Origin of the sequence: Sphingomonas sp. CFBP 13733, from assembly GCF_014841795.1 — a bacterium.
Lineage (GTDB): Bacteria > Pseudomonadota > Alphaproteobacteria > Sphingomonadales > Sphingomonadaceae > Sphingomonas > Sphingomonas aerolata.
Window position 1 is genome coordinate 115,343 of sequence record NZ_JACYUP010000003.1, and the last position, 111,802, is coordinate 227,144.

The window sequence follows — 111,802 nt, forward strand, 5'->3', positions numbered from 1 at the left end:
AGCTCGGCTCGGCGATCGCGCATGAACTGAACCAGCCGCTGGCGACCGCCGCGAACTTCGCCACCGTCGCGCAGGCGGCGCTGGCGCGCGGCCGCGATGTAGGCGAGGTCGGCGCGGCGCTCGACGGCGCGGTCCAGGAGATCTTCCGGGCGGCCGCCGTGCTCAAAAGGCTGCGCCGGTTCGTCGAGCGCGGCCCGTTACAGGCGCAATGGGTCGATGCGCGCGACATCATCACGGAGGGGGCGATGCTCGGCATGCTCGCGGTCCGTCAGGCCGGAGCGGAGCTGAAGGTCAATATCGCGCCCGATCTCGGCGAATTGTGGATCGATGCGATCCAGATCCAGCAGGTCCTGCTCAACCTGATCGTCAATGCGGCCGATGCGGTGTCCGACACGGCGATCCGCGTGATCGATCTGCGCGCCGTCTCGGGACCGGACGGGCAGTGCACGATCACCGTCTCGGACACCGGCCCCGGCATCGCACCCGGCCAGGAACAGGCGATCTTCGCCCCGTTCCGGACCAGCAAGCCCCATGGCCTCGGTGTCGGGCTCGCCATCTGCCGCGCGATCGTCGACGCGCATGAGGGGACGATCACCGCCGCGACGAACAGCGGCGGCGGCGCGACCATCCGCGTCTCGCTGCCGCAACGTCCTGGTATCGGGGCCAGTGGAGAAATGGTCGCCCATGCCGCGTGACCGGCCGATCTACATCATCGATGACGAGCCCCAGATGTGCCGCTCGCTCGAAATGCTCCTCGCGCTGGAGGAGTTCGAAACCCGATCCTTCCCCAGCGTCGAGGCGTTCATCCGCGACCTCCCGCGGCTCCCGCCCGGGATCATCCTCAGCGACGTCGCGCTGGGCGGCCTCAGCGGGCTTGAGCTGCTGCAGACCCTCCCTTCGCTCGACCGGTCGGACCCGGTGATCCTCGTCACCGGGCACGCGGATATCCCGATGGCGGTAGCGGCGATGAAATCGGGCGCCGCCGACCTGCTCGAAAAGCCGTTCGAGGCACAGCGGCTGCTCGGCGCGGTGGCGGCGGTCCGCGACCGGATCCTGCAATCGACCCTGCTCGAGAAGCGCCTCGCCTCGCTCTCGCACCGGGAACGCCAGGTCCTGCGCCAGATCGTCGAGGGGCTGACCGCGAAACAGATCGCGACGCGGCTGGATATCAGCCCGCGCACGGTGGAAACCTACCGCGAGCATCTCATGCGCAAGACGGGCGCGACCAGCCTGGCGCAGCTCGTCCGGTTCGCGGTCGAGGCGCGCGTCACGTGCGTGCCGTTGTAAGAAACAGGTGATCTTAGGCTATGCTTAACCCCGCCGCCCCATAGCGCAGTCGCAGGGAGACCGTGGCTATGGTACTGGAACAATACAGTTTTGATAATGTCGCGCTGCCCGAGCTCGACACGATGCGCGTCGAGGACCGCGACACCCTGCCGTTCGGGGTGGTCGGGTTTAATGCCGACACGCTCGTCCAGGTCTATAACGCGACCGAGGCGCGGATGTCGGGCCTGGATCCCGCGACCGTGATGGGCGTGCCGTTCTTCGATGCGGTGGCGCAGTGCATGAACAATTTCATGGTCGCGCAGCGGTTCGAGGACGAGCCCGAGATCGACGACATCGTCCCCTATGTCCTGACGCTGCGGATGCGCCCGACCAGGGTCCGGCTGCGTCTGCTCGCGACACCCGGCATTGCGCGCCGCTATATCCTCATCGAACGCTAAGCCGCTTCGATGAGCGATAGGTCGAGCGAGGAAGAGCTTCTCGAGTTTCTGTACGCCTGCCCCGTCGGCCTGATCGAGTGCGACAGCAGCGGCGCGATCGCGATGATGAACCCGCACGCGATGCAGCATCTCCTGCCGCTCGCCGGGCCGCGCGATCCCGGTAACCTGTTCGCCGCGCTCGAACATCATGCGCCCGAATTGCGCAGCATCGTCGCGGCCTATGCGCCGGCGACGGGCCGGATCTGCGATGGCCACCGGATCTTCGTCGATCTCGCCGCGCGACGGCGCACCACCACGCCCAAGGTGCTGGCGTGCACCCTGGTCAAGCTCGGCCCCGATCGGCTGATGGCGACGCTGTCCGATATCAGCGAACAGGTCGCCCAGGAGGCGCGGCTGCGTCAGGCGGATACCTGGTTTGCGACCCTGCTCGACAGCGTCAGCCATTATGCCGCGCTGACGATCACGCCCAGCGGAGAGATCCAGTCCGCCGACGCCTGCTTCGCCCGCCAGACTGGACACGCCGCCGCCGATGTCATCGGACGCCACCTCGCCGAGATTGGCGGGAGCGAGGCGAGCGGCGGCGATCTTCGCCTGGACGAGCAGCTGCTGATCGCCGCGCGCGAGGGCTGGCATCTCCAGGAGGGATGGCAGCAGCGCGCGGATGGCGAGCGCTACTGGTGCCAGCGGCTCGTCGTCGCGCGGTCCGAGCGGGGCGAGCCCCGCGCCTCCGGCTTTTCCGTCATCCTGCGCGACGTGCCGCGGCGTGGCGAGGCGGCGGCGGACATGCGCCGCCTGTTGAACCATGATCACCTGACGGGCGCCGCCAACCGACGGCATTTCGGCGAGGTGCTGAAACGCGAACAGCGTCATTGGCGCGAGCTGCGACAATCGCTGTCGCTGATCGTTCTCGACCTCGATCATTTCAAGGCAGTCAACGACACGCATGGCCACCCGGTCGGCGACACACTGCTCCGCCGCGTTACCGATGTCTGTACCGCGCTGCTCCCGCCCTGCGGGATATTCGCGCGGCTCGGGGGCGAGGAGTTCGGCGTCCTGCTGCCGCGCTATGACGAGGATCAGGCGGCGGCGCTTGCCGAGGCGATGCGCGCGGCGATCGCCGGCATCGCGGTCGACACGCCGCGCGGTGGCTTGCACGTCACCGCCAGCCTGGGCTGCGCCACGCTGAACGAAACCGACGGTTCGATCGATGCGCTGCTCGCGCTCGCGGATGATCGCCTCTACGCCGCCAAGCATGCCGGGCGGAACCGGGTCCGCTCGCGCGAGACCGCGACCGCGTGACCCGGCCCGGCCTGTCGCGCGCCGCGGTGCACCGCATCGCCGGCGCGGTCGTCGCGACCGAGATGGCGCGGCTCCGCGATCCCGCCCCGCCCGCCGCGACACGCGGCGACTGGCCCGACATGATGCCAATCGGCGACGAGGGCCTCGGACTCGATTCGATGGAGCAGCTCGGCGCGCTGGGCGCGCTGGCCGAGGCGTTCGACCTCGACGACGATACGCTTGGCGATGGACCGCCGCAGACGGTCGGCGCCTGGACCGACTGGATCCTGCGTGCGCACGCCGCAGGGCCCGGCCGGATCGCGGTGCGGACGTCCGGCTCGACCGGCAGCCCGCGCCTCTGTATCCACGCCGTCGCCGACCTGCTCGAAGAGGCGGCCTTCTTAGCGACACGGTTCGCCGACCGGCGCCGGGTCGTCGCCCTGGTCCCCGCCGATCATCTCTACGGGCTGGTCTGGACCGCGCTGCTGCCCGACGCGCTGGGCGTTCCCGTCGTCGTGCGGACGGTCGGCGCACCGCTGTCGCTCGAGGCGGGCGATCTCGTCGTCGCGGTGCCCGATCAGTGGCGCGCGCTGTCACGGATGACGCGCCGCTGGCCGGGGGATGTCGTCGGCGTCAGTTCGGCCGGGCCGCTCGACGACACCGTCGCCGCCGTGCTGCTCGCGGCGGGGCTTGCCGGGCTGGTCGATATCTACGGCGCCTCCGAAACCGGCGGTATCGCGATCCGCGCGCTGCCCGCGCTCGATTATGACCTGCTGCCCCGCTGGCAGCTCACCGCCGCCGACCCGGATGACTGGCGGCTCGTCGACTGCGACGGCCGGCACCACGACCTACCCGACCATGTCGCGCGTCTCGGCGAGCGCGTCATTCGCCCGGTCGGCCGGCGCGACGGGGCGGTCCAGGTCGCCGGGCACAATGTCTGGCCAGGGCGCGTCGCCGGCGTGCTGCGGACGGTGGAGGGTGTCGCGGACGTCGCGGTGCGGCTGCACGGCAATGGCCGGTTGAAGGCGTTCGTCGTGCCGCACCCCGGTCAGGACCCCGCCCGGCTGTCCGCGCGGATCGAGCAGTTGGCGGCGAACCGGCTCACCGATCCCGAGCGTCCGAAGGCCTATCGCTTCGGCACGGCGGTGCCGCGCACGGCCATGGGAAAGCTCGAAGACTGGGGCTGATGCCGCCCCGCCGGCGTCTAGCGCCCAGTCAGCGCATAGCCGCGGGTCTTCTCGCCGAGCGCGGCGTAGATCGCGGCCTGATCGAGGAGCAGGTGACGCTGTTCGTCGGTCTCCGCAGCCGCGGCCGCGGCCAGCGCGTCGATCGTCAGCCGCTCATAGTCGGGGGTCGGGTCTTGGTCTGGCATGGGCCTGCCGTTCATTCCTCTTCACGATGTCCCGTGACGATAAATGGCCTGCCTCCGGCCGCAACCTGCTTAAAACGCTGCTTAACCGGCCAGAGAGGTTGCGCACCTCCGGGCGCCGTCGCACGGCTGCGGATACTATTCCGGCATCGGCATCGCGGATTTCCGCCGTCACGGTCGCCGTCACGGCCGTGTAACCTGAGTTAAGATTCCGACCCATATAGACGCGTGACAACAAACCCATCCTGCCACATCGCGCGCAGCACTGGATCGCGAATCTCGTCATAGGGGCAAAGCGCGAGATGGGCGACCGGATCGCTCGCGGCGATACGGCCGTCATTTCTGGCTTTCAAACAGTCTCTTGCGAAATCCGGCATCTTGCGGCCCCACTGCTGTCGTCGCGTCGTCCGCCCCATGCTCAGATCCTTACAAAAAGGGCAATGGCTTGTCCCAAACCGACACAGCGCCCCACGCCGCGCCGGGACATGGTTCGCCACGCCGCGAGCGGCACGGTCCGCACTGTCTCTACAGAAGCGACGATCGCGGCCGACGCTCTACGCAAATACAGCCGGACCAGCGAGACTCACCCGACGCCCGGATGCGGCAGGTGAACCAGCAACGCCTGCCATCTCTCACAAGGATGTTCGCCAAAGATTTGAGTCTTTACGTTCTTCGACGTTACCGCACTGCAGCAAAGTCTGTGCGCATTGCAGCGGTGATTTATCGCGCCCGCCTTTCACCTTCCCCACGACCGCCGATCGCAAGGAAAAACCGTCCCGCAGCCATTGTGCAGTGATAGCGCTATCGATATCATCCCGAAAACAGTCGAAAAGGGGAGAGCGGATATGCGCATCGGATGTCGCGGCAACGAAGTCGTTCGAGGGGCAAGACATCGTCTTGCATGGCTGGTCGGCCTGACGATCGCAGTCGCCCCGCCCGCGCTGGCGCAGTCCTCCGACACCATGGCGTCGATCGCCATTCCCGCGCAGCCCGGCGCGATCGATCTCGGCACCGGGAAGCTCCCCGGGGCGACCACCCCCGAAGCCTGGCACAGCCAATATGGCAGCGTGTTCGCGCGCAACGTCACGGTCGCGACGCTGACCCCCGTCCTGCCCGATCCCGCCAAGGCCAACGGCACCGCGGTGATCGTCGCGCCGGGCGGTGGATTCCGCACGCTGTCGATGGAGAATGAGGGCTGGGACGTGGCGCGCGCGCTTGCCGCGCGGGGCGTCGCCGCGTTCGTGCTCAAATACCGGCTGAACCAGACGCCGGCGGATCTAGAGACCTTCGCACGTCCCGCTCCCGCTGGTGCCCCCGCTGGCGCAACCCCGCCGCGCCGGGATCCCGCGGCGATGATGGCGGGCCTCGCGCCGCAGATCGCCGATGCGCGCGCGGCTTTCGCGCTCGTCCGCAAGCGGTCGGGCGAATGGCATGTCGATCCGGCGCGCATCGGCATGGTCGGCTTTTCGGCGGGCGCGATGCTGACGATGGCGACAACACTGGCAGGTCAGGACGCGAAGCCCGCATTCATCGGCAACATCTACGGCCCGCTCGGCGCGATGACGGTGCCCGCCGACGCACCGCCGATGTTCGTCGCGCTGGCGGCGGACGATCCGCTGTTCGGCAATGCCGGCTATGGCCTGATCGACAGCTGGCGCACCGCCAAACGCCCGGTCGAGTTTCACCTGTTCGAACAGGGCGGGCACGGCTTCGGCATGTATCCCAAGACCACCACGAGCACCGGCTGGTTCGACGAATTCGCGCGCTGGATGGCGATGCACGGCTGGATCAAGCCGGCGCAGTAACCGCGCCCCTTACGACGCGATCGCCGCCTCCAGCGTCTGCAGGAACCGCGCCGGCGCCTCGACCTGCGGCGCATGACCCAGCCCCTCGAGGCGGATCAGCCGCGCGTCGGGGATGCGTCGTGCCGCGGTCACCGCCGCCTGCGGCACGGTCTGCACCTGCGCCCGCCGGTCGGGTGCGGCGCGGTTCGCCCGGAACGCGGTGAGATCACGGTCGCCGATGATCAGCCGCACGGGCATCGCCAGCCGCGGCAGCTCGGCCGCGACCGGCTGGGTCTGGATCATGTCCGACAGCCGCGCCTGCGCATCGCGCACCACATCGCCGTCGGGACCGGCATATTGCCCCGCCAGCATCGCCACCCAGCGATCATAGGCCGGGCGCCATTCCCCGTGATAATAGTTGCGCAGCTGATACGCCTTGATCGACGCGGCATCGGTCTTCGCCTCCTCGGTGCGCAGCGCGCCGAGATCGGTATAGGGCACGCCCTGCGCCAGCGTATCGTTCAGCCCGAGCGGATTGACGAGCACGAGCCGCGACACGCGCTCGGGATGGAGCAGCGCGAACCGGGTCGCGAGGATCCCGCCGGTCGAATGGCCCACGAGGATGACCCTGCCCGCCCCGGCCCGGTCGAGCAGCCCGCGGGTCAGCTCGGCCATCGCGTTGAAGCTGTACTGATAGCCCTTGGGCTTGGACGATTTGCAGAAGCCGACCTGGTCGGGCGCGATCACGCGGTAGCCCGCGCCCGCCAGCCCGCGCGCGGTCTCGTCCCAGGTCGCGGCACAGAAATTCTTGCCGTGCAGCAGCACGACCGTCGTGCCGTTCGCCCGCGCGGTCGGTGCGAGGTCGAGATACGCCATCCGCACCGCCTGCCCCTGCGACGATCCGTCATACCAGCGCAGCGACGCGGGATAGGCAAAGCGCTCGAGATTGGCGCCGAGCGGCACGGTCTGGGCGAAGCCCGGCGTGGCGGAGACGGCGAAGGCAGCGACGGCGATCGCGGCGGGGATTTTGAAACGGATCATCCGCCTCTAACGACCGGCCGCGGCGAGGTGTCCCGTCCTACAGGCCCGGACTGTCCCCCTCATATTTGAGTTCGAGATACCGCCCCTGGATCGCGATCTCGTCGAGGCTGCTCCGCCCGAGGCATTCGCCGGCGCGCGCGAGCTCGGCATCGATCAGGCGCAGACCGTTGATCAGGTGATCGTCGGGCGTCCGGCCATCCGCCTGCATTTCGCGCCGCGCCGAAATGCCGACCATCCGCCAGCTGTCGACCAGCGCGGGCAGCTCGACCGCGACCAGCTTGCGGATCGACGCCGCGGCCGGGCTGCGCGGATCGAGCTGGGCGAGGCGCGGCGCCAGCGCCTCGAACCGGCTGCCCAGGGCATCGGCGAGCCGCAGCGCGGGCAGCGGCATCCCGCGGCGTTGTGCGGCGAGCCAGATCCCCGCCTGCTCGGCGAGCCCGGCCAGCCCGGCCTCCACCAGCGCCTCGCGTCCCGGCGCGCGCGGATCGGCCTGCGCGACGATCACGATCACCAGCAGCAGCATCAGCGCCGCGGCGACGGCAAGCGCCAGCATCGCCGGCAGGACCGCGGCGAGCGCCGCGCCGCCGAGCAGCGACACGATCGCCGCGAAGACCAGTCGGACCATCAGCCGCTTCTGCCGACGCGCCCGCGCCTCGCGCTCGCGCCGCGCCTGCTCGCGGCCTTCGGGCGACAGCCGCCGGAGCAGCTCTTCGGCCTGGGTGAGCCCGACATCGGCAAACCCTGCCGCGACGCTGCGGGCACGGTCGATCATCGGGGCGCGCTGACCGCTATTGTCGTCCATCGCGCGAGGATGCCGGTCTTTGCGCGCCCGGTCCAGACCCGCGCGGCGCGACAGACGCACCCAAAGTGGTCGCAGATCGACACCAAATTGATCTATGTCAATTACGACGGCCGGTGCGATGGAACGGTTCCGCGCCTGCATCGTCCGGTAGGGGTCAGTTTCGCGAGGCCCCATGACCCCACCCACCTTGTTGTTTTTACACGCCCTTGGCGCCAGCGCGCGCGAATGGCAGCAAGTCGCCGATCACCTGTCCGACCACGATTGCGTTGCGCTCGACCTGCCGGGGTTCGGCGACGCGGCCGATACGGGGCATGCCGATGTCGGGACGATGACCGACTGGCTGGCGCAGGAAATCCGCGCCCGCGACCTCACCGCCTGCGTGCTCGTCGGGCACAGCATGGGCGGCAAGATCGCCACGCTCGTCGCCGCGCGCGCCGCCGCGGGCGAACCGGGTCTCGCGAACATTCTCGGCGTCGTGCTCGTCGCCGCCTCGCCCCCCTCGCCCGAACCGATGGACGAGAAACGCCGGGCGGAGATGATCGGGTGGTTCGCCGATGGCCCGGCGTCGCGCGAGAATGCGGAAACCTTCGTCGATGCCAACAGCGCCGAGACGCTCCCGGAGGCCCTTCGCGACCAGGCGATCGACGACGTGCGGCGATCGAACCGCGAGGCCTGGCTCGGCTGGCTCGAACGCGGCAGCCGCGAGGACTGGGCCGCCGCCGTCGGACAGCTCGCGCTCCCCGCGCTGATCATTGCCGGGACCGAAGACGGCGATCTCGGCGAGGATGCGCAGCGCCGGCTCAACCTGCCGCATTATGCCAATGCCCGGATGCGCGTCGTCCAGGGCGCCGCGCACCTCATCCCCTATGAACAACCCCGCGCGCTCGCCGCGCTGATCCGCGAGCATGCGGCACTGGCGACGACGGCTGCGCTGCCCGAAGATTTCGCCCGGCTGCTCGACTCCGATCGCGTCAGCAGCGGAACGCGCGCCGCGATGCTCGACCGGATCTACCCGATGCCCGTCGGTACCGCGTTATGGGACGACGCCGACCACGCGACCGTCGCGGCGCTGGTGGCCCGGATCCTCCCCGATTGCGGCGCCGACCGTGCGCTGGCGGGTCGCATCCTCGACTCGGTCGCGCAGGGTGTCGGCGACGGCTGGCGCTTCGCCGAGCTGCCGGACGACCGCGCGGCGTGGTCGCGCGGGCTCGCGACGCTCGATACGGCGACCGGCGGTTTCGTCGCGCTGGCCGATCCGGACCAGGACGGCTGGCTCGATCGCATCGCCGGCGGCACGGTCGGCATCGAGGAGGACGCGACCCGCCTGTCGCCCGTGCAGATGCGCCTCTGGTTCGAGGATGTCCGCGCCGAGACGGTCCGCATCTGGATGGCGCAGCCATCGACGATGGCGGCGATCGGCTATGACGGCTTTGCGGTCGGCGGCGATGGCCCCCGCAAGCAGGGCTATACGCGCACCGGCGCCGACGATCCCGAAGCGTGGCAGCGCCCGTCGCAGGAGCGCGGGGCGTGACGACGAAGCGCCATGCCGCGAATGACGTCGTCGATGCGGTCGTGATCGGCACCGGCGCGGGCGGCGCCCCGCTCACCGCCCGGCTCGCACAGGCGGGCCTGTCGGTCGTCGCGCTCGAGGCGGGCCGCGCCTTCCGCCCCGACGAGCATGTCGCCGACGAGGTCGCGGCCGATATCTACTGGATGGAGGAACGGCTGAGCGGCGGATCGACGCCGACCGCGTTCGGGTCGAACAATTCGGGGATGGGCGTCGGCGGCTCGACGCTGCACTGGGGCGCCTTTTGCCCGCGTCCCGATCCCCGCGACCTGCGGCTCAAGACGCTGACCGGCGAAGGCGCCGACTGGCCGATCGATCCTGACGAGCTGACCCGGTACATCGCGGAAGTCGAGGCGTACACCGGCGTCTCGGGCCCGGCCGACTATCCGTGGGACGCCACCCGCCGCTACGCCTATCCCCCGGTCGCGCGCAACGCCGCCGCCGACGCGATGGCGCGCGGCTGCGCGGCGCTCGGCATCACCGCGACCGACGCCCCCGCCGCCCTGGTCTCGCGCGATCGCGATCAGCCGCACTGGGGACAGCGCCAGGCCTGCGTCAATTGCGGCGCCTGCCACCAGGGCTGCCGCAACGCCGCCAAGACGAGCATGGACACGACCTATCTGCCCCTCGCGGTCGCGCATGGGGCCGAGATCCGCGCCGGTGCGCGCGTGATCGCGTTCGACTATGACGGCCGCGGCCGGATCAGCGCGGTCGTGTACAGCCAGAACGGGCAGGAGCATCGCCAGCGCTGCTCCGCGGTCTTCCTCTGTGCGGGCGGTATCGAGACGCCGCGGCTGCTGCTCAACCTCGGCATCGCCAATTCGAGCGGTCAGGTCGGGCGCAACTTCATGGCGCATGTCGCAACCCAAATCTGGGGCCGGTTCGACGCCGAGATGCGGATGAACCGCGGCTATCCTTCGTCGCTGATCAGCGAGGACATGATGCGACCCGGCGATGCCGGCTGCGCGGGCGGCTATCTGATCCAGAGCCTCGGCGTGCTCCCCGTCAACCTCGCCACCGGGCTCGCCCGCGGTGCCGGCCTATGGGGCGAACGACTCCAGACGCTACTGCGCGGCTATAACCGGATGGCCGGGATCGGCATCAACGGCGAATGCCTGCCGCATGCCGACAACCGGCTGACGCTCGCCGACGAGGTCGACGCATTCGGCCACCGAAAGGCGCGGATCGACTTCAGCTATCACGCCAACGAACAGGCGATCGATCGCCACGCCCGGCGCACGCTCACCGACATCTGGGCGGCGGCAGGCGCGCAGGACATCTTCGCGGTCGATCGCTCGGCGCATACGATCGGCACCTGCCGCATGGGGCATGACGGCGACACCGCGGTGGTTGATTCCGACGGCCGCAGCTTCGACATTGCGAACCTGCTTATCTGCGACAACTCCATTTTTCCCAGCGCACTGGCGGCCAATCCCGCGCTGACGATCATGGCGCTGTCGCTGCGCACCGCCGACCGTTTTCTCGCATCCGACGATTGAGGAGTTTCACATGAATCTGGGTATCAAGGGGCGCATCGCGCTGATCAGCGGCGCGGATTCCGGCATGGGCAAGGAAACCGCGCGGCTGCTGCTCGAGGCGGGCGTGCGCGTCGCGATCACCGACCAGCCGGGCGGCACGCTCGACGCGGCGCTCGCCGAACTGTCGCCGCTCGGCGAGGTCGTCGCGGTGACCGGCGACGTCACCAGCCTCGACGATGTCCGCGCGATCTGGGCGGAGGTGCGCGAGCGGCTCGGCGATCCCGACATCTATGTCAACGCCGCGGGCGTGACGGGCGCGACCGGCGACTTTCTCGACGTCGACGATGCCGGCTGGGAGCAGACGCTCGACATCAACCTCATGGGCGCGGTACGCATGTGTCGCGAGGCGATTCCGGCGATGCGCAAGGGCGGCTGGGGCCGGATCGTGCTGTTCGCGTCGGAGGACGCGGTGCAGCCCTATGTCGACGAACTCGCCTATTGCGCGTCGAAGGCGGGGATCCTCGCGCTCGCGAAAGGGCTGTCCAAGGCCTATGGCGGCGACAATGTCCTCGTGAACACCGTCTCGCCCGCGTTCATCGCGACGCCGATGACCGACACAATGATGCGCAAGCGCGCCGAGGAACGCGGCGAGAGCTTCGACGCGGCGATCGACAGCTTCCTCGAGGAGGAACGCCCGGGCATGATGCTCAAGCGCCGCGGCAAGGCCGAGGAGGTCGCCGCCGCCGTTGCCTTCCTCTGCTCGGAGCGCGCGAGCTTCATCAACGGTGCAGGTATCCGCGTCGATTCCGGCTCGGTGTTCACGATCGCTGGATGACGGAACAGCGCGTGCACCGGATCGGGTTCGGCGGCGGGTGCCACTGGTGCACCGAGGGCGTCTTTCAGGCGCTCCGCGGCGTGCAGACGGTCGAGCAGGGCTTCCTCCAGTCCGAGGCCCCGTCGGACGCCTGGGCGGAGGGCGTCATCGTGACGTTCGACCCCGCCGCCATCACCCTCGCGACACTAGCCGAGGTCCATCTGCGCACGCATTCGGCGAAATCCGGCTATTCCCCCGCCGGCCGTTACCGCAGCGCCATCTATGTGTTCGAGGACGGCCAGCGCCCCGAAGCCGAAGCCGCGATCGCCCGGTTCGCGGCCGAGACGGCGGCGCCGGCCCGCACCCTGGTCCTGCCATGTCTAGGGTTCCGGGCCTCGGACGCGCGCTTCCAGAATTACTACCGGACCGATCCCGACCGGCCCTTCTGCCGCCGCTACATCGATCCCAAGCTCGACTATATCCGCACCCATTTCGCCGCCGTCGCCATGCCCGCGGAGCCGCGCGCGTGAGCGTCTTCTTCACCGCCGACACGCATTTCGGCGACCACCGCACGATCAACATCGCGCGCCGGCCGTTCGCCGACACCGCCGCGATGGACGCCGCGCTGATCGAGCGGTGGAACGCCGTCATCGGGCCGCAGGACGTGGTGTGGCACCTTGGCGACGTCGCGCGTCGCCCCGCGGACGTGGCCGGGCTGCTCGCGCGGCTGCACGGGACCAAACACCTGCTGCGCGGCAACAACGATCCCGACGCGACGCTGGCGGCGCCGGGCTGGGCCAGCGTCGCCGACTATGTGGAGATCACGCTCGACGACCGGCGGCTCGTCCTGTGCCATTACCCGTTCCGCAGCTGGAACGGCCAGCACCGCAGCGCGCTCAACCTGCACGGGCACAGCCATGGCCGGCTGAAGCCGATGCTCCGTCAGTTCGACGTCGGCGTCGATGTCGAGGGTCACGACTATGCACCGGTCGGTCTCGACCGCCTGCTCGCGCCCCGGCGATAGGTGCGAGGGGAATGGGCGGGCGCGTGAAACGGATGGCCGGACTGGCCGAGGCGGCGGCACGGACCGCGCAGGCTGCGGACGACCTGCCCTGCGCGCTCTGCGGCCGCCCGCTCGGCCACCGTGTCGAGCGCCACCACGTCGTCCCCAAGAGCGAGGGCGGTACGCAGACCGTGCCGGTGCACCCGATCTGTCACCGCACCATCCACGCCTTCGTCGCCAACCGCGACCTCGCCACCAGCTACGCGACGATGGACCAGCTCCGCGCGCGCGAGGATATCGCCCGCTACCTGCGCTGGATCATCGACAAGCCCCCCGACTTCCGCGCCCCCACGCGCAAGCGCAGCACCCCCTGAACGGACCTTGGTGGTGTAACCCGCAAGCAACACCCATTTCGCAATTTACCATTGCTGATCGTAACGGAGCAGCAACATATGGTCATAAAAACCATTTTCGTCGTAACCATGGTGCACCGCCGTAAAACGGGGTGTCACAAGGGGGACAGAAATGCGTTGGACGAAATGGATGATGCGCTCGTCGCGGATGGCGATGGGCGCGGGCCTGCTGATCGCGGCCAATGGCGCCGCGGCGCAGCTGGCGACCGACCCCCAGACGCCCACCGCCCCCGCGGCGACCGAGGCCCCCACCGAAGACATCATCGTCACCGGATCGCGCATCCGCCGCGACCCGCTCGATCAGCCATCGCCCGTCATAACCGTGGATGAGAACGCGATCGCGCGCACCGGCCTGTCGTCCGTCGCGGACATCCTGCAACGCCTGCCCGCCTCGTCGGGCGGCCTCAATTCGAAGTTCAACAGCTCGGGCAATTTCGGCAACCCGCCCGATGGCGGCGGCGTCGGCGCGGGCTCCGCGGTGCTCGACCTGCGCTATCTCGGCCCCAAGCGGACGCTCGTGCTCGTCGACGGACTGCGCTTCGTCAACGGCGCGTCGGCCAGCGGCATCCCGGCGACGGTCGATCTCAACTCGATCCCGTCCTCGATGATCGAACGGATCGAGGTGCTGCAATCGGGCGCCTCGACGCAATACGGGTCCGACGCGATCGCCGGCGTCGTCAACATCATCACCAAACAGAACCAGAAGGGGTTCAAGGGATCGGCGCAATATGGCCAGTATCTCGGCGACAATGACGGCAAGACGCAGGATTACCAGCTGAGCTACGGCTTTGGCAGCCAGGGCGTGCACGTCGTCGCGGGCGGCTATTACACCAAGCAGGAATCGGTCAGCGCCGCCGATCGCGACATCTCGCAATTCCCCAATCCGGGCCAGACCAGCTGCGCCGAACCCATCGGCGGCTGCTCCAGCTTCACGCCCTTCGGCCGGTTCCTAGTGAACGGCCAGAACATCACGCTGCGCGGCCCCGTCGCCAGCGGCCGCCCGGTCTATGACCCGACGCTCGCCACCGGCGACTTCAAGGCGTTCACCGCCGCCGATCGGTTCAACTTTGCCCCGCTCAACTATTTCCTGACCCCGGTCGAGCGGTTCGGCGGCTTCGTCAACACGCGCGCCGAGTTTTCGGAGGCGCTCAACCTGCGCGTGAAGGCGGTCTATAACCGCCGCAATTCGCAGAACCAGGCGGCGTTCCTCCCGCTCGGCATCGGTCCCGACGTCGGCAACGGCAACATGCTCGACACGCTCTCGGTCGATGCCACCAACCCGTTCAACCCGTTCGGCGTGACGCTCGTCCCCGGACAGAATTACACCGGGATCTTCCGCCGCCTCGTCGAGGCGGGGCAACGCACCTATAGCCAGCAGGTCGACACCATGTCGCTGACCGGCACGCTGGACGGCAAGTTCCAGATGTTCGGGCACAACTGGTATTGGGATGCGAGCGCGGTCATCGGCTATAACGATGCCAAGCAGCTGTTCACCGGCAACATCAACGCCGCGCGCCTCGCCCGCGCGATCGGCCCGATCAGCCAGTGCACGGGGGAATGCGTGCCGTTCAACTTCTTCGGCGGGGTCGGCTCGATCACCCCGGCGATGCTCGGCTATATCGGCTTCGACGAACGCGACCGCAGCCGCCAGAAGCTGAACGACTATACCGCCAATATCTCCGGCGAGCTGTTCGACCTGCCCGGCGGGCCGGTCGGCATCGCGATCGGCTATGAGCATCGCTATCAGTTCGGCAGCTTCACGCCCGACCCGATCATCCAGGCGGGCCTCGGCGCGGACATCCCGGCACAGGCGGCCAGCGGCAAGTTCAACGTCGACGAGGTCTATGGCGAAATCCGCCTGCCGCTGCTGCGCGACATTCCCGGCATCGCCTCGCTCGAGCTGAACGGCGCGGTCCGCCACTCCAACTATTCGACCTTCGGGGGCAATACGACGCTCAGCGGCGGCGCGTTGTGGAAGCCCGTCAGCGACCTGCTGCTGCGCGGCCAATATGCCGAATCGCTGCGCGCACCGTCGATCGGCGAGCTGTTCGGCGCGCAGTCGCGGTTCGACGCCTCGATCGACGATCCCTGCACCAGCGCCGCGGGCGGGCTGTTCCAGTCCAACCCGACCGTCCGCGCGAACTGCGTCGCCAACGGCGTCCCCGCCAGCGGCAGCTACGCCGAACCCTCGGGCCAGCTGCCGGTGCTCACCGGCGGCAATAGCGAGCTGCGCCCCGAAACCGCCCGGACGCTGCTGTTCGGCGGCGTCTACAGCCCCAGCTGGGCCCGCGGCGGCACGCTCTCGGCGCTCAGCCTCGAGGTCAATTATTACGACATCAAGGTCGACGACTCGATCGCGTCGATCCCGGCCCAGGTGCTGCTCAGCCGCTGCGCCCAGACTGGCGACGCGCTCAGCTGCGCAGCGGTGCGGCGTGCCCCCAGCGGCATCGTCACCGCGATCAACGGCCTGCTGCTCAACACCGGCGGCATCCGCACCAAGGGCATCGACGCGACGCTGACGGTCCGCTCGGGCGAAACCGGCGCCGGGCGCTTCGGCCTCTACGTCTCGGGCAACTATCTGCTCAAGTATAGCGAGCGCACGCCCGCGACCGACGGCTTCGTCACGACCGACTATGTCGGCACCGAACGCGGCTCGCCCGATCAGACCTATCCGCACTTCAAGGGGCTGGGCACGATCGACTGGTCGGTGGGGCCGGTCACCGCGAGCGTCACCGGACGCTATATCGACAATGTCGATGAAATCGCTGCGGAGAACCAGATGAAGAGCCGCCTCTACGGCGACGTCCAGCTCCAGTTCCGGCCGGCCTGGCTCGATTCGAAGCTCGCGCTGACCTTCGGCGTGAACAACGTCTTCGACAAGGATCCCCCCGCCTGCTTCAGCTGCAGCCTGAACAACTTCGACCCGACGACCTATGACATCCCGGGCCGGTTCGGCTATCTGCGGCTCTCCTACGGGCTGTAGGACGAAGGCTGCCGACCGGCGCGTCGGTCGGCAGCCACACAGGCGTCGGAAACATAGGATGCTCCGATCGCCAAAAGACCCTCGTCTCACCGATTGTGAGGAACGAAGTAGGCCGTCCCCGCGCTCGACCCCGACAGAAGGAGACGAGCAATGGACGACACCAGGGTCTGGGCATTTGAAGAAAGCCTGTGGACGGGCGACGCGGACCAGTATCACACGCTGATCGACGACGAATGCGTGATGGTGCTCCCCGAGCAGCCCTTCGTGATGACCGGCGCGCAGGCGATCGAGGCGGTCGCGGATACGCCGCGCTGGTCGGAGGTCCGGTTCAGCGAACAGCAGATCATGCGCCCGCAGGAAGGCCTGATCGCGATCGCCTACAAGGCCGAGGCGAGCCGCGAAGGCGCAACCGGCTATACCGCCTATTGCACCACCACGATGCGCCGGCTCGAGCATGAGGAATGGCGCGTGGTCCAGCACCAGCAGACGCTGGCCCCGGTCGCCGGCGGCGCCTAAGCCGACCAATACGGCGGTCACCCGACGACCGCCGTTGATCAGGAGCGCGTCGCCAGCCCCCCCGCCAGCGGCATGCTCCTGGTCCTGACCCCCGTCGCCGCCGCCAGCGCATTGGCGAGCGCGGCGGCGGTGGGCCCCTGCGCACACTCGCCCGTGCCCAGAAACGGCGTACCCGGCCGGTCGATGACCTCGACGACGACGCTGTGCAGCACGTCCGCGAACCGCAGGATCGGATAGCCGCTCCAGTCATAATCGGTCCGGCGCGCACCGTCGTGCCCCGCCGCCTCGTAGGCGGTCCAGCTCAGCGACTGGAGCACCCCGCCCTCGACCTGGTTGCGGATACCGTCGGGATTGACCGCCTCGCCGCTGTCGACCGCGACGACCGCGCGGTGGACGATCAGCCGCCCCTCGTCGGGGATCCGCTCGATATCGAGCGCGACCGCGCAATAGGCGCCGTGATTCTTGTACCGCGCAAAGGCGAAGCCCCGCCCGCGATTGGGCCGGGGCCGGTAGCGGCTCCAGCCGAACCGCGCCGCCGCGCGCCGGATCACGTCTGCAGCGCGCGGATCGTCGAGATGCGCGAGCCGGAACGCGACCGGATCACGCCCCGCCGCCGCCGCCAGCTCGTCCATCGCGCTTTCGAGCGCGAAGATGTTCAGATGCGCGCCCAGCCCTCGCAGCGCCGACACCCGCACCGGCATGTCGGGCAGGAAATGGCTGACGATGCTCTGGTTGGCGAAGCGATAGAGCGGGATGGCGTTGCGATCGCCGCCGCCATTGGGCTGCGGGATCGGCTTGGGCGGCGTCGGCGCGAACGGCGGCACCACCTCCACGCCCGCGAGCAGGTCGCCCGCCGCCACGGGCCGCGTGCTGTGCGTGTTGCTCCAGACCTGATGCCGCCAGTCGACGATCCGCCCCGACGCATCGAGCGTCGCGTCGATCTGCGCGAGCATCGCCGGCCCGAGCGGTTCCCAGCCATGTTCCTGCTCGCGGCTCCATTGCAGCCGGACGGGCACGCCGGGCATCGCACACGCGACCAGCGCGGCATCGCCCGCGACGTCGTCCGCCCCATTATGCCCATAACAGCCCGCCCCCTCGCGGTGGACGCAGCGGACGCGGTAGGCGGGCATCGCGACCAGCTCGGCGATCGCGGTGCGCAGCGGCTCGACGCCCTGGCTGTGCGTCCACACCGTCAATTGCCCCTCGGCCATCAGCGCCACCGCGCAGGACGGTCCGATCGCGCCATGCATCAGATAGGGCCGGTCGTACCGCGCGGACAGCCGCCGCACGCCCGGCGCCGCGGACGCGTCGCGCCGCGTGTCGATCACACTGCTCTCGCGCCGCATCTCCAGCAATCCGTCGGGCATCGGCGGCAGCGCGGGCAGGGCCGCGTCGCGCGTCCATGCACCCTGATTGGCGACGCGCAGCGCCTGTTCGAGCGGCCATTCGCGCGGTCCGACGATCGCCGCGAACCGCCCGACCTGCACGACCCGCGCGACGCCCGGCTGCCGTCGCAGCGCGGCAAGATCGGGCGTCAGCCGCGTCCCCGAGGACGGTCCGCGCAGGACGCGCGCATGCACCATGTCCGGCAGCCGCATGTCCTGCACATAGCTTGGCAGCCCGGTCAGCTTGGCGGGCAGGTCGACGCGCGGCACCGGTCGCCCGATCAGCCGCCGCGCCGCCACGGGCTTGCGCGGCACGTCGGCGCGCGCGCGCACCGCCAGCGACGTCGACGCGGCGAGCTCGGCATAGGTCGCACGCCGTCCCTGCCCGTCGAGCACGACGCCGTCGCGCGTGAACAGCGTCGTCGCCGACACGCCCCAGCGCGCCGCCGCGGTCTCGGCGAGCAGCAGCCGGACACAGGCGGCGGCATTGGCGATCGCGGTACCGCTCTGCTCGAGCGTCTGGCTGCCCGCGGTCACGCCCTCGTTCGGGGTCAGCGCGGTATCCGCGGTGATCAGGTCGACCCGCCCGATCGCGACGTCGAGCTCGTCCGCGGCCAGCTGCGCCATCGCGGTCTTCACGCCGGTGCCGAGCTCGACCTTGCCCGTGAACACCGTGACCCGGCCATCGGCACCGATACGGATCCACGCGTCGAGATCGGGGAATTTGGCGAGCGTCCCCGGCAGGTCGGGCGCGACCGTCGGCGGTCCGCCGCTGCCCTCGCCGCCGCCGGTCTGCGCGAGCGCGGCCGTCGGCGCGAGCGCGAAGGCGACCAGCAGCCCGCCGAGTACGTCGCGCCGCGACGCCTGTCCGCTCACGTCACCGGCTCCGCAGGCTCGACCACCCCGCCGCCACGCATCACCGCCGCGCGCCGCACCGCGCGCAGGATCCGCATATGCGTCCCGCACCGGCAGAGCGACGGCGCCATCGCGCTGCGCAGCTCGGTTTCGGTCGGCGTGACCGTCTTGCGCAACAGGCCCTCGGCACGCGCGATCATCCCGGGGATGCAATAGCCGCACTGCGCCGCCTGCTCGTGCAGGAACGCGCGCTGGACGTCGCCCGGCGCCGCCGCGCTGCCCAGTCCCTCGACCGTCGTGACCGTGCGCGTACCGACCGCACCGACGGGCAGCAGGCAGGCAAAGACCGGCCGGTCATCGACCAGCACGGTGCACGCCCCGCATTGCCCCAGCCCGCACCCGAACTTGGCCGCATGCAGCCGCAAATCGTCGCGCAGCACATAGAGCAGCGGGGTGGCGGGATCGACATCGACGCGCGCGGTCGCCCCGTTGACGGTCAGGTTGATCATTCACCCTCCTTGCGCGCTGCAGCGACGTCTGTCTCGAGGTCCGGCCAGGCCGATCCCGTCCCGTGCCGGACCTGCAGATAGGCGACGACCTCCGCCACCTGCCGGTCGTCCAGCGCATCGGCAAAGGCGGGCATATACGGCCCGCGCGGCGCGACCGGCGGTTTCAGCCCCTTGAGGATGACCTGGATCGTGTCGCGCGGATTCGCCTCGTGCAGCGGCGTGCCGAGCGGCAGCGCGGGCCGCCCGGCGACCATCATCGCCGCCCCCGGCTCGTGGCAGACCGCACACGCGCCGTCATACAGCCCCGCGCCCTCGGGATGCCGCTGCCTCGCGAGCGCGCGACGATCGGGCAGCCGCGGCTCGACCCGCGCGGCAGGCGCAGCGCGCATCTGCCACGCATAATAGGTCGCGAGCGCGCGCACATCGGCCGGCTTCGCGCGCGCCAGATTATAAGTAACCGGCCCCATCGGCCCCGCGGCCGCTGCGTGCGCGGTGCTGAGCCCGGTCCGGAAATAGGCGTCGAGCCGCTCGACGGTCCAGGCACGGACCGCGGGCGAGCGTGCGTTGATCGGCGGCGCATACCAGCCGCCCGACCAGCCACCATCATAGCCCCGGTCGCCGCGCTTCTCCTGCTGCAACAGCCCGCGCGGACTGTGACAGGCGGTACAATGCGCCAGCGTCTCGCCGATATAGCGCCCCCGGTTCCACGCGGCCGACTGGCGCGGATCGGCGACGACCGGCTGCGGATCGAAGAACAGCAGCTTCCAGCCCGCCAGCAGCGGCCGGAAGCCGAGCGGCGGGATCATCCGGTTCGCGGGCGGCACTGCGCGCACCGCTGGCCGGGTCATCAGGAATGCATAAAGCGCGTCCACATCGCCGTCCGCCACACCTGCATAATGCGTATAGGGAAAGGCCGGATAGAGATGGCTGCCGTCGCGCCCGACGCCCTCGCGCATCGCCCGGCGAAACGCGGCGGGCGACCATGATCCGATCCCGGTCGCGGAGTCGGGCGTGATGTTGCTGCCGTAGATCGTCCCGAACGGCGTCTTGATCGGATAGCCGCCCGCATAGGGACGCCCGCCCGCCGCCTGATGGCAGCTGACGCAATTGCCCAGCCGCGCCAGATTGGCGCCGCGCGCGACCAGTGCGGGATCGAACTGCCGGGGATCGGGGCGCGTCACGCGGGCGATGGCCGGCCGGTAGGCGATTGCGGCAAACACGATCCCGCACAGGCCCAGCAGCACGACGGCGATGACGACGATGCGCCTGATCCCGGGCCGGCTCATCCTCGCCTAGACCCTTGCGTCGCCGAACGCCGTCATACGCATCGTCTCGTCTCCCCCGTGTGACATCGGACGCACGGGCCGACCGGACAGGGATTGAACGATCCGGATGCCCACAATCTCCCCGCGCCGGGAGATAATCCCGCCCCGCCGCATCGATTCGCACCGCGCCCGCGCTGTGCTAGGCTGACCCGACACTATGAGGGGGCGGAGATGCGCGAGATCCTGACGGCGGCGGCCCTGCTGGGCGCCGCGTTGACCGTGTCGGCAACAGCTGCGCAGACCCCCGCGCGGACCACACCCCCACCGGCCCCCGCGCCGGCACTCCGGGGTACGCTGGCCGGCCCGTTCGAACTTCGGTCGCAGCGCTTTCCCGGTACGGTCCGGCGCTACTGGGTCTATGTCCCGCCAGGCTATGATCCGCGCCGCCCGCCCAATCTGCTGCTGTTCCAGGACGGGCAGCGCGCGACGAATCCGGCAGGGTCGCTCAGGGTGCCCGCGGTCCTCGACACGCTGATCCTGCAGCACGCGATTCCGCCAACGCTCGGCATCTTCGTCACCCCCGGTCACCGTGCGGCGCACTATCCCGACACGCTCGGCATGGCCAATCCGGATCACCGGGTTGAGGAATATGACGCGCTGTCCGACGATTATGGCTGGATGACACTGAACGAGCTGCTGCCCGCGGTCGCGGCACGCTGGCGGTTCGCCGATGATCCCAAGCGCCGCGCGATCGGCGGCACGTCGAGCGGCGCGATCGCCTCCTGGACGATCGCCTGGCGGCATCCGGAAGCGTTCGGCAACGTGATCAGCTTCATCGGCAGCTACACGTCGATCGGCCTCACGCTCGGCCCGGACGGCACGCCGCGCACGCTCGGCGGCGACCTCTATCCCGGGCTCATCCGCAAGAGCCCGATCCGCCCCTTGCGCATCGTCCTGCAGGACGGGGCCGCCGATCTCGACAACGAACATGGCAACTGGTTTCTCGCCAACCAGCAGATGGCAAAAAGCCTCGCTTGGGCGAACGCGCAGGCCGATGCGGAGCACCGCCCGGGCCCGCGCTACGACGTCAGGACGGCGTGGACGGACGGTGGCCATTCGGACGCGGACGGCGGCGCGATCCTGCCCGACATGCTCCGCTGGATCTGGCGCGACCAGCCCGCAGCCGCGGACGCCCCGCCCCCTACTGCCCCGCCCCCTACCGTTCCGCCCGCTACTCCACCGCCACGACGATCTTCGGCAGGGTCGTGATCGGCTCGACCGTGATCGCGCGGAACCAGGTCTCGGCGCCTTCGGATTGCAGCTGGATCCGGCCATGCGTCAGCGGCCGTCGGCCGTCGGGGCCGATCGTCGCCAGATCATGCACTTCGCCGACCGGTACGCCGTTGACGACATGCACCGCGCGGTCGCCGACGACATAGAGGTCGAGCGTGTTCCACGCGCCGATCGGACGTTCGGCGTCGGTCGCCGCCTCGACATTCCAGGTCGGCGTGCCGTTGACGATGTCGATCTCGCGTCCCCCGGCACGGTAGCGGAGATGCGGTTCGACCAGCGACGGATCGAACGTCACCCCGGTACGGCCGCGCAGCTTGCTGCCGACCGCGACGATCATCCCGGTCGATCCGGTCATGATCTCGAACTCGACCGAGGGCCGCCACGTGCCGAAGACCTCGCCCGGCGCGCCATGCGTATGATAGAGCAGGCCGTTGTTGCGCGGCTGCGTCGCCCGCGGTGCCCAGGTTTTGGCACCCCATTTGAACTGCAGCCGCAGGTGATAGTCGCGAAGGTCGGCCTGGTGGACCAGGCTGCCCCAGGTCTCGCCCTTCACCCAGATCGCCGGCGCCCCGTCGACGCTGCGCACCGCGAAATCGCCCTTCGTGTCCCGACTCGTGCCGATCGGCGGCGTGCCCGGCTTTGCCTGATAGGTGATCGAGGGGTCGGGATAGCCGAGCCACGCGGTCCAGCCCGTGAGACTGCGCCCGTCGAACAGCGCGATCGACTGGCCCGTCGCCACGGGGATGTCGGTCAGCCTGAGCCGCTGCGGCGCCGCGGCGGGCTCCCCCGCGATCGCCCGCGCCCGGTCCTGTGACGTCTGCGCGGTTGCAGGCGCGGACACCAGCATCAGCGCGACCAGCGCGCGCTTGGATCTTCCAGACATTCGCTCTCAACTCCCCCGTCATATTTATGGCTTAGCATAGCGCGTTATCGCTACCAGTTGAACTCCAATGGTCCCGCGCGCTAGGACCGGGTGGGAGATTGCACGATGCTCAAGATGTTGGCGCTGGCCGCCCTGCTCACCACGGCGCAGGCCGCGCCCGATCCGCATTTGCCGAAGGCCACGACCGACACCGTCGCCCCCGTGCTGCCCAAGGACTTGCATGACGCGGTGCTGATCGTGTCGAAGACCAATGGCTGGCGGCATATCGAACATATCCCGCATTCGAACCGCGTGCTCGCCGACATCGTGCAGGGCCTGGGTCGGACGAGCTACGCGACCGAGAATGCGGCGGTCTTCAACGACGAACAGCTGCGCCACTTCTCCGTCGTCGTGCTCAACAGCGCCAGCGGTGGATTCCTGACGCCAGACCAGCGCGCCGCCTTCGCCCGCTTCGTCGCGCGCGGCGGTGGCGTCGTCGCGCTGCATGCCGCGGGCGACGACAGCCACACCGACGCCTGGTACAGCGACACGGTGATCGGCACGAAGTTCATCGGCCATCCGGGCGGCGAGGATCAGTTCCAGCGCGCGCGGCTCGTCGTCGATCGCCCCGACCATCCGGTCATGGCGGGGGTGCGCTTGCCCTGGACCGCGGTCGACGAATGGTATTCGTTCAATGCCAATCCGGCCGCCCGCGGCATGACCGTGCTCGCGACGCTCGACGAGGCGAGCTACCGTCCGGGCGCGAAGCTCGCGATGGGGACGCACCCCGTCATCTGGACCAACCCGCGCACCAAAGGCCGGGTGGTCTATTCGGCGCTCGGCCATTTACCAGAGGCCTATGACGACCCGACCTACCGGCGCGTGCTCGTCAACGCGATCCGCTGGGCGGGCCGGCAATAGCCTCATTCGATCGCGAGGAACGCGGTGATCGTCAGCCGCCCCGCCGCCGGATCCGCCGACAACACCGCGTCGCGCGCGATCGCGCCGCTGTGCAGCACATAGCTGCGGTACAGCAGCGCCCGGTTATAGGCGGCATCGACCAGCGCGGTCCGCTCGAACAACGCGGTATCGTCGGCGATATAGCCATGCGGCGGCATCGCCGCGACCTCACGGCCGAGCCGTGCGAAAAAGTCGGGCGCGCGCGTCTCGTCGACCGTCTCGAACCCGGTGGCGCGATGGCGGAAGAAGGCGGTGCCGTCGCGGTTCGTCGGCGACAGATAATGGATCAGCGCGATCCGGTCGCGCGCATAGGCATCGACATGCGGCAGCCGTTGCCGGATCTCGAGCGCGTCGGGCGTCACCGTGACGATCGAGAATTGCGCATCGACGACATGGATGCGGCGGCACGGCCCGAAATCGCGGCCCAGCGCGCGGGCGATCCGCGGAAGCTGGTCGGCAAGATAATGTTCGGGCAGCGCCGCGCGCAGACCGGGATAATGCTCGCCCGCGGATCCGAACGCCGCGTCCGCCGCGGCCTCGCGCAATCCGTCCGGATCCTCGGCAAAGCCGTCGATGATCACCAGCGGCTCCGCCTCGCGGCCGATACGCCGCCTGGTCACATCCCCCAGCATCATGCCTCGCCATCATTCATCTTCACCGTCCTCTAGCGATCCCGGTGACGCGCGACATAGCGAAATGCACGGGCGCAGCGTAGGGGCGGCACGCTCAGCCACACGGACGATCGCTCATGCCCCTGCCCCATGCCAAAGCCTTCTGGGCGAAGGCCTTTCCCGCCGACCGTCTGCTCGGGGGCGTCGGCGCCTGTATCGGCATCGCGCTGACGATGCTCGTCTGCGTCGCGCTGCTCCCCGTCGGCGACGTTCCTCAGATCGTCGCGCCGCTGGGGGCGTCGGCGGTGCTCGTCTTTGCGGTCCGGTCCAGCCCGCTGGCACAGCCCTGGCCGGTCATCGGCGGCAACACGCTGTCCGCCGCGATCGGCGTCGCCGCGTTTCAGCTCATCCCCGACGCCACGCTGGCCGCGGGTGTGGCGGTCGGGGCTGCGATCCTCGCGATGTCGCTGCTCCGCTGCCTGCACCCGCCCGGCGGCGCGGCGGCTCTGACCGCGGTGATCGGCGGGCCCGGCATCCATGCGGCGGGCTACGCCTTCGCGCTCGTCCCCGTCGCGCTCAATTCGGTCGTGCTCGTGCTGGTCGCCGGCCTCTTCTACCGCGTGACGCGGCACCCCTATCCGCATCACAGCGCGCTGCCCCCCGCCGCGATCGCGGCCGACCGCCGCGCCGCGGGATTTCACCCCGACGACATCGACGCCGCGCTCGAGGATATGCACGAAAGCTTCGACATAGCCCGCGACGATCTCCACGCGCTGCTCGCCAAGGCCGAACTTCACGCGCAACGCCGCCAGCGCAGCTGAGCGCGGACCGGGTCTCGCGGCGCGTCAGTCCGGCAAGATCAGGCGACTTGCCGTTGCTTCCGATCAGGACCTGCGTCATCGCCAAGGAAATGGCTGGTAAAGGCATGCGCGTCGTCGGCCAGTGACTGCAGCGTCCGCTTCAGCATCGCGCCGGTCCGCTGGACCTCGTCGACCGAAGCGAGGTTGCGATCGACCGACGATGCGATCTGCTGGCTTGCCTCGGTGAGCATCTGGCTGCGGTCCTCGACCGCCTCGATCCGCCCGTTGAGCTGTTCGATCGCCTGCGCCTGCGCACGCGACATCGCCGCAACCCGGCCCGCGCCGTCGTCCATGCCGTTGATCAGCGCCCCCAGACTGCCCGTGCTCGCCACCACCGACCGGATCTGGTCCTGCACCGCCTCGATCTTCGAGCGCACGTCGCCCGCGCTCGCGCCCGTCCGCGTCGCCAGCGACTTGATCTCGGCCGCCACCACCGAAAAGCCCGCGCCCGCAGGGCCCGCGCGCGCCGCCTCGATCGTCGCGTTGAGCGCGAGCAGATTGGTCTGCTTGGTGATCGCGCTGATCACGTCGACGATCTGCTCGATGCTGCTGGCCTGTTCCTGCGACAGCGCGACGGTGTCGTTGGCACTGCGCGCATGGTCGCTGATCGACCTTGCGGCGAGGCTGGTCCCCGCCACCTCCCGGTCGATCTCCTCGAAGGTGTGCGCCAGCAGATGCGTCTCCTTGCCCGCCTCGAGCATCTCGGTCGCGAACAGCTGCGCGATCGCGTCGAGCTCCTGCGCCAGCCGGCGATTGCCCTCGATCGTCTCGTGCAGGCTGATCGCATTCGCCTCGAGCAGCGCCATCGCCTCCTGCGCCTCGCGGATGATGCCGCCGACCTGGCGTTCGAACGCCTCGGCCAGCGCGGCCAGCGTGGCCTCGCGCTCGCGCCGCGCCTGCGCCTCGACCTCGGCGATCGCGCTGGCCTGGCGCGCCTTTTCCTCTTCGGCATGGAGGCGCAGCAGTTCGGCCTGATCCGCGAGGCGTTTCGCATCCTCGCGCTGCGTCTGGAACGTCGTCAGCGCGGTGACGACTAGCCCCAGCTCGTCATGCCGCTTGAGCGTCGACAGATCGATCGCGGCCTCGTGCATCACCGCATCCGTCGCCGCCGCAATGTCGGTGATCGAACCGATGATCGATCGCCCGATGACATAGGCCATTACCAGGCTGCCGCCCGTGCCGACGAGCAGGACGAGCAGCAGGATCGCGATCGTGACATGCGTGACCAGCAGCGCCCCCGATGCCGCCTGCCCGGCGCGGCCGATACCCGCGGCGGTCACGCGCCGGATCCGCGTATCGATCTGCTGCGCATTGGCGCGAAACGGGTCGACCATCGCCGCGGTGCTGGCAAAGTCGACCTCGAGCATCGACGTCAGCACGTCGACGGTCGCGGTATATCGGTCCAGATCGGCGAGCACCGGGCCCAGCTGTGCGCGCTGCCCGGCATGGCTGCGGCGGTAGCCGACCAGCGCCGTACGGACCCGGGCCAGGTCGCGGTGGATCGCCGCCACCTGCCCGTCGACCGCGATCGTCGGCGTCGCCGCCTTCGTCACCAGCAGGTGATAGACGTTCGCGTTGGCGATATCGAACCGCTGCGTGATCGCGTTGAGCTGCTTGATATCGCGCATGTCGCGGTTGACGATGTCGTCGACGCTGCGCCCGGTGATCAGCAGCGCTGCGGTGCTGGCCAGCGCCATCACCACGAACAGCACCAGCATGATGACCGGCGTCGCCGCGACCTTGACCGCGATCGGCCGGTCGGCGAGCGCCAGCCTGCGGTCGAGCCGGTCCGACAGCCGGAAGAACGCGTTAAAGCGCAACTCGCACCCCTGCGCGCACGCGACGATCCGCCGGGATCGGCGATACCGCGGCGCCGTCCGCCAGCGCCAGATTTTCGCCCGCGACATAGACTTCGAGCGCGGAGGTCAGCCGCAGCCCCGCCCGCGCATCGAGCGCCACCGCGTCGTCGACCCGGTAGAGCAGCAGCTGCGGCGTCGACGAGAAGGCGAATTGCCGCGTCGACGACGTGTACCGGGCGACACCCGACAGCGACAGTCGCCCGATGTCATAGCCGAGCGCCAGATTGGCCTTGTGGACCGGCGTCGTCGACTTGGGCGACAGCGCATAGGGGATCGGCAGCGTCAGCGACGCCAGCTGCTCGTCGGTGTGCGTCCAGGTATAGTTGGCGCGCCACGTGAGCGCACCGACCGCCCCCGACGCCGACACCTCGGTGCCATAGGTGGTATAGTCGCCGATCGCCGTGAACCGCGCGACGAGCGAGGGCAGCGGGGTCAGGAACAGCTCGGTCTGCAGGCCGTCGCCCGGCGACGCGATCGCATTGTCCGTCTTCGTCACGAACGCGTTCGCCTCGATCTGCGTGCCGCCGATCGTCCGCGCATAGCCGACCTCGCCGCTCCACACGCCGACCGGATCGATCCGCGGCGACCCTGCCACGAAGATCGGCACCGGCGTCGGGGTGATGATCGGCAGGCGAATGCCGTAATTCACCAGCGACGGCAGCTGGTAGCCGCGACCGCCATTGATCCGCAGCTGGCCGCGCGCATCGGTCTGGACGAGCAGCGCGACGTTGAAGCTGAACCGGGTGAAGGCGCGGTCGAAATCGCTCGCCACGTCATAGCTCGGCTGCGCGATCGCGCCTGCCTGGTGCAGCCAGAGCCGGTCGATCCGCGCCGCCGCGGTGATCGAAATCGCCTCGTCCGGATGCAGGTCGAGCATCGCATTGGCCGATCCGACATCATACGAGATCCGCTCGGCGAACTGATAGGCCGAGCGCAGCCGGTTGTTGCGATATTCGCCGCCGAGCCGCAGCGTATCGCTCTTGCCCAGCCGGACCAGCGTCGACGCCTGGGTGACGATGATCCGGTTCTTGAACCCGAGCGGCTCGGTCGCATCCGCCGTCGCGCCGACGCCATATTGCACATCGAGCCAGTTGACATAGCCGCCCAGCGTCACGCCGCCCCAGCCCGTGTCGCGCGTGGCCGAGGCATGGACGTTGTCGCTGCGATAGCGCTGGTTCGACAGCAGCTGGCTCGGCAGATACTCGGCCTGCCGATTGGTCGAATGGCCGCCGCCCAGCACCGTCTCCAGTCCGTCGAACGAACCGGTGATGTCGCCCGACACCTGGTCGCTCGCGACGTCGCTGACCATCGCCGGGCGCAGCAGCGTCGCCGGGATGCGACGCTCGTCCTCGCGCGCGCGGACCCCGGCCAGGCGGATGCCGATCGCCGGGGTGACGGGCAGCGTCACCGACCCGGCGAGCCGGCTGATGTCGTGATTGCCGAGCTCGGCGGTCGCGGTGACGGTCGGCGTCTGGCCGACGCGCCGGGTGATGATGTTGACGACACCGCTGGCGGCGTTGAACCCGAACAGCGCGTTCGCCGGCCCGCGCACCAGCTCGATCTGCTGGATCTCCTCGAGCTGGACGCCCAGGAGATTCCAGTCGGTCATGCCATAATGATCGAGATAGACCTGGCGTCCGTCGACCAGCACGAGCAGCCGCGCATTATAGGTCTGCACGCCGCCGCGCACCGACACGTCGCTCTGCCCCGCGGTCCAGCTGTTCACGTCGATGCCGGCATGCGTCTTCAGCAGCCCGGGCACGTCGCGGGCGGGCGACCGGGCGATATCCTCGCGCGTGATGATGATCGCGGAGGCGGGCAGTTCGGACGCGCGCTGTGGCTTGCCCGTGACGCTGGTCGTCACCGGCTCGCCGATCGTCTCCTGCAACGCCTGGTAATCGACGGCCTGCGCACCTGCGACGGCCGGACACAGCACTGCACCGGCCGTCAGCATGGCGCGCAATCCGGTGGCGAAAGTCGAAACGGTCATCGTTAAATTTCCTTGATCAGCATCAGGAATGCCGACCCGAATCTGATATTGGCAGCGCGCGCCGCGGCGCGATTGACGGTGATCTGGGTCTTGGGACCCGAGGTGATGCCGACCACGCACCGCGCGGTCTGCACGCAGGCGGGATCCGACGAGATCGTCAGGACCGACGATCTGGCGGCCGCGGCGGCGATGCCGGCATGCTCCGGGCGCAACCCCGTCGTGACGAAGGCGAGCCGGAACCCGGCCAGCGACCCGATCGCGCCGACCGGCACGCGGCGCGCGCGGATCGCGCTGCGTCCGGCGGCCAGTCCCGATCCGATCGCCCGCTCGATCGCCGCCGCCTCGGCCTCCGATGCCGCATTGCCCGGCTCGAACACGATCGCCGCGGCGACCGTCCCCGCCGGGCCGGGCTGAAGGAACGACACGACCCGCGCCGCGATCGGCACGTTCAGTTCCGCGGACAACGGCGTCGCGCTGCCCAGCGCGGCCACGCCGCACATCCATATCCAAGGTCTAAACACGCTGTCCCCCACTGAGGGGACAGCGAGTATCACCCGATATTGTCCAATTAGTTAATGGCTTAGAGACCGCGATACACAATCTGCGGCCCCATCGCGCGGGCCGCCGCGCGCCCAATTAAGACGGTCGCGTAACAGAACGGTCCTCGGCGCGTCATCTGGCACGGCCATAGCCCGCGGACCACGCCGGCCGGGCGCCAACAGGGCAGGACAATCATGCGTATCTCGACGATGCTGCGGGCGACCGCGGCGGTTCTCCCCCTCGCCCTGCTCGCAGGCCCCGCGACCGCGAAGGATGCCGGCCCACCGCTGCGGATCAACGACATCGCCGTCATCGGCACGCACAACAGCTACAAGCAGCCGATGCCCGCCGCGACGATGGCGAAGGTGCGCGCGGCCGATCCGGCGATGGCCGACGCGCTCGACTATGCGCATCGCAGCCTCGTCGACCAGCTCGACGCGGGCGCGCGCCAGCTCGAGATCGACGTGAACTATGATCCGCAGGGCGGGCATTATGCGCGCGGATCGTCCGATCCCAAGCTACAGCGGCCGGGCTTCAAGGTGCTGCACATCCCCGGCATCGACAATGCGTCGAGCTGCGTCCTGCTCACCGAATGCCTGGGAATCGTCCGCGACTGGTCGGCCCGCCATCCGCGTCACGTCCCGATCCTGCTGATGTTCAACGCCAAGGACGAACAGAACGCCGCGCGCGGCGGCATCGACGCGCTGCCGTTCGACGCAGCCGCCTATGACGCGCTCGATGCGGAGATCCGCTCGGTGATCGCGCCGGGCAAGCTGGTCGTGCCCGACGACGTGCAGGGACGCTATCCGACGCTCCGCGACGCCGTCCTCGCCGACAACTGGCCGCTGCTCGAGGCGTCGCGCGGCAAATTCCTGTTCGCGCTCGACGAGCCCCCCGCCAAGGTCGCGGTCTATCGCGGCACGCGGCGCTCGCTCGAAGGCCGGGTGTTCTTCATCAACACCGACGAGGCGTCGCCCGCCGCCGCCTATCTGACGCTCAACGACCCGGTCCGCGACGCCGAACGCATCCGCCGCGACGTACGCGCGGGCTTCCTCGTCCGCACCCGCGCCGACGCCAACACGCGCGAGGCGCGCGCCAATGACGGCGTGCCGCGCGACACCGCGCTGGCGGGCGGCGCGCACTATGTCTCGACCGACTATCTCTGGCCCGACCCGCGCTTCGCCGGCGGCTACCGCGTCGCGCTCCCCGACGGCCATGTCGCGCGCTGCAACCCGGTCCGCATCGCGAAGCCATGCGGCGACCTCGAAGGATCCGCAAAGTGAAACCGGTCGTCGTCGCCACGCTGCGCACCGCCCCCGACTTCCGCCGCGACATCGATGCAGCGCGCACGGAACTCGCGCACGCCGCGGGCGCTGTCCTCGATGTGTCGCAGTGCCGGATCGAGGCCGGCGCCAGCTAGCAGACGGACCAGCACGCGGATGATCGACCACCCCAAGGCCACGACCCTCACCATCGCCGGCGGCGCGATCCGCGACATTGCGAGCTTCTACGACGAGATCAACCGCGTCTTCATGGCGGGCGAGGACTGGTCGCTCGGCCCCAGCCTCGATGCGCTCGACGACCTGTTCTACGGCAGCTACGGCGCGCTTGCGGGCAAGGCCCCGGTTATCCTCGTCTGGCAGGATATCGAGACGAGCCGCGCCGCGCTCGGCATCGACGCCACCAGAGCCCATCTCCGCGCCAAGCTCCAGAACACGGCGTTCGACGCCGCACGCATCACCACCCAGCTCGACGCGCTCGAACAGGGCCGCGGCGAGACCTATTTCGACACCATCCTGACGATCATCGCCGACCACCCCAACATCCACCTCGTCCGCGCCTGACCCGGCGCAATCGGGTTATCGCGGCGTCACCGACGCGCGAATGTGGAACAGGTTGTCGGCGACCTCGTCCATCTGGAACGGCACCGCCAACCGGTATCCGTCGGCAGCCAGCACCGTAGCGAGTCCACCGAGCAGCATCTCCTGCCGCCGGTCAAGATCGGCCTGCCCGGTCACCGGACGGATCGTCGCGGTCAGCGTGCAGCGATCGTCGCGGCAGGCGATCGTGACGTCGGACAGCAGCGGGTAGACGGTGCGAAGATGCGCGGCCGCGACGCTCGCGGCGACCGGAGTGACTGCGGCCGGCCTCGCTTCTGGTAGTGGCGGGATGCTGGCGACGGGGATGGTCGGCGTCCGCACGACGGCGATCGCGGTCGCTGCGACGTCGCGCTGCCGCTGGCGCCAGCCGACGACGATCGCGCCGAACAGCACGACCATGATCGCCGCCACGATCCAGCCGAACGACGGTGAAGGACGGACGGGGCGCAGCGGCATGCGGCCTCCGGTGCCGCCCCGCGTCGCCATTGGCGGCGCGGGGCGGGGCTGGATCAACAGAGCGTCGAGCCCGACGGGCAGCCCGGCGAATCGGCGCCGGCATCGACATTCGCGTTGAACCCCGGCGCGATGCCGCCGGCATTGGCGGCGGCCAGCGTGCTGGCGAAGCGCGCTTCCTTGTTGTCGAAGTTCGCGCCCTTGAAGTCGTAGTTCGACACCGCGTTGCGGACCGCGACCGACGGATAGCCGTTCCAGCTCACCAGCGGCTGGATGAGCCACTGGCCGGTACCGTTCTCGGCCGGCTCGTCGCCGCCATCGGTCTTGGAAAAGCGCCACAGGTGCGAAAAGCCCCAGGTCTCGTAATGGAAGACGAGCTTGACGTGTTCGCCACTCGCATCGCTGACGAAGCGGAGCTGGCCGCCGCTGGTCGGACGCGTATCCCAATCGCCGTGATCGCCGCGGGTGACACCGACGACCCGGCTGCTCGTGCCCTGGTCGGTGGTCCAGACGATGATCGATTCCCAGTCGAACGCATGCGAGAAGTCCGACTGCCAGAAATAGCTGTAGACCCGCCCGCAATAGCCGTTGTTGCAGCGGCTGCGCGCATAGACGTTGCTTTGCGTGCGGTAGTTCGCGGCGCGGCACGATGCCGGCGGGCGCGTCGCATAGGTCGAGGCGGCCGGGCTGATCGCGCCCGACGCGTCGACCGCGGGGACGTTGAAGCAGACGTCGGTGTCGAAGTCGACCGCGGGCTGGAAACGCTTGTCGAGCGCGGTGGCGCGTTCGGGCAGCGGCGCAACCGGCGACGGCCAGCCCTGTCCAAGCGCGGGCGATGCCAGCAGCGCCGCGGCCAGGCCGACGGCGGACAACAATGTAGCTTGGCTTTTCATGCAAACTCCCGTGGCAGCTGTGTGGAGATACGCCGTACGCCCGCGTCCGCGGCGGGGAGCGCCGCGGACGCGAAGGTCAGAAGCTGGTGGTCACGCCGAAGGTGAAGATGCGGCCGCTGCGCGTGTAGACGAGCGTCCGGTCGGCGCTGAGATCGGCGAACTGCTCGATCGGCCGGTTGGTGACGTTGATCCCCTCGATCACGAAACGCAGATTCTCGGCCGGGCTGTAGCGGATCTGGAAATCGACGTTGTTGGTCGGCCGGATGCCGTCGCCGACATTGGCGTTGCTGCCCGCGCCGGTGATGTAGCGGCTGCGATAGGCGGTCGAGACGCGCGCGCCAAACCGCTCGGTCTCGAAATACAGCGTCGCGTTGGCGGCCCATTTCGACAGGTTGAACAGCGGGATGGTCTGGGCGACGCCGTTGTAGATCGCCTTCTGGTCGCCATCGATCCAGGTGCCGTTGGCGACCACGCCGAGATGGTCGAACGGCGCGGGCAGGAAGGTGAAGTCGTGCTGGACCGCGGCCTCGACCCCGCGGATGCTGGCGCCGTCGCCATTGACCGGCCGCGTATAGTTGTACGGCGTGGTGCCGTCCTGCCCCGGCAGCAGCAGCGAGACCGGGAAGCCGGTGGCGCTGTAGGGCACCTGCGACGTCTCCGAGGTGATGAAGCTCGCCAGATCCTTCCAGAACACGCCGACCGACGCAAAGCCGTTGCGATCCATATAATATTCCAGCCCGCCTTCCACCGAGGTCGAGCGGAACGGCTGGAGGTTGGGGTTGCCGACCGACACCGTGCCGCCGAACGGCGCGACCGTCAGCGTGCCCGCGGCGGCAAGCTGCGGCAGGCCGGGACGGTTGACGTTGCGGCTCGCCGACGCGCGCGCGATCAGCTTGGGCGTGAGGTCGAGCGCGATGTTGAGCGCGGGCAGCCAGTCGTCGTTGCTGGTCTTGACCGTCACGGGCTGCAGCACCGTGACGCCGTTGGTCGCGGTCGCGAGCGACCCGCTTGAGACGAGCGCGGTATGATAATAGCGCACGCCCGCATTGCCGCGCAGCCGCATCGAACCGAGTTCGGTATCCAGATCGAGCTGCGTGAAGCCCGCCCAGCTCGTCTCGCGGATGCGGAAGTCGCTGCCCGCGGTCAGGTTCGCCGCGGTCAGGTTCCGGTTGTTGCCGAGCAGCGCGTAGATGCCCGCGACGTCGCCGCCGATATAGGGGATCAGGCTGTCGCGGTTGATCACGTATTTCAGCGCGTCGGGTACCGCGCGGTCGCTGGTCGCCTGCGTCCCGTAGAAGATGTTGGTGAGATACTGGTACCCGCTGTTGGTGAAGCGCTTATACTCGCCGCCGAGCTCGAGCTTCAGGATCGGCGACACGGTATAGACTGCCTGGAGCTGGCCGTTGCGATAGGCGTTGTCGATCGTGTTTTCCTGCGTCACCAGCCGCTGGACGTTCCAGTTCGCCGGCTTGGTCAGGTCGAAGCCATAGGTGTTGACCGGGATCGTCGGCTGCATGTCAAAACTGAACGCGGTGTTGCGCGCCTGCAGGAAGATCTTGTCGAACGTCGGCTGCGCGAACGCCGACTTCTGATAGCCGGCGAGCGCGGTCAGCGTCAGGCGATCGCCGACCTTCCATTCGGCATTGGCCACCGCCTGATAGAAATCGGTCTGGTTCTCGACCCGGTGATGCTCGGTCCGCTGGTCGATCCCGGTATAGCTGGCGGCGACGAGCGAATTGCCCTGGATCGTCGCGGAGCGGATGACCTGCGTGCCGCTGACATTGCCGGTCAGCGCGTTATAGCCGCCCGCCGCGATCGCCCAGTCGTCACGCTTGTCGGCAAGGTGTCCGTAGAGCAGGTCGACATCGAGCTTGAACCGATCGCCCGGATGATATTGCAGCGCGCTGGTGACGCCGATCCGTTCGCGGTCGGTGTACCAGGTCGAGGGCGACTGCGCCTGGGGTGCGAAGATCGTGCCGCCGCGCAGCAGCGCGCGTGTCGCTGCATCGATCTCGGGCCCGATATTGTTCGCTCCGTAGGTGACCTTGCCCCAGTTCCAGTTGCGATAGCCATATTCGTTGTTGCGGATCTTCGAATAGGCGACCGAGACGAGCGCGCCGAAATCGCCCTGGCGCTGCGAGAACAGCCCGACGAGCCGCGGGGTGATGCCGCTGGTCTGGTCGTTGGTCTGGCCCTTGGCCGACAGCACGATCGTCTGGCCGTCATAGTCGAACGGCTTGGCGGTGAAGAGCTGGACCGTCCCGGCGATCCCGCCCTCGTCCTGATTGGCGGCATAGCTCTTCTGCACGCTGACGCGGTTGAACAGCTCGGACGCGAACAGGCTGAAGTCGAAGCCGCGGCTGCGGCTGACGTTGCCGCGATTGTCCATCCCCGACGCGGTATTGCCGAGCACCTCCATGCCGTTCAGCTGGGTGCGCGTGAAATCGGGGCCGAGCCCGCGCAGCGCGATCTGGCGGCCTTCGCCGGTGTCGCGGGTGATCGCGACGCCGGGGACGCGTTGCAGCGCTTCGGCGAGATTGAGGTCGGGAAAGGCGGCGATGTCGGACGCGACGATATTGTCCTCGGTCCCGACCGCACGGCGCTTGAGCTCCTGCGCGGCGAGCAGGCTGCGGCGATAGCCGTTGACGACGATGTCGTCGGCGACCGCGACCGGCTCGGTCGCCAGCGTCGACACGCCCCCCGCGACGCCCCCCGCAACCGCCGGCGTGGCTACCGGCGCGGGTGCGCTGACGGTGCGCAGGCCCGGGCGCGGTGGCGCGCGTCGCAGCACCAGCACGCCGTTGCTCTCGACCGGGTGCAGGCCCGTGCCGCGCAGCAGCACGGCGAGCGCCGCCGGCGCGGTCAGCCGCCCGCTCACCCCGCCGGTCCGCTGTCCCTGGATCAGCGCGGGCGCCGCGATCACCTGCATCCCCGTCGCGCTCGAATAGGCCGACAGCGCCGCCGCGAGGTCGCCTGCGGGAATGGCGAACGCGCGCGTTCCCGCCGGCTGTGCCCCCGCCGGCCGGGCGTGTGCCGCCGCTGGCGCCATAAGCGCGCACACCGCCAGAGCGAGTGCCGACGTTCCGTAAAACCGCGTCATGATAATCCCCCGTCATGGCGCCCCCACGCGCCATTCGGGAGGAAGACGGCGCAGCCCGACGGATCCGGACAGTGTTTTTTTCAGCGTGCGGGTTCGAGCGCGAGACCCCCGTCCCGCTCGACCACCGCGAACCCGAACCCGCCGCCGATCGCCGCCAGGAGCGGGCGCGGATGATCGGTCCGGAAACGGCCGAACACCGTCGTCGAGGCGAGCGGCTCGGCAGGGCGCGCGATCCTGACGCCGCCCTGCCGGTCGAGGATCTCGACCAGATCGTCGAGCCGCATGCCCGCGGTGTCGATCCAGCCCTGACGCCAGTCGGGCAGCGCCGGATCGAAGCGCTCGGGTACCGCCGTCACGCCGCCGCGGATGCTGCTGCGATAGCCCGCCCGGACCACGACGCCGCGCCCCGCGCCCGCTGATGCCGGGTCGAGCGGATCGAACCCGACCGCGCCGCGATAGACCGCCAGTGCGACCTGCCGCCGCGTCAGATCCAGGTCGAACGCGGTGCCGAGCACGCGCGTCCGGCTGGCCCCCGCACGCACGACGAACGGGCGCGCGGCATCGTGGCGCACGTCGAAGAACGCCTGGCCCGCCAGCAGCCGGGCGCTGCGCCCCGCGGTCGTGTAGACGACCTGCAGTCGCGTCGCACCGTTCAGCCGGACGGTGGTGCCGTCCGCCAGCGTCGCGGTCGCGCGCTCGCCGGCCCGCGTCGCGAACAGCTGCGGCGACGGTGCCACCGCGGCGGGCGGCGGGGCCATGCGGAGGCCGAGGACGAGCAATACGGCGACGACCGGCGCGGTCGTGGCCGCGACGACGACGGACCGCCGCCGCCGCCTGAGCGCGCGGACCTGCTCGTCCGACAGCCGGCCACAGTGCAAAGCGGCGGTCCGCAGCGCATCGGTCAGCGCGGCATCGGTCACGGCCGCGCCCCCGCCCCCGCTGCTGCTGCCGGCGGTCACGCCCCCGCCTCCATCGTGAAACCCCGCCGCGCCAGCGCGGTACGGAGGTCGGCAAAGGCCCGGACGACGTGTTTCTCGACCGCGGCGGTGCTCATGTCGAGCCGGTCGGCGATCGCTGCGGTGGTGAGGCCGTCCAGCCGTCGGCGCAGGAATATCTCGCGGCGCAGCGGCGGCATGCGTTCGAGCGCGCCCGCCATCAGCGCGACCGCGCGGCGGAACGCAACCACCCGATCCGCCGCCGGCAGCGGACAGACCATCGCCTCGTCCAGCTCGACATTCGCGCCGCGCCGGGCGACGCGGTGATGATCGCGCAGCAGATTGCGCGCGATCGCGAAGCAGAGCGCCTTGACGTCCTCGACCCGCGCGCTCGCCTGATAGGTGAACAGCCGCAGATAGGTTTCCTGCACGACGTCGTCGCCGTCAGCGTGATGCCCCAGCCGCCCGTGCACGAACGCACGCAGCGCGCGTGACAGCGCCGCATCCGGGCATTGCATCGCCAGCGCCGGCGTCACCGGCCGGTGCTCGCCGACGCCCCTGAAAACCCCCGCGTCCCTGTTCACCACGCCCCCCGCTTGCGATTCGGGGCGTCTTATGCGTCCATCGTGAAGCCGGGATGACACCGCGCAGCCGCGCGGGTCTCGGCAGGCGCGGCCATGCGGCGAGATCGATCCCAGGGGTAGATCGTTACCAAGTTATACTCGATCACCGTATTGCGACTATCGCGCGTCGCATCCATGCTGATAGTGGCGGCCCTACCAGACGGCGTCGGAAAGCTCCTGAATTGACTGTTGCAGGGCGGCATATCGCCATCATCGCGCCGCCGACCGCCGGGCACATCAATCCTCTGGTCGCGCTGGGCACATCGCTCGTCGCCGCGGGACACCGGGTCACGCTGGTGCATATGGCCGATGTCGCGGCGATGCTGCCCCGTGGCGACGTCGCGTTCGCGCCGCTCGACCATCCCGCCGATCGCCAGGGCCTGCTGGCCGAACATTATCGCAAGCTTGCCCAGCCCTCGGGGCCGGTCGGATTGCCGCGCATGATCCGCAGCACCGCGGCGATGACCGAGCTCCTGCTCGCGGCGCTGCCGGCCACCCTCACGCGGCTCGGCGTCGATGCGGTCGTGGCGGATTCGGTCGAGCCGGCGGGGGCGCTGGTGGCACGGCATCTCGGCCTGCCGTTCGTGACCGCGATCACCGGACTGCCGCTGCTCCGCGAGCCGATGATCCCCCCGCCCTTTCTCGGCTGGGCGTACCGGGCCGATGCGCTCGGGCGGAATCGCAACAATGGCGGCTATGCGGTCAGCGACCTGCTGATGCGCCCGGTGACCCGCATCGTGACGACCTATGCCCAGCTTTGGGGGCTCGATCCCGACCCGCAGCAGCAATGGTCCGACCGCCTGCAGATCGCGCAATGCCCCGCAGGGCTCGACTTTCCGCGCACTGCCCTGCCGCCGAGCTTCCGCTACGGCGCGCCGTGGCGCCTCGACGAACCCGTGGACGAGGTTCCCGAAAGCGACGGCCGACCGCTGATATATTGCTCGCTCGGGTCGCTGCAGGGCGCGCGCCGGTCGCTGTTCGCCGCGATGACCGCCGCCTGTGCCGCGGTCGGTGCGCGCGCGGTGGTCGCGCATGGCGGTGGCCTGAGCGACGGCGACGCGGCCTCGCTGCCCGGCGACCCGCTGGTCCGCGCCTTCTGGTCGCAGACGCGCATCCTGCCGCACTGTTCGGCAGCGATCCTCCACGGCGGCTTCAACACCGTGCTCGACGCGCTCGCGGCGGGCGTGCCGATCGTCACCGTGCCCTTGGCGTTCGAACAGCCGGCGACCGCGGCGCGGCTGAAGCGGATCGGCGCGGCGCGCATCGTGTCCGCCGCCGACGCCGCCAGAGGCGGGCTCGAACCCGCGCTCCGCCTTGTCCTGACCGATCCGGGCTATCGCCGCGCGGCCGGCCTGCTCGCGGCGGAGATGGCGATGGCGGGGGGCGCCGCCGACGCGGCCGCGCACGTCGAGGCGGCGCTGCGCGACGACGCGGCCGTTACGCCGGCACGCCTGGACCTGGCTCAGGACAGGGCTGCCTGCGCTGCGTGAGGCGCTGTGCCGCGACGATCGCGGGCGGCGCGAGCAGCAGCCCCATCAGCACATCGACGCCGTAGTGACCGCCGAACACCGGCGTCGCGATGATCGTCAGGATCGCCCAGCCGCGACCCGGCCCGGCAAGGCGCGGCATCGCACCGAACGCCCAGATGAAGATCGCGGCGAGCGTCGCATGGAAACTGGGAAAGCTGACGATCCCCATCAGCATGGTGAGATCCAGCACGCGCAGCGATCCGTCGCGCAGCCCCGAGATCAGCCCCTGTTCCAGCCACGCGATCGACGGCCAGAGATGCACGTAGCGCGCCGGGTCGAACAGGTTTCCCATCGCGGGCGTCAGACCCGAGATGAGGATCGTGACGAACCCCGACAGGATCGCGGCGCACACCATCGTCCGCAGCGTGTCGAACTTCCCCATCCCGCTCAGCGCGACGATGACGACGATCATCTGCACCGTCAGGCTGTGATAGGCGAGGCCCAGCAGCCAGATCAGCGGCGGACACTGGTCGAGCAGCGCAAGCACGACCGGCCAGTCGAAGCCGACCGCGCGATCCGCCGCCGCCAGCCGGGCATCCCACAAGGTGCCGGACTTCGCGGCCAGCGCATAGGCGAGGACCACGCCGAACAGCGTGAACAGCGTCATCTGCAGAAACGCCCTCGCCCCCGCGGCAAGCCGCGGTCGCGCGCTATACCGGCCGATCGCCAGCGCGCCGCCCAGCGCGAGCAGCGACAGGATCGCCGGCACCGCCCGCAGTGGATCGACCGTGAAGCGGTCATCCTGCTGCGCGACGAGGAAACTGAGGATCATGGCTGCGACCAGCAACCAGGACGGGGTGTCGCGGTGGTCGGCACGGAAGTTCGAAGCGGGCATCGGGGTCGAACGCAGCGTCCCGCCCTGCGGTGCCGCGATCGATCGCATCCGTATGATTTACCTGTGTATGCTACCGCGAGCCACCGACTGCCGCGGCGGCGCCGCGCGTGCTTTTATGGCGGCGCGCCCTCGCATCGTCCGCCGCGAACGGTTATATATACGCCATGTTGAATGCACTGCTTCTGGTCAGCGCCGATTTGCCCGATCGCGCGTCGTGACCTGGGTCGAGAAACTGGCGATCGTCGTCGGCATGGTCCTGTTCATGGAGTGCTTCGCCTGGGCGACGCACCGCTATGTGATGCACGGCTGGGGCTGGGGCTGGCACAAGTCGCATCACGAGGAGCATGAGGGCTGGTTCGAGAAGAACGACCTCTATGCGATCGTCTTCGCGATCGTCCCGATCGTGCTGTTCGTGGTCGGGCTCTGGTACCCGGCGCTGTGGTGGGCGGCACTCGGCATCACCGTCTATGGCGGCATCTACGCCTTCGTCCATGACATGCTCGTGCATCAGCGCGGCGGCTTTCGCTGGGTCCCCAAACAGGGCTATTTCAAGCGGCTGCTCCAGGCGCATCGCCTGCATCACGCGGTCGAGGGCAAGGACGGCACCGTCAGTCACGGCTTCCTGTTCGCGCGCAAGCCCGCGGTGCTGAAGGCGCAGCTGCGTGCCAATGCCGATGCGCAGCGTCGCGCCGCCCGTCCCGCGCGGACCCCGAACACCAGTCCGGCCGACCAGCGCGGGTGAGCATCACCGCCGCCCACCCGTCGGACGCGATGAAGCGCCAGATGCGGATCGGCGTGTCGCTGTCGGCCGCGATCATGGTCGCGTGGCTCGCTATCCACATCACCGGCATCTTCTTCTGGCAGTGGAGCCTCGCGACGCTGCCGGTCGCGGTCCTGATGGTCCTCGTCCAGACCTGGCTCTCCACCGGGCTGTTCATCGTCGCGCATGATTCGATGCATGGGGCGCTCGCGCCCGAGCATCCAAGGCTGAACCGGGCGATCGGCGCGACCTGTCTCTCGCTCTATGCCTGCCTGTCCTATGCGTCGCTGCTCCCGCAGCATCATCTCCACCACAAACAGACCGGACGCGCCGGGGATCCCGATTTTCATGGCGGCGACCCGCGGCTGACCCGCTGGTTCCTGCAGTTCTTCAAGACTTATTATTCGCACGGCCAGATCATCCGCATCACATTGGTGGCGCTGGTCTATACGTTGCTGCTCGGCGCACCGCTCGGCAACATCGTGATCTTCTGGGCGCTGCCCGCGCTCGGCGCCGTCGCGCAGCTGTTCGTCTTCGGCACCTGGCTGCCGCACCGCGAGCGCGACCTGCCCTTCGCGGACACCCACCGCGCACACAGCCTCGACATCGGACCCGCGCTGTCGCTGATGACCTGTTTCCACTTCGGCGGCTATCATCACGAACATCATCTGTCGCCGGGCACGCCGTGGTGGGGGCTGCCCGCGCGGCGGCGTGCGCTTGCGGTTCGCGCCGCCGACCGCCGCGGTGTAGAGGACCCCGCATGACGCTTGCCATCATCCTCTCCGCCATTGCGATGACCGTCATCGTCGGGGTCCGCTATCTGCTCGTGTCGGGCGCGTTCGCGTGGATCACGACGCGCAAGCATCCGGGGCTGTATCTCGGGCTCGATCCGCAGGTCCGGCGCGAGATCGTCTGGAGCCTCGCCTCTGCCGCGCTCTACGGCATTCCCGCCGGCGTCGTCGCCTGGGGCTGGCAGCATCGCGGCTGGACGCAGGTCTATGACGATGTCCACGCCTATCCGCTCTGGTACCTCCCGGTCTCGGTGTTCGCCTATCTGCTCCTCCACGATGCCTGGTTCTACTGGACGCATCGCTGGATGCATCGCCCCGCCCCGTTCAAGCTCGCGCATGCGCTCCATCATGCCAGCCGTCCGCCGACGGCATGGGCCGCCATGGCGTTCCACCCGATCGAGGCGCTGAGCGGCGCGATCGTCATTCCGCTGCTCGTCTTTTTCGTGCCGATCCACATCTACGGGCTGGGGGTCGTGCTGACGATCATGACGGTGATGGGCGTGACCAACCACATGGGGTGGGAGATTTTCCCGCGCTTCATGTGGAGCGGCCCCTTAGGCGGCTGGCTGATCACCGCCAGCCATCATCAGCGCCATCACGAGCTCTATGGCTGCAATTACGGCCTGTATTTCCGCCACTGGGACCGGCTGTGCCACACCGATCGCGGCGTCGGCGATTTCACCCGCGAACACGCCCGCGCCGCCAGGCGTGCCGATGCGGCCTGACCGGCCGGCTGCGCGATAAGCGACGCCAGCGGCGCTCCTCACACACGCCGAACGCAAAAAGGGCATCCGGGTCGCCCCGGATGCCCTTTTCTGCACGTCGCTCGGGGTCGCAGGCAGCTTGGCCCGCGACCCTGAGCGCTGTGGCTCAGATACCGTTCGACAGATTGGTATCCGCGTCGTTGGTGCGCATGTCTTCAGCCTGGTTCTGGCCGGTCGCACGCACCGCGTCAGCCTTGTTCTCGAGGCTTTCTTCGGCTGCTTCGTTGCCCGTGACGTCGGCAGCGTCCTCGAGGTTGTCAGCGACCGCCTCGGTGTTCGACTCGATGTTGTCGGCTGCCTGCTCGCGCGGGCTGGTGTTGCAAGCTGCGAGCGAGAACAGGCCGGCAGCGACGGCGACAGCGAAAATCTTCTTCATGATCAACCCTCTTAGTGGTGCCACACGCATACACGACAACAGCCGATATTCAACGCCGATCCGTTAGGTGGGATATCGAAGAGGGGCGGACGTCAAAGTCGCGCCTGGCCCACCGCGCAAGCGGCCCGCTACCCAGCGTCGGCACGCTACAATGGGGGGCACATCACCGATACGCTGCGGTGACGAAGATGGCGGAGACGGAGGGATTCGAACCCTCGGTACCAGTAAACCCGGTACGGCGGTTTAGCAAACCGCTGGTTTCAGCCACTCACCCACGTCTCCGGCTGCAGCAGATGCGGGGCTATAGCGAGGGTCTGCGGCGGGGGCAACCGTCGTTACGCGGGTACCGGACGCGAATTCGACTCTTCCCGCCGTTTCATTCATTGCGGGGTCAGGCGGGGGTTTGTTAACTCACGCGCACTCGGCATTGGGGAAGATAGCATCATGCGCAGTTTCTGGCTTGGCCTCGGCGCCTTCGCAGCGTCGATCGCGAGCAGCGCGCCCGCACAGGTCCGCACGATCGATCCCAACCAGGCGATCGACGGGGATCTCGCGCCCCAGACCAGCACCGCCCCATCGCGGGGCCAGCAGGTCCCCGACCAGCGCTATCCCGAGCCCGCGCCGGTCGAGCCGGTCCAGCCCGCCGCGCCGCCCCCGCCCGCGTCTGGCCCCGGCGCGACGACGCGCGCGGAGGCGACAATGAGCGCCGCCGACACCTATGAGCGCGACGACCTGCTCGCCGCGGGCGAAGGCGTGTTCGGCAAGGGCGCGGCCGGGCTCGGCGGCATCCTCGAGAACATCCTCAAGGATCAGGGCCAGCCCAACGCCTATATCGCCGGGCGCGAGGCGTCGGGCGCGTTCATCCTCGGCGTGCGCTACGGCTCGGGGCTGATGAACCACAAGGTCGAGGGCGAGAAGCCGGTCTACTGGACCGGGCCGTCGGTCGGCTTCGACGTCGGTGGCGACGCGAACAAGGTCTTCGTGCTGGTCTACAACCTCTACGACACCGAGGAGCTCTACAAGCGCTTCCCCGCGGTCGAGGGCCGGCTCTATCTCGTCGGCGGATTCGCCGCGACCTATCTCCGCCGCGGCAACGTCGTGCTGATCCCGATCCGCCTCGGCGTCGGCTGGCGCGCGGGGGTGAACGTCGGGTACATGAACATCACGCACAAGAGCCGCTGGTTGCCGTTTTAAGGCGCAGCGCGGCAGCGGGCCACGCCCCGCTGACTCGCGCAAGCCCGGCCGGCGGCGCGTAGCGCCGTCCGACGACGCGGGCTTTGCCCGCGGCACGGCGCCACCCCCGCGGGACACCAGCCCCCGGTAGCGCCCACCCCCACAATTCCCTAACACCCCCGCCATGGCCAAACCCGACCGCCTCGCCCGTCTCGACGCCCAGCGCGAGGATCTCGAAACCGAGTATCGCGCGACGCTGATCGCCGCGCTCGAGAAGACCGCGAACGGCGCGCTCGGGTTGTTCGACCGCAGCAGCGACCGCCGCGTCCGGTCCGCGATCGCCCCGACGATCGCCGCGCTGACCGAGATGGGCACCGAGATCGACGCGATGCGCGACCGGCTGATGCTCGACCCGTTCGCGCTCCACCGCGATTTCTTCGCCGCGCGCGGGCCGGTCAGCGCGAGTGCGCCCGGCGAGCAGAAGGAAGCGCGGCTCTGGCTCGACCGACTCGCGCAGGAGGATCCGTCATCCTGACGAAAGTCAGGATCCAGAGCCAGGCAGGACAACGCATGTAACCCTGGATCCTGACTTTCGTCAGGATGACGGGAGAAGGGAAACGGACGGCGCGCCTTAGCCCGCGAACCGCCACCCGGCATCAGTCCCCGCCAGGAACGGCACGACCGACATATCCCCCTCCCCGACCCGCTCGGGCACCATCACGCTCTCGCGCACCAGCGTCACCGTGCCCTCGTTCAGCGGCAACCCGTAGAACCGCGCGCCGTGCTCCGACGCGAACCCCTCGAACCGGTCGATCGCGCCCTCCGCGTCGAACACGCCGAGATACGCCTCGAGCGCGAACGGTGCGTTGAAGATCCCCGCACAGCCGCAGCCCGATTCCTTCGCGCCCACGACATGCGGTGCGCTGTCGGTGCCGAGAAAGAAGCGCGGGCTGCCCGACACCGCGGCTTTCCGCACGGCGAGCCGGTGGGTCTCGCGCTTGAGCACGGGCAGGCAATAGGCGTGCGGCCGAAGCCCGCCGTCGAACAGCGCGTTGCGGTTGATCAGCAGATGCTGCGGGGTGATCGTCGCGGCGATCGGATGATCCGCCTCGGTCACGAACGCCGCGGCCTCGGCGGTGGTGATGTGCTCGAGCACGATCTTCAGCCCCGGATAGTCGCGCGTCAGCGGCGCGAGCGTCCGCTCGACGAACACCGCCTCGCGGTCGAAGATGTCGATCGACTTGTCCGTCACCTCGCCGTGGATCAGCAGCGGCATGCCGATCCGCTGCAGCGTCTCGAGCACGCCGGTCAGCGCGCGGATGTCGGTGACGCCGTGCGCGGAATTGGTCGTCGCATGCGCAGGATAGAGCTTGCACGCGGTGAACACGCCCTCGGCATGGCCGCGCGCGATCTCGGCGGGATCGGTGCCGTCGGTCAGATAGCAGGTCATCAGCGGCGTGAAGCCCGCCTCTGGGCCGCCGACCGCCGCGAGGATCCGCTCGCGATAGGCGCGCGCGGCGGCGATCGTCGTCACCGGCGGGGTGAGGTTGGGCATGATGATCGCGCGTGCGAACTGCCGCGCGCTGTGCGGCGCGACCGCGTCCAGCATCGCGCCGTCGCGCAGATGGAGATGCCAGTCGTCGGGGCGGCGGATCGTGATGCTGTCGGTCATGCGCCCTCCTACCGACGCGCGGCAGGCGACGCCAGACGGTTGCGCGCCTTGGAAATCGCCGGGCGCGCACTAGGTGAAGGAGATGACCCAGACCGACAGCGCAACCCTTCTCGCCGACCGCGCGGTGCTGCGCATCGCGGGCGAGGACGTCCGCGGCTTCCTGCAGGGGCTGGTGACCGCCGACACCGCGTTGCTCGCGCCCGGCGCGCCCGCCTGGGCCGCTTTGCTGTCGCCGCAGGGCAAGGTGCTGTTCGACTTCATCCTCTGGGCGGACGGGGCCGACGTGCTGGTCGATGTCGAAGCCACGCAGGCCGAGGCGCTGGCGAAGCGGCTGACGCTCTACCGTCTGCGCCGCGCGATCACGATCGCCCCCGATCCGCTCCGCGTCCACTGGTCGCCGACGGGGACTGAGGGCAGCCCCGACCCGCGGCTTCCCGCGCTCGGCCACCGCTGGCTCGCCCCCGCGGACGCGGCGGCAGGCGATGCGTCACCCGCATGGCACGCGCACCGGCTGTCGCTCGGCGTGACCGAAGGCGTTGCCGAGCTCGGCAATGGCGAGACTCTCTGGCTCGAATGCAATGCGCGCGAGCTGAACGGCGTCAGCTTCACCAAGGGCTGTTATGTCGGCCAGGAGAACACTGCGCGGATGCACCACCGTTCGAAGGTCAACCGCCGCCTCGTCGTCGCCCCCTTCACCGAACCGAGCAGCCGCACCCGCGTCACCTATCCCGACCTCGCCCTGATGATCGACCACCGCCGCACAGATGCCTTAGGCGACGCGCTCATCCCCACCTGGCTCGCCCCCGCGCTAGAGGCCGACGATCCCCCCAAGGCGTAAACGCCGCCGCCAGGCGCAGTGATTAACATCTCACGCGAAGGCGCGAAGGCGCGAAGGCGCAAAAATTGCACGTCAGCCGGACGACCGCCCCGACCACGATCGACGAAGCCGCGCCCCGCCGCCCGGCGGCACACAAGAACGCAGCCCCAGGATCTTCGCGCCTTCGCGCCTTCGCGTGAACACTTCCAACGCACGCCCATGCGCGACCGCGCCGAAGCATCCCGTGCGGCACGCCAAATCCTGCCGAAACCTCCGTGATGCACCCCCGCGGCCCACCCCAAAAGGTTCCGCGCGAACCAACCTTCTTCCCCGCCCCAAGAACGCCAGACAAAAGAAAAGGGAGGCCGGCTCGCGCCGACCTCCCCGATCTTTTCCCGCATCCGATCCAAAAAGGACCGGAAGGCGGAAGTCTTACTGGCCCGAACCCGGACCGTAGGTGACTTCCACGCGACGGTTCTGCACTTCGCGCACGCCATCGGCGGTGTCGACGCGCGGACGGCTCTCACCGAACGCTTCGGTCGAGATCACGCCATCCGGGATCGCATGCGACGACAGATAGGCGCGGACGCCGTCTGCACGACGCTGCGAGAGACCGACGTTGTACGACGCCGAACCCGACTTATCGGCGTGGCCTGCCAGCATGACCTGTGCGTTGCCGCACGACTGGTACTGCGTGACGGCGTTGTCGAGGATCGACGCAGCCTCAGGCGTGATGTCCGACTTGTCCCACTCGAAGAACACGATGAACGGACCAGGCGAGCAAACGACTTCGACCGGCGCCGGCGGCGGCGGGGGAGCCATCGGCTCGGGTGCCGGCGGCGGGGGAGGAGGTGCCATCGGCTCGGCAGGGGCGCCGAAGTTGTACGTCACACCACCAAGGATGCTGTGCGAACGGTAACGACCGTCGAACAGGCGGTTGGTGTTGTCGACCAGCTTGACGTTCTCGGCGTTGAAGAAACGATACTTCAGCGTCGCGTCGATGTGGTCGGTCAGCGGTGCACGGATACCGGCGAGGCCCTGATAGGCGAACACGGTGTCCGAATCGTTCAGGAACGAACCGTTGTTGTTGAGGGCGTAGTTCGCCTTGACGCGAGCAACACCGACACCACCGCCGACAAAGCCCTGGATGCCGTCATCCGGACCGAAGTCCAGAAGGCCGTTCAGCATGAAGCTGAGTGCCGACGAAGAACCGCCAGCATAGTCATAGTTGCCAGCCGGTGCGTTGACGAGTGCGCCTGCACCCGTGAAGTACGGCGTGGTGGTGGTCGACGAATAGCCGTCCACAGTAGCCTTGCGGTAACCGACTTCGGTTTCGAGGCGGAAGCCACCGAAATCGTAGCCCATGACTGCGTCGACGTCATAACCATAGTCATGGTCGACCGAACCGGCATTGTTCAGAGCACCGATGTCGTAATCGATGTCTTCAACGATCATCGCACCGCCTTCGATGCCAACGTACCACGACTTGTCGCGGGCGAGGGCAGGAGTGGCGAGTGCGGTGGAGGCGAGTGCCAGAACGACGGCAAGCTTCCGCATATAAATCCCCTTTCATGAGTGTCACACGGACATCGCAAACTCCCTATCCTTCGGCTTGTTTCCACGCAAGCGCACAAAAGTTCGAGGTGTTGCTGGAACGCCACAGTTTTTAGAGTGTTTAGGCGGCGATCAATCCGTGGCTCCTCAATAGCACCAGAACGGCGGAAAGTGTAGCCCGGGCGGACGTATCGACCACGGCGCCACCGACCGGATCGGCAATTGCCGCGCCTTGCGCGCCGACCACCTGGTTACCACCGATCACGACTCGCCCGCCGGTGATATCGGCGGCTGTCCAGCTGGTGCCGTCATGCCGGATCAGCGTCGCCAGATCCTCGCGCCACACCGTCATGCCGGCCCGCGGCGCGGCGAACCGCCAGCCCCCCGCCGTCCAGCCCGCCAGCGCCTGCGCATGGCTCGCCCAGTCGCCGGTCGGCGCGGTCCCGACGATCCAGCACGCGCCGGGCGCGGGCGCGGCCGGCGGCACGTTCAGCCCGACCGTGACCACGCTCGGCTGGAGCAGCAGGTCGATCAGCGCGAGCGCCTCGTTATGCCCCATCTCCTTCTGCGCCTGCCCCGGCTGCAGCAGCGGCAACCCCGTCCGCGCGCTCGTCTCGTCCGTCATCGCCACTCTCCCCCTCGTCACACCATCAGCACCGCGGGCAGCGACACGCCGAAGTCGCCGCGCTGGCGCACCTCGACGCGCACCGCCCCCGCTACGCGCTCCGCCGCGGACAGCGTCGCCACCGGCGCGGTCGTCTCGACGAGGCGCGTCACCCCCGCGCCGGTCAGAACCGTCACCGCATAGGCTTCGCCGCCCTCGCCCAGCGGCACGTCGCCGCCATCGATCCAGCGCCACCCCGCCCGGCTCCGCCGCGTCCAGCCGAGCGTCGCGCCGCCATCCGCCGTGATCGTCGCGCGCAAGCCGACCGGCGACGGCGGCAGCACCGACGCGCCCGCCAGCACCAGCCGCGTCTCGACCGGCACCGCGTCGCCCACCCCCGACGCCATCACGCGCACCGTCCCGCCGATCGCCGCGACCGGCAGGTCGATCGTCCGCACCGAATCCGCGCTGATCAGCACGAAGCCGTCGCCCGGCGCCTGCGTGCCGATCGCCGCCTCGGTCCCGCGCCGCCCGCGCAGCAGCTGTGTCAGCCGCCACCGCCCGCCGCCGAGCGGCGCCGCGCGGCCGAACTGGATCAGCTCGCCCCCCGCCATCGCCAGATTGGCCCCCGCATCGAGCGCCGCCGCATCCGCGTCCGCGAGCGCCAGGTCGCCGCGCACCAGCACCACCTCGAACGCGCCCGCCCGGTCGGTCAGCGTCGCCGGCGCCGCGCCTGCGACGACCGCGATCGTCCCGATCGTCGCCGGCGCCGCGCTCGCTCCCGCCGCAATCCAGCTCGCCCCGTCGTCGAGCGAATAGAGCAACGCCGCATGCCGCCACCCCGCCCCCGTGCCCGTCGCCGCCACCGACAACCGCGGCGCGGCGAGCGGCGCATCCTCGAGCCCCGGCGTCTCGAACGCTGCGATCCGCGTCGTGCCGATCAGCGCATCCGCCGCGCCGACGATCCGCCCGCTGCTGCCGCGCACCGGCAGCGGCGCGGGCGTAAGCGGGGTCAGCACCAGGCTCGTCACCATCGCCTCGACCCGAGTCTCGACGATCCGCCAGACGCCCGGTTCTCCCGTAATCTCGACGCAGCCGCCGGGCAGCAGCGCCAGCCCCGACAGCCCCAGCCGCACCGTCCGCCGCACCCGCGCGGTCTCGGCCCGTGCGAGCAGTCCGGTCGCGATCGTCTTGGCGGTCCCGGCATCGATCACCGCGGCCACGTCGATCCGCGCGTCGCGCACCCCCGCGCCCGGCCGCGCCACCCGCTGCAGCCCCGCCTGGTAATCGCGCGCGGCATCATAATAGCCGAGCGTCATCGTCCGCGGCACCGTCTCGATCGCCGCCACCGTCCGCGTCCGCCGCGAGCCCGCTTCCCCCTGGCCCTCGACGACTCCCGCATCGGCAACGCTCGCAACCGGCCCCGCTGCATCGCGCATCACCAGCGCATCGCCGTCCCCCGCGGACACGAACCACGCGCCGCTCGCCTCGGCCAGCGCCGCCAGCACCGCGCCGACGCTCCCCCCCGCCGCCGCGAACCCGTCGAGCGCCAGCGCCACCGCCCCCGACACGCCCCCGTCCGACACGTCCTGCGCGATCGCGGCGACCGGCACCGGCCCCGGATCGGCGATCACCTCGAAGGTCAGCGACGGGATCCGGTTGCCGTAATCCGCCAGCGCCATCCCCTCGAACACGGCATAGGCGCAGCCGCGATGCGCGGGCGTCATCCCGCCGCCCTCCGCCGCCGCGATCAGCGGATCGACCGCCTGGTCCTCGCCGCCGGTGTGCAGCCGGAACCCGGTCGCGGTCTTGAAGTCGCCACCCGCGCCGCGCAGCAACTTCCCCTCCGCCCAGATCCGCCCGATCCCCAGCACCGGCCGCGCCGACAGCAGCACCGCGAACGACGCGGCGTAGCTATAGGTCGACACGCTCGGCTGCCCCTTGCCGCCGCCGCTCGTCGCCCGGCTCTCGATCAGGTCGGTCGCCCAGATCACCGTCCCCGCGACGCGCATCGTCCCGAACAGCTTGGGCACCTGGCTGCCATAGGACGACGTCTGCACCGCCAGCTCGGTCAGCCGCGGCCCCTCGCGCCGCGCCGGGCGCAACAACGTGCCGTCGATCGTCCGCCCGACCAGCGCGCCGATCGTCCCGCCCAGCGTGCTCCCGCCCAGCGGCCGGCCGATCACCCGCCCGACCGCGTTCAAGATCAATGTCGCCACGGCCCCACCTCCCCGCTGTTGCCTTCGCCGATCCGCCAGCACCCCAGCACCGGCGCCTCGACCGGCCCCGGCCGCTCGACCACGCGGCGCAGTGCGGCATCGGCATGGACGAGTCCCCGCGTCGTCCTGACCGCGAAATGCAGCTGCCCCGGCCCGGTCCGCAGCATCAGCACGTCGCCCGGGCTTGCCTCGTCCACCCTCACCAGCACGCGATCGAGCCACGCCGCCACCCGCACCGGATCGCCGCCCCGCAACGCATAGCCGGTCGGCACCTCGACCCCGCACCCGCCCGCCTTCAGCGCGAGCGCGACCAGCCCGACGCAATCCAGCCCCGTCGCCGCCACCCGGCCATGCACCCGGAACCGGCTCCCCACCGCCGCCAGCGCCGCCGCCTCGACGTTCCCGCCGCTCATGCCCCGGGATACCGCGTCAGCAGGTCGATCCCCGGCAGATAGGGCTCCCCGCGAAAATTCACCGCATTGCCGAAACGCGTCGCGCAGGTCGCCAAACTCCTGTCGCACCCCTCGCTCAGCTCGACGAGCACGCCCGGCACCACGACGAGCATCGGCGCCCGCGCCAGCGTCACGCGGGTGGTCCCCCCCGCCCCCGGTTCCGACGCTGCGACCGCGCTTTCGAGCCCGCTGTTCGCCCCCCCGAACCACCGCAGCAGCCCGCCCGCATAGACATCGCCCGCTCCCGCCACCGCCAGGTCGAGCGTTACGACCGCCCCCTCGCACGCGGTCACCCGCGCGAACCGCCGCCGCGCCGCCATCGCCACGCGGCACCGCCGGTCGCCCAGCGTCGCGCGACATTCGGGCGACGTCTCCTCGACCACCGGCCGGTCGAACGCCGCGCTCGCGCCGCGCAGCTCTGCGGTGAACCCGTCCTCGCCCAGCTCGACCGCGCCGATCACCCCCTCGCCCAGCGTCAGCGGCGCGCGCGGATCGGTCCAGTCGACCGCGAACACGCGCACCCGCGCGCCGTCCCACCGCCCGCTCAGCAGATCGCGCTCGCCGATAGCCGCCGAACTCAGCGCCCCCGCCACATCCATCGTATCCGCCTCCGCCCCCGGCTCGAGCACCCCCGACCGCGCGATCGCCGACGGCGTCATCCCCGGCGCCGCGCGGTGGACCAGCCCGTCGACCAGCAGATCCCGGTCATGCCCCGTCAACCCCACCGCCACCCCATCCCGCCGCTCCACCCGCCAGCACAACGCCACCGTCGTCACCCCAACATCCGCCATCATCCACCACTCCCCCATTGCCTGGCCCTGGATCCTGACTTCCGTCAGGACGACGAACGCAAAAACCCCTCTCCCCTTGGGGGAGAGGGAGGGGCCCGCGCGAAGCGTGGGAGGGTGAGGGCACGTGAGGCTCCAGGCCCAACGCCCAGCCCCCAGCCCCCGTTCGCCCTGAGCGAAGTCGAAGGGCAGGCCGCGCACCAGTGCTTCGACTACGCTCAGCACGAACGGAACGGAGGCGCGCGCCCAAGCCCAGCCCTACCCCTCCCGCACCTCCACCAGAGGCACCGAAGCCGCGACCCCCGCCAGAAACGTCGCCCGCGCCACGCTCAGCCGGTCCTCCGCAAACCGCACCGGCACGTCGAACGCGAACCCCGCGCTCACCACCGCGCCCGCCGCCGGCGCCGCGTCGAGCACCACCCACCCCCCGGCCACCACCGAGAAGCCCGACGTCGCGACGCCATCGACCGCGACCGACACGCTCCCCGCCACCGGCCGCGTGATCCGCCGCGTCGCCGCGTCATAATGTTTCACCAGCGCGAACCGCCGCGCGATCCCGTCGCCGAGCCCCAGCACTTGCCCGACCGCCTCCGCATCGAACGGGTCGCGCAACCGGAAGCTGCGCGCCGGCCCCATCCGCGCGCGGAAGAACGCCAGCAGCACGCCGATATCCGCCTCGCTCCGCAGCCCCGGCCCGACATCATAGCTCGTCCGCGCCTCCGCCCAGGCCGCGTTGCGCTGCTCGGCGCCGCCCGCGCTCGTCAGGATCGCGGTCGAAAACCCCGGTATCACCTCCGCCTCACGCCCCAGCGCGAGCGGAAACAGCACGTCGTCATGCGCGTCCACGGCCCCGTCTCCTTCCTCAGTCTCGAAATGCACGAAGCCGTCGCGCATCACCTGCGGCAGCGCCCAGACGAACGTCTCGCCGACGCCGCGCCCCCGCGCCGCCACCGCCGCCGCCTCGATCCGCGCCCAGTCGCCCACGCGCTCGGGCGCAGTCACGAACCCCGACAGATAATGTTGCCGGTCGACCGGATAGCCCAGCCGGCCCTCGACCAGCGCGACCGCATCCGCCGACGACGCGACATCGCCCGCGGTCACCCAGTCATAATCCTCCAGCTGGAGCACATCGAACGCCGGCGACGCCCAGCCGACCGGCATGTTCGCGCGCTTCGCCTCGGGCGCCCCCGCATCGAGCACCGTCGGCAGATAGGTCAGCAGATGCGTCACGCACCCGCCCGCTTCCCCCTTGACCGCCGCGACCAGCGCCGCAGTCGACGCCGCCAGACACGCCCCCGCCGCCTCCAGCGTCGCGATCTGCTCTGCGCTCTTGGCCCCGCGGATGCTCGCCATCGCCACCGGCGCGAACGCCGCCACCGCGCTCGCATCATAGAGACACGGCCGCCCGTCGGGCATCACCCACCACCAGGGCTCGCCGACCTGGAACTGCGCCGGCAACCCGGCCGCCACCGCGAGCCCGACAAACGCGCGCGCCACCGCCTGCAGATACGCCATCGCCCCGCCATGCGCCGGCGACAGCAAGGTCGAAGGCGGCTCCCACCCCGTCAGCGCCGGCGCGCCATCCGCCGCGCGCTGTTTCCAGTCGTTCCAGCAATGCGCATCGAACAGCTCGTAGCTCAGCGACCAGATCACGCCGTAGCCCAGTGCCTTTGCGCGCCCCGCGAAATCCCGGTGCCACGCTGCGCACGCCGCGTTCAGCACGCCCCCCGCCAGCGACACGTAGAATCCACCGCCCGCCGGCTCGAGCCGGAAATAATGGCTCATCCCCACATAATGGACGATGCTCCCGCGATACCCCAGGTGCAGCGCGTTGCGCAGCAGCCGTGCGGGCGTCAGATTATAGCTGTCGTCATAGCCGCTCGCGATCCGCAGCCCATGCTCGGGCACCACCGCCTCGCCGATCGCGAGCACCGATCCCGGCCCCTCGCACGCCATCTCGGTCAGCTCGACCCAGCCCTCGCGCATCCCCGCGAGCGGCGCGTCGACGCCGCGATAGTCGGGCGGCACCAGCGACACGAACATCCGGTCGATATCCCCCGCCCAGACGGACTCGCTGTCCCCGGGCAGGTCGAACCCGCCGACCAGCGCCGCGAAATCGAGCGACACCTGCGCATCCTCCGGCGTCCCCACCGCATAATTCCACAACCGCACATACCAGGCCCGCGCGACCCCCGCCGCATCGCGCCCCTCGATCGTCAGCGTCGGCCCATTGATCGCATCGAGCGGCATCACACCCCCCGACCGCCACCGGAACCGCAGCCGACACGCCCGAAAATCCCGCGCGGTCTCGTACCGCAGCAACGGATGATCATAGCGATCCTCCGCCGCCCAGATCAGCCCCGCCAGATCATCCGCCCTGTAGAACACCGCATCGACGCGCAGCGCATCCGGCGCGATCGTGACCACCGACGCCATCATCGGCCGCGGAAAATCCACCGTCCAGAACCGCGGATCAAACCGCGACACCGTCCCCTCGACCTGCCCCACCCGCCCCGAACACACCCACTGCGCCATGAACCATCTCCAATTCGAAGGGAGAGCAACCAAAACCCCTCTCCCCTCGGGGGAGAGGGAGGGGCCCGCGCGCTCTTGCGCGTGGGAGGGTGAGGGCACGTGAGGCTCGCGCCCCTCACTCCACCGCCCCCTCACTCCACCGCCAGCGCCGCCCGAACCGCCCGCGCCACCTGCCGCCCCGACTGCGCGAGCACCCCCGGCGCCGCCCCCGCCGCCGCATTGACGGTAATCGCCACCCGCACCTCCCGCACGCCAGCCGAGCCGCCAGCCTCGACCCGCCCGCTGCTGGAAGGCACGAACAGCTCGGGCCCCCGCTCGCCGACGACATAAGCCCGCCCCGGCGACACCGGCCCCCCGGTCGCCCGCCCCGGCAACCCGCCGACCAGCCCCGCCAGCGCCTCCCCGAGCCCGCCGCCGCCCCCGCTCCCGCCAAACAGCGACCCTATCCCCGCCTTCACCGCCGCCCCCGCAATCGCATCGAGCGCGGACAGCGCGACGCCCTTCAGTTCCTCGAACCCGAACGTCCCCGTCTTCACCGCGCGCAGCAGCGCCGTCTCGAGCCGCAGCGCCGCGCGCTCCGCCCCCACGCCCAGCACCTCGTCCAGCTCGCCGCGCATCGCCGCGACGTCGCGCGCAAACGCCGCGCTGTCGCCGCGCACCCGCACCAGCACGGGCTCCAGATCGTCATCCATCGGGAAAAGCCTCCTGCAACCGCGCGATCGCCGCCGCATCGGGCGGCGTCGGCATGTCCCCCGTCATCGCCGCAACCACCGCGCCCAGCTCGGCGGGCGTCGCGCGCCAGAACGCGTCGGGGCTCCACCCCAGCACCGCGCCGGCAAACCCCGCGAGCCGCCCCGCGGCGTCCGCGAACGTCCGCATCACCGCCCCGCCAGGATCTGCCGCAGCAGGCCGCGCAGCACCGGCGTCGCGACGGCAAGCCCCGCCTCGACCACCGCCTCCCCCAGCCGCTCGCGCGTCAGCCCCTCGGGGCACTCGCGCAGGCAATGCCAGAACAGCGCGACCATCTCGCCAATGCCCAGCTTCCCCTCCGCCGCGCGCTCGACCAGCGCGAACAAGGGCCCCAGCTCCTCCTCCGCCGCCACCAGCGCCGCAAAACTCGGCCGCACCACGAGGGTCTCCCCGGACACCCGAAGCGCCCCCTCCCCCCGCGCAACATTCGCCACATCGCTCATAAAAAATCTCCAAAAACCCCTCTCCCCCCGGGGGGAGAGGGAGGGGCCCACGCGCCCTTGCGCGTGGGAGGGTGAGGGCAAGTGAGGCTAAAGACCCCAATCCCGCGCGCGCCCCGTCATCCTGACGAAAGTCAGGATCCAGAGCCGCCCAAGACAACGCTCGTGGCCCTCGATCCTGACTTTCGTCAGGATGACGGAAATGGGTCGGGATGACGGAAGGGGGGATCAGGACAGCGAAAACCCGCCAACCCAACACCCCACCCTCACCCCGCCACCACCGCCCCAGAACTCTCGAGACTCAGCGTGTAGGATCGCTCCCCATTGAAATCCCCGGCATAATCCAGCCGCGACACCAGGAACCGGCCGGTCATCGTGTCGCCCCCCTCGAACGCCAGCCGGTAATCGTCGAGCACCCCCGACAGCGCACTCGCCTTGATCCTGAGCTCCGCCGCCGAGCCCGTGAACACCCCCGCCCCCGATACCGAGACGCTGCGCACCCCCGCCCCCGACAGCAATTGCCGCCAGCCGCCCGAATCCTTCGTCGTCACCACGATCGCCTCGCCGTTCACCGACATCTGGGTCGTCCGCAGCCCCGCCACCGTCGCATAGACGGGCGTCGCCGCGCCGTTCCCGACCTTCAGCAGGAACGCGCTCCCCTTCTCCACCGCCATGTCCGTCTCCCCCCCAAATCCGTTCAGCTCTCGCGGTACATCCGCACCAGAAACTCGCTCGTCCCGCGCCACCGTTCGCCGACGCGCAGCACGCGCGAGCGCAGCATCTGCACGCGCACCAGCCGCCACCCTTCGCCGAGATCCGCGTCCAGCGCCTCGACCGCCTCCTCCGCCGCCGCCAGCGCCGCGCGCAGCCGCACCGGTCGCTCGCCGCCATCGTGCAGCGTCACGACGACGCGCCCCTCGCGCCCGCGCCACGTCGTCGTGCTCCAGTCGCTCAGCACCGGCTCGTCGACCACCGCATAGGGCAGCGCGCTGCGCACCGGCGGCGCGTCATACACCCCGCCCTCCAGCACCGCCTGCAGCCGCGCGACCACGCCCGCCTGCAGCACCCCCCGCGCGCTCACGCCGTCACCTCCGGGCTCAGCCGCAGCCGCCGATAGGGCCGCCACAGTGCCGCCACCGCCGCGGGCGGCACCGCATCGCTATCGCGGTGATCGAACAGATGCGCCGCCAGCATCGCCACGCCCTGCGCGACCGGCGCCGGCACCGCGTCCCAGCGCTCCGCCGCCCCGTCGCCCGCGACCCGCGCGACGATCGCCCCGCCGACGAACGCCTCGCACAGCAGGATCGCCGTCGCACAGACCCGCCCCAGCAACGCCGCCTCCGCACTCCCCTCCAGCCGCAACACCTCCCGCACGGCCACCACCGCGTCCGCCACCACGGCCACCGGCACCCCCTGCTCACCCATAGGATTCTCCCGAAAAAACCCCTCTCCCCCCGGGGGAGAGGGAGGGGCCCACGCGCCCTTGCGCGTGGGAGGGTGAGGGCAAGTGAGGCTAAAAACCCCACCCCCCTCACACCCCGATCAGCTGACCGAAAACTTCATCAGCTTGATCGCCTCAGAATTCGTCACGCACCCGCCGACCCGCTTGGTCGCGTAGAAATTGACGAACGGCTTGTTCGAGTAGGGATCCCGCAGGATCACCGTCTCCGCCCGCTCGGCGATCAGATACCCCGCCCTGAAATTCCCGAACGCGATGCTCAGCGCATTCGCCGCGATGTCCGGCATGTCCTCCGCCTCGATCACCGGATAGCCGAGCAGCGTCGCCGGCTGCCCCGCGGCGAGGCTCGGCGCCCACACGAACGCCCCGTCGCTCGTCTTGAACTTCCTGATCCGCGCCAGCGTCGCCGCATTCATCACGAAGCTCGCCCCCTGCCGATACGGCGCGCGCAGCGCCTGGACGAGGTCGATCAGCCGCTCCTGCGGGCTCGCCGAGAAATCCCCCGCGGTCCCGGAGGCCAGATATTGCAGCGTCCCGAACGCCCGCGTCCCGTCCGCGGTCGCCGCGGTCGGCTGGGTCAGGAACCCCTTGGGCCGCCCGCTGCCCGATCCGCCGACGAACGCCGCGCCCTCGGCCTTGGCGAATTCCATCGCGATCTCGCCCGCCAGCCACGCCTCGACGTCGAACGCCGCATCGTCGAGCATCGCCTGGCTCGCCGCCGGATTGGCATAGAGCTCGCCGGTCGGCGGCACGATCTCGACGAACACCGGCGTCGCCGTCTCGGGCCGCGCCGCATTCTCCGCCGCCCAGCCGGACGGCGTGCCGCCCGTCGTGACGAGCTTGCGATACCCGGCGCTGCCCACCTTCACGACATTGGCGATCCCCCGGATCGGCGAGATACCTTTGAGCACCGCATCGATCTGCGCATCCACCTCGCGCGGCACCGCATAGCCCCCCGCATCGCCCGAGACCCCGGTAAACGCCTTCATCTCGATCGTCGCACCACTCCGCACGAACCCCGCAAACGCGCCCGAAGGCGCCGCCCCCTCCAGCATCGGCCGATCCATCACCGTCATGTCCATCTCCCTGCTAAGAAACAAAAAAAGGCGCCCCGAAGGACGCCTGAAACACCGTGTGTGGGCGCCAAGCCCAAGCCGAACACCACCCCAAAACCCCTCTCCCCTAGGGGGAGAGGGAGGGGCCCGCGCAAAGCGTGGGAGGGTGAGGGCACGTGAGGCTAGAAACCCCACCCACCCCCGCGTCATCCTGACGAAAGTCAGGATCCAGAGCCCCAAGCGCCGTCCCCTACGGCTCTGGATCCTGACTTTCGTCAGGATGACGGAAAGGAGTCAGGATGACCGGAACGAGTCACGATGACGGAAGCGCGTCAGCACGACGCGCCACCCCCACCACCTCCACCCGAGCCAGTCCCTGCATAGGCACCCCCACCAGACTCACCTCGACCAGCTCCACCCCCAGCAGCACCCGCCGCGCCCCCTGCACGACCCGCACCGCCCGATACCCGACCGACAACCCCGCGACCGCCCCCGACCGCACCAGCCCCGCAAGCTCGGGATCCTCGACCACCCCCTCGACGCGCAACCCCCGCGCATCCTCCGCAACCGACGCCAGCACCCCCACCGCGCGCCCCCGATGCTGCCACAACAACGGCACCACCCCGGCCCCGGCAAAAGCCCCCCGCCGCATCACGTCGCCTGCGCGATCGACCACGTCGAACACCGCCGCATAGCCCGCAAACGCGACCCCGCCCCGTTCGTCCCGAGTAGCTGTCGAGCCTGTCGAGACGGCGTATCGAGGGATCACTTCAGCCACGCCGCAAACCCCAGTTTCACCGCCAGCCCCGCGAGCATCAGCGCCACGAACAGCCGCGCAATCCACCCCGCCACCGCCTTCCACACCGACCGTTTCGCATCGCGCCACGCCGCCAGCAGCTCGCGCAGCTCCGCCACGTCACCCCGCGCCCGCTCGTCGCTCAGCCCCAGCCGCGCCAGCGCGCGCGTCGCGCCCAGCTCGCCCGCCTCCTCCGCGATCGCGCGCAGCGTCACCAGGTCCGCCCCCCGCTCCGCCCCCTGCGCCATCAGCTGCGCCAGCACATGCCCATCCATCACGCCCCCTCCTTCACATCGAGCATCGCGCGCTTCTCCGCATCGCTCAGGAACGTCGCCGCGCTGACCATCCCCCACAGCCGCTCGCGGTCCTCGACCAGCGCCGGCACCCGGTCGAGATCCACCCGCAACGCCGCCCCCTCGAACCAGCCCGACAACCCCTGCGCGATCCCCGTCAGCACGCTCGTCGCCAGCGGCAGGATCGCCAGCCGCCACAGCGCCCGGTTCGCCTCGCGGTAATTGGCATAGCTATTGTCCCCCGGCAGCCCGAGCAGCATCGGCGGCACCCCGAACGCCAGCGCGATCTCGCGCGCCGCCGCCGACCGCGTGCCGGCAAAGTCCATGTCCGCCGGCGTGAGGCTCAGCGCCTGCCATTTCAGCCCGCCCTCGAGCAGCATCGGCCGCCCCGCATTCCCGCTCCCCGCAAACGACGCCTCCAGTTCGCTCTTCAGCCGCGCGAACTGGTCCGCGGACAGCGCCGACCCGTCGCCGGGATCATAGACCAACGCCCCCGAGGGCCGCGCCGCATTGTCGAGCAACGCCGTGTTCCACCGCGCCGCCGCATTGTGGATCCCGACCGCAGCGGCGGCGGCGCCCAGGCACCCCAGCCCGTAATGATCGTCGACCGGATGAAACGCCTTCAGGTGGATCACCTGCGGCCGCACCGGATCCGCCGACAGCCGCGTCACCCGCGCGCCGACCGCATAGCGATACGCCGCCGGCCACCCGCCCGCATCCGCCTCGACGCTCACCCGCTCGGGCCGCAGTGCGTACAGCTCGGCCGCGCCGCCATCGGCATCGCGCAGCACCTGGACATAGGCATTGCCGTGGAGCAGCAGTTGCGCCGCCACCGTCTCGATCAGCATCTGCCCCCCCGACCGCGCGGTGACGAGCGCGACGAGCGCCGGATCCGACCCGTCGAGCGGCGCCGACCCGACGCCTTCGACGACGAGCTTCACCGCGCGCTGCGCCACCGCATTCCCCAGATACGCCTCGCGCACCTGCGCCTCATACCCCCGCGCCCCCGCGACACCGCCCGCCCCCGCCCAGCCAAGGCTCCCCGCCCCCGACAAAGCCGGCCGCGCGCCCTCCCGCCCGGACTTCCACCCGAACAACCCCATAACACCCTCCCGAAAACCGTAACAAAAACCCCTCTCCCCCGGGGGGAGAGGGACCCAAAAACCCCTCTCCCCCAAGCGGAGAGGGACCCAAAAACCCCTCTCCCCCCGGGGGAGAGGGAGGGGCCCGCGCGAAGCGTGGGAGGGTGAGGGCACGTGAGGCTCGAAACCCCACCCCCACCCCCTCCGTTCGCCCTGAGCGAAGTCGAAGGGCCTGCCCGCCAAAAGTGCTTCGACTACGCTCAGCACGAACGGGCGGGGGGACCGCACATGGGAAAACGAAAGAAAGGCGCGAACGAACGGACGGGCGGGTGCAAAGCCCACACCCCCCCCCTCAAACCACCCGCACCCCCACCTTAACCCGCCGCCGCAAGCACAACTCCGTCAGCGCCCACACCAGCGCATCCGCCCGATCCGGCGAGCGCCCGGGCCCGACATACCCCCCGCTCACCAGCCCGCAGAGCTCGTCCTCCAGCGCCGGAAACGCCCCGACATGAAAGACCCGCCCGCCCTCGTACAAGGTCGCCACCGGCTCCGCCCGCGCCACCTTCCCGCGGCTCGCATGCACCAGCCGCACCGGCAGCGCACAGTCCGCCGCCATCAGCACGCTGCGCACCATCTCCCCGCCCTGGTTGCACTCCGCGACCACCCGGTCCGCGCCATGCCGCGCCGCACAGTCCGCCACCGCGCGCGCCCAGCCCTCGGGCGACAGGCCTGCAACGCTCGCATCCTCGAGGACATAGGCGAGCCCGTCCTCGCCCAGCGCGACGCACACGATCCCGCACGCATCGCCCCCCGTCCCCGCCGGCGGATCGACCCCCACGACCACCCGCACCAGCGCCGGCACCACCCCGCCGCGCTGCCGCTCGAGCAGGTCGCGCGTCCACAGCGCCCCCTCGACATCGTCGATCAGCTCGCCGTCCAGCTCCTGCCGCCCCAGCCGCGTCCCCGCATAGGTCTGGGTCATCGCCGCGACGAACGACGCGGGCAGGAACGGATTCTCCCCCGTCCCCCCGCGCGATTCAAACAGCCCCGGCAGCGCGAGCAGCCGCCGCATCAGCGGCACCGGCCGCGGCGTCGTCGTCACCAGCACGCGCGGCCGGTCGCCGATCCGCAGGCCCATCATCAGATTGTCCCAGGTCGCGTCGCCATAGCGCCACTTTGCCAGCTCGTCGCACCACGCCGCATGATGCTCGGGCCCGCGCAGTTTCTCGGGCGCCTCCGCCGAATAGACGAACGCGCGCGCGCCGCTGTCGAACACGAACTCGCCCGCATCGCGCCGCCAGCGATAGGTCTCGCCCGCCTGCGCCACCGCGATCAGCCCGCTCTCGCCCTCGACCATCACCTTGCGGACGTCGTCCATCGTGCCGCCGACCATCGCGATCCGCGCGCCCGGCATCGCGCGGGCCAGCGCGCTCACCCATTCGGCGCCCGCGCGCGTCTTGCCAAAGCCGCGGCCCGCGCGGATCAGCCAGACCTGCCAGTCGCCCGCGGGTTCGCGCTGCCCCGGCAACGCCCAGATCGCCCAGCTCTCGTGCAGCGTCCTGAGTTCCGCCTCGGACAGCCCGCGCAACAGCGTCACCAGCTGCCCCCGCGGCAACCCCCGCAACCGCGCGAGCACGGCAGGATCGAACGTCGCGCCCCCGCTATCCGCCATCACGCATCCCCCGTGACGGACGCCGCCTGCGCGTCGAGCGCATCGAGCCGCGCGACCAGCACCGCCTCGAGCTCGGCCAGCGACACGCGCTTGCACAGCGTCCCCGCCCCCGCTCCGCCAGCCGCGCCACCAGACGACCCGCCCCCGCGCTTGCGAAACCCCAGCGCCTGCACCGCGACCCGCGGATCGAAATGCGCCCCGCGCAACTCCGCCTCCGCATCCCCGTCAGCTTCCGCCTCAGCTTCCGCCTCAGCTTCCCGCTCAGATTCCCCCTCAACTTCCCCCAGCGCATAGGCCAGCAACCGCACCTCGAGCGTCTCGTACGCCGCCTCGATCGCCCGCGCCCAGTCGGCCGCGAACACCGCGTCGCGCGCCTTCAGCGCATGCGCCCCGCGCGGCGCCATCCCGACCGCGCGCGCCGACGCCGCGATGTTGCACGTCGCCGCCAGATGCTCGAGAAACGCCGCGCGCTTGGCGGGCGTCCAGCCGCCCCTGGCGGCCTTGCGCACCTGCAACCGCCCCGCTTTCCCGCCCGCCCCCGCCGCCATCCGCCATCCCCCAAATGGATCGGGCCGGTCCGCCGCCGGGGGATTACCCCGACCGCGTCCGGCCCGACTCGCAATTCGTCATCGTTCCCGTTATGTGCCAGAACAGCGTGACGATGTCAAGGGTGAATAACCGATCTGGTTAGCGCGTCGGTACGGGCTCCGCGCCCGAATAGTCATAGAAGCCGCGCTTAGTCTTGCGGCCGAACCACCCCGCCTCGACATATTTCACCAGCAGCGGCGCGGGCCGGAACTTCGGATCGCCGGTCCCCTCGAACAGCACGCGGGTGATCTCCAGGCAGGTGTCGAGCCCGATGAAATCGGCCAGAGTTAGCGGCCCCATCGGGTGATTGAGCCCCAGCTGGCACGCCAGATCGATGTCGCGCACCCCCGCCACGCCTTCGCCGAGCGCAAAGCACGCCTCGTTGATCATCGGCATCAGCACGCGGTTGACGATGAAGCCCGGCGCGTCGTTCGCATGCACCACCTGCTTGCCGAGCTTTTCGGCGAACGTCTCGACCGCGGCGACCGTCGCGTCCGACGTGGCGAGCCCGCGGATCAGCTCGATTGGCCGCATGACAGGGACGGGATTGAAGAAATGCACCCCCATGAACCGCGCCGGATCGGGGGCCGCCTGTGCCAGCCGCGTGATCGGGATCGACGAGGTGTTCGACGCCAGGATCGCGTCCGCTTTCAACACCTTGCCGACCTCGGCGAAGATCGTCCGCTTGATCGCCTCGCGCTCGGTCGCGGCCTCGACGACGATGAAACAGTCGCCCATCTCGGCGACGCTCGCGACCGGCTCGATATTGGCCAACGTCGTCTCGCGGAAGTCGGCGGTGATCTTCTCCTTCTCGACCAGCCGCGCCATCGCCTTGGCGATCCCCGCCTTGCCCGCCTCGGCCTGGGGCAGGCCCATATCGGCCAGCAGCACGCGGTAGCCCGCCTGCGCGGCGACCTGCGCGATCCCCGCGCCCATCTGTCCCGCGCCGATTACGCCGATCGTCTGCATCGCACTCTCCATCTTGATTGCCGCCCTTACCATTGACGGTTGTTCGACTATGGCCTCGCCCCTATCGAAGCGGGACCGTCGCCGCCAGACCGGTCAGGAGGTCGCATGCGCTATCCAGTTCTCGTTTCGCTTCTGCCCGTTTCGGTTCTGGTGGCTGCGACGGCCTGCAGTCCCAGCGGCAACACCGGCGCGCCCAACGACGCCACCGTCCCGCTCGAAACTCCCGCGCGCCCCAAACCGCGCCCCGTCGTGCGCGGCACCGCCCCGCAGGCCCCCGCGGAGCCCGCCGTCGATTCAAAGGCGCGACCCCGCCCGACCAGCGTAAAGACCTTCGGCGCTTGGGGAATTGCCTGTGACAACGGTGCCTATTGCACCGCGGTCTCGATGGCGCCCGACGATTCGAGTATCGCCGAACTCTCGATCGTCATCGAGCGCGGCCCCGCCGCCGACGCGCCCGTGTCGGTGACGATCGGCACGCCGGGCAGCGCGCTGCGCCGCGTCGTCGTCGCGATCGACGGCACCCCGCTCGCCAGCGGCAATCCGGGCGACGACCGGCGCTTCACCGTCACCGGCCCGGTCGCGATGACGCTCGCGCGCCGCCTCGCCACCGGCACCGCGATGACCGCGCGACTCGACGGCCGGACGATCCCCGTCGTCATCACCGGCGCCGCCGCCGCGCTCCGCTATGCCGACGCGCAACAGGGCCGCGCGGACACCGCCACCGCGCTCGTCGCGACTGGCGACACGCCGCCCGCGACCACCCCGCCCGCGCTCCCGACGATCCTCGCCGCCCCGCTCACCGACCGCCGCGCTCAGGCCCCCGCCGCGCCGCTCGTCGCACAGATGCGCCAGCGCACGGGCTGTGCCGCGGACCAGTTCGGCCCCGTCACCAACGAGACCCATGCGCTCGACGCGACCACCGATCTCGTCCTGCTATCCTGCGGATCCGGCGCGTATAATGTCATAACCCGCGCGCTGATCGTCCGCGACGGCAAGGCCAGCGAAGCGCCGTTCGACCTGCCCCCGCAATTCGGCGAACCCGGCGCGAAACCCGCGCTCGTCAACGCCGGGTACGACCCGAAGACCGGGCTGCTCAGTTCCTACGCCAAGGGCCGCGGCATCGGCGACTGCGGCGTCGGCCAGGACTATGTCTGGGACGGCACCCGCTTCCGCCTCGCCGAAATGCGCATGATGGGCGAATGCCGCGGCGCGATCACCTGGCCCGTCATCTGGCGCACAACCGTCGCCCGCAACTGACGCGCGCCCGTCATCTTCTTCTTCCGTCATCCTGACGAAAGTCAGGACCCAGAGCCAAACAGGACAGCGCGAAGTAACTCTGGATCCTGACTTTCGTCAGGATGACGACCCCTCCGACGGCCCCCTACCGCCCCGCCAGTTTCACCAGCGCATCCCCCGTCAACCGCTGGATCGTCCAGTCCTCCATCCCCACCGCACCCAGCTTGCGATAAACCGCGATCGCATCCGCATTCCAGTCGAGCACCGACCATTCGAACCGCGCGCACCCGCGGTCGATCGCGATCCCCGCCAGATGCGCGAGCAGCGCGCCGCCGACCCCCTGCCCGCGCGCTTCGGGCGTCACGTACAGATCCTCCAGATACACCCCGCGCTTGCCCGTCCAGGTCGAGAAATTGTGGAAAAACACCGCGAAACCGACCGGCCCCTGCGGCCCGTCCGCGATCACCGCCTCCGCCGCGGGGGTATCCCCGAACAGCGCCTCGGCCAGCGTCGCCTCGGTCGCCTCGACCGCATCGGGCTCGCGCTCGAACGCCGCGAGTTCGCGGACGAAGCGCAGGATCGTGCCGGTATCGGCGCGGGTGGCGGAACGGATCTGGGTCATGCGGCGGCCTCCATCGACGTCTGCGCGATATCGCGCCGCCGCGCCGCATACAGGCATGCGACGACGATGACACCCGCGCCGCACGCGGTAAACGCCGACACCCGCTCGCCGAACACCAGATAGCCGAGTCCCGCGGCATAGACGAACGAGCTATATTCGGTCGTCGCCAGAAATCCCGTGTCGCCGTGGGCATAGGCCCAGCCGAGCAGCCACAGCGACGCGGTCGCCAGCCCCGCCGCCAGCAGCAGCCGCGGCCACGTCGCGGCGTCAGGCACCACCGCCAGCCAGGGCGCGGCGAGCGCGAGCGTCGCGGTCACCACCAGCGCCTGGAAGAACGCGATCTCGCCCGGCCGCGCCGCCTGCGCCTGCACCCGCGCGATCACCAGGTTGACCGCATAGAGCAGCGCCGATCCGAGCACAGCGGCGACCCCCGTCAGGCTCGCCGCCCCCGCCGCACCCTCGCGACCATGCCCGATCATCACGATCCCGACCCCGCCCAGCGCCAGGATCGATGCAACCACGACCCGGCGCCCGACCCGTTCGCCCAGCGTCACGGCGGCGAGCAGCAGCGCGAGGATCGGCGAGATGTAGGTCAGCGAAATCGCCTGCGCCATCGGCACGCGCGCCAGCCCCCAGAAGAACAGCAACGCCATCGCCGCGGTCACCAACCCTCTGGCAAGATGGAGTTTCAGCGCCCGCCCGCTCGGCCGCCCGCTCCGCCCGAGCTTCCAGGCGACCGCCCCCAGCCCGACGCTCGCCATCTGCCGCCACAGCAGCGCGTTATACACCCCGATCCCCAGCACCAGCGACTTCATCACCGCGTCCATCACCGAGAACAACCCGATCCCGAGCGCCGCGACCGCAAAGGCCAGCGCCGGCGAAACGCTGCGCCCCGTCACGCCGCCCGCCCCGCCGCCGAGAGAATGTCGATACCCATCCCCCCGCTTAACCGGCATCCCCCACCGGCGCCATCACCGTCGGGGGCGAGAGTTCCCCCGCGAAAGCGGCGGCCGAAAGCCAAGCACTGCCACGCCCCCCCGCTCGTGCTGAGCGAAGTCGAAGCACCGCCAAAACCCGAGACGTCCGTCGCCCAGCCCTGTCATCCTGACGAAAGTCAGGACCCAGAGCCAAATAGCGCCACCCCCCGCCACCCTGGATCCTGACTTTCGTCAGGATGACGACGCGTGAGTGTCAAAAAATAGCGCAATACCCGCGCGCCGATTTCGACGCATCGATGACCTGTCTCATTCGCCCCAGTCGGCGCGTCGCTCGTGAAGAAACTGGTCGACGCTATATCCGCTCAGCCCGCGACGCAGGCGCGCCAGCGCCGCATCGGGATCTTCACGGCGGAGCAGGATCCCGTCGGCGCTCGCTTCGAGGACAATCGAGTCACCGTCCTTGATGCCCAATTCCCGGCGCAGGTCCGCCGGAATCACGATCTTGCCGCCAGTGATCACCTTGGCATGATAGGTCATGGCCGAGCCTCCAGTACCCGACGCATAGCACCGGACCTATTCCGCCGCCATCTCCGGCACCAGCGCCGCGACCGCCGCATCCGCGGCCTCGATCTCCGCCGCCTTGGCCTCGACCAGCTTGACGATATGGTTCACCATGTCCGCGTCCTGGACATGATGGTCGGTCACCCCCGACAGATACACCATGTGCTTGCCGTTGCCGCCGCCGGTGATCCCGATATCGGTCTCGCGCGCCTCGCCCGGCCCGTTCACCACGCAGCCGAGCACGCTGAGCGACATCGGCGTCCGGATATGCTGCAACCGCTCCTCGAGCGCCTGGACGGTACGGATCACGTCGAACCCCTGCCGCGCACAGCTCGGGCACGACACAACGCGCACGCCGCGGTTGCGGATGCCCAGCGCCTTCAGGATCTCGAACCCGACGCGCACCTCTTCCTCGGGCTCGGCCGACAGCGAGACGCGGATCGTGTCGCCGATCCCGTACCAGAGCAGGCTGCCCATCCCGATCGCCGACTTGACCGTGCCGCCGACGAACCCGCCCGCCTCGGTGATGCCGAGGTGCAGCGGGCAGTCGACCTGTTCGGCGAGCTGCTGATAGGCCGCGACCGCGAGGAACAGGTCGGACGCCTTCACCGCGACCTTGAACTCGTGAAAGTCATGGTCCTGCAGCAACTTGATATGATCGAGCGCCGATTCGACCAGCGCATCGGGGCACGGCTCGCCATATTTCTCGAGCAGATGCCGCTCGAGGCTCCCGCCGTTCACGCCGATCCGGATCGCGCAGCCATTGGATTTCGCCGCGTCGACGACCTCCTTCACGCGGCTCGCAGACCCGATATTGCCCGGGTTGATCCGCAGGCACGCCGCCCCCGCATCCGCCGCCTCGAGCGCGCGCTTATAGTGGAAATGGATATCCGCGACGATCGGCACGCGGCTCGCGCGGACGATCTGCTTCAGCGCGCTGGTCGATTCGACATCGGGGCAGCTGACGCGGATGATGTCGACGCCCGCCTCTTCGCAGCGGCGGATCTGGTCGACCGTCGCCTTGATGTCGTCGGTCGGCGTGTTGGTCATCGTCTGCACGGTGACGGGCGCATCGCCGCCGACGGGGACGTTGCCGACCATGATCTGGCGGCTCGTACGGCGGGTGATATCGCGCCAGGGACGAAGGGACATGAAGATTCCTCGTGGGTTCACCGCCGTATATAGCGGCTGGACGCGGCGAGCGAAACAACGCTGGCACATGCCGCCGCACGGCCATAGGTTGCCGCATCTCAGCGGAGCCCGATCGATGACCCTGTCCCTCTACGATGCGACGATCCCCTCCAACCTCCAGGTCCTGCGCGCGCTCGACGCGCTGCTCGACAAGGCCGAGGCCTTCGCCACCGAGCGCGGGATCGCCCCCGCCACGCTGATCGATGCAAAGCTCGCCGACGACATGCTCCCCTTCGGTTATCAGGTGAAGTCGTGCGTCGCGCATTCGGCGGGCGGCGTGCAGGGCGTCCGTGACAGCGTCTTCTCCCCCGACCGCAGCGCCTGGCCGACCGATTTCGCCGGGCTCCACGCCGCGGTACAGGGCGCGATCGCGACGCTCGAGGGCTATGACCCGGCCGAGTTCGACACGCTCGCCACCACCGCGACGAAGTTCGAATTCGGCAGCTATGTCATGCCCTTCACCGGCGCGAACTTCCTGCTGTCCTTCTCGCAGCCCAATTTCTACTTCCACGCCAGCATCGCCTACGCGATCCTGCGCGCGCAGGGCGTCCCGCTCGGTAAACGCGACTTCCTCGGCGTCCCCCGCATGGCCGCCTGACCGGGCCGGGCCGGGCGGGCCCGCGCCGGCGTGACGGGGCAGCGCGTGCTTGCAGCCCCGTCACCCGCCGCCTAGGGCGCTGCGATGACCCGGCATTACGGCATGGACTGGCTGCGGATCGGCGCCTTCGCCCTGCTGATCCTTTACCATATCGCGATGGTCTTCGTGCCGTGGAACTTCCACGTGAAGTCGACGCATGTCGAGGACTGGGTCCGGCTGCCGATGCTCGCCACCAACGCGTGGCGGCTGACGTTGCTGTTCGTCGTCTCGGGCTATGCCAGCCGCGCGCTGCTCCGCCGGTCGAGCGGCCCGGTCCGCTTCTTCGCGACGCGCTGCTACCGGCTGCTCGTGCCGCTCGCCTTCGGCATCCTCGTCATCGTCCCCCCGCAACCCTGGGTCGAGCTCGTCACCCGGCACGGCTATGCGGGCAGCTACTGGACCTTCTGGACGCACGACGCCTTCCGCTTCGCCCCGCTCGACGGGCTCTGGCTCCCGGCGTGGAACCACCTCTGGTTCGTCGTCTATCTCTTTGTCTACACGACGGTCCTGACGCTCGGCGTCGCGCTGGTCCGGGGCCCGCGAAGCCTGCGCAGCCACCAGAATGTCCGCAGCCGTGGTGCGCAGCGGCTCTTCGACCGCGTCTTCGGCGGCTGGCTGGTGCTGCTCCTGCCGCTCGCCTGGCTGGTCTTCGTCCATGGCTGGTGGTTCCAGATGGCGGCCGAGAGCCAGGCGCTGCTCGGCGACTGGATCGCGCACATCACCTATTTCCCCGCCTTCCTGTTCGGCTTCGGGCTCGCACGCTCCGAACCCGCAATCGCCGCGATCGCGCGGCTGTGGAAGGTCGGCGCCGGCCTCGCGCTGCTCGGCTATGCGACGATCCTCGGCATAGAGCTCGGCTTGCCCGCCGGGGTTGCGAAGCCGCACTGGGTCTATACCGCCTACGGCATCGCGCATGCGCTTGAACAATGGGGCGGAATCGTCGCGCTGATCGGGCTCGCCGAACGCCATCTCAACCGCGACCATCGCTGGCGGCCGATGCTGACCGAGGCGGTGTTCCCCTTCTACCTGATCCACCAGACGATCATCGTCCTCGTCATGTACGCGCTGCTCCCCGCCGGCCTTCCCGGCTGGGCGGAGTTCGCGGTGCTGCTGGTCGCGACCGTCGCCGGCTGCTTCGCCTTCTACCGGATCGGCCGCAGGGTCGCGCCCTTGCGCCCGCTGATCGGGCTGCGTCTCCACCTTCGTCCCACCCCGCCAACCTTGTGAAAGCCCCCATGCCCCAACCCAACTGGACCCTCGTCATCCACGGCGGCGCGGGCAAGCTCGACCGCGAGATGCTCTCCGCCGACCAGGATTCGGGCGCGCGCGCCGGCCTGTCGCGCGCACTCGACGCCGGCGCCGCGGTGCTTTCGGGCGGCGGCACCGCGCTCGACGCGGTCGAGGCCGCGGTCCGCGTGCTCGAGGATGATCCGCACTTCAATTCGGGCCGCGGCGCGGTCTTCACGCATGACGGCGGGATCGAGCTCGACGCCGCGATCATGGACGGCCGTACGCGCGCCGCCGGCGCCGTCGCCGCCGCCACCGCGACGCGCAGCCCGGTCGGTCTTGCCCGCGCGATCCTCGACGACGGCCGCCACGTCTTCCTGGCAAGTACCGGCGCCGACGCGTTTTCGCGCGAACATGGCCTCGAACAGGCGGATCAGGACTGGTTCGCCACCGACGAGCGCCGCCGCCAGTTCGCCGAGCTCCAGGCGAGCGGCGACATGTTCGACGTCGACATGAAATACGGCACCGTCGGCGCGGTCGCCTGCGACGGTAACGGCCATGTCGCCGCCGCCACCTCGACCGGCGGCGTCACCGGCAAGCGTTGGGGCCGGATCGGCGATTCGCCCGTCATTGGTGCCGGTACCTTCGCCGACGACCGCGCCTGCGCGGTCTCGTGCACCGGCTCGGGCGAGTTCTTCCTGCGCGTCGGCGTCGGGCATGAGATCGCCGCGCGCGTCCGCCTGACCGGCGAACCGCTCGAGACGGCGACCGAGGCGGTCCTCGCCGAAGTCCGCGCGCTCGGCGGCACCGGCGGCGCGATCGTCGTCGCCCCCGATGGCAGCATGGCCTGGTCGTTCACCACGCCGGGCATGTACCGCGGCACCGCGTCCGCAAAGGGCGCGCGCAGCGTCGCCATCTACGCTAGTGAGCAGCCATGATTCGCAAGCCCCTGACCGCGCTCGGCCTGCTCGCCGCGACCGCGCTGACCGCCGCCCCCGCCACCGCCTATTGGGAATATGGGCATGAGACGGTCGCGCAGATCGCCTATGCCAATGTCGCGCCGCGCACCAAGGTCGCGATCCGCCGCATCCTCGCGCAGCAGGCGCTGCTCGACACCCCCGAATGCCCCGCCGGCACGATCGAAGAGGCAAGTGTCTGGGCGGACTGCATAAAGCCGCTCAAGACCGCCGACGGCAAGTCGCGCTTCGGCTTTGCGTACAGCTGGCATTACCAGAATGTCGATGTCTGCGCGCCGTTCGACCTGACGCCTGCCTGCAAGGATGGCGACTGCGTCTCCGCGCAGATCGACCGCGACGTGACCCTGCTCCGCGACCGCAAGACGTCGCCGCACGATCGCGTCCAGGCGCTCGCCTTCCTCATCCACTTCGTCGGCGATCTCCACCAGCCGCTCCACGCGGGCGATCGCCATGACAAGGGCGGCAACGACGTGAAGACCGATTACGGCATCTACGCCCCCGCCCGGCTCAATCTCCACTCGGTCTGGGACGGCACGCTCGCCGAGCGCGCAATCTCCGCGCCACCGTCGCTCGTGCGCCGCTACCCCGCCGCCGAACGCGCGCGCATCGCCGCCGGCACCGTCGCCGACTGGAGCCGCGAAAGCTGGCAGGTCGCGCACGACGTCACCTATGCCTCCGCGCTGGGCGGCAACGCCTGCGCCCCCGTCCCCCCGCGCGTGAAACTCGACGAAGCCACGATCGCCCGCATCGCCCCCGTCTCGCGCGAAGAAGTCCGCAAAGGCGGCCTCCGCCTGGCAAAACTTCTAGACAAAGCCCTGACCTAAAACCCCTCTCCCCTCGGGGGAGAGGGAGGGGCCCATGCGCCCTTGCGCATGGGAGGGTGAGGGCACGAGGCTCAAGACACCCCCAGCCCAAAGTCATTCCCGCGAAGGCGGGAACCCAGACCGGCTACCCTCGCGACCATGTCCGACCGTTAGCCAGTCTGGATCCCCGCCTCCGCGGGGATGACGAGGCGTAGGGAGCAAAAGCCCAACACCCCACCAATAAACGCGTTTAGTTCAGCACAATCGTAACCGCCCGGCGGTTCTCCGCCCAAGCCGCATCGTCCGACCCCTGCGCCACCGGCCGCTCCGACCCATAGCTGATCGTCGTCATCCGCGACGCCGACACGCCGCGTGCCGCCAGATAGTTCTTCGCCGAATTGGCCCGCCGGTCGCCCAGCGCCAGGTTATACTCGCGCGTGCCGCGCTCGTCGCAATGCCCCTCGATCGTGATCCGGACATTGGGGTTGCGCGCCAGCCACTCGGCCTGGCTGTCGAGGATCGCGCGCGCGGTCGGATCGATATCGTACATGTCGAGCGCGAAGTTGACCGTGTTGCTCTGCACCGAGCGACGGAAATCGGCGTCCGACCCGGGCACGATCGCGCCGTTCGCCCCGCCATTGGCCAGCCCGCCGGTCGGGTCGACGCCCGCCGACGAATCGACGGGGGCGGGCGGCAGGGTCTCGGGCCGCTTCTTGGCGCAGCCCGCGACGGCGATCAGCGCGGTCGCGCACAGCAGCGTTGTCGTAAACTTGGCCATCACATCTTCTCCCGTGGTCGGAACATATTCCAACATAGATTACATAATCGGTCTAGGGCCGCAGCGGGCCCCAGGCTGGATCCGACCCGTCGAGCGGGGTCGGAATCTTGCGCTCGTTGACGCCCGTCAGGTCGACGGACCAAAGATCCGCCTTGCCCCCGCCGCCGCGTCCCGAGCGGAAGAAGTTGATCACGCGGCCGTTCGGCGACCAGCTCGGCCCCTCGTCCTGCCAGTCGTTGGTCAGCAGCTTCTCGCCACCGCCGCTCGGGCTCATGATCCCGATCCGGAACCCCCCGCCCAGCTTGGTGAACGCGATCAGGTCGCCGCGCGGGCTCCATACCGGCGTCGCATAGCGCCCGCCGCCGAAGCTGATCCGCTGCTGGTTCGATCCGTCGGCGTTCATGACATAGATCTGCTGCCCGCCCGACCGGTCGCTCTCGAACACGATTTTCGATCCGTCGGGCGAATAGCTCCCGCCGGTGTCGATCCCCGGCGAATTGGTCAGCCGCTGCGGCGCGCCACCCTGCGACGACACGCGGTACACGTCCGTATTGCCGCCCTGCGCCATTGAGAACAGGATGTTGCGGCCATCGGGCGAGAAGCGCGGCGCAAAGGTCAGGCTGGCATTCTGCACCACGAGCCGCTGCCGCCCGGTGCCGATGTCATAGACATAGATCGCCGGCCGGTTGTTCACATAGCTCATATACACGATCGACTGCTGGTTCGGCGCGAACCGCGGCGTCAGCACGATCGACTGGCCATTGGTCAGGAACCGGTGATTGGCACCGTCCTGGTCCATGATCGCCAGCCGCTTGATCCGGCGATTCTTCGGCCCGGTTTCCGACACATAGACGACCCGGCTGTCGAAATAGGCGCCCTCGCCGGTCAGCCGCGTATAGACCATGTCCGCACATTTATGCCCGGCACGCCGCCAGTCGGACGGCGGCACGACGAACCCCTGCCGGGTCAGCTCGGCGCGCGACGACACGTCGTACAGATAGCAGCCGACGGTCAGGTTCCCGTCGCCATTCGCGCGGATGAAGCCCTGCACCAGCGCCTGCGCACCCGTGCTGCCCCAGTAATCGAACCCCGGTGCGGTAACCTCGGGAAAGCCGATCGCGCGCAGCTGCCCGGGGGCGAGCGGCGTGAACAGCCCCGAATTGCGCAGGTCGTTGGTGACGATATCGGCAAGCTGCCGGCCGAGCACGTCGGTCGACCCCGCCGGCGTCGACACCACCGCGGACGTCGGCATCACCGGCACTGCGATCGGCATCGGCGCGGAAATCCCGCCCGTCACGTCGACCACCAGCCCGCCGGACTGATCCTCCGCCGCCGCCGGCGTGCCCGCCTGCGGAACGGGCGCCGGCGCATCCTGCGCACTGGCCGCACCGCCGGCAACGAGTGCCATCAACCCGACCGAAGCAAGCACCGCCCTCACCCCAGACCCCACCCCGGCGAAGGCCGGGGCCCAGCTGGGGGACGCTCCCGCAAGAACGGTGCGCGCCGTTACGAAAACCTCTCCACCTGGGCCCCGGCCTTCGCCGGGGAGGAGGCTGGAGATCATGGCGGGCCGGCGGGGGGACAGCGATCGGAACATAACGGACATCCTCATCCGGGAAGCTTGTAACGCAGGCTGAAATTGCTCCAGCCATTCTGCACGTCATACAGGTCGTCGGGCAAACCGCGCAGCGGCGAACAGCCCGTGAAGGTCGCGATCGCGAGATCGTCGACGCGGTCGACATAGCGCCTGTTCTCGTCGTCGACGCCCGCATGCCCGGTGATCGTCGGCCGCGACTTCAGCGTCCCGTCGCGGTTCAGCTTCAGGTTGATCGTCACGCGGATCCGCTCCGCGCCCGGCCCCGGCGTCACCTGCCGGTTCGCGCAGGGCTGCACCTGCCGCAGGATCGCCGAGCCGATATTGGCCGCCGCCTGCGCACCCAGCTTGGCCGCCTTGGGCGCTTCCGACTTGCTCGGCGACGGATCCGCCGACAGGCCTTTCAGGAAATTGTCGCCCAGCCGCGACCCGCGCGGCCGTGCCGCCTTGGCCTCTGCGGTCGATCCGCTGCCCTTGGTCGCCGAAGGCTTGGCGGGCTTTGCCGAGGACGCCGCACTCTTGGCGGGCGCCGCATTCGATTTGGCCGCGCTCTTTGCCGGTGCCGCCTTTGCGGGCGATGGCTTGGCCGCCGGTTTCGCGGGCGCAGGCTTGGATTTCGCCGGGCTCGGCTTGGCCGGCGCAGGCTTGGCCACCGGCTTCGGGACGGGCGCGGGCTTCGATACCGGCTTCGGCGGCGCGGGCCTGGGCTTGGCCACCGGCTTGGGCTCGGGCTTCGGCTCGGGCTTTGGCGCCGGTTTGGGGGGCGCAGGTTTGGGCGCAGGCTTGGGTGGGGCCGGCTGCGGCGCAGGCGGCACCGGATCCGGCTGCGGCTCGGGCTCGGCCTCCTGCGGCGCGGGCGGGGCCGCATCCTCGGGCGTGCCCTCGTCGGGCGCGACCGATTCGGCGGGCGTCTCCGCCGATTGCGGCGCGGTCGCCTCGAGCGCCACGTCGGGCACCAGGCTGATGTCGATCGGCTGCTGGACGGGCTTGGGCGGCTCGGGCGTGTCGAGAAACCCGACCGACAACAGCGCGAACAGCACGACATGCCCGACCAGCGCGACGCCGAACCCGATCTTTTCGGAGCGATCCATCACCAAGGGCCCATCACCGCCGCGACATCAGTTGGGGGTGCCCTCGACCGTCACCAGCGCGACGCGGTTCAGCCCGGCGCGGTTGAGCTCGCCCATCACGCGCATCACCCGGCCGTAGTCGAGCTTGCGGTCCGCGCGCAGCAGCACCTGCGGCTCGTTGCCGACCGCCCGGCTCGCCGCGATCGAGGCGAGCCGTACCGGCAGCGCGTCCTCGCCGATCTGGTCCTGGTCGATGAACACCGCGCCCGTCGCATCCATCGAGATCTCGACGGGTTTCTGCTCCTGGTCCAGCGCCTTGGCACGCGCATCGGGCAGGTTCACCGGCACGCCCGCGGTCATCAGCGGCGCGGTCACCATGAAGATGATCAGCAGCACCAGCATCACGTCGACCATCGGCGTGACGTTGATGTCCGCCATCGGCGCCCGGCGACCGCGACCGCGACCCGAAGGAAGGTTCATCGCCATCTACGCGCCTCCCATGCACAGCACCGGCCGGCCGCTCATCGCGCGCCGTCCAGCTGCCGCGACAGCGTCGCGTGGAAGCCGTCGGCAAAGCGGTTGAGGCTCGCCTCGATCCGGTTGATGCCGTGGCTGAAGCGGTTGTACGCGATCACCGCCGGGATGGCCGCGAACAGGCCGATAGCGGTCGCGAACAGCGCCTCCGCGATCCCCGGCGCGACGACGGCGAGCGAGGTGTTCTGCGCCGCCGCGATGCTCGTGAAGCTGCGCATGATGCCCCAGACGGTGCCGAACAGCCCGACGAACGGCGCCACCGATCCGACCGTCGCCAGCACGTTCAGCCGGTCCGACAGCGTGTCGATCTCGTGCGCGACTGCCGCGCCCATCGTCGTGGCGAGCCGCTCGCGCGTCCCGGCCTTGTCGATCGTGCCGCCCGCGGTCGACCGCCGCCACTCGGTCACCCCGGCCGAGAACACGCGCGCCGACGGCAGGTCGGTCTCGCTCTCGGCCTTGTAGAACACGTCGATGTCCTCGGCCTTCCAGAAGTCGCGCTCGAACCGCACCAGCCCCTTGCGCGTCTTGCCCAGCCGCCGCCAGAACGCGACGATCAGCGCCCAGGTCCAGACGCTGGCGAGCAGCAGCCCGATCATCACGCCCTTCACGACCAGATCGGCCTGTAGGAACAAGTGGATCGGCGACAATGTCGCGCTATCCATAGTCAGAACCGGATTCATGCTTCCCCCTGCCAGACAAGGCGTTCGTAGATGTCAGTCCATGCGCGCGGCTGGCGACGCGGCCGGCCGTTGGGGGCGATCAGCGCCGCCACCACGTCCGCCTCGGCCAAGACAAGCCCGCCGCACATGACTCGTTGATGAATGGCGACGCTGGCCGCGCGGACCTGCGTGATCCGTGAGACGATCACCAGCGCATCGTCGAGCCGCGCGGGCGCGGCATAGCGGATGGCGAGGCTCGCAATCGCATAGGAGCCCTCGCCCGCCTCGAACGCGGCGCGCTGGTCGATCCCGCCGACGCGCAGCATGTCCGACCGCGCGCGCTCCATGTAGCGCAGATAATTGGCATGATAGACGACGCCCGACAGGTCGGTGTCCTCGAAATACACGCGCAGCGCGAACCGGTGCTCGCGCCCCGCAAAGCGCCCTCCCGCCGGTTGATCCTGCTCTGCGTCAGCCATTCCGGGGGCTGTTAACCCAAGCATCGCCGCGAAGAAAGCATTCGCGTCGCCCGGCCCGCGGTTTCGCACCGGCGCAGGCGGATACGCCTCGTCTTATTGCAGGGCGCCCGGATCGACCTGCAGCTGCGGACGCGGCGCGGCGGGAAGCGGCGGCTGCGTGACGGGCCGGAGCTGCGCCTGCAACCCCGGCGTGGCGGGCGCGGCGGACGGCAGCGGTGCCGTGCCGGAACCGCCGACCGGCACAGCGCCGTTGCTCGCAAAGATCACGCGCTGTGCCGGAAGCGGCTGCACCGCGGTGCCGCGCCAGGCGTCGAACGCACGGTAGAAATCGGTGAAGGGCTGCTCCAGCATCGGCAGCCGCGTCGCCGCAAAGCTCGCCAGCATCGGCCCCGGCACGCTCGCGCCCTCCGCCAGCACGCGCCCCGCCGCCTGACAGAACGCATCGCGCGACGGCGACTGCGAGAAGAAATTGTACAGCCGCGTCATCGAATCGTCGTAGCGATCCTGCCAGTCGCCGCCGCCCGCGCGATATTCCGCCGAATAGGTCGCCTCGGCCTTGGCGAGCACCGGCTTCTGCGCGGCGAGCATCGCGTTGTAGCCCGCGACGATCACCGCCTCGTCGGGTCCGCGGCACGCGAGCGCCGCGACGTTCAGCGCCGCGCGCAGGTGCCAGATCTTCGCGGATTCGGTCAGGTTGCGGTTCGGCGTCGGATAGGTACCATCGGCGAGCACCGCGGGGATCTTCATCCCCGGAAACGCACCCTTGGGCAGCGGGGCCGCGACCGGCACCGGCGCGACCGGCGCCGGTGCGGGCGCCGCGACCTCGACCGGCTTCCGCGCGCACCCGGCGAGCAGGGCTGCGGTCACCGCAATCATCGCAAACTGACGCTTCATCGACTTAAGTCCTCGCTGTCCCCCGACCGAGACAGACCTGCCGCGATAAGGTTAACAGGGTATAAAACGCGTACGCGACTGCAACCCTAATGCGACGAACGGCACGATCGCAGCGTGTTAGGCCGGCGAAAGATCAGGCCGCACGCGCCTCAAGCGCCGCCGCTGCCTGCGCCATCAGCTCGGCGATGATGTCCGCGACCGGCTCTTCCTTGGTGACCATGCCGACCGACTGGCCCGCCATCACCGACCCATGCTCGACATCGCCGTCGACCACCGCGCGGCGCAGCGCACCCGCCCAGTAATGCTCGATCTGCAGCTGCGCCTCGCCCATCGCCACGCGCCCCTCGTCGAGATGCCCCGCAACCTCGCGCTGCTTGGCCGAGAACAGCTCGCCCGCCGCATTCTTCAGCGCGCGCACGGGGATAACCGGCAGCCGCGCGTCGAGCTGGACGCTGGCGATCGCATCGCGCGCCGAAGCGCGAATGAACGCCTTCTTGAAATTGGCATGCGCGATCGATTCGGTCCCGCAGACGAACCGCGTGCCGAGCTGGACGCCCGCCGCACCCATGTCGAGATAGCCCGCAATCGCCTCGCCGCGGCCGATCCCGCCCGCGACGAACACCGGCACCAGCTCGGCGATCTCGGGCAGCATCTCCTGCGCCAGCACGCTCGTCGACACCGGGCCGATATGCCCGCCGGCTTCCATGCCCTCGATCACCAGCGCATCGACGCCGCTGCGGATCAGCTTCTTGGCCAGCGCCAGCGTCGGCGCGAAACAAATGACCTTGGCGCCGCCCGCCTTGATCGCCTCGAGGCTGCCCTTGGGCGGCAATCCGCCCGCAAGCACGACATGGCCGACCTTGTGGCGCGTGCACACCGCGATCAGTTCGACCAGGTCGGGATGCATCGTGATCAGGTTCACGCCGAACGGCTTGTCGGTCATCGCCTGCGTCGCGGCGATCTCGGCATCGAGCAGCGCGGGCGTCATCGCCCCGCACGCGATTACCCCGAACCCGCCCGCATTCGAGATCGCGGAGACGAGGTTGCGCTCGCTCACCCACGACATCGCCCCGCCAAGGATCGCGACCTCGGACCCGAGGAATGCGGCGCCGCGCGCCATGCGGCGCTGAAGCCGGTCGCTGCCGATGGTCATTACAAAACTCCCGTTCGTGTCGAGCGAAGTCGCAAAACCCCGCGCAGTATCCGTGACATATTTCCCGACAATGCTCGAAACGAACGGACGGTGTCCGTCAAGCCGCATCCTCGGCATCGAGACCATAGGCGGTATGCAGCACGCGCACCGCCAGCTCGGTATAATCCTCTTCGATCAGCACGCTGACCTTGATCTCCGACGTCGCGATCGCCTGGATGTTGATGCCGCGTTCGCCGAGCGTCGTGAACATCGTCGAGGCGACGCCCGCATGGCTGCGCATCCCGACGCCGACCACCGACACCTTGGCGACGCGCGTGTCGTGGACCAGGCTCGCGAAACCGATCGCGTCCTTCGCCTTGTCGAGCACGTCGAGCGTGCGCGCCAGATCCGCCGAGGGCACGGTGAACGTCACGTCGGTCGACCCGGTCGAATGCGCGACGTTCTGGACGATCATGTCGACGTTGATCCCCGCATCGGCGAGCGGCGCGAAGATCGCCGCGACCGATCCCGGGCGATCGCTGACCTGGGTCAGCGTGATCTTCGCCTCGTTCTTGTCATGCGCGATGCCGGTGATGAGCTGGCGTTCCATATCGTCGATTTCCTCTTCGCCCACGATCAGCGTGCCGCGGTGTCCGTCACTGGTATCGCCATCCTCGAACGAGGACAGCACGCGCACGCGCACATTCTCTTTCATCGCCAGGCCGACAGACCGTGTCTGCAGCACCTTGGCGCCGACGCTGGCGAGTTCCAGCATCTCCTCATACGTCACCTTGCCGAGCTTGCGCGCCCGCGGCACGATCCTCGGATCGGTCGTGTAGACGCCGTCGACATCGGTATAGATGTCGCAGCGATCGGCCTTCATCGCCGCCGCCATCGCGACCGCCGACGTGTCCGATCCGCCGCGCCCCAGCGTGGTGACGCGCTGGCCGTCCGCCACGCCCTGGAACCCCGGGATCACCGCGACGACGCCGTCCGCGAGGCTCGCATCGAGCGCGACCGTGTCGATCTCGCCGATCCGGGCCGAGCCATGCGCGTCCGACGTGTTGATCGGCAGCTGCCACCCCAGCCACGACCGCGCCTTGCAGCCCGCGGCTTGGAGCGCGATCGCGAGCAGCCCGCTTGTGATCTGCTCGCCCGCCGAGACGACGACGTCATATTCCTTCGCATCGTACAACGACGACGCCTCGCGGCAGAAGCCGACCAGCCGGTCGGTCTCGCCCGCCATTGCGGAGACGACGACCGCGACCTCGTTGCCCGCATCGACCTCGCGCTTCACGCGCGCCGCGACGTTGCGGATACGTTCGATCCCGGCCATCGACGTCCCGCCGAATTTCATCACGATACGGGCCATGGGTAGCGTAAATCCCTTTGGGTCGAAGCGGCGGCCCTGATAGGTAGCGCGCATGATACTGGCAAGTGACCGCAACGAAAGCGCAACAATCGATCCCCGGGAGGCCGCGCATTTCGGCACGATGGCGGCCGACTGGTGGAACCCCAAGGGCTCGTCCGCACCGCTCCACCAGCTCAATCCGCCCCGCCTGCGCTACATCCGCGACCGGGTCGACACGCACTGGCACGGTGACGGCACGGGCTTCACCCCGCTCGCCGGCCGGACCGCACTCGACGTCGGCTGCGGCGCGGGGCTGCTCTGCGAACCGCTCGCGCGGCTCGGCGCCAGCGTGACCGGGATCGACGCCGCGCCCGAAAATATCGCCGCGGCAGAAATACATGCGGCGCAGAGCGGACTCGCGATCGACTATCGCGCAGGCGGCGTCGAGGGGCTCGACGGCCAGTTCGACCTCGTCACCAGCCTCGAGGTGATCGAGCATGTCAGCGACCCTGCCGGCTTCGTCCGCGGCCTTGCGCGCGTACTTGCCGACAATGGCCTGCTGATCCTGTCGACCCCCAACCGCACGCCCTTGTCGCGGCTCGCGATGATCACGATCGCGGAAGGCACCGGCCGCATCCCGCGCGGCACGCACGACTGGAACAAGTTCCTCACCCCCGAAGAACTGACCGCGCTGCTGCGCGACGCCGGCCTCCACGTCGTCCACACGCAAGGCCTCGGCTTCTCGCCGGCGACCGGCTTCACGCTCAGCGATTCGACCAGCCTCGACTATTTCCTGACCGCGGTAAAAGCCTGACCCCGTTCCTTCCCACACCAGCCCGCCCGGCACCACCCCGGCGGGCACCACCAACCCATTCGGCACGACCGCTCCGGCAGCCACCACCACCCCGGCGAAGGCCGGGGCCCAGTTGGGAAAGCCAGGGTAACCAAACGCGACCCTCAGCCATGACCGTCCCCCAACTGGGCCCCGGCCTCCGCCGGGGTGGAACCAAATCCCGCCGAGGTGGAACCGAAACCTGCCGGGGTGGAACCGAGTAATGGAGCCCAGCCCTCCCCACCCCTGTTCACCCGCGAAGGCGGGTGCCCAGACTGGACACCCGCCTTCGCGGGTGAACATCCTTCTTCTAGGGGGTTTAGCCGCGCTCTACATCGCGCTCGCCCTCCTCCGCCCCGTCGACCATGACGAAAGCCAGTATGTCGCCGCGGCCGTCCTCACCGCGCACGGCCTGCTCCCCTATCGCGACTTCGCCTATCTCCAGACCCCGCTCCAGCCCTTCGTCCTCGCACCCATCGCCGTTCTAACCGGCGCCTGGACCTGGCCCGCGCTCCGCCTCACCAACGCGCTGCTCGGCCTCGCGAGCGTCGCGTTCGTCCACGCCGCCGCGCGCCGCACCGGTGCCGGCCCCGCCACTGCACGCCTCTGCGCCGCGCTGTTCGCGACCACCGACATCCTGCTCTTCAGCATCGGCACCGCGCGCAACGACGCGCTTCCCGCCGCCTGCCTCGCCGCCGCGCTCTGGCTGATCCTCCGCGACAACCGGACCCGCGCCGGCGCGCTGGGCATCGGCCTTCTGCTCGCCGCCGCGGTCGCCGCGAAGATCTCCTACGCCTTCCCCGCCGCCGCCTATGGCCTCTACGCGCTGGTCCATCTCCGCCACCGCGTCTGGCTGGTCGCGCTCGGCGCGCTCCCGGTCGTCGCGTTCGTCGGCTGGACGTTCGCGCTGTCGCCCGAAGGCTTCCTGTTCGGCACGCTGCATTTTCCCGCCCAGGCGCCCGCAGAATATTACGCGGCACGGCCCTGGAAGCTCTCGCTTGCCGCCAAGGCGCTCGATACGCTGAAGTTCCTCGCGCTCGGCGCCGCGCTGCCCGCCCTCGTCCTCGTCGCGCGCGCCGCGATCCGTCGTCGTCGCGCCACCCTGCCCGACCTGCTCGTCCTCGCCGGGCTGGTTGCCGCGCTGCTCCCGGTGCCGACCTGGCGGCAATATCTGCTGCCGATGCTCCCCCCGCTGTTCGTCGCGCTCGCCGCCGTCTGGACCGCGCAACCGCCGACCCGCGCGACTACCCGGATCATGGCCGTCTTCGCGCTGCTCGGCCTCGCACCCACGCTCTCAGCGCTCGTCGAGCCCGGCCGCCTCCCGCTCGTCACCGCCATGCGCGAAGCCGCCACGCTGAGGCGAACTCTCGATGCGCGCCGGATCGCCGCCCCGATCGTCACGCTGTCGCCGCAGATCCTGCCAGCCACCGGCCGCCTGCCCGATGCCCGCTTCGCCGCCGGCCCCTTCTACTTCCGCAGCCGCACCCTGCTCGACCCTGCGGCAGAGGCGCGGCTCCACCTCGTCGCGCGCGATCGCCTGCGCCTCGCCCCCGGCACTGTCATCCTCACCGGTGGCGAATCCGCCGCGACCGCGGGCGATTCGCAACTCGACGCCGCGCTCGAGAAGGCGGCATCCGGAACGGTCGCCGTCCCCGGCACCCGCTTCCGGCTGTCGGTCACGCCGCCAGCCGCCCCCGTCGCGCCGCGATCAGCCCGGCATAATAGTCCACCAGTTCCACCGCATGCGCATGATCCGAGCGGACCTGCGCCGACGCCACGACCGCCGCGCGCCTGAGCATCCCGCGGTCGCGCGCGAACAGCCGCGCGATCGCCGCCGCCGCCGCGGTCGCATCGCGCGCGGTATAGAGCTCGCTGGCATGCCGGTCCGCGATCTCGGCGCACCCGCCCGTATCGGGCACGATCAGCGGCAGCCCCGACGCCATCGCCTCCGACGCGACCAGCCCGAACGGCTCGGCCTCCGACCCGTGGATCAGCGCGTCACAGCTCGCCATGATCGCGGCCAGCCGCTCGCGGTCATAGACCGGCGCGAACATCCGGATATGCGGCGATCCGCCGATCCGCCGTGCGATCGCCTTGCTCTGGCTGCCCGTGCCGAACAGGATCAGCCCGATCGGCAGGTCTGTCCCCGCGCGCGCGACCGCGTCGACGACCAGCGGCCAGCGCTTCTCGCCGTGATGCCGGCCCAGCCCGATCAGCAGCATCGCGTCCGCCGGCAACCCGCATTGCTGCAACAGCCGGCCGCGCAGCGCCTCGTCGCGCAGCCGCGGCGAGAAATGGCCGCGCTCGATCCCCAGCGGCATCGCCGCGTCGATCCGCACGCCGCGCGCGCGCAACCGTTTCTCCAGCGCAGGCCCGTTGGTGACGACGGTATCGAACCGCGTCAGGAACCGGTTCATGTACCGGCTGTACCAGCCGAACGCGCGCTCGATCCGGTCGTGGCTCGCAAACCCTGCAAACCAGCGCTGCGCATAGGCGGCGATATTGTCGTTGTGCATGAAGAAGGATTTCAGCGCGCGCTGCTGCCCGTCAGGCCCCGTCCAGTCGCCGACGAACCAGGCCGGCCGCCACGGCGAACAGCATTCGACCACGTCGGGATCGAGCTCGTCGAGCACCCGGTGGATCGCCGCACGGTCCCAGAACAGCCCGTAATTGCGATCGAACGGCATTCCCGGCGACTTGAGGTAGATGACGCGCCCGCCACCCGGCCGCTCCTCGACGCGGTCCTCGCGACCCGGCGCGACGACGATCAGCTCGTGCCCCAGATCGGCGAGGATCCCCATCTTCCGATCGATATAGGTGCGCACCCCACCGCCGGTCGGCGAGTAGAATTCGTTGACGTCGACGATCCGCATCTCAGCCCGCCCGCCCCCTCACTTGCCGTCCAATGGGCCAAACCCGCCCAGCCCGCGCAGATATTGCGCGCGGATCGTGACATGCGTGAGTCCGGGCCCGACCTCGACGATCGCCTGATCGACCTTGGGTCGCGATCGGCCGAGCCGGTCGCCCTTCACGAACCCCGCGCCGTCCGACCAGACACTGAACTTGGCCCGGCCGTCGCGGTCGTGCGTGAACAGCAGCGCGTAGCGGCCCGGATGCGGCACACGGATGCACAAGGCGGTCGGGCCGGTCGCGGGGGCTGGCACGCTGATCCGGCGAAACGTCTTGCCCGCCGCGATTAGGTCGCGGTCGCCGCGCAGGAAATCGGCCTCGTCGGGCGGATAAAGCTCGAGCATCAGATTGCCCTTGCGATCCTTCAGTCCGACGATCGTCGCCGCGATCGCCGGCCCCTCGTCGCGCTCGCACGCCTGCGCGTCGCTGCCGAGCATCGGCTCCTGAGAGGCCGCCCGGCCGCCGGCCCATGCCGGGGCGGCACCCGCGACCAGCCCCGCCAGCATCATCCCCGCCCCAAGGAATCGGTTCACGCACGCGTCCTCATCGCGATCGCATGCCCGCTGAATATGACAATCAGAATGACGTGGACGAGCAGCGTCAGCGCCGCGGTGAACGCGACGAGCTCGGACAGCGCCTGGTCCTGGCCGATCAACAGGATCGCGAAATTGGCGAACAGCAGGTCCTTGTTCGGCACGAGCGGCAGCCGCGACACCAGCAGCCGACCCGCCGCGAGGAACAGCCACATCGCGATCGACACGCCGGGCAGCGCGAAATGCCAGGCGAGCGCGATCAGTAGCGATCCGCACATCAGCCGGATGCAGTGGATCATGAACACCCACCACAAGGTCGCGCGTGGCAGCGAGAAGACGCGCCGCGAGAAGATCAGGAACGGCAGCGAGATCGCAAAGGTGATCGCCGCCGACCCCAGCACCGTCTTGAACACGTCGGGTGGCAACAGGTCGCGGCTCAGCGGCAGCGCGATCGCGACCATCGCCAGCGTGATCGCGTTGCCCGCGATCGCCGACAGGATCGTGACGTCCTTAACCGCACCGAACGGCGACGCCACCATCCGCGCCTTCGCGCGCGCCCAGGCATAGAAATAGGCGTCGCCCGAATAGCCGAACACCACCTCGTTGGCGATCCGCTTCTTGATCAGCGCGACCAGCCCCGCGACCGGGATCCCCCACAACCGGCGGAAGATCACGTAATCCCCCGTCGGCGGCGACATGTAGAGCAGCGCGAAACACAGATAGAATCGCGGATCGGACGGCACCGACCGCGACAGTCCAGCCAGCCCGTGCGCGAACAGTTCGCGCGCGAGCCCCGCGATCATCGCCAGCGTCAGCACCGCGCCGATGATCGCCGGCCACCGGCTGCGGAAGGTCTTCAGCGGTTCGAGCCCGACGATATCGGCCCCCGCCTGCACCACGCCCGCCTGCACCACCCCGGCCGCGGAACGACCCGGCGGGTTCCCGGCCGTCAGCGCGGAGCCCGTCATACGCGTACGCATCGAACGATCCTCGTCCTGTACCGCGCACCCGGCCTTTCCGGGCATGCCATCACGCCGCGCCAATAGCCGCCCCGCCGCCGGCTTGCACGTGAAGATCGAGTCATCCGTCCTCGAACCCGCGCGGTTCGCCGCCGCTTACCCTCTCGCCATCCCGCCCCGGCCGCGCCATCTGTGCGCGATGCCCGGCGCGCACCACATCCTCACCTATGCAGACGACCTGTCCGGCGGCGGCGTCGAGCGCGCGCAGTTGCGGCTCGCGCGCGGCTGGCTCGCCGCGGGGCGGCGCGTCACGCTGGTGATCGGCGACCCGACCGGCCCGCTCGCCGCCGAGCTTCCCGCCGGCCTTGCGATCGTCCCCGGCACCGCGCGCACGCTGCCCGGCCTCGTCCGCCGCCTGGCCCCCGACATCCTCTTCTGCCCCGGCAATCATTATACCGGCATCGCCGCCTGGATCCGGCTCAGGCTCGGCCGCGCCTGTCCGCCGATCGTCGCCAAGATGTCGAACGCGCCCGACCGCGGTGACCATGGCCGCCTGCTCCACGCCGCGCACCGCGTCTGGCTCGCGCGTCACGGCCGGTTCCTCGATCACCTCGTCGCGATGACGCCGGCCACCGCGGTACAGGCCGCCGCCGCGACGCGCATGCCGGGGCGGGTCAGCGTCATCCCCAACCCGCCGGCGCTCGCGGCGCCGGGCGCGACGCTCCCCGTGCTGCCGTCGCGGTTCATCCTCGGCGTCGGCCGGCTCGAACCGCAGAAGCGCTGGGACCGGCTGCTCGCCGCGGTCGCAGCACTCGCCGACCGCGATATCGCGCTCGTCATCCTCGGCGAGGGCAATTGCCGCGGCGCGCTCACGGCGCAGGCGACCGCACTCGGCCTCGCCGCCCGCGTGCACCTGCCCGGCCATGTCGCCGATCCGCTCCCGGCAATGGCCCGCGCACAGGTCGTCGCGCTGACCTCGGACTTCGAAGGCGTGCCGGGGGTCCTGCGTGAGGCGCTGTCGGTCGGCACACCCGTCGTCGCGACCGATTCGAGCCATGCGATCGCCGAGATCGTCGACACCCCCGCACGCGGCACGATCGTCGCACGCGACGACGGCCCGGCGCTCGTCGCAGCCCTCGACGCCTGGCTCGCGCCCGGCATTTCGCGCCCCGCACCCGTCCCGCAACCCGGCAGCGACTCGGCACAGCGCTACCTCGCGCTGTTCGACACGCTCGTCAGTCCGCGGCCTTCTCGTCCTCGCGGTCAGACCGACGCTCGAGCGCGGTCTTGAGCATCGCGGTCATCGGATCGGCAAGCGCGAGGCCGAGGATCCCGAACAGCGCGCTCGCGAGGATCTGCGCGCCCAGCGTCAGCGCGGGCGGCAGGTCGACGGTGCGCTTGGCGACCATCGGCACGATCACATAGCCGTCGATCGTCTGCACCACGAAATAGGTGCCGATCGCCCAATATCCGGTGTCGACGCCCGCGCTGAAGCCGACCGCGACCATCAGCACGCCGGTGACGATCGCACCGATATTGGGGATGAAGGCGAGGATGCCCGCGATGATCCCGAGCAGCATCGCCATCGGCACGCCGCCGATCGCCAGCGCGATCCCCGTCGCGACCCCCTCGACCGCCATGCCGAGCAAGCGCCCCGCGAGCAGCCGCCGCATCGTCTCGCCCATCGTCACCATCGTTCGGGCGAATTCGTCGCGCAGGTCGGTCGGCACCATCCACTGCACGCCGCGCGCATAGGTGCCCGGGTCCATCGCGATGAACAGCCCGAGCACCAGGATCATGAACAGGCTGGTCAGCGCGCCGATCGCGGTGCCGACCCACGATGTCACGCGCCCGACCGACCCCAGCGCCTGTTTGGCGATCCCGCTCACGTCCGACACGCCCGGCATCAGCCCCTGCGACGCCAGATAGCCCGTGAACCGGTTCGCCTGCAGCTCGAGCGTCGAGCGCAGTTGCGTGACCTGTTCGGTCACCTGCACCCCGGTCAGCACGAACGTGCCGATCATGAACACCAGCACCAGCACCACGACGATCAGCAGTCGCCATCCGCGGCTGATCGGCAGCACGCGCCCGAGCAACCGGACGCCGCCGTCGAGCAGCGACGCGAACACCACCGCGGCGAAGATCAGCAGCAACGGCTGCACCAGCACGATCGCCAGCGCGATCAGGCAGGCGAGCCCCAGCCAAATCGTCGCGCGCCGCACTTCAGTGCGCAGCGCCGGGTCGCGCATCTCGACCGGGCTGGCCTCGTCGACGCGCTTGGTCGCGCCGCTATCGTCGGCCATCTCAGTTCGCCGTTGCAGGGTGGAGCGACGTACCCGCGCGATCCGACCGGAGCGATCCCCACCAGGTCAGCGGGTTGTAGGTCGCATCGCCGTCGAGGCTGAAGGTGATGAACTCCGCGCGCCCGCCCAGATTCTCGTACGGCACCGGCCCGCCAAGGCCGAGCTGCGTCAGCGCGAAGCGGCTGTCCGCGGACCGGTCGCGATTGTCGCCCATCAGGAAGACATGAGCCGCAGGGATCGTGATCGGCCCGTAATCGTCGCCCGGGCTCCAGCCCATCTCGATCGTGTCGAACCGCCGGCCATTGGGCAATGTCTCGGTGATCGTCGGCAGGCGACAGATCATCGCGCCGTCGGCCCGCGTCTCGCGCGCGCCGGGATATTCGTCCTCGCTGCACGGGCTGTTGGTGTCGACCGGGATCAGCGTGTCGTGGACGGGGCCGCGCTTCACCGGCACGCCGTTCAGGATCACCGTCCCGCCGCGCACTTCCAGCCGGTCGCCCGGCAGGCCGATCACGCGCTTGATATAATCGTTCTGCGTTCCCGGCGGCGTCACGATCACCACGTCGCCGCGCGTCGGCAGCGACCCGAACAGCCGCCCCTTGATGAAGGGGATCTGCACGCTCCAGCTGTCTTCCTGCTGGCGGAGCACGACGCTCTTGAAGATCGCGACCGGGTTGGGGATCGTCGGCGACACGAATGACCAGCCATAGGCGAACTTGGTGACGACCAGCCGGTCGCCGATCCGCAGCCCCGGCAGCATCGATTCGCTCGGGATATAAAACGGCTTGGCGATGAAGCTGTGGAAGCCGAGCACCACCAGCACCAGCCAGAATATGCCCTTCACCTCGCCCCACCAGTCGGTCCCGCGCCGCGCGGGTGCCGTCGTTATGGTGGGAGGGGAACCGTCGGTGCCCGGGGGCGGGACGGGTGTGGCGCCGACCCGCGATGCTGCCGGATTCTCGAGCGACTCTTTGCCGTCCAACGCCGCTTCCTTCATCGATCTTTATCCGCGGATAACAGGGGTATCGCTTCGATTATCACAAAGGCCTGCGCCCAGGGATGATCGTCCGTCATGGTCAGGTGCACGCGTGCGGCGTGGCCTTCGGGGGTCAACGCGTCAAGCCTCGCCTTGGCCCCGCCCGTCAGGGCCAGCGTCGGCGCGCCGCTCGCGGCGTTGACGACGCCGATGTCCTTCATGAACACGCCCGCGCGAAACCCGGTGCCGACCGCCTTCGAAAACGCCTCCTTCGCCGCGAACCGCTTGGCGAGCGTCCCCGCCTTCGTGAACGGCCGCCGCGCCGCCTTGGCCAGCTCCACCTCGGTAAACACCCGCTGCTCGAACCGCTCGCCGAACCGGTCGACCGATGCCTGGATGCGCTCGATATTGCACAGGTCCGACCCCAACCCGATGATCATCGCGACGCCTGGAGTCGGAAGACAGAAGAGCCTGTTCGCGCGGAGGCGCGGAGGCGCGGAGAATTTGAAGGCCGCAAGTGCGGCAGGATGGAAAAGCACGCGGGACCGTACCCGACACCCCTCTTCTGCTCCGCGCCTCCGCGCCTCCGCGCGACCAAAACCTTCTTAAGACTACCGCGCCGCATCCATAGCCTCGCGCATCCGCCGCACCGCCTCGCCAAGCCCGACGAACAGCGCCTCGCCCACCAGGAAATGCCCGATATTCAGCTCGCGCACCTGCCGGATCGCCGCGATCGGCGCGACATTGTCATAGGTGAGCCCGTGCCCGGCATGCACCTCGATGCCGTTCTTCGCCGCCAGCGCCGCCGCGTCCTCGAGCCGCCGCAGCTCGACGCTGCGCGCATCGCCCGACAGCTCGGCATAACGCCCCGTGTGCAGCTCGACGACCGGCACCTTCAGCCGCACCGCCGCCTCGATCTGCCGTGCGTCGGGCTCGATGAACAGCGACACGCGGATCCCCGCCCCGGCCAGCGCGTCGACCAGCCGTGCCATCCGGTCATAATGCCCCGCCACGTCGAGCCCGCCCTCGGTGGTCAGCTCCTCGCGCTTTTCGGGCACGATGCACGCCGCATGGGGCCGGTGGCGCAGCGCGATGCCGAGCATCTCGTCGGTTGCCGCCATCTCCAGGTTCAGCGGGATCGCAAGCTCGGTCGACAGCCGCGCGATGTCGTCGTCGGTGATGTGCCGGCGATCCTCGCGCAGATGCGCCGTGATCCCGTCCGCCCCCGCCGCCGCCGCGACCAGCGCCGCGCGAACCGGATCGGGATAGCCCGCCCCGCGCGCGTTGCGCACCGTCGCGACGTGATCGATGTTGACGCCCAGGCGCAGATGCGCGGTGCCGGGGGGGCTCATGCGACCGCCCTGCTGCCGGGCTTGATCGCCGGGATCGCCGCGAGTTCGGGGGGCAGCGCGTCGGCCGCATAGGTCGGCACGTCGAGCCGGATCAGCGGGAAGAACGGCACGCCCAGATCCGCCGCGCCGTTCGACCGGTCGACCAGCGCCGCCGCCGCGACCGTCTCGCCGCCCGCGCGCCCGATCGCCGCGATCGCCTCCTTCGACGACAAGCCGGTGGTCACCACGTCCTCCATCATCAGCACGCGCTGCCCCGGCGCCAGCCGGAAGCCGCGGCGCAGCTCGAACACGCCGTCGGGCCGCTCGAGGAACATCGCCTCGACGCCCAGCGCGCGCGCCATCTCATGACCGCAGATCACCCCGCCCATCGCCGGCGACACCACCGCGCTGATCGACGCGCGCAGGCTCTCCGGGATGCGCGCGACCAGCGCCTCCGCCAGCCGCGCGCCACGCCTGGGGTCCATCAGCACGCGCGCGCATTGCAGATAGCGCGAACTGCGCAGGCCCGAGGACAGGATGAAATGCCCCTCGAGCAGCGCTTCGGCAGCGCGGAATTCGGCGAGCACGTCGTCTTCGGTCATCGCGGGTCATCGCTCCAATGAAATCTGTCGCGCTGTACGATCGCGGCAAAGTCCACGCAATGACAACCGCCACCGCCCCCGCCACCGACACCGCGCCGGCCGCCATGCCCCCCGAAAAATTTGCCGGCCCATGCAACAAATTCAACAAAGCCCGCACCGGGGTTGAGGCTCGCCCCGCCGCCGCCTATAGCCGAATGTCAAAATGATAAGCAGACATCCGCGCGTCCGTGATACGGGTTCGCACCAAACCGGGGTCAAGAAAAACGATGCGCATACTGGGGATGAGAGGATTGGCGATCGCAGCGGGGCTCGCACTGGCGAGTCTTGGCGGCGTCGCCGGGCAGGCTGCACCGGCTTCGCAGGCCGCCGCGACCGCGCCTGACACCGGCGCCGCGGGCGCTGCACCACAGGCCGCGGCCGGTCCGGCCGGCGTGTCGAACACCGCACCCACCAGCGCTGCCGCCCCGGCGACCGCGAATCCCTCCAGCCCCGCGCTCGCCGAGGATGGCGGCTATGCGATGGCCCCGACCCCCGGCGTGGGCCAGCCCACCCCCGGCACCGTCGGCCTCCAGCCACAGGTCACCAAGAACGGCGTCTTCGCGCACTGGATGCACAATGCGATCCTGATGCCGACGATCACCGCGGTCTCGCTGCTGGTGCTGGCACTGCTCTTCTGGGTGGTGTTCCGCTATCGCCGCGCCGCCAACCCGGTGCCGTCGAAGACCAGCCACAACACCGTGATCGAGATCATCTGGACGCTCGCCCCGGTGATCATCCTCGTGCTGATCGCGGTCCCGTCGATCGGTCTGCTCTCCGCCCAGTTCAAGCCGGCGCCCGCGGGCGCGGTGACGATCAAGGCGATCGGCAACCAGTGGTACTGGACCTACCAGTATCCCGATAATGGCGGCTTCGAAGTCACCGCGAACATGCTGAAGGAGGCCAAGGACGTCGGCGCGGGCGAACGTGCGCGCACCGATGCCGACGGCCCGCGCCTGCTCGCGACCGACAACCGCATCGTCCTGCCGGTCGGCGTGCCGATCCGCCTCATCACCACCGCGAACGACGTGATCCACAGCTGGGCGGTCCCCGCCTTCTGGATCAAGCTCGACGCGATCCCCGGCCGCCTGAACGAGACGAGCTTCACGATCGACAAGCCCGGCCTCTATTTCGGCCAGTGCTCCGAGCTCTGCGGTGCGCGTCACGCGTTCATGCCGATCGCGGTCCAGGCCGTCTCGCCCGCACAGTTCGCGGCGTGGGTCCGGGCCAAGGGCGGCACGATGCCGACCCCGGGCCAGGCCTCCGACAAGGTCATTCCGCAGCCCGGCGCCGACGGCTCCGCGGCCAAGGTCGAGGAGGCGGCGGAAACCGCCAACGCCACCGGCCCGGTCGAAAACGTGACCACCGCAGCGCCCGCCACCACGCAGGGCGCGACCTCCAACCCGGCCGGCGCCGGCAACGCGGGACTGTAAGATGACCGACACCGCTCTCAACCCGTCGGCGTTCGTCGCCCATGATGCGCACGCGCATCATCACGATGCCGATCACAAGCCTGGTTTCTTCGCGCGTTGGTTCATGTCGACCAACCACAAGGACATCGGCACGCTCTACCTGATCTTCGCAATCGTCGCGGGGATCATCGGCGGCTCGGTCTCGGGCCTCATGCGCGCCGAGCTCGCCGAGCCCGGCATCCAGTATCTGCAGGGCTGGGCCGGCATGCTCCACGGCGGCAGCGCCAGCCTCGACGAATCGCTCCACCTCTGGAACGTGCTGATCACCGCGCACGGTCTGATCATGGTGTTCTTCATGGTCATGCCGGCGATGGTCGGCGGTTTCGGCAACTGGTTCGTGCCGATCATGATCGGCGCGCCCGACATGGCGTTCCCGCGCATGAACAACGTGTCGTTCTGGCTGCTGATCCCCGCCTTCACGCTGCTGCTCGCCTCGCCCTTCTTTGGCGGCGCCGGCAATGGCTGGACGCTCTACGCCCCGCTCTCGACGTACGGCGAGCCCGGGCCGTCGACCGACATGGCAATCCTCGCGCTCCATCTCGCGGGTGCGTCGTCGATCCTCGGCGCGATCAACTTCATCACCACCATCTTCAACATGCGTGCGCCGGGCATGACGCTGCACAAGATGCCGCTGTTCGTGTGGTCGATGCTCGTCACCGCATTCCTGCTGCTGCTCGCGCTCCCGGTCCTTGCGGCCGCGATCACGATGCTGCTGACCGATCGCAACTTCGGCACGACCTTCTTCGATCCGGCCGGCGGCGGTGATCCCGTCCTCTACCAGCATCTGTTCTGGTTCTTCGGCCATCCCGAAGTCTACATCATGATCCTGCCGGGCTTCGGTATCGTCAGCCAGATCATCTCGACGTTCAGCCGCAAGCCCGTCTTCGGCTATCTCGGCATGGCCTATGCCATGGTCGCCATCGGCGTGGTCGGCTTCGTCGTCTGGGCGCACCACATGTTCACCACCGGCCTGTCGGTGAACACCAAGATGTACTTCACCGCCGCGACGATGGTCATCGCGGTCCCCACCGGCATCAAGATCTTCTCGTGGATCGCGACGATGTGGGGCGGCTCGATGAGCTTCAAGACGCCGATGGTCTGGTCGATCGGCTTCATCTTCATGTTCACCGTCGGCGGCGTGACCGGCGTCGTGCTCGCCAATGGCGGCATCGACGACTACATGCAGGACACCTATTACGTGGTGGCGCATTTCCACTACGTGCTCAGCCTCGGCGCGGTGTTCTCGCTGTTCGCGGGCTTCTATTACTGGTTCCCGAAAATGTCGGGCAAGATGTACAACGAGTTCCTCGGCCAGCTCCACTTCTGGGTGTTCTTCATCGGCGTGAACGTCATGTTCTTCCCGATGCACTTCCTCGGCCTTCAGGGCATGCCGCGCCGTTACCCGGACTATCCCGACGCCTACGCGCACTGGAACTATGTCGCGACGGTCGGCTACATGATCATGGCCGCGGGCATGGCGATCTTCTTCGTCAACCTGATCTGGTCGCTGATCGCGGGCAAGAAGGCGGCGGACAATCCCTGGGGCGAAGGCGCGACGACGCTCGAATGGACGATCTCCTCGCCCCCGCCCTATCACCAGTTCGAGACGCTCCCGAAGATCGACTGAGGGCGGATCAAGGGCCATCAGGCCCCCGCCCGGCCGGCGCGGCAACGCCGCGTCCGACGACACGGGACTTGCTCCCGTGTCGGGGCCAGCCAGAAAACGCCTCGGGGCAACCCGGGGCGTTTTTCGTATCCGCACCCCAATCCGTCATCCTGACGGACGTCAGGACCCGGAGCCCGGCCGCACAGCGCTCGCCCGAAAATCGTCCCACCCCGGTACGCCCCAAAATCCCCCGCTAGCCAAACCCCGCACGCATCCCCACACACACCAGATGCCGACCCTCCAGCACCTCGCCGTCTCGATTCTCGGCCTGACCCTCGCCGGCGGCACCGCGATTGCACTCACCGGCGCCCGCCCCGTGACCGCCACCCAGGCCCCCGCCGCACCCCGCACCGCGCCGAAGGCCCGCCCCGCGGCACCCGCCCCGAAACCGGCCGCCCCGGATCCCGCCGCCTACACCGTCAAGCGCATTCTCCAGATCCCCGGCCCCATGCGTCAGGGGGACCATTACTGGGACGAGACCGGCGCCCCCCAGGGGCCCGTCGTCGTCACCGTCGACCTCGCCGCGCAGACCGTCTCGGTCTTCCGCGCAGGCTATGAGATCGGCACCGCGGTCATCATCTACGGCGCGGACGAGAAGCCGACTCCCCTGGGCGTCTTCCCGATCACGCAGAAGGACGCCGACCACGTCTCCAACCTCTACAATGCGCCGATGCCGTACATGCTGCGGCTGACCAATGACGGCATCTCGATCCATGGCAGCGACGTCGGCGACGGCTATGCCACGCATGGCTGTATCGGCGTGCCCAGGGCGTTCGCGAAACGGATCTTCGACGCGGTGAAGCTCGGCGACCGGGTGATCGTCACCGATGGCGAGCGACTCGACCTCGGCCAGCCGATCACCGCCGCCTGATCGCCGTTCGCCACCATACCGGGGTTTCGATTTCCCCAGCAGAACCATCGCTTTCCCCGAAGGGCAGGGTCGCGTATAGGCCTGCGCAACCATGACCACTGCGACGCCCCTGCTTCCCCCCGCCGAATGGCGCGACTTTCTGGCGCTGACCAAACCCCGGGTGATGACGCTCGTCGTGTTCACCGGGCTGTGCGGCATGCTTGCCGCGCCCGTCGGCATCCATCCCGTGATCGGCTTCACCGCGATCCTGTGCATCGCGCTCGGCGCGGGTGCGGCGGGGGCGCTCAACCAATGGTATGAATCCGACATCGACGCAGTCATGCGCCGCACGCAGAAGCGCCCGCTTCCCGCCGGCCGGATGGACCGTCAGGCCGCGCTGCATTTCGGCGTCGGGCTCGCCAGCTTCTCGGTCCTGCTGATGGGGCTCGCGGTCAACCTCGCCGCGGCCGCGATCCTGACCGTCTCGATCCTGTTCTACGTCCTCGTCTACACCGTCTGGCTCAAGCGCCGCACGCCGCAGAACATCGTCATCGGTGGTGCGGCGGGCGCGTTCCCGCCGCTGATCGGCTGGGCGGCGGCGACCGGCGACGTCGCGCTGCTTCCGCTGCTGCTGTTCGGGCTCGTCTTCCTGTGGACGCCGCCGCATTTCTGGGCGCTCGCGCTGTTCGTGAAGACCGATTACGCCAATGCGGGCGTGCCGATGCTCCCCGTCGTCGCGGGCGAGCGCGTTACCCGGACCCAGATCGGGCTCTACACCATCCCGATGGCGCTCGCCGCGGTGCTCCCCTGGCCGCTCGGCCTGGTCGGCAATTTCTACGGCGTCGTCGCGACCGTCCTGACCGGGATCTTCGCCTGGCTCGTAGTGGTCGTCGCGACGCGCACGACCGGCACCGACGACGCGATGAAGCCCGAGCGGCGCTTGTTCAAATATTCGATCCTGTATCTCTTTGCGATGTTCGGCGCGCTCGTCGTCGATAGGTGGCTGGCATGAACGACGACAAAACCCGCGAAGACCTGATCCGCCGCCGCCAGATGGGCCGGGCCAAGGTGATGGCGCTGCTGCTCGGCGCGTTCGTCATCCTCGTCTTCGCCATCTCGATCGCCAAGATCCAGGCGGGGATGCCGCACTGATGCGGGTCGAACGCACCACGCGAACCGCCCTGCTCGCGGTGCTCGGCATCTGCTTCATGACCGGGCTCGCCTTTGCCAGCGTGCCGCTCTACCGCCTGTTCTGCCAGGTCACCGGCCTCAATGGCACGACGCAGCGCGGGCTCGTCGCCCCGGGCGGGACCGATCGCCAGATCCGCGTCGATTTCGATGCCAATGTGAACCCGAAGCTGCCGTGGAAGTTCGCGCCCGAAAACCCGTCGGACACGATCGCGGTCGGCGCGCGCGACATGGCGTTCTTCACCGCGACCAACACCTCGGACCGGCCGATCACCGGCACCGCGACGTTCAACGTAACGCCCGCGCAGGCCGGCAAATATTTCACCAAGATCCAGTGCTTCTGCTTCACCGAGCAGACGCTCAAGCCCGGCGAGACCGCGCGGATGCCGGTGATCTTCTTCGTCGATCCGAAGATCCTGAAGGATCCCGACGCGGCGGATATCCAGACGATCACGCTCAGCTACACGTTTTACCCGGTGGATTCCGCGAAAAACGCAAGCTAGGACAGTCGTAAAGAACATAGGGGAGTAACATGGCCGGCGCCAAGAACCACGATTATCACATCCTGCCGCCCAGCGTCTGGCCGCTGGTCGGGTCGATGTCCGCACTCGTGATGGCGGTCGGCGGCGTCATGTGGATGCATGGCGGCCATGTCGACAAGCCCAATGGCGGCGGCTGGATCTTCTTCATCGGTCTCGCCGGGCTGCTCTTCACCTTCTACAGCTGGTGGGCGCAGGTCATTGCCGAGGCACGCGCGGGCGATCACACCCCCGTCGTCCAGCTCCATTTCCGCTATGGCATGATCCTGTTCATCGCCTCCGAAGTCATGTTCTTCGTCGGCTGGTTCTGGGCGTTCTTCGACTTCTCGCTCTTCCCGACCGCGATGAGCATCGTCGACGGCCAGGTCGAACGCGCCGCCGAAGGTGCGGCTGCGGTCGCCGCGCAGTGGCCGCCCAAGGGCCTCACCGTCATCAACCCGTTCGAGCTCCCGCTGCTCAACACGCTGATCCTGCTGACGTCCGGCACCACCGTCACCTGGGCGCATCATGCGCTGATCCACAACCAGCGCGGTGGCGAGAAGACCGGGCTGTGGGGCATGATCGGCGTCGGCAACCGCGACGGCGTGCTCAAGGGCCTGTGGCTGACCGTGATCCTCGGCGCGCTGTTCAGCGCGATCCAGGCCTATGAGTACATGCACGCGCCGTTCCCGTTCAAGGGGATCAACTATGGCGCCGCGTTCTTCATGGCGACCGGGTTCCACGGCTTCCACGTCCTCATCGGCACGATCTTCCTGATCGTCTGCCTCGTCCGCGCCTATCGCGGTGACTTCACCCCGCGCCAGCATTTCGGCTTCGAAGCCGCCGCCTGGTACTGGCATTTCGTCGACGTCGTCTGGCTGTTCCTGTTCGTCACCGTCTATGTCTGGGGCGGCTGGGGCGCCCCCGTCCACGGCGGTTGAGCGTTCACGCCCACCCCCTCCTTGGACCCCACCCCGGTAGGCACCACCCCGATAGGCCCCACCCCGGCGAAGGCCGGGGCCCAGTTGGGAAGGCCGCGGTAACGACGCGCTACCCTGCGTTGGCAACGTCCCCCAACTGGACCCCGGCCTCCGCCGGGGAGGTGGCCCTTGCCGGTAATTCGATGCCGCAAGCCAGATGCAGCACCCGCCACCCTGTTCTCCCGCGAAGGCGGGAGCCCAGTCTGGATCCCCGCCTTCGCGGGGAAACACGGACGGACCCGCTGACCGCATGACCCCCGACCCCTACCCCCTCGCCTCAGCCCCCCCGATCGCCCAGGTCGCGCTCAAGGGCCTGTGCCCGCGCTGCGGCAAGCCCACCCTCTTCGCCAGATGGGCCGAATTCGCCGACCGCTGCTCCAATTGCGGCCTCGATTTCAGCAAGTTCAACGTCGGCGACGGCCCCGCCGCGTTCCTGACGCTGATCCTCGGCGCGATCGTCGTCGCGCTCGCGATCACGCTCGAGCTGACGCTGCACCCGCCGCTCTGGGTGCACATGCTGGTCTGGATCCCGTTCACCGCCGCGGGCGTCATCCTGTCGCTCCGCGCCGCCAAGGGCGCGCTCATGTCCGCCGAATATCGCAACGCCGCGCGCGAGGGTCGCAGCCAGCCGTGACGACCACCCGGCGTTTCCCCGTCCTCCCGACGCTGCTCGTCGCGGTCGCGGTCGCGGCGATGATCGCGCTCGGCCTGTGGCAGCTGCTCGACCGCCTCCCGAAGAAGGAGGCGTTCCTCGCCCAGCTCGCCGCCAACCCCGCGCGTCCGCCGATGGCGTTTCCCCGCCTGCCCGACGAGACGCTGCTGTTCCGCCGCGCGACGGGCGTCTGCCTCGAGCCGACCGCGATCCGCCTCGCCGGCGCGGGCAAGGCGGGCTTTCGCGTCATTGCCGACTGCCGCACCGGCGCCGAGGGCCCCGGCATGATCGTCCAGCTCGGCACGACGCGCGATCCGAAGCTCAAGCCCCAATGGCCCGGCGGCGCAGTCTCGGGCTATATCACCCACGCCCCCGACGGCCGCTCGCTGATCGGTTCGCTGTTCGACCCGACCCCGGCGCGGCTGATGCTCGTCGCCGACACGCCGCCCGCCGGCCTCGCCCCCAACGGCAAGCCCGACCTCGCCTCGGTCCCGAACAACCATCTCGCCTATGCCGGCCAGTGGTTCTTCTTCGCCGCCATCGCCGCGATCATTTATGTCCTGGCACTGGGCAGGCGCGGCAAGGTTGTGTCGAAAGCTGCGTCCCGCTAACCGGCTTGGCCATGCGTTACATCAGCACCCGCGGCTCGGCCCCCGTCCTCGATTTCGAAGCGGCGACGCTCGCCGGTCTCGCATCCGATGGCGGCCTCTACCTCCCCGATACATGGCCGACGATGAGCCGCGACGAGATCGCCGCGCTCGCCGGCCTCTCCTATGTCGACACCGCGGTCGCCGTCATGGCGCCGTTCGTCGGCGACGCGATGACCCGCGACGAGCTGAAGGCGCTCTGCGACCAGGCCTATGGCCGCTTCTCGCACGCCGCGGTCGTCCCGCTGGTCCAGCTCGACCATGACCAGTGGCTGCTCGAACTCTTCCACGGCCCGACGCTCGCCTTCAAGGACGTCGCGCTCCAGCTGCTCGGCCTCTTCTTCGAACGCTTCCTCGCCGGCACCACCAAGCGCCTGACGATCGTCGGCGCGACCAGCGGCGACACCGGCTCGGCGGCGATCGACGCGGTCGCGGGGCGCGAGGGCATCGACATCTTCATGCTCCACCCCGCCGGCCGTATCTCGGACGTGCAACGCCGCCAGATGACGACGGTGCTCAGCCCCAATGTCTACAACATCGCGATCGAAGGCAGCTTCGACGACGCGCAGGCGCTCGTGAAGGCGATGTTCAACGACCCCGGCTTTTCCGACCGGTTCGCGCTGTCCGCGGTGAACTCGATCAACTGGGCCCGGCTGATGGCGCAGGTCGTGTACTTCTTCTACGCCGCGGTCCGCCTCGGCGCGCCCGACCGCGCGGTCGCCTTCTCCGTGCCCACGGGCAATTTCGGCGACGTCTTCGCGGGCTATGTCGCCGCCCGCATGGGCCTTCCCGTCGCGCGGCTGATCGTCGCGACCAATGTCAACGACATCCTCCACCGCGCGCTCAGCACCGGCGACTATTCGAAGACCGGCGTCGAACAGACCCCGACCCCGTCGATGGACATCCAGGTCAGCTCGAACTTCGAACGCCTGTTGTTCGACCTCGGCAGCCGCGACGGCGCAGCACTCGCCGCACAGATGGCAGGCTTCGAATCGTCTGGCGCGATGCGGCTGACCAACGCGCAGTCGCAAGGGGCGGCGGCGCTGTTCCAGAGCGACCGCGTCGATCTCGACGACATGACGCTCGCGATGCGCTGGGCGCATGAGCATGCCGGCCAGGTGATCGACCCGCACACCGCGATCGGCCTCGCCGCCGCGCTGCGTACCGAGGTGCCGCCCGGCACTCCGATCGTCACGCTCGCGACCGCGCATCCCGCCAAGTTCCGCGACGCGGTCGAGCGCGCGACCGGCGTCCGGCCGTCGCTCCCCGCGCGTGTCGGCGACCTGTTCCAGCGCGAGGAGCGTTACGTCACGCTCCCTGCGACCTTCGACGCGATCACCGCCTATATCGCCGACCGCGCAAAGCCGTCGGCATGAAGACGCTCGACACCCTCATCGGCGAACCCTGGGCGGATTACGGCCTGATCGATTCGGGCCACGGCAAGAAACTCGAACGCTATGGCCGCTTCCGTTTCATCCGCCCCGAACCACAGGCGATGTGGGCCCCCGCCTCTACCGACTGGAAGGCGCAGGGCGAGTTCGTCCCCGGCTCGGACGAGGATGGCGGCGGCCGCTGGGAATTCTCGGAGCCCGTCCCCCGCGAAGGCTGGACGCTCAAGTGGAACGAGGTGTCCTACACCGCGCAGACCACCCCCTTCCGCCATCTCGGCTTCTTCCCCGACATGGCGCCGGTGTGGAGCTGGATGCGCGAGCGCGTCGCCGGGCTCGACAGTCCGGAATGCATGAACCTGTTCGGCTATACCGGCGTCGGCACGCTCGCGATGGCGACCAAGGGCGTCCGCATGGTCCATGTCGATGCGTCGAAGAAATCGGTCGAGGCGGCCAAGGCCAATGCGCGCCTGTCGGGCATGGCCGACGCGCCGATCCGCTGGATGACCGACGACGCCGCCAAGTTCGTCGCGCGCGAAGTGCGCCGCGGTCGTCGCTATGACGGCATCCTGCTCGACCCGCCCAAATATGGCCGCGGTCCCGAGGGCGAGGTCTGGCGGCTCGAGGAGGATCTCCCCCGCCTCATCGCCGACTGCCGCAAGCTGCTCGACGAGAATTCGCGCTTCCTGTTCCTGACCGTCTACGCAGTCCGCATGTCCGCGCTCGCGATCGGCGAACTGCTCAACCAGGTCTTCGCCGACCTGCCGGGCAAGGTCGAGGCGGGCGAACTCGGCGTCCGCGAGGAAACCCGCGGCCTCACCCTCCCCACCGCCATCTGGGCCCGCTGGTCCCGCGACTGACGCGGGACCCGCGCGTCCCTCCTAAATCCGTTCGTGCTGAGCGAAGTCGAAGCACACCCCCGCCCCAACCCAAAACCGTTCGTGCTGAGCGAAGTCGAAGCACCAGCCCCAACACCTGCCCCACACCCAACCTACTCCATCCCCGCCCGCATCGCCGCCCCCGCCACGAACGGCGCCCCCGCCACCAGCACCAGGCTCACCGCGCCGAGCAGCTTGAACGCCCCCGCCCCGCCGACCGGATCGAGCCCGCCTGCGCCAAAGATCAGCAACGGCACCGCGAGCGGCAGCATCACCAGCCCCGCCACCGCGCTCCCGCCGCGCAACCCCGCGACCAGCGCCCCCGTCGCGACCGCGAGCGCCGCGAGCCCCGGCGTCCCGATCGCCAGCCCGATCTCGACCCGCAGCAACGTCGCCCCCGACAGGTCGAGTAACCCCGCTGCAATCACCGCCGCCAGCATCAGCGGCGGCGCGAACGCCGTCCAATGCGCGACGATCTTCGCCGCCGCGACCAGCGCCAGCGACACCCCGCGCACGCGCAACTGGTCGAGCACCCCGCTCTCCAGATCCGGCCCCACCAGCCGCTCGACCGGCAGCAGCGCCGCGAGCAACGCCGCGGCCCAGATCACCCCGCCCCCGACCCGCGCAAGCACCGCCGCATCGGGCCCGATCGCGAACGGAAACAGCACCGCGACCAGCAGGAAGAACGCGACGACCAGCGCCGCCCCGCCCCCCGCATAGCCGCGCCGCACGTCGCGCAAGGTCAGCGCCAGCATCACGCCGCCTCCTCACCCGACAGGACGATTGTCTGCGCCCCCGGAATCGCGAGCGGCAGATGCGTCGCGGCAAGGACGATCCCGCCCCCGCCCCGGTGCCGCGCGATCAGCGCCTCGAGCCGCCCGACCGACGCCGCATCGAGCCCGTTGCCCGGTTCGTCGAGCAGCCAGATCGGCGCGCCCGACGCGACCACGCGCGCCATCGCCACCCGCCGCCGCTGCCCGGTCGACAACATCCGCACCGGCACCCCCGCCAGCGCCGCGAGCCCGACGGCATCGAGCGCCTGCGCGACCGTCACCCCGTCCGCCCCGTCGAGCGCCGCCCAGAACGCGAGCCCCTCGCGTACCGTGCGCTCCGCATCCAGCGCCGCCGCCTCGGCGAGCAGCGCGATGCGCCCGATCGCCGTGGCCTCACCCGCGGCGGGCGGCAACAGCCCCGCGGCGATCCGGATCAGGCTCGATTTGCCGACACCGTTCGGCCCCGCAACGACCGCCGCGTCGCCCGCCGCGAGCTCGAACGACACGTCGTCGAACAGCCGCCGTCCGCCGCGGTCGCAGGCGACACGGCGACACGCCAGGCTCACGCCGCGGCGTCTTCCAGCGCATGCATGTCGTCGTCGCTCAGCCCAAAATGATGCCCGATCTCGTGGATCGTGACATGCGCGACCAGATCGTCGAGCCGCACCCCGGTCTCGATCCATTCCTCGAGGATCGCCCGCCGGTACAAGGTGATGCGATCGGGCATCGCGCCGGTATCCATCGACGATTTCTCGCCCAGCGGCCGCCCCTGATACACCCCCGACAGGTCGAGCGGATGCTCGATGCCGAGCTCTGCCAGCGTCTCCTCGTCGGCGAATTCCTCGATAGCGAAGACGACGTCGCCCAGATGCACGCGGAATTCGGCGGGCAGCCGCGCGATCGTCGCGCGCCCGATCGCTTCGATCGCAGCCGCATCGGGCGCGAGCCCCTGCGTATCGCCATGGATTGTCGCTTGCCCGCTCATGGCTCCAGCCATACGCGTTGGCGATCCATAGCTGCAAGGGTACGCGAATGATCGAGGCACTGAACGAGACCGAGCGGGCCGAGGCGCTCGATGGACTCGACGAGTGGGATTATGACGATGGCCGCGACGCGATCACGCGGACGATCGTGTTCGCCGATTTCGTCGAGGCATTCGGCTTCATGACCCAGGTCGCGCTGATCGCCGAGCGCGCCAACCATCATCCCGAATGGAAGAATGTCTGGAACCGCGTCGAGATCCTGCTCACCACCCACGACGCCGGCGGCCTCTCCCCCCGCGACATCGAAATGGCCGAAGCCATCGACGCCATCGTCGGCGACTCCTGACGGCACTAACCCCGTCATCCTGACGCCCCCCGTCATCTGACCCCTCCCGTCATCCTGACGAAAGTCAGGATCCAGAGCCCCAAACGGCAACGCCCGTGACTCTGGGTCCCGGATCAAACCCGGGATGACGGAAGCCCCCCCCTAGCGCTTCACACTCCGCCGCATCCGCTTGCGCAGCGACCCCGGCATCCAGCGCGCGGCGAATGCCATGCGGTGCGCGGTCTTGCCGACATAGGTGTGGACCGCGTTGCCGTGCACCGCCGCCCAGGCCGCGTCGGCGACCGCCTCGACCCCGGTCAACTCGAGCCCCGCGCCCGTCACCGTCTCGCGGATCGACCGGTTCGATCCCCCCGCGGTCGTGTTCAACAACGGCGTGTCGATGAAGCTCGGCACGATCGCGCGCACCTTGATCCCGTCGCCCGCCCATTCGCCGTCGAGCGCCTCGGTGATCGCGCGCACCCCGAACTTGGTCGCCGAATAGGGCGTCAGCCCCGACGAGCCATAGATCGCCGACGCCGATGCGGTGTTGAGCAGGCACGATCCCGGCGTCCGCTTCAGATAGCCATGACCGATCTTCGCGCCGTTCAGCACGCCGACCAGGTTGACCCCGACCACCCGGTCGATCTCGGCGAAGTCGGTCGTCGCGAGCGGCCCGCCAGAGCCGATCCCGGCATTGTTGAACAGCACGTCGAGCCGCCCGCCCGTCACGGCCGTGAACGCATCGAGCGACGCCACCCACGCGTCGCGGTCGCGCACGTCCATCACATAGGTCGACGCCCCCTCGGGCAGCAGCGCCGCGGTCTCGGCCAGCCCCGCGGCGCTGACGTCCGCCAACCCGATCCGCCAGCCCTTGCGCGCGAACAGCAAAGCGGTCGCGCGGCCGATCCCCGAACCGCCGCCGGTGATGAATATGCTCTGCTGGCTCATGGCCGATCCTCTCCGTTTGATTTTGCGGTATGTTTCCCGCATCCTGCGCCCAGATGCCAGATCAATCTCCAGCGCTCGCTTTCGAACGCGTCACCAGGGCTTACGGCGCGACGATCGCGGTCGATGCGGTCTCGCTCGAGATCGCGGGCGGCAGCTTCGTCGCGCTCGTCGGCACGTCCGGATCAGGCAAGTCGACCCTGCTGAAAACGATCAACCGCCTCGTCGAGCCCAGCGACGGCCGCGTCCTGCTCGACGGCACCGACGTCACGCACGGCCCCGCGCCCGCGCTGCGCCGCCTGGTCGGCTATGTCTTCCAGAATATCGGCCTGTTCCCGCACATGACGATCGCCGAGAACATCGCGATCGGGCTGCGCATCGCCGGCCGCGGCGACGAGGCGGATGTCGGCGCGCTGCTCGAACTCGTCGACCTGCCGCGCGGCATCGCCGGACGCCTGCCCGACGCGCTGTCGGGTGGCCAGCGCCAGCGCGTCGGCATCGCCCGCGCGCTCGCACCCGGGGCAAAGCTCCTGCTCCTCGACGAGGCGTTCGGCGCGCTCGATCCCGTCACCCGCGACGCGCTCGGCACGCGCATCCGCGAGCTGCACGACCGGCTGGGCCTCACCACCATCCTCGTCACGCACGACATGGCGGAGGCCTTGCTGCTCGCCGACCGCGTGCTCGTCATGAAGGCCGGGCGGATCGTCGCCGATGCGACCCCCGCCGCGCTCGTCGCGGGTGAGGGCGGCGACGACGCCCAGGCTTTGGTCCAGGTCCCGCGCGCGCAGGCCGACCGCCTCCGGGCGCTCGTCGCATGAGCGCGTTCCTCGACGCGCTGACCCGCGTGCCGCCCTTGCTCGCCAGCCACGTCCTGCTGTCCGCGGCGGCGCTGATGCTCGGCATCGCGATCAGCCTGCCGCTCGCCATCTGGTCCGCGCGCAACGCCGCGGTCGCGCGCGTCGCGCTTGGTTTCGCCAGCCTCGTCCAGACCGTCCCCAGCCTCGCGCTGCTCGCACTCTTCTATCCGCTGCTGCTCAGCCTGTCCGCGCTGGTCGGCGGCGGGATCCCCGCTTTGGGCTTCCTCCCCTCGCTGATCGCGCTCACGCTCTATGCGCTGCTGCCGATCCTGCGCAACGCGGTCGCGGGGCTGCAGGGGCTCGATCCCGCGGTGTCGCAGGCCGCCGACGCGGTCGGCATGACGCCCGCGCAGAAGCTCCGCCTCGTCGAGGCCCCGCTCGCCGCCCCCGTCGTCGTCGCCGGCATCCGCACCGCCGCGGTCTGGACGATCGGCGCGGCGACGCTGTCGACCACGGTTGGCCAGCCGAGTCTGGGCGACCTGATCTTCGCCGGGCTCCAGACGCAGAACTGGGCACTCGTCCTCGCCGGCTGCGTCAGCGCGGCGGCGCTCGCGCTTATCGTCGACGCGCTGATCGGCGGGATCGAACAGGGCATCCGCGCACGTCGCCGCTGGCTGTGGATCGCGAGCGCCGCGCTGCTGGTCGCAGGGACCGCGCTCGCCACCGCGCCGCTCTGGCCCCGCGGCGGCGGCGGCGACCGGACGGTCGTCGTCGGCGCGAAGAATTTCTCCGAGCAATATATCCTCGCGCGGCTGATCGGCGACCGGCTGACGCGCGCGGGCTACACCGTCACCTATCGCGACGGGCTGGGCTCCGCGCTCGTCTTCGGTGCGCTCGCAGGCGGCGATATCGACGTCTATGTCGATTATGCCGGCACGATCTGGGCCAACGAGATGAAGCGCAGCGACGTGCCCGAGCGCACCAAGATGGTCGCCGATATCGGCGCTTGGGCGAAGAGCACGCACGGCGTCGGCCTGGTCGGCACGCTCGGGTTCGAGAACGCCTATGCCTTTGCGATGAAGGCGGACGTGGCGCGCCGCCAGCGCATCGCGAGCCTCGACGATCTGGTGAAGGCCGCGCCCGGCCTGACGCTCGGCAGCGACCTCGAATTCCTCGAACGCCCCGAATGGGCGGCAGTGAAACGCGCCTATCCGCTCCGCTTCGCACGCACCACGCCGTACAGCCCGACCTTCATGTACCGCGCGCTGCAGAGCGGCAAGGCGGACGTCATCTCCGCCTTTTCCTCGGACGGCCGGATCGCCGCGGACAAGCTGACTGTGCTCACCGACCCGCGCCACGCGATTCCGGGCTATGACGCGATCCTGATGGTCGCCCCCGCCCGCGCGAATGACGCGCGCTTCACCGCAGCGCTCCGCCCGCTTATCGGCCGCATCCCGGTCGAGGCGATGCGCACCGCCAACTACCAGGTCGACCGCGACACCGACAAACAGACCCCCGAAGCCGCCGCCCGCTGGCTCGCGAGCAAGATCGGCCTCTAACCCCACCCGTCATCCTGACGAAAGTCAGGATGACGCGAGCCTCAGAAAAACAGCTTCCGCACGCTCAACCGCACCGTCCGCCCCAGCGGATCGAGATAATCCGGCTGATAGGTATTCGGCACCGCCCCGCTCGCATCCGTCACCCGCTGCCGCGTGTTGAACACATTGTCGACCGACAGCGTGACGCGCATCCCGCGCAGCCACGGCCGCGCCTTCACCCATTCGAGCCGCTGCCCCAGATCCGCGAACAGCCGCACGTTTGCGGTCGCCAGCCCGCCGAAATTGAGCGTCTCGGGCGCCGCCGCGGTCCCGCCATCGACCCGCGTGCCCTCCGCGTAATTCGCCGACAGCCGCGCGCCGAGCCCGTTGTTGCTATAGCCCGCCTGCGCCTCGAGGCTGTGCCGCGCCGACCCGCCATTATTGCCGATCGCATCGCCGTCGAGCAGGTTCAGGCTCGGCCCGCCCTCCGCGACCAGCACGCGGTCGGTAAAGCGCCAGGTGTGATACAGCGCGAACTGCACGCGCCCGCCGCCCTGCCCGCGCCCGCCGCGCCCGAAGCCGCCGCCCCCGCCGCCCGGACCGCCCGGGCCACCGCCGCCACGTCCCTCACCCGGCCCGGCGCCTTCGCCCCGCGGTCCTTCACCCCGCGCGCCTTCACCCCGCCCGCCTTCACCCCGAGGCCGCCCGCCGCCCGGCGGCTGCATCCCGGCAAACGGATTGGGCCCCGTCCCCGCGCGAAACGCCTCGAGCTCGCGCTGGATCTTCGACTTCAGCGGCGCGGAGAAATTGATCCCCCAGCGCAGTTCGGAGCGTTCGCTGCGCGCGAAATTGATCGGCCGCCGGTCGACCTGCAACAGTGCGCCCGTCGCGTCGCGGACGAACCGGTCGGGAAACGCCGCCTCGATCGCCGCGGTCGCGGCCGGGAAGGCGGCGATCGGATTGTCGGTCCGGCTGTCGACATAATTGGCGGTCAGCGTCACCTCGCGCCCTGCCCAGGGCTTCACCGTCAGCCCCAGCTTGGTCACGCGGTTATTGTCCGCGCTCAGCCCGGGATTGCCGCCGCTGATCGTGGTGACGGTCGCGGTCGTGCCCTGGACATAATCGAACACGCGGACATTGGGCGTCGTGATCGACGGATTGCCCAGCTGCTGCGCGGTCGGCGCCTGGTCGGTGTCGGTCACCGACGCGATCAGCCGCACCGCCGGGATCGGCGCCCAGTTCGCGCCGTAACCAAGCGTGGTCAGCGTGCCGAAATCCGACAAATGATCCTGCGCCAGGTTGAAGTTCGCCGACAGCGTGCCGAGGAACGGCAGCACGTCCTTCGACCGGCTCGCGATCGGCAGGTCGACATTGACCTGGCCGTTGACCGTGTCGCGCGCCACCTGGCCGCGCTGCGCGAACCCGCCGCGATCCGACCGGCTGTCGAAATCGGCGGTCTCCGCGCCCAGCTTGAGCGTCGTCGACACGTCGCCCGCGGGCAGCGCGAACAGCCGGCCATTGGCGACCGCGTCGATCCCGCCGATGCTCTGCGTCGCATAGGCGCGGTTGCCCGCCGCCGCGCCGATATCTGCCGCGGTCAGCGTGCCCAGCGGCACCGCGGTCGGATCGCCCGCCGCCAGCCGCGCATTGAACGCGCCCGCATCGACGCCCGTATCGGTGAAGGTCTGCGTATCGCTGCGATCGTAATTGCCCGTCACCGTCCAGCGCCACGTGCCGACATCGCCGTTCAGCGTCGTCCCCAGATGCGCCGCGATCGACGACGCGCGCTGCGCCAGCGGCAGGAAGCCCGGATCGTCGAGCGCACGGTTGATCACGCTGCCGTCCGCCAGCGTCAGCGCGGCGACGGGCAGGCCGTTCAGGCTGCGGCTGTCGGTCGATTCGAGCCGTCCGTTGATCGTCGCGCCGACATTGCCGAAGATGTTGCGCGCATAGACGCTGTTCGCGGTGAAGGTACTCGTCTGGCCCTGCAGCGTGCGGAACGGCGTCGGATCGACGACCGTGCCGCCCGCTCCCACCGCCCCGCTGCCGTTGCCCCCCGCGATCGGCACGATGTCGCGCTCGGCCTCGGTCAGCGCCGAACTCGTCGTATATTCGGCATGCAGGTTCACCCGCCGGTCGCGCGCGATCGTCAGCAGGTCGAGCTTGGCCTGCGGCGTGTTCGTCCCCCCCTCGGTCGGCATCCGGTCGATCGCCTCCGCGGTCACCGCGCGAAAGCGGCGGCGCAGCACGAAGTTCACGACCTTCTGGTCCGCGCGATAGCCATATTTCAGCGCGACCTCCTCGGGCAGGATCTCGACGCGCTGGATCGCCTCGGTCGGGATGTCGCGGATTTCCGAAAAGCTCGAGATCCGCCGCCCGTTGAGCAGCACCACCGGCGCGCCCCCGCTGCCGCGCCCGCTCGTCGTCTGCGGGCTGAGTTCGGCGAGCAGGTCGGACACCGAGCTGACGCCGTAGGAGCGGATGTCCGCCTGGCCGAGCGTCTGGTCGGGCGGAATGTCGCCGACCACCGATCCGGGCAGCTTGCGCGATCCGGTGACGACGATCTCCTCGCCCTCGACGCTATCCTCCGGCTCGGCGGCGGCGCCGTCCGTCTGCGCGCCCTCTGTCGCTGGCACCGGCGCAGGCGCCTGTTGCGCCGCCGCCATCGCCGGCAGGCTCACCGCCAGCATCAAACCCAGTGTACGCATAACCCTGACATCCCATCGACCTGACCCCGGCACCTAGGGGCCAATTGTCGCAGGATTATGCCGCTTCACCGCGCCGCGTCGGTCGGTCCGGCCATGATTCCGGCGGCCCCGGCGGCGGCCCCGACGGCGGGGGGCGTCCCGATCAGCTCCATCCGCGTCGTCGTCGCGCCGAGATCGATCCCCGCCTCGCGGAACTGGCGCAACAGCGTGAACAGCAGCGCGCTGCGCACCGGATAGGCGTCGCGCGGGCTCGCGACATAGGCGAAGCAGTTGAGCTTCGCGCGGCCGCCATCGACCGAATCGATGAACACCTTCACCTCGGGATCGTCGAGCACCTCGCTCTGGTCGGCAAAGGCGGTGAACAGCATCGTCCGCACCGCGTCGAGATCGCTCTCGATCGGCACCGAGAATTGCAGCTGGATCCGCCCGATCGGCGCGGCCAGCGTCATGTTCTGGATCGTCTTGGTGATCAGCTCCGAATTGGGGACGATCAGCGTCGATCGGTCCGCGACCTGGATCTCGGTCGACCGCACGTTGATCCGCTTCACATCGCCCTCTTGGTTGCCGATCCGCACCCAGTCGCCGATCTTGACCGGCCGCTCGGCGAGCAGGATCAGCCCCGACACGAAATTCTGCGTGATCGCCTGCAGGCCGAAGCCGATGCCCACCGACAGCGCACCGAGCACCACCGCCAGCTTCTCCATGCCGATGCCGAGCGCGGCGAGCGCCCACAGCACCGCGGCGATGATCCCCGCATAGCGCGCGACCATCGTCACCGAATTCTGCGCGCCCGCGTCCATCGCGGTCGTCGGCAGGTAACTGTTGACCAGCCAGTGCTGCAGCCCGCGCATGATCGCCAGCGCAACGAACAGCACCGCGATCGACCGCAGCACCGCGCCAGGCGATATCGTGATCTCGCCGACCGTGATCCCGCCCGCAAGCGTCCCGAACAGCTCGAACACCGACGTCACGCCCGCCCCGAACGGCGCCATCACCGCGCCGAACGCCAGCATGATCAGCATCAGCCGCAGCACCGCCGACAGCAGGACGCCGATCTGGTCGACCGTCCGGTTGCCGACCCCGAAGCCGCTGTTCGCGCTGCGGCCGATCCGGTTGCTGCTCGACAGCGCGGCGCGGCAGGCGTCGTCGGTGAAGGTCATCATCAGGTACAGCGTCGCGCCGACGATCGCCCCCCACACCATCCACTGCGCGGTCTTCAGCGCGAAATTGACGTATCCGGTCAGCGTCGCGACGAACGCGACCAGCACCGCCAGCCACACGACCAGCGCGACGATCGCGAGCAGGCTGTTGCGGGCGGGCTTCTCGGGATCGGGCTGTGCCGCCGCCCTCAGTCGCCCGAGCGCGACCAGCACGCCGGCGATCAGCGCCAGGTGGAGCAGCGCGATCAGCGCGTTTGCCGCGGTCGACGCCGCCGCACTCGCGCCGACCAGCGCGTTGGCGGTGATCAGCAGCTGGCCGAAGAACACCAACCCCGCCGCCGCCCAGGTGAAGGGGCGCAGCGTCTGCGCTGCGCTGTCGCCGATCGGCAACAGCCGCCAGCTCGGCTGCGCGCGCAGCAGCAACGCGCCGCCCAACGCCGACAGGAAGGCCGCAAAGAACGACAATCCGACAAAACGCGTCGCGATCTGGTCGAACGCGGGCGACAGCAAGGCGGACCAGCGCAGCGACTGGACGAACGCCAGCGCGGCGAATCCGGGCAACATCGTGCCGATCACCACCAGCCACAGCGCATAGGCGGACCGCCGGATCCGCCCTCCCGGCGCATGATCGGTCGCATAGCCGCGCCCCAGCCGGTGGAGCGCACCGCGCACCGGCACGAGCAGCACCAGTGCCGCGAGCAGCCCGGTCAGCGCGATGATCGCCGCCTGCATGTCGAACCGCTGGACGAACTGGCGCACGCCGGTCGCCGCGAACCGGTTCAGCCGCGCCGTGTCGCGCGGCAGGTGATCGATGATCGCGGTCCACAGTGTCGGCGACAGCGGCGACGCGCTGCGCTCGGACAGTTGCTGGCCCAGCTCCTCCGCCTCGGCCGCACCGATATCGTCGATCTGCTGCTTGGCCTCGACCCCGATCAGCCGCGCGCGCTTGATCGCCGAATCGATCGCCGACTGGCTCTGCGCGAGCAACCGGCGCTGCTGGCGGATCTCGGGCGCCTCGACCACCCCCGGCGTCGCCGCGCCCAGCTCGGTCACCCGCGCCTGGACCAGCGCCATTTCGGGCGTCAGCACCCTGACCGCCTCCGCCGCGGTCGCCTGCACCGCCTCCGCCCGCGCCCGCAACGCCTGCCGCGCCGCATCGTCACGCGCCTCGACCGCCGCATCGTCGACCGCCTGCAACTCCGCCGACGCCCGCGTCAGCCCCGCCGCCACCGACGCCACCTTCGCCTCGTCCTGCGCGACGGCAGGCACAGCGGACACGAGCAACAGCAACGCGGCGAAATAGCGGGGAACGATCATCCGCCCGGCTCTACAGCGTCACAGCCAAAAACGGGAGAGCCCGCCGCCATGGCCCGCCCTCCCTACACACCACCCCGGCGAAGGCCGGGGCCCAGTTGGGAAGGCTGAAGTAACGACGCGCAGCATCAGCCCAGCCACGTCCCCCAACTGGACCCCGGCCTACGCCGGGGTGGTGGACCCCTTGTTCTCCCGCGAAGGCGGGAGCCCAGTCTGGGTCCCCGCCTCCGCGGG

The 111,802-nt window shown here is 69.6% G+C and carries 115 protein-coding genes and 1 tRNA gene (1 of these 116 only partly in view); 49 read left to right on the forward strand and 67 right to left on the reverse strand.

What is annotated here, in order from left to right:
• The 5 genes from IFT71_RS21840 to IFT71_RS09030 form a co-directional block, all read left to right on the forward strand.
• A protein-coding gene (locus IFT71_RS21840) for an ATP-binding protein (RefSeq protein ID WP_192140395.1) crosses the window boundary here: on the forward strand, positions 1-695 show its 3' portion. The gene continues 760 nt to the left of window position 1, outside the view; the window shows 695 of its 1,455 coding nt (coding positions 761-1,455); its start codon lies off the left edge, out of view; the stop codon is at positions 693-695.
• The gene (locus IFT71_RS09015) at positions 685-1,287 is read left to right on the forward strand and encodes a response regulator transcription factor (protein WP_192140397.1); all 603 of its coding nucleotides are present in this window, start codon (positions 685-687) and stop codon (positions 1,285-1,287) included. Before IFT71_RS21840 ends, IFT71_RS09015 begins: the two co-directional genes overlap by 11 nt.
• Positions 1,288-1,355: 68 nt before the next feature.
• Positions 1,356-1,724: a phosphonate transporter gene (locus IFT71_RS09020; RefSeq protein WP_031441021.1), complete on the forward strand. Its 369-nt coding sequence runs from the start codon at positions 1,356-1,358 to the stop codon at positions 1,722-1,724.
• Positions 1,725-1,733: 9 nt separating this feature from the next.
• Positions 1,734-3,023 (forward strand): sensor domain-containing diguanylate cyclase, encoded by a 1,290-nt coding sequence (locus tag IFT71_RS09025; protein ID WP_192140399.1) that lies wholly within the window; start codon positions 1,734-1,736, stop codon positions 3,021-3,023.
• Positions 3,020-4,189, forward strand: coding sequence for an AMP-binding protein (locus IFT71_RS09030; RefSeq protein ID WP_192140401.1), 1,170 nt, complete (start codon positions 3,020-3,022; stop codon positions 4,187-4,189). The genes IFT71_RS09025 and IFT71_RS09030 overlap by 4 nt, the downstream gene beginning before the upstream one ends.
• A 17-nt stretch (positions 4,190-4,206) precedes the next feature.
• Here IFT71_RS09030 and IFT71_RS09035 read toward each other — a convergent pair whose 3' ends face one another.
• Together IFT71_RS09035 and IFT71_RS09040 are read right to left on the reverse strand one after the other, a co-directional pair.
• Complete coding sequence (locus IFT71_RS09035) at positions 4,207-4,374, reverse strand: hypothetical protein (RefSeq protein WP_156360373.1); 168 nt, start codon at positions 4,372-4,374, stop codon at positions 4,207-4,209.
• Between the two features lie 200 nt (positions 4,375-4,574).
• Positions 4,575-4,787: a hypothetical protein gene (locus tag IFT71_RS09040; protein WP_128082328.1), complete on the reverse strand. Its 213-nt coding sequence runs from the start codon at positions 4,785-4,787 to the stop codon at positions 4,575-4,577.
• Between the two features lie 429 nt (positions 4,788-5,216).
• Here IFT71_RS09040 and IFT71_RS09045 point away from each other — a divergent pair, with 429 nt between their 5' ends.
• Complete coding sequence (locus tag IFT71_RS09045) at positions 5,217-6,176, forward strand: alpha/beta hydrolase (protein WP_192140403.1); 960 nt, start codon at positions 5,217-5,219, stop codon at positions 6,174-6,176.
• Between the two features lie 9 nt (positions 6,177-6,185).
• Here the strand turns inward: IFT71_RS09045 and IFT71_RS09050 are convergent, their stop codons facing one another.
• Positions 6,186-7,196, reverse strand: a complete 1,011-nt coding sequence (locus IFT71_RS09050; protein ID WP_192140405.1) for an alpha/beta fold hydrolase — start codon at positions 7,194-7,196, stop codon at positions 6,186-6,188.
• 37 nt (positions 7,197-7,233) lie between these two features.
• Positions 7,234-7,968 (reverse strand): hypothetical protein, encoded by a 735-nt coding sequence (locus tag IFT71_RS09055; protein WP_192140407.1) that lies wholly within the window; start codon positions 7,966-7,968, stop codon positions 7,234-7,236.
• Positions 7,969-8,170: 202 nt separating this feature from the next.
• Here IFT71_RS09055 and IFT71_RS09060 point away from each other — a divergent pair, with 202 nt between their 5' ends.
• From IFT71_RS09060 to IFT71_RS09095, 8 genes are all read left to right on the forward strand, one after another.
• Complete coding sequence (locus tag IFT71_RS09060) at positions 8,171-9,529, forward strand: alpha/beta hydrolase (protein ID WP_192140409.1); 1,359 nt, start codon at positions 8,171-8,173, stop codon at positions 9,527-9,529.
• On the forward strand, positions 9,526-11,064 hold the full coding sequence (locus IFT71_RS21845; protein ID WP_192140411.1) for a GMC oxidoreductase: 1,539 nt from the start codon (positions 9,526-9,528) through the stop codon (positions 11,062-11,064). Before IFT71_RS09060 ends, IFT71_RS21845 begins: the two co-directional genes overlap by 4 nt.
• Before the next feature lie 10 nt (positions 11,065-11,074).
• Positions 11,075-11,878 carry an SDR family NAD(P)-dependent oxidoreductase gene (locus IFT71_RS09070; protein ID WP_192140413.1) on the forward strand — a complete coding sequence of 268 codons (804 nt, stop codon included), beginning with the start codon at positions 11,075-11,077 and terminating at the stop codon, positions 11,876-11,878.
• Positions 11,875-12,387 (forward strand): peptide-methionine (S)-S-oxide reductase, encoded by a 513-nt coding sequence (locus IFT71_RS09075; RefSeq protein WP_192140415.1) that lies wholly within the window; start codon positions 11,875-11,877, stop codon positions 12,385-12,387. Before IFT71_RS09070 ends, IFT71_RS09075 begins: the two co-directional genes overlap by 4 nt.
• Positions 12,384-12,881 (forward strand): metallophosphoesterase family protein, encoded by a 498-nt coding sequence (locus IFT71_RS09080; protein ID WP_192140417.1) that lies wholly within the window; start codon positions 12,384-12,386, stop codon positions 12,879-12,881. Before IFT71_RS09075 ends, IFT71_RS09080 begins: the two co-directional genes overlap by 4 nt.
• A 32-nt stretch (positions 12,882-12,913) precedes the next feature.
• The gene (locus tag IFT71_RS09085) at positions 12,914-13,234 is read left to right on the forward strand and encodes an HNH endonuclease signature motif containing protein (RefSeq protein WP_192141192.1); all 321 of its coding nucleotides are present in this window, start codon (positions 12,914-12,916) and stop codon (positions 13,232-13,234) included.
• A gap of 151 nt (positions 13,235-13,385) precedes the next feature.
• Positions 13,386-16,256 carry a TonB-dependent receptor domain-containing protein gene (locus IFT71_RS09090; protein ID WP_274602326.1) on the forward strand — a complete coding sequence of 957 codons (2,871 nt, stop codon included), beginning with the start codon at positions 13,386-13,388 and terminating at the stop codon, positions 16,254-16,256.
• Between the two features lie 150 nt (positions 16,257-16,406).
• Complete coding sequence (locus IFT71_RS09095; protein ID WP_031395307.1) at positions 16,407-16,772, forward strand: DUF4440 domain-containing protein; 366 nt, start codon at positions 16,407-16,409, stop codon at positions 16,770-16,772.
• A 38-nt stretch (positions 16,773-16,810) separates the two neighbouring features.
• Here IFT71_RS09095 and IFT71_RS09100 read toward each other — a convergent pair whose 3' ends face one another.
• Genes IFT71_RS09100 through IFT71_RS09110 form a run of 3 tightly spaced genes read right to left on the reverse strand, consistent with a single transcriptional unit; the run spans position 16,811 to position 20,807 of the window.
• Entirely contained in the window at positions 16,811-19,033 is a 2,223-nt protein-coding gene (locus IFT71_RS09100) for a molybdopterin cofactor-binding domain-containing protein (protein WP_192140419.1), read from the reverse strand.
• Positions 19,030-19,521, reverse strand: a complete 492-nt coding sequence (locus IFT71_RS09105) for a (2Fe-2S)-binding protein (protein ID WP_192140422.1) — start codon at positions 19,519-19,521, stop codon at positions 19,030-19,032. The genes IFT71_RS09100 and IFT71_RS09105 overlap by 4 nt, the downstream gene beginning before the upstream one ends.
• Positions 19,518-20,807, reverse strand: coding sequence for a cytochrome c (locus IFT71_RS09110; RefSeq protein ID WP_192140424.1), 1,290 nt, complete (start codon positions 20,805-20,807; stop codon positions 19,518-19,520). The genes IFT71_RS09105 and IFT71_RS09110 overlap by 4 nt, the downstream gene beginning before the upstream one ends.
• A 210-nt stretch (positions 20,808-21,017) precedes the next feature.
• On the opposite strand from IFT71_RS09110, the gene IFT71_RS09115 reads away from it, so the two are divergent.
• Positions 21,018-22,055, forward strand: a complete 1,038-nt coding sequence (locus IFT71_RS09115) for an alpha/beta hydrolase (RefSeq protein WP_192140426.1) — start codon at positions 21,018-21,020, stop codon at positions 22,053-22,055.
• Here IFT71_RS09115 and IFT71_RS09120 read toward each other — a convergent pair.
• Positions 22,018-22,962, reverse strand: a complete 945-nt coding sequence (locus tag IFT71_RS09120; RefSeq protein WP_192140428.1) for a 3-keto-disaccharide hydrolase — start codon at positions 22,960-22,962, stop codon at positions 22,018-22,020. The two genes, IFT71_RS09115 and IFT71_RS09120, sit on opposite strands and share 38 nt — an antisense overlap.
• A gap of 105 nt (positions 22,963-23,067) precedes the next feature.
• Here IFT71_RS09120 and IFT71_RS09125 point away from each other — a divergent pair, with 105 nt between their 5' ends.
• Positions 23,068-23,862: a ThuA domain-containing protein gene (locus tag IFT71_RS09125; RefSeq protein ID WP_192140430.1), complete on the forward strand. Its 795-nt coding sequence runs from the start codon at positions 23,068-23,070 to the stop codon at positions 23,860-23,862.
• 2 nt (positions 23,863-23,864) lie between these two features.
• Here IFT71_RS09125 and IFT71_RS09130 read toward each other — a convergent pair whose 3' ends face one another.
• Positions 23,865-24,536, reverse strand: a complete 672-nt coding sequence (locus tag IFT71_RS09130; RefSeq protein WP_192140432.1) for a DUF6445 family protein — start codon at positions 24,534-24,536, stop codon at positions 23,865-23,867.
• A 113-nt stretch (positions 24,537-24,649) separates the two neighbouring features.
• On the opposite strand from IFT71_RS09130, the gene IFT71_RS09135 reads away from it, so the two are divergent.
• A complete protein-coding gene (locus tag IFT71_RS09135) occupies positions 24,650-25,333 on the forward strand; it encodes an HPP family protein (protein ID WP_192140433.1) in 684 nt (227 codons plus the stop codon).
• A gap of 38 nt (positions 25,334-25,371) precedes the next feature.
• Here the strand turns inward: IFT71_RS09135 and IFT71_RS09140 are convergent, their stop codons facing one another.
• The 3 genes from IFT71_RS09140 to IFT71_RS09150 are packed head-to-tail and all read right to left on the reverse strand — an operon-like array spanning position 25,372 to position 29,712.
• On the reverse strand, positions 25,372-27,192 hold the full coding sequence (locus IFT71_RS09140) for a methyl-accepting chemotaxis protein (RefSeq protein WP_192140435.1): 1,821 nt from the start codon (positions 27,190-27,192) through the stop codon (positions 25,372-25,374).
• Complete coding sequence (locus tag IFT71_RS09145) at positions 27,182-29,221, reverse strand: TonB-dependent receptor plug domain-containing protein (RefSeq protein ID WP_192140437.1); 2,040 nt, start codon at positions 29,219-29,221, stop codon at positions 27,182-27,184. Before IFT71_RS09145 ends, IFT71_RS09140 begins: the two co-directional genes overlap by 11 nt.
• A gap of 2 nt (positions 29,222-29,223) precedes the next feature.
• On the reverse strand, positions 29,224-29,712 hold the full coding sequence (locus IFT71_RS09150) for a YfiR/HmsC family protein (RefSeq protein ID WP_159043639.1): 489 nt from the start codon (positions 29,710-29,712) through the stop codon (positions 29,224-29,226).
• A gap of 243 nt (positions 29,713-29,955) precedes the next feature.
• Here IFT71_RS09150 and IFT71_RS09155 point away from each other — a divergent pair, with 243 nt between their 5' ends.
• Genes IFT71_RS09155 through IFT71_RS09165 form a run of 3 tightly spaced genes read left to right on the forward strand, consistent with a single transcriptional unit; the run spans position 29,956 to position 31,605 of the window.
• Entirely contained in the window at positions 29,956-31,044 is a 1,089-nt protein-coding gene (locus tag IFT71_RS09155; protein ID WP_244654852.1) for a Ca2+-dependent phosphoinositide-specific phospholipase C, read from the forward strand.
• Positions 31,041-31,181, forward strand: coding sequence for a hypothetical protein (locus IFT71_RS09160; RefSeq protein WP_192140439.1), 141 nt, complete (start codon positions 31,041-31,043; stop codon positions 31,179-31,181). The genes IFT71_RS09155 and IFT71_RS09160 overlap by 4 nt, the downstream gene beginning before the upstream one ends.
• 19 nt (positions 31,182-31,200) lie before the next feature.
• Entirely contained in the window at positions 31,201-31,605 is a 405-nt protein-coding gene (locus IFT71_RS09165) for a barstar family protein (RefSeq protein WP_192140441.1), read from the forward strand.
• A 15-nt stretch (positions 31,606-31,620) separates the two neighbouring features.
• On the opposite strand, the gene IFT71_RS09170 is transcribed toward IFT71_RS09165, so the two are convergent.
• The 5 genes from IFT71_RS09170 to IFT71_RS09190 all read right to left on the reverse strand — a co-directional run bounded on the left by IFT71_RS09170 (position 31,621) and on the right by IFT71_RS09190 (position 37,609).
• Entirely contained in the window at positions 31,621-32,097 is a 477-nt protein-coding gene (locus IFT71_RS09170; protein ID WP_192140443.1) for a hypothetical protein, read from the reverse strand.
• 53 nt (positions 32,098-32,150) lie between these two features.
• Entirely contained in the window at positions 32,151-32,987 is an 837-nt protein-coding gene (locus IFT71_RS09175) for an NPP1 family protein (protein WP_192140445.1), read from the reverse strand.
• Positions 32,988-33,063: 76 nt separating this feature from the next.
• Positions 33,064-36,087, reverse strand: coding sequence for a TonB-dependent receptor (locus tag IFT71_RS09180; protein WP_192140447.1), 3,024 nt, complete (start codon positions 36,085-36,087; stop codon positions 33,064-33,066).
• A gap of 80 nt (positions 36,088-36,167) precedes the next feature.
• On the reverse strand, positions 36,168-37,046 hold the full coding sequence (locus IFT71_RS09185; RefSeq protein ID WP_192140449.1) for a FecR domain-containing protein: 879 nt from the start codon (positions 37,044-37,046) through the stop codon (positions 36,168-36,170).
• Positions 37,043-37,609, reverse strand: a complete 567-nt coding sequence (locus IFT71_RS09190) for a sigma-70 family RNA polymerase sigma factor (protein WP_192140451.1) — start codon at positions 37,607-37,609, stop codon at positions 37,043-37,045. The genes IFT71_RS09185 and IFT71_RS09190 overlap by 4 nt, the downstream gene beginning before the upstream one ends.
• A gap of 218 nt (positions 37,610-37,827) precedes the next feature.
• On the opposite strand from IFT71_RS09190, the gene IFT71_RS09195 reads away from it, so the two are divergent.
• Positions 37,828-39,135 (forward strand): glycosyltransferase, encoded by a 1,308-nt coding sequence (locus IFT71_RS09195; protein WP_244654853.1) that lies wholly within the window; start codon positions 37,828-37,830, stop codon positions 39,133-39,135.
• Here IFT71_RS09195 and IFT71_RS09200 read toward each other — a convergent pair.
• Complete coding sequence (locus IFT71_RS09200) at positions 39,083-40,057, reverse strand: phosphatase PAP2 family protein (RefSeq protein ID WP_192140455.1); 975 nt, start codon at positions 40,055-40,057, stop codon at positions 39,083-39,085. The two genes, IFT71_RS09195 and IFT71_RS09200, sit on opposite strands and share 53 nt — an antisense overlap.
• Before the next feature lie 166 nt (positions 40,058-40,223).
• Between IFT71_RS09200 and IFT71_RS09205 the strand changes: the two genes are divergently transcribed.
• From IFT71_RS09205 to IFT71_RS09215, 3 genes are read left to right on the forward strand one after another with little or no spacing between them, the layout of a single operon-like run.
• Entirely contained in the window at positions 40,224-40,751 is a 528-nt protein-coding gene (locus tag IFT71_RS09205) for a sterol desaturase family protein (RefSeq protein WP_037532513.1), read from the forward strand.
• A complete protein-coding gene (locus IFT71_RS09210) occupies positions 40,748-41,533 on the forward strand; it encodes a fatty acid desaturase (protein WP_306286543.1) in 786 nt (261 codons plus the stop codon). The genes IFT71_RS09205 and IFT71_RS09210 overlap by 4 nt, the downstream gene beginning before the upstream one ends.
• Entirely contained in the window at positions 41,530-42,285 is a 756-nt protein-coding gene (locus IFT71_RS09215) for a sterol desaturase family protein (RefSeq protein WP_192140457.1), read from the forward strand. Before IFT71_RS09210 ends, IFT71_RS09215 begins: the two co-directional genes overlap by 4 nt.
• A gap of 145 nt (positions 42,286-42,430) precedes the next feature.
• Here IFT71_RS09215 and IFT71_RS09220 read toward each other — a convergent pair whose 3' ends face one another.
• Both IFT71_RS09220 and IFT71_RS09225 read right to left on the reverse strand, forming a co-directional pair.
• Positions 42,431-42,700, reverse strand: a complete 270-nt coding sequence (locus IFT71_RS09220; RefSeq protein WP_166746342.1) for a hypothetical protein — start codon at positions 42,698-42,700, stop codon at positions 42,431-42,433.
• A gap of 189 nt (positions 42,701-42,889) precedes the next feature.
• Positions 42,890-42,982, reverse strand: a tRNA-Ser gene (locus IFT71_RS09225).
• Positions 42,983-43,144: 162 nt separating this feature from the next.
• On the opposite strand from IFT71_RS09225, the gene IFT71_RS09230 reads away from it, so the two are divergent.
• Complete coding sequence (locus IFT71_RS09230; protein WP_159512228.1) at positions 43,145-43,894, forward strand: DUF1134 domain-containing protein; 750 nt, start codon at positions 43,145-43,147, stop codon at positions 43,892-43,894.
• A 163-nt stretch (positions 43,895-44,057) separates the two neighbouring features.
• The gene (locus IFT71_RS09235; protein WP_192140459.1) at positions 44,058-44,408 is read left to right on the forward strand and encodes a hypothetical protein; all 351 of its coding nucleotides are present in this window, start codon (positions 44,058-44,060) and stop codon (positions 44,406-44,408) included.
• Positions 44,409-44,504: 96 nt separating this feature from the next.
• Here the strand turns inward: IFT71_RS09235 and pyrC are convergent, their stop codons facing one another.
• Positions 44,505-45,545, reverse strand: a complete 1,041-nt coding sequence (gene pyrC / locus IFT71_RS09240; RefSeq protein WP_192140461.1) for a dihydroorotase — start codon at positions 45,543-45,545, stop codon at positions 44,505-44,507.
• Between the two features lie 82 nt (positions 45,546-45,627).
• Here pyrC and ygfZ point away from each other — a divergent pair, with 82 nt between their 5' ends.
• Positions 45,628-46,383, forward strand: coding sequence for a CAF17-like 4Fe-4S cluster assembly/insertion protein YgfZ (gene ygfZ / locus IFT71_RS09245; protein ID WP_192140463.1), 756 nt, complete (start codon positions 45,628-45,630; stop codon positions 46,381-46,383).
• 411 nt (positions 46,384-46,794) lie between these two features.
• On the opposite strand, the gene IFT71_RS09250 is transcribed toward ygfZ, so the two are convergent.
• The 19 genes from IFT71_RS09250 to IFT71_RS09340 all read right to left on the reverse strand — a co-directional run bounded on the left by IFT71_RS09250 (position 46,795) and on the right by IFT71_RS09340 (position 63,621).
• Positions 46,795-47,919: an OmpA family protein gene (locus IFT71_RS09250; RefSeq protein ID WP_037532397.1), complete on the reverse strand. Its 1,125-nt coding sequence runs from the start codon at positions 47,917-47,919 to the stop codon at positions 46,795-46,797.
• A 118-nt stretch (positions 47,920-48,037) separates the two neighbouring features.
• Positions 48,038-48,541, reverse strand: coding sequence for a DUF2793 domain-containing protein (locus tag IFT71_RS09255; protein WP_192140465.1), 504 nt, complete (start codon positions 48,539-48,541; stop codon positions 48,038-48,040).
• 17 nt (positions 48,542-48,558) lie between these two features.
• Positions 48,559-50,739, reverse strand: coding sequence for a phage tail protein (locus IFT71_RS09260; protein ID WP_192140467.1), 2,181 nt, complete (start codon positions 50,737-50,739; stop codon positions 48,559-48,561).
• A complete protein-coding gene (locus tag IFT71_RS09265) occupies positions 50,727-51,152 on the reverse strand; it encodes a peptidoglycan endopeptidase (RefSeq protein ID WP_192140470.1) in 426 nt (141 codons plus the stop codon). Before IFT71_RS09265 ends, IFT71_RS09260 begins: the two co-directional genes overlap by 13 nt.
• On the reverse strand, positions 51,149-51,982 hold the full coding sequence (locus tag IFT71_RS09270; RefSeq protein WP_192141198.1) for a DUF2163 domain-containing protein: 834 nt from the start codon (positions 51,980-51,982) through the stop codon (positions 51,149-51,151). The genes IFT71_RS09265 and IFT71_RS09270 overlap by 4 nt, the downstream gene beginning before the upstream one ends.
• A 255-nt stretch (positions 51,983-52,237) precedes the next feature.
• The gene (locus IFT71_RS09275) at positions 52,238-54,514 is read right to left on the reverse strand and encodes a DUF2460 domain-containing protein (RefSeq protein ID WP_192140472.1); all 2,277 of its coding nucleotides are present in this window, start codon (positions 54,512-54,514) and stop codon (positions 52,238-52,240) included.
• Between the two features lie 131 nt (positions 54,515-54,645).
• Positions 54,646-55,206, reverse strand: a complete 561-nt coding sequence (locus IFT71_RS09280; protein WP_192140474.1) for a tail tape measure protein — start codon at positions 55,204-55,206, stop codon at positions 54,646-54,648.
• Positions 55,199-55,393, reverse strand: a complete 195-nt coding sequence (locus tag IFT71_RS09285) for a phage tail assembly chaperone (RefSeq protein WP_107930597.1) — start codon at positions 55,391-55,393, stop codon at positions 55,199-55,201. The genes IFT71_RS09280 and IFT71_RS09285 overlap by 8 nt, the downstream gene beginning before the upstream one ends.
• Complete coding sequence (locus IFT71_RS09290) at positions 55,393-55,707, reverse strand: gene transfer agent family protein (RefSeq protein ID WP_192140476.1); 315 nt, start codon at positions 55,705-55,707, stop codon at positions 55,393-55,395. The genes IFT71_RS09285 and IFT71_RS09290 overlap by 1 nt, the downstream gene beginning before the upstream one ends.
• Positions 55,708-55,970: 263 nt before the next feature.
• On the reverse strand, positions 55,971-56,378 hold the full coding sequence (locus tag IFT71_RS09295) for a phage major tail protein, TP901-1 family (RefSeq protein ID WP_159512218.1): 408 nt from the start codon (positions 56,376-56,378) through the stop codon (positions 55,971-55,973).
• A gap of 23 nt (positions 56,379-56,401) precedes the next feature.
• A complete protein-coding gene (gp17, locus tag IFT71_RS09300) occupies positions 56,402-56,785 on the reverse strand; it encodes a tail completion protein gp17 (protein WP_166746353.1) in 384 nt (127 codons plus the stop codon).
• Positions 56,782-57,129 carry a head-tail connector protein gene (locus tag IFT71_RS09305; RefSeq protein WP_197976111.1) on the reverse strand — a complete coding sequence of 116 codons (348 nt, stop codon included), beginning with the start codon at positions 57,127-57,129 and terminating at the stop codon, positions 56,782-56,784. Before IFT71_RS09305 ends, gp17 begins: the two co-directional genes overlap by 4 nt.
• 117 nt (positions 57,130-57,246) lie before the next feature.
• On the reverse strand, positions 57,247-58,239 hold the full coding sequence (locus IFT71_RS09310) for a phage major capsid protein (RefSeq protein ID WP_192140478.1): 993 nt from the start codon (positions 58,237-58,239) through the stop codon (positions 57,247-57,249).
• Positions 58,240-58,531: 292 nt separating this feature from the next.
• Positions 58,532-58,987: an HK97 family phage prohead protease gene (locus tag IFT71_RS09315; protein ID WP_342212647.1), complete on the reverse strand. Its 456-nt coding sequence runs from the start codon at positions 58,985-58,987 to the stop codon at positions 58,532-58,534.
• Positions 58,984-59,289 (reverse strand): DUF6127 family protein, encoded by a 306-nt coding sequence (locus tag IFT71_RS09320; RefSeq protein WP_192141205.1) that lies wholly within the window; start codon positions 59,287-59,289, stop codon positions 58,984-58,986. Before IFT71_RS09320 ends, IFT71_RS09315 begins: the two co-directional genes overlap by 4 nt.
• Positions 59,289-60,410: a phage portal protein gene (locus tag IFT71_RS09325; RefSeq protein WP_192069546.1), complete on the reverse strand. Its 1,122-nt coding sequence runs from the start codon at positions 60,408-60,410 to the stop codon at positions 59,289-59,291. The genes IFT71_RS09320 and IFT71_RS09325 overlap by 1 nt, the downstream gene beginning before the upstream one ends.
• 331 nt (positions 60,411-60,741) lie before the next feature.
• Positions 60,742-62,064 (reverse strand): DNA-packaging protein, encoded by a 1,323-nt coding sequence (locus IFT71_RS09330; RefSeq protein WP_192140480.1) that lies wholly within the window; start codon positions 62,062-62,064, stop codon positions 60,742-60,744.
• Positions 62,064-62,612: a hypothetical protein gene (locus tag IFT71_RS09335; RefSeq protein ID WP_192140482.1), complete on the reverse strand. Its 549-nt coding sequence runs from the start codon at positions 62,610-62,612 to the stop codon at positions 62,064-62,066. Before IFT71_RS09335 ends, IFT71_RS09330 begins: the two co-directional genes overlap by 1 nt.
• 139 nt (positions 62,613-62,751) lie before the next feature.
• Positions 62,752-63,621, reverse strand: coding sequence for a 3-hydroxyacyl-CoA dehydrogenase NAD-binding domain-containing protein (locus IFT71_RS09340; RefSeq protein WP_192140484.1), 870 nt, complete (start codon positions 63,619-63,621; stop codon positions 62,752-62,754).
• Between the two features lie 105 nt (positions 63,622-63,726).
• Here IFT71_RS09340 and IFT71_RS09345 point away from each other — a divergent pair, with 105 nt between their 5' ends.
• Positions 63,727-64,878 carry a DUF1176 domain-containing protein gene (locus IFT71_RS09345; RefSeq protein WP_192140486.1) on the forward strand — a complete coding sequence of 384 codons (1,152 nt, stop codon included), beginning with the start codon at positions 63,727-63,729 and terminating at the stop codon, positions 64,876-64,878.
• A 124-nt stretch (positions 64,879-65,002) separates the two neighbouring features.
• Here IFT71_RS09345 and IFT71_RS09350 read toward each other — a convergent pair whose 3' ends face one another.
• From IFT71_RS09350 to ispG, 4 genes are all read right to left on the reverse strand, one after another.
• Positions 65,003-65,479, reverse strand: a complete 477-nt coding sequence (locus tag IFT71_RS09350) for a GNAT family N-acetyltransferase (protein ID WP_192140488.1) — start codon at positions 65,477-65,479, stop codon at positions 65,003-65,005.
• Entirely contained in the window at positions 65,476-66,378 is a 903-nt protein-coding gene (locus tag IFT71_RS09355) for a DMT family transporter (RefSeq protein ID WP_342212627.1), read from the reverse strand. Before IFT71_RS09355 ends, IFT71_RS09350 begins: the two co-directional genes overlap by 4 nt.
• 345 nt (positions 66,379-66,723) lie before the next feature.
• Positions 66,724-66,954: an AbrB/MazE/SpoVT family DNA-binding domain-containing protein gene (locus tag IFT71_RS09360; RefSeq protein ID WP_192140492.1), complete on the reverse strand. Its 231-nt coding sequence runs from the start codon at positions 66,952-66,954 to the stop codon at positions 66,724-66,726.
• Between the two features lie 36 nt (positions 66,955-66,990).
• Positions 66,991-68,130 carry a flavodoxin-dependent (E)-4-hydroxy-3-methylbut-2-enyl-diphosphate synthase gene (gene ispG / locus IFT71_RS09365; RefSeq protein WP_031440350.1) on the reverse strand — a complete coding sequence of 380 codons (1,140 nt, stop codon included), beginning with the start codon at positions 68,128-68,130 and terminating at the stop codon, positions 66,991-66,993.
• 115 nt (positions 68,131-68,245) lie between these two features.
• Here ispG and IFT71_RS09370 point away from each other — a divergent pair, with 115 nt between their 5' ends.
• The 4 genes from IFT71_RS09370 to IFT71_RS09385 all read left to right on the forward strand — a co-directional run bounded on the left by IFT71_RS09370 (position 68,246) and on the right by IFT71_RS09385 (position 71,834).
• Entirely contained in the window at positions 68,246-68,767 is a 522-nt protein-coding gene (locus IFT71_RS09370) for a DUF1993 domain-containing protein (protein WP_107045512.1), read from the forward strand.
• An 84-nt stretch (positions 68,768-68,851) separates the two neighbouring features.
• Positions 68,852-70,033 (forward strand): acyltransferase family protein, encoded by a 1,182-nt coding sequence (locus IFT71_RS09375; protein WP_192140494.1) that lies wholly within the window; start codon positions 68,852-68,854, stop codon positions 70,031-70,033.
• Between the two features lie 8 nt (positions 70,034-70,041).
• Complete coding sequence (locus tag IFT71_RS09380) at positions 70,042-70,971, forward strand: isoaspartyl peptidase/L-asparaginase family protein (protein ID WP_192140496.1); 930 nt, start codon at positions 70,042-70,044, stop codon at positions 70,969-70,971.
• The gene (locus tag IFT71_RS09385) at positions 70,968-71,834 is read left to right on the forward strand and encodes a S1/P1 nuclease (protein ID WP_192140498.1); all 867 of its coding nucleotides are present in this window, start codon (positions 70,968-70,970) and stop codon (positions 71,832-71,834) included. Before IFT71_RS09380 ends, IFT71_RS09385 begins: the two co-directional genes overlap by 4 nt.
• A 229-nt stretch (positions 71,835-72,063) precedes the next feature.
• On the opposite strand, the gene pal is transcribed toward IFT71_RS09385, so the two are convergent.
• From pal to IFT71_RS09430, 9 genes are all read right to left on the reverse strand, one after another.
• Positions 72,064-72,591, reverse strand: coding sequence for a peptidoglycan-associated lipoprotein Pal (gene pal / locus IFT71_RS09390; RefSeq protein ID WP_031395926.1), 528 nt, complete (start codon positions 72,589-72,591; stop codon positions 72,064-72,066).
• Positions 72,592-72,643: 52 nt separating this feature from the next.
• Entirely contained in the window at positions 72,644-73,999 is a 1,356-nt protein-coding gene (tolB, locus tag IFT71_RS09395; RefSeq protein ID WP_159512884.1) for a Tol-Pal system beta propeller repeat protein TolB, read from the reverse strand.
• 200 nt (positions 74,000-74,199) lie between these two features.
• A complete protein-coding gene (locus tag IFT71_RS09400; RefSeq protein WP_192140500.1) occupies positions 74,200-75,276 on the reverse strand; it encodes a cell envelope biogenesis protein TolA in 1,077 nt (358 codons plus the stop codon).
• A gap of 27 nt (positions 75,277-75,303) precedes the next feature.
• Positions 75,304-75,741, reverse strand: coding sequence for a protein TolR (gene tolR, locus IFT71_RS09405; RefSeq protein WP_037531582.1), 438 nt, complete (start codon positions 75,739-75,741; stop codon positions 75,304-75,306).
• Positions 75,742-75,776: 35 nt separating this feature from the next.
• A complete protein-coding gene (tolQ, locus tag IFT71_RS09410; protein WP_192140502.1) occupies positions 75,777-76,469 on the reverse strand; it encodes a protein TolQ in 693 nt (230 codons plus the stop codon).
• Positions 76,466-76,927: a YbgC/FadM family acyl-CoA thioesterase gene (locus IFT71_RS09415; protein ID WP_031440026.1), complete on the reverse strand. Its 462-nt coding sequence runs from the start codon at positions 76,925-76,927 to the stop codon at positions 76,466-76,468. The genes tolQ and IFT71_RS09415 overlap by 4 nt, the downstream gene beginning before the upstream one ends.
• Positions 76,928-77,020: 93 nt before the next feature.
• Positions 77,021-77,821, reverse strand: coding sequence for a hypothetical protein (locus IFT71_RS09420; RefSeq protein ID WP_192140503.1), 801 nt, complete (start codon positions 77,819-77,821; stop codon positions 77,021-77,023).
• Between the two features lie 133 nt (positions 77,822-77,954).
• Entirely contained in the window at positions 77,955-78,974 is a 1,020-nt protein-coding gene (locus tag IFT71_RS09425; protein WP_031440024.1) for an NAD(P)H-dependent flavin oxidoreductase, read from the reverse strand.
• A 97-nt stretch (positions 78,975-79,071) separates the two neighbouring features.
• Complete coding sequence (locus tag IFT71_RS09430; protein WP_107931452.1) at positions 79,072-80,325, reverse strand: aspartate kinase; 1,254 nt, start codon at positions 80,323-80,325, stop codon at positions 79,072-79,074.
• 52 nt (positions 80,326-80,377) lie between these two features.
• Here IFT71_RS09430 and ubiG point away from each other — a divergent pair, with 52 nt between their 5' ends.
• Together ubiG and IFT71_RS09440 are read left to right on the forward strand one after the other, a co-directional pair.
• On the forward strand, positions 80,378-81,118 hold the full coding sequence (gene ubiG / locus IFT71_RS09435) for a bifunctional 2-polyprenyl-6-hydroxyphenol methylase/3-demethylubiquinol 3-O-methyltransferase UbiG (protein ID WP_084215257.1): 741 nt from the start codon (positions 80,378-80,380) through the stop codon (positions 81,116-81,118).
• A 313-nt stretch (positions 81,119-81,431) separates the two neighbouring features.
• Complete coding sequence (locus IFT71_RS09440; RefSeq protein WP_192140506.1) at positions 81,432-82,931, forward strand: DUF2029 domain-containing protein; 1,500 nt, start codon at positions 81,432-81,434, stop codon at positions 82,929-82,931.
• Here IFT71_RS09440 and IFT71_RS09445 read toward each other — a convergent pair.
• The 3 genes from IFT71_RS09445 to IFT71_RS09455 are packed head-to-tail and all read right to left on the reverse strand — an operon-like array spanning position 82,813 to position 85,559.
• A complete protein-coding gene (locus IFT71_RS09445; RefSeq protein WP_159512042.1) occupies positions 82,813-84,009 on the reverse strand; it encodes a glycosyltransferase in 1,197 nt (398 codons plus the stop codon). The genes IFT71_RS09440 and IFT71_RS09445 overlap by 119 nt on opposite strands.
• An 18-nt stretch (positions 84,010-84,027) precedes the next feature.
• Positions 84,028-84,555, reverse strand: a complete 528-nt coding sequence (locus tag IFT71_RS09450) for a DUF2141 domain-containing protein (protein WP_192141207.1) — start codon at positions 84,553-84,555, stop codon at positions 84,028-84,030.
• Positions 84,556-84,575: 20 nt separating this feature from the next.
• The gene (locus IFT71_RS09455) at positions 84,576-85,559 is read right to left on the reverse strand and encodes a hypothetical protein (protein WP_244654854.1); all 984 of its coding nucleotides are present in this window, start codon (positions 85,557-85,559) and stop codon (positions 84,576-84,578) included.
• Positions 85,560-85,647: 88 nt separating this feature from the next.
• Here IFT71_RS09455 and IFT71_RS09460 point away from each other — a divergent pair, with 88 nt between their 5' ends.
• Positions 85,648-86,829, forward strand: a complete 1,182-nt coding sequence (locus IFT71_RS09460) for a glycosyltransferase (protein WP_342212629.1) — start codon at positions 85,648-85,650, stop codon at positions 86,827-86,829.
• On the opposite strand, the gene IFT71_RS09465 is transcribed toward IFT71_RS09460, so the two are convergent.
• The 5 genes from IFT71_RS09465 to pyrE form a co-directional block, all read right to left on the reverse strand.
• Positions 86,774-87,841, reverse strand: coding sequence for an AI-2E family transporter (locus IFT71_RS09465; RefSeq protein WP_166746373.1), 1,068 nt, complete (start codon positions 87,839-87,841; stop codon positions 86,774-86,776). The genes IFT71_RS09460 and IFT71_RS09465 overlap by 56 nt on opposite strands.
• A gap of 1 nt (position 87,842) precedes the next feature.
• Positions 87,843-88,838, reverse strand: a complete 996-nt coding sequence (gene lepB / locus IFT71_RS09470) for a signal peptidase I (protein WP_192140508.1) — start codon at positions 88,836-88,838, stop codon at positions 87,843-87,845.
• Complete coding sequence (gene acpS, locus IFT71_RS09475) at positions 88,835-89,257, reverse strand: holo-ACP synthase (protein ID WP_031396115.1); 423 nt, start codon at positions 89,255-89,257, stop codon at positions 88,835-88,837. The genes lepB and acpS overlap by 4 nt, the downstream gene beginning before the upstream one ends.
• Before the next feature lie 171 nt (positions 89,258-89,428).
• A complete protein-coding gene (locus IFT71_RS09480) occupies positions 89,429-90,169 on the reverse strand; it encodes a pyridoxine 5'-phosphate synthase (protein ID WP_107045503.1) in 741 nt (246 codons plus the stop codon).
• A complete protein-coding gene (gene pyrE, locus IFT71_RS09485; RefSeq protein ID WP_192140510.1) occupies positions 90,166-90,750 on the reverse strand; it encodes an orotate phosphoribosyltransferase in 585 nt (194 codons plus the stop codon). The genes IFT71_RS09480 and pyrE overlap by 4 nt, the downstream gene beginning before the upstream one ends.
• A gap of 281 nt (positions 90,751-91,031) precedes the next feature.
• On the opposite strand from pyrE, the gene coxB reads away from it, so the two are divergent.
• The 11 genes from coxB to IFT71_RS09540 all read left to right on the forward strand — a co-directional run bounded on the left by coxB (position 91,032) and on the right by IFT71_RS09540 (position 101,007).
• Positions 91,032-92,219, forward strand: a complete 1,188-nt coding sequence (gene coxB / locus IFT71_RS09490; protein WP_373929223.1) for a cytochrome c oxidase subunit II — start codon at positions 91,032-91,034, stop codon at positions 92,217-92,219.
• 1 nt (position 92,220) lies between these two features.
• Positions 92,221-93,885 carry a cytochrome c oxidase subunit I gene (ctaD, locus tag IFT71_RS09495; RefSeq protein WP_031393246.1) on the forward strand — a complete coding sequence of 555 codons (1,665 nt, stop codon included), beginning with the start codon at positions 92,221-92,223 and terminating at the stop codon, positions 93,883-93,885.
• Between the two features lie 268 nt (positions 93,886-94,153).
• Entirely contained in the window at positions 94,154-94,795 is a 642-nt protein-coding gene (locus IFT71_RS09500; protein ID WP_192140512.1) for a L,D-transpeptidase family protein, read from the forward strand.
• A 91-nt stretch (positions 94,796-94,886) separates the two neighbouring features.
• Positions 94,887-95,786, forward strand: coding sequence for a heme o synthase (locus IFT71_RS09505; protein ID WP_166746379.1), 900 nt, complete (start codon positions 94,887-94,889; stop codon positions 95,784-95,786).
• A complete protein-coding gene (locus tag IFT71_RS09510) occupies positions 95,783-95,926 on the forward strand; it encodes a hypothetical protein (RefSeq protein ID WP_166746380.1) in 144 nt (47 codons plus the stop codon). Before IFT71_RS09505 ends, IFT71_RS09510 begins: the two co-directional genes overlap by 4 nt.
• On the forward strand, positions 95,926-96,465 hold the full coding sequence (locus IFT71_RS09515; protein ID WP_031441785.1) for a cytochrome c oxidase assembly protein: 540 nt from the start codon (positions 95,926-95,928) through the stop codon (positions 96,463-96,465). Before IFT71_RS09510 ends, IFT71_RS09515 begins: the two co-directional genes overlap by 1 nt.
• A gap of 29 nt (positions 96,466-96,494) precedes the next feature.
• On the forward strand, positions 96,495-97,421 hold the full coding sequence (locus tag IFT71_RS09520) for a cytochrome c oxidase subunit 3 (RefSeq protein WP_031395435.1): 927 nt from the start codon (positions 96,495-96,497) through the stop codon (positions 97,419-97,421).
• Positions 97,422-97,710: 289 nt separating this feature from the next.
• Positions 97,711-98,094: a DUF983 domain-containing protein gene (locus IFT71_RS09525; protein WP_031441783.1), complete on the forward strand. Its 384-nt coding sequence runs from the start codon at positions 97,711-97,713 to the stop codon at positions 98,092-98,094.
• Complete coding sequence (locus IFT71_RS09530) at positions 98,091-98,723, forward strand: SURF1 family cytochrome oxidase biogenesis protein (protein WP_342212630.1); 633 nt, start codon at positions 98,091-98,093, stop codon at positions 98,721-98,723. Before IFT71_RS09525 ends, IFT71_RS09530 begins: the two co-directional genes overlap by 4 nt.
• Before the next feature lie 11 nt (positions 98,724-98,734).
• Positions 98,735-100,135: a threonine synthase gene (gene thrC / locus IFT71_RS09535; protein WP_192140514.1), complete on the forward strand. Its 1,401-nt coding sequence runs from the start codon at positions 98,735-98,737 to the stop codon at positions 100,133-100,135.
• Entirely contained in the window at positions 100,132-101,007 is an 876-nt protein-coding gene (locus IFT71_RS09540) for a class I SAM-dependent methyltransferase (RefSeq protein ID WP_056017567.1), read from the forward strand. The genes thrC and IFT71_RS09540 overlap by 4 nt, the downstream gene beginning before the upstream one ends.
• 131 nt (positions 101,008-101,138) lie before the next feature.
• Here the strand turns inward: IFT71_RS09540 and IFT71_RS09545 are convergent, their stop codons facing one another.
• The 3 genes from IFT71_RS09545 to IFT71_RS09555 are packed head-to-tail and all read right to left on the reverse strand — an operon-like array spanning position 101,139 to position 102,783.
• A complete protein-coding gene (locus IFT71_RS09545; RefSeq protein WP_192140516.1) occupies positions 101,139-101,780 on the reverse strand; it encodes a heme exporter protein CcmB in 642 nt (213 codons plus the stop codon).
• Positions 101,780-102,364 (reverse strand): heme ABC exporter ATP-binding protein CcmA, encoded by a 585-nt coding sequence (gene ccmA, locus IFT71_RS09550; protein ID WP_192141308.1) that lies wholly within the window; start codon positions 102,362-102,364, stop codon positions 101,780-101,782. The genes IFT71_RS09545 and ccmA overlap by 1 nt, the downstream gene beginning before the upstream one ends.
• The gene (locus tag IFT71_RS09555; RefSeq protein WP_244654856.1) at positions 102,361-102,783 is read right to left on the reverse strand and encodes a metallopeptidase family protein; all 423 of its coding nucleotides are present in this window, start codon (positions 102,781-102,783) and stop codon (positions 102,361-102,363) included. Before IFT71_RS09555 ends, ccmA begins: the two co-directional genes overlap by 4 nt.
• A gap of 47 nt (positions 102,784-102,830) precedes the next feature.
• On the opposite strand from IFT71_RS09555, the gene IFT71_RS09560 reads away from it, so the two are divergent.
• On the forward strand, positions 102,831-103,127 hold the full coding sequence (locus IFT71_RS09560; RefSeq protein WP_031394518.1) for a 4a-hydroxytetrahydrobiopterin dehydratase: 297 nt from the start codon (positions 102,831-102,833) through the stop codon (positions 103,125-103,127).
• 141 nt (positions 103,128-103,268) lie between these two features.
• Here the strand turns inward: IFT71_RS09560 and IFT71_RS09565 are convergent, their stop codons facing one another.
• The gene (locus IFT71_RS09565) at positions 103,269-104,054 is read right to left on the reverse strand and encodes an SDR family oxidoreductase (protein WP_192140520.1); all 786 of its coding nucleotides are present in this window, start codon (positions 104,052-104,054) and stop codon (positions 103,269-103,271) included.
• 53 nt (positions 104,055-104,107) lie between these two features.
• On the opposite strand from IFT71_RS09565, the gene IFT71_RS09570 reads away from it, so the two are divergent.
• On the forward strand, positions 104,108-104,869 hold the full coding sequence (locus IFT71_RS09570; protein ID WP_192140526.1) for an ATP-binding cassette domain-containing protein: 762 nt from the start codon (positions 104,108-104,110) through the stop codon (positions 104,867-104,869).
• Complete coding sequence (locus tag IFT71_RS09575) at positions 104,866-106,407, forward strand: ABC transporter permease/substrate-binding protein (protein WP_192140528.1); 1,542 nt, start codon at positions 104,866-104,868, stop codon at positions 106,405-106,407. Before IFT71_RS09570 ends, IFT71_RS09575 begins: the two co-directional genes overlap by 4 nt.
• Positions 106,408-106,448: 41 nt before the next feature.
• On the opposite strand, the gene IFT71_RS09580 is transcribed toward IFT71_RS09575, so the two are convergent.
• Entirely contained in the window at positions 106,449-109,094 is a 2,646-nt protein-coding gene (locus IFT71_RS09580) for a TonB-dependent receptor (protein WP_192140530.1), read from the reverse strand.
• A gap of 65 nt (positions 109,095-109,159) precedes the next feature.
• Positions 109,160-111,571 (reverse strand): DUF3772 domain-containing protein, encoded by a 2,412-nt coding sequence (locus tag IFT71_RS09585; RefSeq protein ID WP_192140532.1) that lies wholly within the window; start codon positions 111,569-111,571, stop codon positions 109,160-109,162.
• Positions 111,572-111,802: the final 231 nt, after the last annotated feature.

Bases quoted from the DNA above. Each gene is read 5' to 3' on its own strand.
- IFT71_RS09540 (WP_056017567.1), top strand. From the start codon at position 100,132: ATGAAGACGCTCGACACCCTCATCGGCGAACCCTGGGCGGATTACGGC.
- IFT71_RS09340 (WP_192140484.1), bottom strand. From the start codon at position 63,621: ATGCAGACGATCGGCGTAATCGGCGCGGGACAGATGGGCGCGGGGATC.
- IFT71_RS09050 (WP_192140405.1), bottom strand. From the start codon at position 7,196: ATGATCCGTTTCAAAATCCCCGCCGCGATCGCCGTCGCTGCCTTCGCC.
- IFT71_RS09370 (WP_107045512.1), top strand. From the start codon at position 68,246: ATGACCCTGTCCCTCTACGATGCGACGATCCCCTCCAACCTCCAGGTC.
- IFT71_RS09070 (WP_192140413.1), top strand. From the start codon at position 11,075: ATGAATCTGGGTATCAAGGGGCGCATCGCGCTGATCAGCGGCGCGGAT.
- IFT71_RS09200 (WP_192140455.1), bottom strand. From the start codon at position 40,057: ATGCGATCGATCGCGGCACCGCAGGGCGGGACGCTGCGTTCGACCCCG.
- IFT71_RS09515 (WP_031441785.1), top strand. From the start codon at position 95,926: ATGCGGGTCGAACGCACCACGCGAACCGCCCTGCTCGCGGTGCTCGGC.
- IFT71_RS09040 (WP_128082328.1), bottom strand. From the start codon at position 4,787: ATGGGGCGGACGACGCGACGACAGCAGTGGGGCCGCAAGATGCCGGAT.
- tolQ (WP_192140502.1), bottom strand. From the start codon at position 76,469: ATGAATCCGGTTCTGACTATGGATAGCGCGACATTGTCGCCGATCCAC.
- IFT71_RS09445 (WP_159512042.1), bottom strand. From the start codon at position 84,009: ATGCGGATCGTCGACGTCAACGAATTCTACTCGCCGACCGGCGGTGGG.
- IFT71_RS09060 (WP_192140409.1), top strand. From the start codon at position 8,171: ATGACCCCACCCACCTTGTTGTTTTTACACGCCCTTGGCGCCAGCGCG.
- pyrC (WP_192140461.1), bottom strand. From the start codon at position 45,545: ATGACCGACAGCATCACGATCCGCCGCCCCGACGACTGGCATCTCCAT.
- IFT71_RS09380 (WP_192140496.1), top strand. From the start codon at position 70,042: ATGCCCCAACCCAACTGGACCCTCGTCATCCACGGCGGCGCGGGCAAG.
- IFT71_RS09115 (WP_192140426.1), top strand. From the start codon at position 21,018: ATGCGCGAGATCCTGACGGCGGCGGCCCTGCTGGGCGCCGCGTTGACC.
- IFT71_RS09280 (WP_192140474.1), bottom strand. From the start codon at position 55,206: ATGGATGACGATCTGGAGCCCGTGCTGGTGCGGGTGCGCGGCGACAGC.
- lepB (WP_192140508.1), bottom strand. From the start codon at position 88,838: ATGAAGGAAGCGGCGTTGGACGGCAAAGAGTCGCTCGAGAATCCGGCA.
- IFT71_RS09330 (WP_192140480.1), bottom strand. From the start codon at position 62,064: ATGGCGGATAGCGGGGGCGCGACGTTCGATCCTGCCGTGCTCGCGCGG.
- IFT71_RS09520 (WP_031395435.1), top strand. From the start codon at position 96,495: ATGGCCGGCGCCAAGAACCACGATTATCACATCCTGCCGCCCAGCGTC.
- tolR (WP_037531582.1), bottom strand. From the start codon at position 75,741: ATGGCGATGAACCTTCCTTCGGGTCGCGGTCGCGGTCGCCGGGCGCCG.
- IFT71_RS09580 (WP_192140530.1), bottom strand. From the start codon at position 109,094: ATGCGTACACTGGGTTTGATGCTGGCGGTGAGCCTGCCGGCGATGGCG.
- IFT71_RS09075 (WP_192140415.1), top strand. From the start codon at position 11,875: ATGACGGAACAGCGCGTGCACCGGATCGGGTTCGGCGGCGGGTGCCAC.
- IFT71_RS09045 (WP_192140403.1), top strand. From the start codon at position 5,217: ATGCGCATCGGATGTCGCGGCAACGAAGTCGTTCGAGGGGCAAGACAT.
- IFT71_RS09430 (WP_107931452.1), bottom strand. From the start codon at position 80,325: ATGGCCCGTATCGTGATGAAATTCGGCGGGACGTCGATGGCCGGGATC.
- IFT71_RS09500 (WP_192140512.1), top strand. From the start codon at position 94,154: ATGCCGACCCTCCAGCACCTCGCCGTCTCGATTCTCGGCCTGACCCTC.
- IFT71_RS09135 (WP_192140433.1), top strand. From the start codon at position 24,650: ATGCCCCTGCCCCATGCCAAAGCCTTCTGGGCGAAGGCCTTTCCCGCC.
- IFT71_RS09585 (WP_192140532.1), bottom strand. From the start codon at position 111,571: ATGATCGTTCCCCGCTATTTCGCCGCGTTGCTGTTGCTCGTGTCCGCT.
- IFT71_RS09125 (WP_192140430.1), top strand. From the start codon at position 23,068: ATGCTCAAGATGTTGGCGCTGGCCGCCCTGCTCACCACGGCGCAGGCC.
- IFT71_RS09420 (WP_192140503.1), bottom strand. From the start codon at position 77,821: ATGAAGCGTCAGTTTGCGATGATTGCGGTGACCGCAGCCCTGCTCGCC.
- IFT71_RS09175 (WP_192140445.1), bottom strand. From the start codon at position 32,987: ATGAAAAGCCAAGCTACATTGTTGTCCGCCGTCGGCCTGGCCGCGGCG.
- IFT71_RS09170 (WP_192140443.1), bottom strand. From the start codon at position 32,097: ATGCCGCTGCGCCCCGTCCGTCCTTCACCGTCGTTCGGCTGGATCGTG.
- IFT71_RS09305 (WP_197976111.1), bottom strand. From the start codon at position 57,129: ATGGGTGAGCAGGGGGTGCCGGTGGCCGTGGTGGCGGACGCGGTGGTG.
- ispG (WP_031440350.1), bottom strand. From the start codon at position 68,130: ATGTCCCTTCGTCCCTGGCGCGATATCACCCGCCGTACGAGCCGCCAG.
- IFT71_RS09025 (WP_192140399.1), top strand. From the start codon at position 1,734: ATGAGCGATAGGTCGAGCGAGGAAGAGCTTCTCGAGTTTCTGTACGCC.
- IFT71_RS09285 (WP_107930597.1), bottom strand. From the start codon at position 55,393: ATGCGGACGTTCGCGGACGCCGCGGGGCGGCTCGCGGGGTTTGCCGGC.
- IFT71_RS09400 (WP_192140500.1), bottom strand. From the start codon at position 75,276: ATGGATCGCTCCGAAAAGATCGGGTTCGGCGTCGCGCTGGTCGGGCAT.
- IFT71_RS09085 (WP_192141192.1), top strand. From the start codon at position 12,914: ATGGCCGGACTGGCCGAGGCGGCGGCACGGACCGCGCAGGCTGCGGAC.
- IFT71_RS09385 (WP_192140498.1), top strand. From the start codon at position 70,968: ATGATTCGCAAGCCCCTGACCGCGCTCGGCCTGCTCGCCGCGACCGCG.
- IFT71_RS09350 (WP_192140488.1), bottom strand. From the start codon at position 65,479: ATGACCCAGATCCGTTCCGCCACCCGCGCCGATACCGGCACGATCCTG.
- thrC (WP_192140514.1), top strand. From the start codon at position 98,735: ATGCGTTACATCAGCACCCGCGGCTCGGCCCCCGTCCTCGATTTCGAA.
- tolB (WP_159512884.1), bottom strand. From the start codon at position 73,999: ATGGCACTCGTTGCCGGCGGTGCGGCCAGTGCGCAGGATGCGCCGGCG.
- IFT71_RS09555 (WP_244654856.1), bottom strand. From the start codon at position 102,783: ATGAGCGGGCAAGCGACAATCCATGGCGATACGCAGGGGCTCGCGCCC.
- IFT71_RS09465 (WP_166746373.1), bottom strand. From the start codon at position 87,841: ATGGCCGACGATAGCGGCGCGACCAAGCGCGTCGACGAGGCCAGCCCG.
- IFT71_RS09130 (WP_192140432.1), bottom strand. From the start codon at position 24,536: ATGATGCTGGGGGATGTGACCAGGCGGCGTATCGGCCGCGAGGCGGAG.
- IFT71_RS09565 (WP_192140520.1), bottom strand. From the start codon at position 104,054: ATGAGCCAGCAGAGCATATTCATCACCGGCGGCGGTTCGGGGATCGGC.
- IFT71_RS09270 (WP_192141198.1), bottom strand. From the start codon at position 51,982: ATGGCGGATGTTGGGGTGACGACGGTGGCGTTGTGCTGGCGGGTGGAG.
- IFT71_RS09570 (WP_192140526.1), top strand. From the start codon at position 104,108: ATGCCAGATCAATCTCCAGCGCTCGCTTTCGAACGCGTCACCAGGGCT.
- ubiG (WP_084215257.1), top strand. From the start codon at position 80,378: ATGATACTGGCAAGTGACCGCAACGAAAGCGCAACAATCGATCCCCGG.
- IFT71_RS09480 (WP_107045503.1), bottom strand. From the start codon at position 90,169: ATGAGCCCCCCCGGCACCGCGCATCTGCGCCTGGGCGTCAACATCGAT.
- IFT71_RS09090 (WP_274602326.1), top strand. From the start codon at position 13,386: ATGCGTTGGACGAAATGGATGATGCGCTCGTCGCGGATGGCGATGGGC.
- IFT71_RS09375 (WP_192140494.1), top strand. From the start codon at position 68,852: ATGACCCGGCATTACGGCATGGACTGGCTGCGGATCGGCGCCTTCGCC.
- IFT71_RS09180 (WP_192140447.1), bottom strand. From the start codon at position 36,087: ATGACGCGGTTTTACGGAACGTCGGCACTCGCTCTGGCGGTGTGCGCG.
- IFT71_RS09360 (WP_192140492.1), bottom strand. From the start codon at position 66,954: ATGACCTATCATGCCAAGGTGATCACTGGCGGCAAGATCGTGATTCCG.
- IFT71_RS09230 (WP_159512228.1), top strand. From the start codon at position 43,145: ATGCGCAGTTTCTGGCTTGGCCTCGGCGCCTTCGCAGCGTCGATCGCG.
- IFT71_RS09290 (WP_192140476.1), bottom strand. From the start codon at position 55,707: ATGAGCGATGTGGCGAATGTTGCGCGGGGGGAGGGGGCGCTTCGGGTG.
- pal (WP_031395926.1), bottom strand. From the start codon at position 72,591: ATGGCCAAGTTTACGACAACGCTGCTGTGCGCGACCGCGCTGATCGCC.
- IFT71_RS09275 (WP_192140472.1), bottom strand. From the start codon at position 54,514: ATGGCGCAGTGGGTGTGTTCGGGGCGGGTGGGGCAGGTCGAGGGGACG.
- IFT71_RS09250 (WP_037532397.1), bottom strand. From the start codon at position 47,919: ATGCGGAAGCTTGCCGTCGTTCTGGCACTCGCCTCCACCGCACTCGCC.
- IFT71_RS09525 (WP_031441783.1), top strand. From the start codon at position 97,711: ATGACCCCCGACCCCTACCCCCTCGCCTCAGCCCCCCCGATCGCCCAG.
- IFT71_RS09335 (WP_192140482.1), bottom strand. From the start codon at position 62,612: ATGGCGGCGGGGGCGGGCGGGAAAGCGGGGCGGTTGCAGGTGCGCAAG.
- IFT71_RS09095 (WP_031395307.1), top strand. From the start codon at position 16,407: ATGGACGACACCAGGGTCTGGGCATTTGAAGAAAGCCTGTGGACGGGC.
- IFT71_RS09265 (WP_192140470.1), bottom strand. From the start codon at position 51,152: ATGAGCGGCGGGAACGTCGAGGCGGCGGCGCTGGCGGCGGTGGGGAGC.
- IFT71_RS09035 (WP_156360373.1), bottom strand. From the start codon at position 4,374: ATGCCAGACCAAGACCCGACCCCCGACTATGAGCGGCTGACGATCGAC.
- IFT71_RS09120 (WP_192140428.1), bottom strand. From the start codon at position 22,962: ATGTCTGGAAGATCCAAGCGCGCGCTGGTCGCGCTGATGCTGGTGTCC.
- ctaD (WP_031393246.1), top strand. From the start codon at position 92,221: ATGACCGACACCGCTCTCAACCCGTCGGCGTTCGTCGCCCATGATGCG.
- IFT71_RS09145 (WP_192140437.1), bottom strand. From the start codon at position 29,221: ATGACCGTTTCGACTTTCGCCACCGGATTGCGCGCCATGCTGACGGCC.
- IFT71_RS09295 (WP_159512218.1), bottom strand. From the start codon at position 56,378: ATGGCGGTGGAGAAGGGGAGCGCGTTCCTGCTGAAGGTCGGGAACGGC.
- coxB (WP_373929223.1), top strand. From the start codon at position 91,032: ATGAGAGGATTGGCGATCGCAGCGGGGCTCGCACTGGCGAGTCTTGGC.
- IFT71_RS09220 (WP_166746342.1), bottom strand. From the start codon at position 42,700: ATGAAGAAGATTTTCGCTGTCGCCGTCGCTGCCGGCCTGTTCTCGCTC.
- IFT71_RS09105 (WP_192140422.1), bottom strand. From the start codon at position 19,521: ATGATCAACCTGACCGTCAACGGGGCGACCGCGCGCGTCGATGTCGAT.
- IFT71_RS09310 (WP_192140478.1), bottom strand. From the start codon at position 58,239: ATGACGGTGATGGATCGGCCGATGCTGGAGGGGGCGGCGCCTTCGGGC.
- IFT71_RS09215 (WP_192140457.1), top strand. From the start codon at position 41,530: ATGACGCTTGCCATCATCCTCTCCGCCATTGCGATGACCGTCATCGTC.
- IFT71_RS09345 (WP_192140486.1), top strand. From the start codon at position 63,727: ATGCGCTATCCAGTTCTCGTTTCGCTTCTGCCCGTTTCGGTTCTGGTG.
- IFT71_RS09155 (WP_244654852.1), top strand. From the start codon at position 29,956: ATGCGTATCTCGACGATGCTGCGGGCGACCGCGGCGGTTCTCCCCCTC.
- IFT71_RS09455 (WP_244654854.1), bottom strand. From the start codon at position 85,559: ATGCGTACGCGTATGACGGGCTCCGCGCTGACGGCCGGGAACCCGCCG.
- IFT71_RS09015 (WP_192140397.1), top strand. From the start codon at position 685: ATGCCGCGTGACCGGCCGATCTACATCATCGATGACGAGCCCCAGATG.
- IFT71_RS09235 (WP_192140459.1), top strand. From the start codon at position 44,058: ATGGCCAAACCCGACCGCCTCGCCCGTCTCGACGCCCAGCGCGAGGAT.
- IFT71_RS09415 (WP_031440026.1), bottom strand. From the start codon at position 76,927: ATGGCTGACGCAGAGCAGGATCAACCGGCGGGAGGGCGCTTTGCGGGG.
- IFT71_RS09165 (WP_192140441.1), top strand. From the start codon at position 31,201: ATGATCGACCACCCCAAGGCCACGACCCTCACCATCGCCGGCGGCGCG.
- acpS (WP_031396115.1), bottom strand. From the start codon at position 89,257: ATGATCATCGGGTTGGGGTCGGACCTGTGCAATATCGAGCGCATCCAG.
- IFT71_RS09450 (WP_192141207.1), bottom strand. From the start codon at position 84,555: ATGATGCTGGCGGGGCTGGTCGCGGGTGCCGCCCCGGCATGGGCCGGC.
- IFT71_RS09505 (WP_166746379.1), top strand. From the start codon at position 94,887: ATGACCACTGCGACGCCCCTGCTTCCCCCCGCCGAATGGCGCGACTTT.
- IFT71_RS09255 (WP_192140465.1), bottom strand. From the start codon at position 48,541: ATGACGGACGAGACGAGCGCGCGGACGGGGTTGCCGCTGCTGCAGCCG.
- IFT71_RS09020 (WP_031441021.1), top strand. From the start codon at position 1,356: ATGGTACTGGAACAATACAGTTTTGATAATGTCGCGCTGCCCGAGCTC.
- ygfZ (WP_192140463.1), top strand. From the start codon at position 45,628: ATGACCCAGACCGACAGCGCAACCCTTCTCGCCGACCGCGCGGTGCTG.
- IFT71_RS09425 (WP_031440024.1), bottom strand. From the start codon at position 78,974: ATGACCATCGGCAGCGACCGGCTTCAGCGCCGCATGGCGCGCGGCGCC.
- IFT71_RS09510 (WP_166746380.1), top strand. From the start codon at position 95,783: ATGAACGACGACAAAACCCGCGAAGACCTGATCCGCCGCCGCCAGATG.
- IFT71_RS09560 (WP_031394518.1), top strand. From the start codon at position 102,831: ATGATCGAGGCACTGAACGAGACCGAGCGGGCCGAGGCGCTCGATGGA.
- IFT71_RS09325 (WP_192069546.1), bottom strand. From the start codon at position 60,410: ATGGGGTTGTTCGGGTGGAAGTCCGGGCGGGAGGGCGCGCGGCCGGCT.
- IFT71_RS09055 (WP_192140407.1), bottom strand. From the start codon at position 7,968: ATGATCGACCGTGCCCGCAGCGTCGCGGCAGGGTTTGCCGATGTCGGG.
- IFT71_RS09320 (WP_192141205.1), bottom strand. From the start codon at position 59,289: ATGGATGGGCATGTGCTGGCGCAGCTGATGGCGCAGGGGGCGGAGCGG.
- pyrE (WP_192140510.1), bottom strand. From the start codon at position 90,750: ATGACCGAAGACGACGTGCTCGCCGAATTCCGCGCTGCCGAAGCGCTG.
- IFT71_RS09110 (WP_192140424.1), bottom strand. From the start codon at position 20,807: ATGAGCCGGCCCGGGATCAGGCGCATCGTCGTCATCGCCGTCGTGCTG.
- IFT71_RS09545 (WP_192140516.1), bottom strand. From the start codon at position 101,780: ATGCTGGCGCTGACCTTGCGCGACGTGCGGCGCGGCTATGCGGGGGGC.
- IFT71_RS09575 (WP_192140528.1), top strand. From the start codon at position 104,866: ATGAGCGCGTTCCTCGACGCGCTGACCCGCGTGCCGCCCTTGCTCGCC.